The sequence below is a fragment of the Rhodococcus opacus B4 genome (genome assembly GCF_000010805.1).
GTDB lineage: Bacteria > Actinomycetota > Actinomycetes > Mycobacteriales > Mycobacteriaceae > Rhodococcus_F > Rhodococcus_F opacus_C.
Genome location: NC_012522.1, coordinates 3,490,027 through 3,605,369, shown reverse-complemented (window position 1 = coordinate 3,605,369; position 115,343 = coordinate 3,490,027). Strand labels below are relative to the sequence as shown.

Below are 115,343 nucleotides of genomic sequence, written 5' to 3'. Positions count from 1 at the left end.
TTTCGGTGCGGCGGGTACCTCTCGTGTCTCCGGGCTGTGCGACATTGCCTTACCCTCAGGAACGCACCAGTCGTGCGATGGCGTCGGTGGCTTCCTTGATCTTCGCGTCGGCCTCGGAGCCGCCCGCGACGGCGGCGTCGACGACGCAGTGGCTGATGTGGTCTTCGAGCAGGCCCAGCGCCACGGCCTGCAGAGCCTTGGTCATCGCGGAGACCTGGGTGAGGATGTCGATGCAGTACTTCTCGTCCTCGACCATCCGCTGCAGGCCCCGCGCCTGGCCCTCGATGCGGCGCAGGCGCTTGAGGTAATCGTCCTTGGCGCTGATGTAACCGTGGCCCACGGTGTGGTCGTGGTCGGTGCCGGGTTGCTCGGTCATGATTGTTCCCCTCGGGTGGGAGTGGTCAGGGGCTGGAAGCGGCGCAGTCGCAGGCTGTTGCTCACGACGAACACCGAAGAGAATGCCATGGCGGCACCGGCCAGCATGGGGTTGAGCAGACCCGCCGCCGCCAGTGGCAGCGCCGCGACGTTGTAGGCGAACGCCCAGAACAGGTTTCCCTTGATCGTGCTCAACGTTCTGCGCGACAACCGGATCGCGTCGGCGGCGGCGCGGAGGTCGCCGCGGACCAGGGTGAGGTCGCTGGCCTCGATGGCCACGTCCGTGCCGGTGCCCATCGCGAGACCGAGGTCGGCCTGCGCGAGCGCGGCGGCGTCGTTGACCCCGTCGCCGACCATCGCGACCACCTTGCCGTCGGCCTGCAGGCGCTTGATCACGTCCACCTTGTCCTGCGGCAGCACCTCCGCGATCACCTCGCCGATGCCGACCTGGCCGGCGATGGCCCGGGCCGCGGACTTGTTGTCGCCGGTGAGCATGATCGGGGTGAGGCCGAGTTCGCGGAACTGCGCCACCGCCTCCCGGGACGTCGGCTTGACAGTGTCGGCGACGACGAGCACGCCGCGCGCCTGTCCGTCCCAGCCGATCCCGACCGCGGTCTTGCCGTCCGACTCCGCCGCCTCGACGGCACGCTGGAGTTCCGTGGTGAGGTGCAGCGACCAGTCGCGGAGCAGTTTCGCGCGCCCGATGACCACCGCGTGTCCGTCGATCATGCCCTGGACGCCGAGTCCCGCGACGTTGGTGAACTGTTCGACGTCGGGGAGGGTTGTCAGCCGTTCCTTCGCGCCGCGGGTGATCGCCCGGGCGATGGGGTGCTCGGACGCGTCCTCGAGTGCCCCGGCGAACCGGAGAACCTGCTCCTCGTCCTGGCCGTCGGCGGCGACCACGTCGTGCAGCGACATGGTGCCGGTGGTGACGGTGCCGGTCTTGTCGACCACCACGGTGTCGACTCGCCGGGTCGATTCGAGAACCTCGGGACCCTTGATCAGGATGCCCAGCTGTGCGCCGCGTCCGGTGCCCACCATGAGGGCGGTGGGAGTGGCGAGTCCGAGCGCGCACGGGCACGCGATGATCAGGACGGCCACGGCGGCGGTGAACGCGGCGGCAATCGGACCGCCGGTGCCGATCCAGAAGCCGAGGGTCGCGACCGACAGCGCGATGACGATCGGGACGAAGATGCCGGAGATCCGATCGGCCAGGCGCTGCACCTCGGCCTTGCCGGTCTGCGCGTCCTCGACCATCCATGCCATCTGCGCGAGCTGGGTGTCGGCGCCGATCCGGCTGGCGCGAACCACTATTCGGCCGCCGACGTTGACGGTGGCGCCTGCCACCTCGGAGTCGGGCGACACCTCGACGGGCACGGATTCACCGGTCAGCATCGACGCGTCCACCGCCGACGAGCCCTCGACGACGACGCCGTCGGTGGCGATCTTCTCGCCCGGGCGGACCACGAAGAGGTCGCCGACGTCGAGTTGGTCGATGCCGATCAGCTGTTCGGTGCCGTCACGCAGCACCGACACCTCCTTCGCCCCCAGTTCGAGCAGCGCCCGCAATGCGGCTCCGGCCCGGCGTTTGGCGCGGGCCTCGAAGTACCGGCCGGCGAGAATGAACGTGGTGACGCCCGCGGCGGCCTCCAGGTAGATGTTGCCGGTCCCGTCGACCCGGGCGATGGTGAGCTCGAAGGGGTGCGTCATTCCCGGCATGCCTGCGGTTCCCCAGAACAGCGCGTACAGCGACCAGCCGAACGCGGCCAGCGTGCCCATCGACACGAGCGTGTCCATGGTCGCCGTGCCGTGCCGGAGGTTCGTCCACGCGGCCTTGTGGAACGGCCACGCCCCCCACACCACGACCGGGGCCGCGAGGGTCAGCGACAGCCATTGCCAGTTGGTGGACTGCAGCGCCGGGATCATCGCCATCGCGATGACCGGAACCGTCAGCACCGCCGACACGAGCAGCCGTTGCCGCAGCTCCGCCGCCGGATCCTCGTCCTCCGGGGTCGGGGGCTTCACCTCGGGCAGCCGGGCCGTGTATCCGGCCTGCTCCACCGTGGCGACGAGATCCTCGGGCGAGACGCCGGCGTCGTAGTGGACGCGGGCCTTCTCCGTCGCGTAGTTGACGGTCGCGGTGACGCCGTCGAGTTTGTTCAGCTTGCGCTCGATGCGGTTGGCGCACGACGCGCACGTCATCCCGCCGATGGCCAGTTCGACCTGGGAATCGGGCGGTGCCGCGAGGTCTGCCCTGGTCATCACTTCTCCTCGGGTCCGGCGGTGGCGGTGAACTCCGCGGTGTGGACGGCGCCGGCGTGCTGGAAGTCCAGGAACAGCCGGTAGTCGCCCGCACTGGGCGCGGTAACGGCGAAGTCGATCCCGGGACCCGCCGCGGTGACGCCGTCGCCGGGATGTCCGTCGGGGTGGACGTGCAGATAGCCGAGGTCGGAGGTGCGCAGCGCCACGAGGTGTCCGTAAGCGCCGAGGTAGGGCTGCAGATCGGTGACCGGCCGACCGTCCCGGCTCACCGAGAGGGTGACGTTTTCCGTCTCACCCGGCCGCAGCGCGCCGTCGAGGGTGACGGTGTAGCCGTCCACGGTCGCGGTCGGCGCGGGTGCGGGCAGTTCCTGCGGGTCGTAGGTGCCGGCGACGCGGAGGTCGGTGCCCAGCGTGAGTCCCTCACCGCCCGCCGGGGTGAAGTCCGCGAACACCCGGTAGTCGCCGCCGCGGGCGAGGTCGAGGGGGACGCTCCACGTTCCGGTCGCGTCGAGCGTCGGGTGCACGTGCTGGAACCCGGCGAGGTCGCGGCGGACGACGATCAGGTGCAGCAGCTTCTCGTGCTCCTCGGTGTAGTCCGTGACGGGTACCCCCGAGGGGTTCGTGATCCGGAACTGCACCGGGACCGCGGGACCGGCGGTGGCCTGGTCGGATGCGAGTTCGAGGGTGTAGCCGTCCGCGGTGGGCGACAGTCCGCCCGGGGTCGGGTCGGCGCTGGCGTCATGACCTGCGGTGCCGTGGCCTGCTGCGCCGTGCCCGTCGTCCCCGGCCGTGTGCGCGGCGGGCTCGGCCACGTCCGGGCCGGTGACCGACCCGAGGGCGAGTGCGGCACCGAAGATCACGACGAGACCGACGGTGAATCCGGCGAACTTGCCGGTTGCGTTCATGATGAGCTCCTGTGCTGGAGTTGCCGGCTCAGCCGGCGAGTGAGTACCCGGCTTCTTCGACGGCGTCCGCGACGGCACCCGGATCGAGGTCGGTGGTGCTGTCGATGACGACCTTGCCGGTGGCGAGATCGACGTTCACGGACGTGACGCCGGGGAGTGCGCTGATCTCCTCGGTGACCGAGGACACGCAGTGGTCGCAGGTCATGCCGGTCACGGTGACGCTCGAGGTGCTCACGGTTCTGCCTCTCTTCGGGGTGTCGATGCTGTGCTCGAGAACTACCATACCCCCCTACCGTATTCCGCAAGCGTGTGCCGAGTCCCGCGTTCCTGGCCCACGCCGGCACCGAAAGGTGATTGAGTGAGGTACCGCATCTCACCCCACTGGGAAACGGAGGCCGGCAATGTCGATGGACAAGTTGCGCACCCAGATGCTGCGCCGCAAACCGCTCACCGAGGTCGAGGACGACACTCCCGCCGACGAGCGTCTGACCAAATCACTCGGCCTCTGGCAGCTCACCGCGATCGGCGTCGGCGGCATCATCGGTGCCGGTGTCTTCTCGCTCGCCGGTTCGGTCGCGCACTCCGTCACCGGTCCGGCCGTCCTGATCTCGTTCCTGATCGCCGGCATCGCGAGCGCCGCGGCCGCACTGTGTTACGCCGAGTTCGCCGGCATGATCCCGAAGGCCGGATCGGCCTACACCTACAGCTACGTGGCGCTCGGCGAGATAGTGGGCTGGTTCATCGGGTGGGACCTGCTGCTCGAATACATCGCGGTGGCGGCCGTCGTCGCGATCGGCGTGTCCGGGTACTTCCGGTTCCTGCTCGAGCAGATCGGCATCAGCCTGCCCGACTGGATGATGGGTGCGCTGGGCACCGGCGACGGGCACGTGTTCGACGTGTTCGCGGCCCTGTTCTGTCTCGGCACCGCCTACGTCCTCTCGCGCGGAATCCGCAGCGTCGGCCGATTCGAAACGATCGCGGTGGCGATCAAGGTTGCACTCGTCGTCCTCATCATCGTGCTCGGCGTCTTCCACATCGACAGCGCGAACTACACGCCCTACTTCCCGTTCGGCACCGCCGCCGTGTTCACCGGCGCGGCCACCGTGTTCTTCGCCGTGTTCGGATACGACGCCATGAGCACGGCCGCCGAGGAATCGAAGGACGCCACCAAGCACCTGCCGAAGGCGATCCTGTACTCGCTCGGCATCGCGATGACGCTGTACGTGCTGGTCACCCTCGTGTTGACCGGGATGCAGAAGTACACCGAGATCAGTCCCGAGAGCGGCTTCTCCACCGCCTTCGAATCGGTGGGCATGCCCGGGGTCGCCAACATCATCGCGGTGGGCGCCATCGTCGGCATCATCACCGTCGTGCTCACGTTCATGCTCGGCGTGACCCGTGTGTGGTACGCGATGAGCCGCGACGGACTACTGCCGGAGTGGTTCGCGAAGACACACCCCGTGCGCAAGGTGCCGACGCGGGTGACGTGGATCGTGGGTTTCGGGTCCGCCCTGCTGGCCGGGTTCCTCCCCATCAACACGGTCGCGGAACTCACCAACATCGGGATCCTGTCGGCGTTCATCGTCGTCTGCATCGCGGTCGCGGTGCTGCGGCGCACCCGCCCCGACGTCCCGCGTTCCTTCAAGCTGCCGTTCATGCCGGTCATCCCGATCATCGGCGTCGTGTTCTCCGGCTGGCTGATCCTCTCGCTGCCGTGGGAGACGTGGCTGCGGTTCGGAATCTGGCTGGTCGTCGGTCTGATCGTGTACTTCTTCTACTCGCGGAAGAACTCCAAACTCGAGAACCCCGCCCCGGTGCGGAATGCCTGACGACGGCCGGAAACGGGTGGACGCCACCACCCTGACCGGTGTGCCCGCGACGATGATGTGGACGCTGCGCAACCGCGCCGTGGAGGCAGCGCGCCCCGGCACCGCGTTCGCGGACCCGCTCGCCGTGCAGCTCTACGAGACCCTCGACTATCCGTACGAGAACTTCGGGAAACCCAGCCAATCCCACCCACTGCGCGCGCTGGCCTTCGACGACGAGATCCGCGCGTTCCTCGCCGCTCACCCCGGCGGAACCGTCGTCGCGCTCGGCGAGGGATTGCAGACCAGCTACTGGCGGATCGGCGACCCCGGCGTCCGGTGGGTGTCGATCGACCTGCCCGAGGTGATCGCGCTGCGCCGGCAACTGCTGCCGGACGAGCCGAACGTCACCACACTCGCCGTGTCCGCACTCGACCGCTCCTGGATGGACCACGTCGACCCCGGCCGCGGCGTGTTCGTCTCGGCGGAGGGACTGCTGATGTATCTGCCTCCCGACGAGTCGCTGACCCTGATCGGCGACTGCGCCCGGCGATTCCCCGGTGGCCGGATGATGTTCGATTCGGTGCCGAAATGGTTCAGCCGCAAGACGCAGAAGGGACTGCGGATTCACGGCGGCTACACCGTCCCGCCGATGCCGTTCCACCTCTCCGCCGGCGAGGCGGCGGACCTGCCCGGACAGGTGCCGGACCTCGCGTTCACCCGTGAGGTGATGCTGCCCCTCGGCCGCGGTCTGTGGGGGTCGACCCTGCTCCGCAGGCTGTCGGAATCGCGGCCGCTGCGCAACTCGCGTCCGACGCTGACCCTGTGCGGATTCGCAGGCTGAACCCCGTCCGACGAGCGGTGTGGGCCGACCCGCAGCAGAATGGTGCAATGGCGGACCGCGGATTCACCCCGACACAGCTCGCGGCGCGTGCCGCGTACCTGCTTCGCGGCAACGACCTCGGCACCATGACGAGCGCCGCGCCGCGCCTGTACCCGCACATGTGGAGTTGGGACGCCGCATTCGTCGCGGTCGGACTGGCACCCCTGAGCGTGGAGCGGGCCGTCGTCGAACTCGACACCCTGCTGTCGGCGCAGTGGAAGAACGGGATGATCCCGCACATCGTGTTCGCGAACGGCGTCGACGGATACTTCCCCGGGCCCGCCCGGTGGGAGTGCGGGACCCTCGCGGCGCACGCGCCGAGCGGAACGCAGACGTCGGGCATCACGCAGCCGCCCGTCCACGCCATCGCCGTGCAGCGGATCCTCGACCACTCGCGCAGGCACGGTCGCAGCACCCGGGCCGTCGCCGAGGAGTTCCTCGACCGGCGCTGGCCCGACCTCGTGCGCTGGCACCGCTGGCTGGCCAACGCCCGCGACCTCGACGGCAACGGCCGGATCGCGCTCTACCACGGCTGGGAGTCCGGCATGGACAACTCGCCGCGCTGGGACCACTCGTACGCCAACGTCGTCGCCGGGGAAATGCCCACGTATCTGCGCGAGGACCTGTCCCACGTCACCGACACGGGACAGCGGCCGTCCAACGGCGAGTACGACCGCTACCTGTGGCTGCTCGAGGAGATGAAGACCGTCCGCTACGACGACGAAGAACTGGCCACCGCCATGAGCTTCGCGGTGGAGGACGTGTTCGTCAGCGCCGTGTTCTCGATGGCGTGCGAGGTGCTCGCGACCATCGGCGAGGAACACTCGATGCCGAACGCGGACGTGCGGGATCTGCACGGCTGGGCGGCCCGGTTCCGGCAGGGCGTTCTCACGACCACCGACGAACGATCCGGGGCGGCGCGCGATTTCGATCTGCGCAGCGGCCGGTGGATTTCCACCGACACCCTCGCGATGTTCTCGCCGCTGCTGTGCGGCGGCCTGAGTCGCGACGCCGAACGCGCCCTGCTCCGCACATTCGAGGGCCCGAAGTTCTGCGGCCACCCCGACCTCCGGTACGCCGTGCCGCCGTCGACGTCGCCGGTGTCGGGCGACTTCCGCCCCCGCGAGTACTGGCGCGGTCCGGTGTGGCCCGTGATGACATGGCTGTTCTCTTGGGCCTTCGCCCGGCGCGGGTGGGCCGAGCGCGCGCACCTGCTGCGGTCCGAGGGGCTGCGGCAGGCCAGCGACGGTAGCTTCGCCGAGTACTACGAGCCGTTCACCGGTCAGCCCCTCGGCAGCATGCAGCAGTCGTGGACGGCCGCTGCGGTTCTCGACTGGCTTGGCTAGTCGCACAGGCGGATCGGGCCGAGGTCCGCGTACCGGTCGCCGGGACCGGGGTTGTCGGCCGGGGCGGCGCCGCCGAGGTGGTGCATCACGCCCCAGACGGCGTTGAGTGCGGTCTGCACGGCGCCTTCCGCCCAGCCCGCGGTCCAGGAGATGTCGTCGCCGGCCAGGAAGATTCCGCGATGGCGCGGGTCGAGTTCGTCCTGGACGAAATGGCTGAACAGCCGTTCCTGGTACCGGTAGTGGCCGGGAAGGTTCGCCTTGAACGCGCCCATGAAGTCGCGTTCGGTCTCCCACGACAGCGTGACCGGGGTGGCAATGACGTGACTGCGGAAGTCGACGCCCGGGTAGATCTCCTCGAGCGACTTGATCATCAGGTTCATCCGCTCCGTCGCGTCGAGCGGCAGGAGTTTGAGCGAATCGTCGGACCACGTGTACGACAGGCAGATCAGGCCGGGCTTGTCCTCACCCTGGTCGAGAAGATAAGTGCCGCGGCTCATCCGGTCCGTCAGGGTCATGCTGACCAGGTCGCGGCCGGTCGCCGGATCCTTGTCCTTCCAGAACGGACGGTCGACGAGCGCGAATACCTTCGTCGACCCCATGTAGTGGGTGCGCTCGATGGCGGTCCAGTGGTCGATCGGGAACAGGTCGTCGTCGCAGTGAACGTTGTTGAGCAGCATCCAACTCTGCGCCGTGAACACGGCGGCCGGGTAGGTGCGGATCTCACCGGACGAGTCGGTGACCGTGAACCGGTGCGGCGCCGTCCGGCGGACCTCGGTCACCCGCGGCCGGGTGCTACCGCCGTTCAGCGAGCGCACCGACGTGCCGTCCGGCCAGTGCACCATCCCCGACGGGGTGTCCGTCCACAGGCGCAGCGGCAGCTGCTGCGACCCGCCGACGATGCCGCGGTGGTGGTCGTCGGCGGCGGTGATCACGACGCGCAGGATCTCGAGGATCGAGTTGGGGAAATCGGTGTCCCAGCCACCCGTCCCGAAACCGACCTGCCCGAACACTTCCCGGTGCCGGAAGGACGCGAAGTGCTTCGACGAGGCGAGGAACCCGTAGAACGTCTGATCGTCCAGCCGCACCACGAGGTCGTTCCAGATCCGCTTCAGTTCGGCGGTGTCGCGGTCGCGGATCGCCTGCTGCAGCGGGATCAGTTCGGCGTGGTCCTCGAGCGTGCGCTGCCACGCATCGGAGACCTCCCGGAACACGGGCGGCAGGTCGTCGAGGTGCTGCGCGTAGTAGCTCTCACCCTTGAGGTCGATGACGGTGCTGGGGGTGGCGTCGGCGAGCGGGTTGGGGAACGCCTCGGTCCGCAGTCCCATGGCGTCGAGGTAGTGGAACAGGGTGGTCGACGACGGGGGGAACCGCATCGCGCCCATCTCCGCGACCACCTCGGGGTGCCCGTCGAACGGCTGCGACCGCATCCGGCCACCGATCTGATCTGCCTCGTAGACAATCGGTTTGAGCCCGAGCTTCATCAGCTCGTACGCGGTGACCATCCCGGACAGCCCGCCGCCGATGACGGCCACCTCCTCGCCGTGCCGGTCGGAGGGCACCGCACCGAGGCCCGACGAGTGGGTGACGTAGTCGTCGTAGGCGAACGGGAAGTCGGGCCCGAACATCGTCAGCGGCGGGACATGGGTGTCCGCGACGGTGCTGTCCGGGGTGACGGGGATCGTCATGAAGTCTTCTCCTGCAGGAAGGGGTAGAGGTCGACGCGTCGGTCGTCGAGATGGGTGTTCTCACGGCGGGATCGGTGGAGGGCGGCGAGTTCGAGGTCGACGATCGCGAGCTCTTCGTGGCGACCTGCGCGGGCGAGTTCGGTGCCGTCCGGGGCGATCGCGCAACTGGATCCGCAGTAGTCGAGGTCGGCTTCGGTGCCACACCGGTTCACGTACGTCACGAACAGCTGACTCTCGTACGCCCGGGTCGGGACGACGCTCTCCGCGATGAATTCGTACGGGCTCATCAGACCGGTGGGGACGACCAGCCACTGGGTTCCCCGGTCGGCATGTGCGCGAACGGCTTCCGGGAACTCGACGTCGTAGCAGATCAGGAGTCCGCACCGGATTCCGTCGTGGTCGAACTGGACCACGAGTTCGTCGCCGGCGGCGAAGTGCGTGCGGTCGAGCTCGCCGAACAGGTGGGTCTTGCGGTAGTTCGCCACCGATGTTCCGGACGAATCCACCACCTGCACACTGTTGTAGACCGCACCTCCGGCCGCCTCGGGGTAGCCGTAGACGACGGTGATGCCGGACTCGCGCGCGATCTCCGCGATCCGAGCCGCGATCGGTCCGTCGGCGGCTTCGGCCCGCTCCGCGACGAGGGCGCCGATGTTGTAGCCGGTGGCAGACATTTCCGGGCAGACCAGGATGGACGCCCCGTCCGCCGCGGCCGTCTGTGCGGCGGAAGCGATGGCCGCGAGGTTCGCCGCGACGTCGAAGGACAGTTCGGGACCTTGGAACAGCGCCGCCCTCATCGTGCCTCCACCGCTTCGGGGCCGTGGCGGAGTTCGGACTTGCGGACGCCGTACGCGAAGTAGATCGCGAGCCCCACCAGCATCCACAGGGCGAACGCCACCCACGTCGAGACGCCGAGGCCGAACAGCAGTAGTGCGCAGAACACGACGCCGAGGACCGGCATCATCGGGAACAGCGGGGTGCGGAAGCTGCGGTGCAGGTCGGGGTGCTGCCGGCGCAGAATGATGACGGCGATGTTGACGAGCATGAACGCGAACAGCGAGCCGATGCTCGTCGCGTCGGCCAGTTCGCCCAGCGGCACGAACCCGGCGAGCGCGGACACGATGCCACCGACGACCACGATGTTGACGACGGGCACCCGGGTGCGCGGGTTGACGCGGGAGAAGACCCGCGGCACGAGGCCGTCGAGCGACATCGCGTAGAGGATCCGGGTCTGCCCGTACATCACCGCGAGAACGACGCTCGCGATGGCGATCACGGCGCCCGCGGACAGGAGAATGGCGGGCCACGTGCTGGTGGTGGCGGCGTTGAGGATGGTCGCGAGTGCGGCGCCCTCGCCCGCGATGTCCTGCCACGGCATCGCGCCGACGGCCGCGATCGCGACCAGGCAGTAGAGGATCGTGACGATCAGGAGCGAAAGGATGATGGCCCGCGGGAGGTCGCGTTTCGCGTTCTTCGCCTCGTCACCGGCGGTCGAGGCGGCGTCGAAGCCGATGTAGGCGAAGAACACCTGGGACGCCGCCGCCGTCACCCCGGCCGCGCCGAGGGGCATGAACGGCGCGAAGTTTCCGGCGCGGAATGCGGTGAACGCGACCGCGCAGAAGAAGACGAGAACCAGGACCTTCAGTGCGACCATGATCGTGTTCACCAGTGCGCTCTCGGACGCTCCCCGGGTCAGTAGCGCCACCGCGACGAGCACGATGACGATGGCAGGCACGTTGACGACGCCGCCTGCTCCCGGGGATTCGCTGATCGCGGCGGGCAGTGCGATGCCGAACATGCCGTGCAGCAGTTCGTTGATGTATTCGCCCCAGCCGACGGCGACCGCCGCGACCGAGACGCCGTACTCGAGCATCAGACACCATCCGCAGATCCAGGCGAACAGTTCGCCCATCGTCGCGTAGGTGTACGAGTAGGAGCTGCCCGAGACGGGGATGCTGCCGGCGAGTTCCGCGTAGGAGAGGGCGGAGAACAGCGCGGTGAACGCGGCGAGCACGAACGCCACGACCACGGCGGGGCCTGCCTTGGGTGTGGCCTCGCCGAGGATGACGAAGATGCCCGTCCCCAGCGACGCGCCGATGCTCAGCGCGGTGAGGTGCACCAGGCCCATGGACCGTTTGAGTCCGTGGCCGGGTTCCTGGTCGTTGCGCGCCACGATCGCCTCGACCGATTTGCGGGCGCGCAGCGCGCCGGCCAGTCCCGGCGGGCGCGGAGAAATCTTGGTGGTATCCAACGTTTAGCTCCTGAGCGGTGGAGTGACGTGCACAACAATGACCGCGAGAGCCGTGACTGTCAACACATGTTTCCTTAACCGCTGAGTTGTTTCCTATCTGGACGTGGGCCGGACATCGTCCGGAAGCGCGGGGGCGAGGATCCACAGGACGGTCGCGGTCTCGTCGCCGAGCGCGCGGAAGCTGTGCGGCAATTGCGGCGAGAACGTGAACGCGTCCCCGGTTGCGAGCGACACGTCCTCCCCGCCCCCCGCGCCGTTGAAGGAAATCCCGATCCGGCCGGAGACGACGAAGACGAACGCGACGTCGACCGGCAGTTCGTACGTCTCCGACCCGCTGCCTCCGCCGGGCTCGATCCGGCTCAGGAGCGACTGGATGCGGCGCTCACCGAACGGGGTCAGCAGGAACTCGGCCATGCGTTCCCCGCCGAAGCTGATTGGCGGATACGCGTCGGCGCGTACCACCTCACCTGCGGCGGAGTTCTCGAACAGCGACCCGACGGGAATGTTCAGGGCGGCGCAGATCCGCACCAGCGTGGCGACGGACGCGCTCGCGTGGTCCCGTTCGATCTTCGACAGGTAGCCCTTGGTGATGCCGCAACCGGCAGCCAGTTCGTCGAGGGTGAGGCGCTGGGCCTGCCGGGCCGCCTTGAGTCGAGGGCCGATCCTCGGGGCGTCGACGCCCGACGCACCTTCGGTTGCGAGCTCGTTCGCCATGCATCGATCCTTCGTTATGTCTCGTATAGGAAACAGGTGTTGACAAGAATGCGTTCCAAGGAAACGATACGACGAAGCCACGTCTCCGGCACACACCGAAGGATTTCCCGAATGACCAACGAGATAAAGGGCCCCGTCGACGCGACCCGCACCCCGCGCTACGCCGAGCCCAGCACTTTCGCCCGCCTGCCCCGGCTCGACGAGGTGTCGCGCGCCGACGTCACGGTGATGGGTGTCCCGTTCGACTCCGGCGTGAGCTACCGTCCCGGCGCGCGGTTCGGTCCGGGCCACATCCGCGCTTCGTCGAAGCTCCTGCGTCCGTACAACCAGGCCCTGGACGTGCACCCCTTCGCGGCGCAGCAGGTCGCCGACTTCGGCGACATCGGCGTCAACCCGTTCGACATCCAGGAAGCCCTGGCCACCGTCGACGGTGCCGTCACCGACCTGCGCAAGGACGGCTCGACGGTGCTGACGCTCGGCGGCGACCACACCATCGCCCTGCCGATCCTGCGGTCCCTCGCCCGCGATCACGGTCCGATCGCCGTGCTGCACTTCGACGCGCACCTGGACACGTGGGACACCTACTTCGGCGCCCCCTTCACGCACGGCACCCCGTTCCGGCGGGCCAGCGAGGAGGGGCTGATCGACCTCGAGCGGTCGCAGCACATCGGTATCCGCGGCCCGCTGTACAGCAAGAAGGACCTCGAGGACGACGCCGTTCTCGGTTTCCAGGTGATCCGCTCCGACGACTACGAGGTGGACGGCATCGCGAGCATCGTCGAACGGATGCGCCGACGGCTCGACGGCGGTCCCGTCTACGTGTCGGTGGACATCGACGTCCTCGATCCCGCGCACGCGCCGGGGACCGGAACCCCCGAGGCCGGCGGCATGACGTCCCGCGAACTGCTGAACACGCTGCGCGGGCTCGTCGGCCTGAACGTCGTCGGAGCCGACATCGTCGAGGTCGCGCCCGCATACGACCACGCCGAGATCACCGGCATCGCCGCGGCGCACGTCGCGTACGAATTGCTGTCGGTGCTCGCGATCAACGCATCGCAGGCGCCGGGACGGGCCGCCCGCGGCGAGGCTGTCCGGCAGGCGGCGTATGTGACCAAGTGACGCCAGGACTCACACGTCGAGGGCTCGGGCGAGGACGGGCCACGATTCGTGCAGGGCGTCTTGCCAGTACCCCCACGAATGTGTGCCGGTGTCCCGGAAGTTCACGGTCGCGGGGATGCCGAGGGTGTCGAGCCGGTCGACCAGGCGGTGGGTGCAGTAATTCGTCGCCGCCTCGATGACGCCGCCGATCACGATCTGGTCCGGGAGCGGCGGCGCCCCGGCAGGGCGGACGGCGCCGAGAGCCTCGTACGGCCCAGGCAGTCCGCTGGCGTTGGAGATGTACAGGTCGAGGCCGCGGAGTTTGTCCGCGTTGACGTAGGGGTCGTGCGCGGTCCAGGCCGGGTCGTCGGTGGGACCCCACATGTTCTCGGTGTTGCCGCCGCCCACCACCTCGACCACCAGCCGAACGAGGTTCTGCCCGATCGGGTCGCTGGTCATCGCGCAACCGCTGTACGACGCGACACCCCGGTACAGGCCCGGCGCCTGGACCGCGAGGTCGATCACCGAACCGGCCGACATGGACAGTCCACCGATCGCGTTCACGCCGTTCGCGCCGAGCGCGGTGTCCAGCACCGGGGGCAGTTCCTCGGTGAGGAATGTCTGCCATTTGTTGCGGCCGAGGACGGGGTCGTCGCTGCGCCAGTCGGTGTAATAGCTGATGTAGCCGCCGACGGGGATCACGACGTTGGCGTTCTTGTCGGCGAAGAAGTCGACGATGTCGGTCTGCCGGATCCAGTTCGCGCCGTCCTCGCCGGCCCCGGCGCCGTTGAGCAGATACAGCGTGGGGCGGGGGACGCTGGTGTCGGCGGGACGCAGCACCTGCAGTTCCACGACTTCGTCCATCGACGGCGAGTACACGAAGACGTTCCACCGGCGGTCGTCGATCTTCTCGATCCGGTCGAGGCTGCCGGACGCGCTCGGCGCCGCCACCGCACCGCCGTCGGCGGGCTCGGCCGTCGCCACCGGGCCGGGCAGGCCGAGCAGTAGCGCGGCCACGGTGGCCACTCCCGCGGTGAACAGTCTCATCGGTCGATCTCCATTCTCGAAGCGTGATGCGCGCCGTCGGTGAGGTATTCGGCGAGCAGCGGGCCGATCACCCGGACCGCGGCAGGTTCGGTGATCTGCCAATGTGTCGACTCCACGGGGTGATTCGTGATCCGGCCGTTCACCCAGGGGCGCCAGGTGCCGACGGCGCGCCGCAGACTCGGATCGTCGTGTGCCGCGGTGAAGAACAGCACGTCCCCGTCGAACAATCCGGGCCGGTAGTCGCGCATGAGACCGGCGTTGTGGTGCGCGGCCGCGGTGAGCCGGTCCGCATGATCGGGGCTCAGGGCCGACAGCGCGGCCGCCGTGTCCTCGTCCTCGCCCGCGACCGTCGCGTCGCCGGTATCCCGCGACTGCTGCGTCTCCGCGAAGCTGTCGAGCATCACCAGTGACCCCACCGCCTGCCCGGCCGCCTGCAGTTGCACCGCCATCGCGTGCGCGATGACGCCACCGATCGACCAGCCGGCCAGATCGTAGGGACCTTCGGGCTGGATCCGCCGGACCTCGGCGAGGTAGCGGGCGGCGAGTGCCTCAATCGAGTCGGGCAGCGTCTCCCCGACGACGGCCGGGGTCTGGATGCCGAACACGGGCCGGTTCTCGTCGAGGTGTTCGGCGAATCCCGTGTAGCACCAGGACAGTCCGCTGATCGGGTGGATCCAGAACAGTGGCGTGCCCGTACCGCCGGCGCGGATCGGGAAGACCACGTCGAGTGCGGTGTCCCCGGCGTCGGCGTCGGCCGCACCCATGCGCGCGGCGATCGCGGCCGGTGTCGGCTCGGTCATCAGCCACTGCAGCGACACGGTCACGTCGCTGCTCGCCCGCAGCCGGCTCACCGCCCGCATCGCGGACAGCGACGTGCCACCGAGATCGAAGAAGTTGTCGTCGGCGCCGACCCGGTCGACCCCGAGGACCTCCGCGAAGACCGACGCGACCGCGCTCTCGTGCCCTTCGGCCGGCCGACGGTATTCGGCGGCAACGAAATCGGGGCGCGGCAGCGCATCGACGTCGAGCTTCCCCGTGGGGGTGAGCGGGACGGAATCGATGCACACCACCGCCGACGGCACCATGTGCGCGGGTAGGAACTCCGACACGAACGCGCGCACCCGGGCGGGGTCCGGTGCCGATCCCGCGGCGGGCACCACATAGGACACGAGCACGGTGTCGCCGGACGGGCCGCGCCGGCCGAGTGTGATCGCGTAGTCGACGTCGGGGTGTTCGAGGACGGCGGCGTCGATCTCACCGAGTTCGATGCGGTAGCCGCGGATCTTCACCTGATGATCCGATCGGCCGCTGTACTCGAGCTGTCCCGAAGCGGTCCAGCGGACGACGTCGCCGGTGCGGTACATACGGTCGCCGGGTGCGCCGTACGGGTTGGCGACGAACCGCTCGGCGGTGAGACCGTGCCGCGAGTGATAGCCGCGGGCCAGTGCCGGTCCTGCGACGTACAGTTCGCCGGAAACCCCGGCGGGAACGGGGCGCAGACGCCCGTCGAGGACCATGACCTCGAACCCGCGCACCGGATGCCCGATGGTGATCGGCTGCCCCGCGGCGAGGTCTCCGACGGTGGAGATGTCGGTGGCCTCCGTGGGCCCGTAGCCGTTGAGCATGGTGCGGCCGGGCTGCCAGCGGGCGACGAGTTCGGGGGTGCACGCCTCGCCGCCGACCCCGAGGACCCGCAGTTCCTCCAGCCCGACCGGGTCGATCGACGACAGCATGGCCGGGGTGATCAGCGCGTGCGTGACGTGCTCGTCGCGGACGAACGCGGCCAGTTCGTCTCCGCCGATCACGCTCGGCGGGGTGATCACCAGGGTCGCTGCGGCGGAGAGGGCAGACATCATTTCGCCGACCGCCATGTCGAAGCTCGGCGACGTGTTGTGCAGGAATCGGGACGACTCCTCGACGCGGTAGTGCTCGCGACGTTCGGTCGCGAGGTTCGCCAGCCCGCCGTGGGTGACGACGACGCCCTTCGGGCGGCCGGTCGAGCCGGACGTGTAGATCATGTACGCCGGGTTCCCGACGCGGACGGGCTGCCCGCGTTCCACCTCGGTCACCGGGGTGGCCGGCGCCGCGTCGAGTGCGTCCGCGAGGGCGTCGAGCGCGAGCCAGGACACGTTGTCCGGCAACCCTTCCCGCTCGCCGGTCACGGTGATTCCGATGTGGGTGCCGGAGTCGAACAGCATGTGCTCGATGCGGTCCATCGGGTAGGTGGGGTCGACGGGCAGGTACGCGGCACCCGTCTTCGCGACCGCCCACACCGACAGCACCGATTCCACCGACCGCGACAATGCCACGGCGACAAATGTTTCCGGTCCCACACCCTGCGCGAGCAGCAGCCGCGCCAGCCGGTTCGACCAGGCGTCGGCCTCGCGGTACGTCCAATCGCGGCCCTGCCAGGACAGCGCGACCCGGTCCGGGGCCGTGCTCGCGGCGGCGTCGATGATTCCGGCGAGGGTGGCCGGCGCAGCGCCAGGCAGGCCGCGGACGGGTGCGAGGGCCGCGCGTTCGCCCGCGTCGAGAATCTCGATCCGGCCGATCGGTGCGGCGGGGTCGGCGACCAGTGCGGCGAGCACCCTGAGCAGCCGTGCGCGGAGCCCGGTCACGTACGGCGCGTCGAACACATCGGTGCGATACCGCAGTGTGAACCGCAGTCCGTTGTCGGCGAACACCGTGAGGGTCAGCGGGTAGTGGGTGGCTTCCTCGCCGGACACCCCGAGGACGGTCATGCCGTCGATCGACGTCACCTCCGCCAGCGCCGCCGTGTCCACGGGATACGACTCGAACACCGTCAGCGTGTCGAACAGCGCACCGGTGCCGGTGGTCTGCTGCACGTCGCTCAGGCCGAGGTAGTGGTGATCGAGCAGGGTCGCCTGCTCCCGCTGCACGCGGATCATGAGGCCCGCCGCCGACTCGTCCGGGTCGACCCGCACCCGCACGGGCAGGGTGTTGATGAACAGGCCGACCATCGACTCGACGCCCTCGAGTTCCGCCGGGCGACCCGATACCGTCGCCCCGAACACGACGTCGTCGCGGCCGAGCATGCGGGACAGCAGGATTCCCCACGCCGCCTGTATCAGCGTGTTGAGGGTGACGCCGAGTTCCGCCCCGAGCGCGGTGAGCTGCGCGGACAATTCGGGTCCGGCGTCCGCGTCCACGGCCTCCACCGACGCGGTCCCCGGCAGCCCGGCACTGTCGGTGGCGACGAGTGTCGGCTGCTCGACGCCGTAGAGCGCCTCGGCCCACACGTCCCGGGACGCGGGCCGGTCGCGCGACGCCAGCCAGGACAGGAACGCGCGATACGACGGCACCCGTGGGAGCACGGATGCGTCCCCGCGCGTGGCGTACAGGACCAGCAGTTCCTTCAGCAGCAGCGGCATGGACCAGCCGTCGACGAGGATGTGGTGCAGGGTCACGGCGAGGGCGTGACGGCCGTCGCCGCCGTCGATCAGCGTGAAGCGCAGCAGCGGGGGCGAGGCGAGGTCGAACCGGCGTTCGCGGTCGGCGGCGAGCGCGTCCTCCCGTGCGGCCGCTCGGCCGGACTCGTCCACGTGCCCGAGATCGAGGGTGCTCCACGGAATGTCGACCTCGTCGAGCACCACCTGCACGAGCTCACCGGTGGTCGCGCCGACGAACGCGGTGCGTAGGCTCGCGTGCCGGTCGAGCAGTGCGGCGATCGCGGCGCGCATCCGGCCGGCGTCCACCACGCCGCCGAGTTCGAGCACCGTCTGCGTCGTGTAGACGTCCACGGTGTCCTGCGCGAGCTGGGCGTGGAATGCGAGTCCGTGCTGCAACGGCGACAGCGACCAGACGTCGGACAGTCCGGTGTACTGCTCCTCCCACAGCTCGAGGTCGCGCTGCCCCACCAGGACGAGGGGCACATCGGACGGGGTCAGCCCGCCCGCGGTGCCGCTGTCCGCATGCTCGGCGACAGCGGTGAGCGCGGTCGTCCACAGGTCCGACAGTTCCCGGACATCGTCGTCCGACAGCAGTTCCCGCGGATACGAGAACGTCGCCGTCAGCCGGGATTCGCCGTCCACGCCGGTGACGATCGCATTGACGTCGAGAACGGCGGCCGCGGGCATGTCGTCGTTGCCGGTGCCCCGGAGGTCGTCGATGTCGGTGGCGGGTGTCCAGCCCAGGTGCGCGAATTCCTCCGGAATGTCCGTCTCGGAGACCCGGCCCAGGTAGTTGAAGCTGATCTGCGGGTCCGGAAGGTGCTGCAGCGCCGCGGCGGTCTCGGAGTTGAGGTGACGCAGCAATCCGTAGCCGAGTCCGCGGGCGGGCACCGTGAGCAGGTCTTCCTTCACGGCCTTGACGGCACGGGACGTGTCGGCCGTCCCAGCCAGGGCGGCGTCGACGTCGATTCCGCCGAGGTCGAGTCGGACCGGATACACGCTGGTGAACCACCCGACCGTGCGGGAGAGGTCGGCGCCGGGCGCCGCCTGCTCCTCGCGTCCGTGACCCTCCAATTGCAGGAGCAGCGAGGGCTCCTCGATTCCCCGGCGACGCCGCCAGGCGCTCACGGCGAGCGCGAACGCGGCGATCAGCCCGTCGCCCACGCCGCCCCGGAAGGCCGCGGGAACGGACGTCACGAGCGACCGCGTCACCGCCGCGTCGAGTTCGACGCGCACGTGGTCGACCGTCGCCAGAGTGTCGACGGCAGGGTCGAGTGGCCGGGCGCCGAGCGTCGGGTCCGGGCCGTCCAGAATCCGCTGCCAGAGCGGCAGTTCCGCGACACGGTCGGGGGTGCACGCGTCTTCGGTCAACGCGTGCGCCCACCGGCGCATCGACGTGCCGACCGGTGGGAGCGTCACGTCCGCTCCGGACGAGATCTGCGCCCACGCGGCGATCAGGTCCGGAATCAGGATGCGCCAGGACACGCCGTCGACAACGAGGTGATGGGCGGCGACGATCAGGCGACCGCTGCGTCCGGGTGCGCCCACCGGATCGAGCCACACACACTGCAGCATGATGCCGGCGCGGGGGTCGAGGCGGTTCAGCGCCGAATCGAGTTCCCGCCGTGCCGGTTCGGTGGGATCTGTCCGCGGATCCCAGTCGATCCGGTGCACGAGAGCGGCGACGTCGACGGCGCCTGCCGGTGCCACCTCGAGCGCATCGTCGCCGACGAGGCGGGCACGCAGCATGTCGTGATGGTCGATGACGGCTGACAGGGTCGCGAGCAGACCCGACCGGTCGATGCCCACCGGCAACTCCAGTGCGACCGACTGCGAGTAGCGGCCCTGGGTGCCGCCCCGCCCGGTGACAAGACGCATCACCGGGGTGAGAGGCAGCGAGCCGACACCGGCACCCGGGAGTTCCTCGAGCACGACCGGCTCGGTGTCGGTGGCCCGCGCCGCAATCTGCGCCAGCCCGGCAACGGTCTTGTGCTCGAATACGTCCCTGGGCGAGATGATGATGCCGTGGGCCTTCGCCCGCGACGCCAGTTGGATCGACGCGATGCTGTCGCCGCCCAGGCTGAAGAACGAGTCGTCCACGCCGACCGCCGGGGCGCCGAGGAGTTCGGCGAACACGCCCGCCAGCACCTTCTCGGTGTCGGACACCGGTGCACGGAAACGCGCGGTCGCGGTGACGAACACGGGTTCGGGCAGTGCCGCCCGGTCGAGCTTACCGTTCACCGTCACCGGCAGCGCCTCGATCACCACGTAGGCGTCCGGGATCATCGGCGCCGGCAGCGCGTCCTCGAGGTGGCGCCGGATCGTGTCCGTGTCGACTGCCTGCCCGGGGGCGGGCACGAGGTAGGCCGCGAGCCGCTGACCCGACGGGGTGTCGTGGACGACGACGGCCGCCTGACCCACCGTGGCGTGCCGGGACGCCGCGGACTCGATCTCCCCCAGTTCGATCCGGTTGCCGCGGATTTTCACCTGGCTGTCGCCGCGGCCGAAGTACTCGAGCCCGTGCGTGCCCGTCCAGCGGACGACGTCGCCGGTGCGGTACATGCGGTCGCCCGGTGCGCCATAGGGGTTGGCGACGAACCGCTCGGCGGTGAGACCGTGCCGCGAGTGATAGCCGCGGGCCAGTGCCGGTCCTGCGACGTACAGTTCGCCGGACACCCCGGCGGGAACGGGGCGCAGACGCCGGTCGAGGACCATGACCTCGAACCCGCGCACCGGATGCCCGATGGTGATCGGCTGCCCCGCGGCGAGGTCTCCGACGGTGGAGATGTCGGTGGCCTCCGTGGGCCCGTAGCCGTTGAGCATGGTGCGGCCGGGCTGCCAGCGGGCGACCAGTTCGGGGGTGCACGCCTCGCCGCCGACACCGAGCACCCGCAATTGCGGGTGACCGCCGGGATCCATCGTCGCCAGCACGGCCGGGGTGATCAGCGCATGCGTGACCTGCTGACGGTCCAGAAGCTCGGACAGTTCGTCGCCGCCGACGATCTCCGTCGGAGTGATCACCAGCGTGGCCGCGGCGCTCAGCGCCGACACCATCTCGCCGACGGCCATGTCGAAGCTCGGCGACGCCTTGTGCAGGAACCGGGACGCCGCATCGATGCGGTAGTGCTCGCGACGCTCGGCGGCGAGGTTCGCGATGCCGCCGTGGGTGACCACGACGCCCTTGGGCAGGCCCGTCGAGCCCGACGTGTAGATCATGTACGCCGGATTCTCGACGCGGATCGGACGGACCCGGTCACTGTCGGCGATCGGGGCGGCACTCGCGGACTCGTGCCTTGTCGAGGCGTCGTCGGTGTCGAGGGTCAGCCAGACGACGGTGTCCGGCAACGCCGCCCGCACGCCGGACACCGTGACACCGAGGGCGGCACCCGAGTCGGTGAGGATGTGCGCGATGCGATCAGCCGGGTACGTCGGGTCCACCGGCACGTACGCGGCACCGGTCTTGGCGACCGCCCACACGGCCAGCACCGACTCGAGCGACCGCGGAAGAGCCAGGGCCACGAACGTTTCCGGCCCGACGCCGGAGTCGAGCAACACCCGGGCCAGGCGCGTGGACCACTCGTCCGCCTCGCGGTACGTGTACTCCCGGCCGCTCCAGGACAGCGCGGACGCCTCCGGGTCGGTCCGGACGGCGGTGTCGATCAGACCGGCGAGCGTGACGGGGGTCGCCGAGGGCACACCTCGCACGCGTGCCGTCGCCCATTCGGCCGGATCGAGAAGGTCGATGTCGCCGACTATCGAACCCGGCTCGGACACCGCGGCATCGAGGACGCGAACGAACCGCCGGGTGAAGTCCTCCGCGGTCCCGCGGTCGAAGAGGTCGGCGGCGAAGCGCAACGCACCCGACAACTCCTCCGCCGAACCGCCCTCGGACAGGGTCAACGCCAGGTCGAACTGGGCGGTGTCGGCCTCGAACGGGACGGGTTCGACAGTCACGCCGGGCAATTCGAAGCGAGTGACACCGCGATGCTCGAACGACAGCGCGACCTGGAACAGCGGGGTATGCGCCTGCGTGCGGACCGGGGCGAGAACGTCGACGAGCCGCTCGAACGGAATGTCCGCGTGACCGTACGCGCCGAGGTCGGTGCCGCGCACCCGAGCCAGGAGTTCGGTGAAACTCTCGTGCGCCGCGACGTGAGTCCGCAGGACCAGGGTGTTGACGAACATCCCGACCAGGTCGTCGAGTTGCTGCTCGCCGCGGCCACCGACCGGGGTGCCGACGGCGATGTCGGACGTCGCCGACAGCCGCGACAGCACGACTGCCAACGCCGCGTGCAGCACCATGAACACGGAGGCGCCGTGATCGCGGGCCGTCTGCTCGAGCGCTGCGGCGGTCGCCGCCGGAACGTCGAAGTGCACCGTGTCGCCGCGCTGCGAAGGCACCGCGGGGCGGGGCCGATCGGAGGGCAGTTCCAGCAGGTCCGGTACACCGGACAGCGTCTCCGTCCAGTACCGGATCTGCTGCGCGGAAAGGGATTCGGGATCGCTCTCGGAGCCCAGTGCCGCATGCTGCCAGATCGCGAAATCGGCGTACTGCATCGGCAGCGGTGCCCAGTCCGGGGTGCGGCCCGCGCTCCGGGCGGTGTATGCGACCATCACGTCGCGGGCGAGCGGGCCCATCGACAGGGCGTCGCCGCTGATGTGGTGCACGACCATGACGAGCACGTATTCGTCGACGGCGGTGCGGAGAAGCCGTCCACGGATGGGGATTCCGGTGGTCACGTCGAAGCCGCCGTGCAGGGTGTCCCGCACCTCGCCCGGAAGGGCGTCGGTGGTGACGTCGACCGGGGTGAGGTCCAGGTCGACCCGATCGGCGGGCAGGATCACCTGCACGGGCCCGTCACCGTTGTCGGGGAAAACGGTGCGCAGCGACTCGTGGCGTTCCAGCACGTCGTGGACGGCGGTGTGGAGCGCCGCGACGTTCAGGGTTCCGGTCAGCCGGATCGCCAGCGGAAGATTGTAGGCGGCCGACTCCGGTTCGAAGCGGTTGAGGAACCACATGCGGTTCTGCGCCGGGGACAACGGGATTCGCTCGGGACGCGCAGTGGCCACGAGGGCCGTCCCGCCACCTGTCCCGGCGAGTGTCTCGACGCGTGTGGCGAGTGCTTCGACGGTGGGGGTTTCGAAGAGTTCGCGGACGGGGATGCGGGTGTCGAGGGCGCGGCCGAGGCGGGCGGCGACTTGGGTGGCGATGAGGGAGTTGCCGCCGAGGGCGAAGAAGTCGTCGTCGAGGCCGACTTGTTCGACGCCGAGGACGTCGGCGAAAACCTGGGCGACGGTGGTCTGGGTGGGGGTGGTGGGTGCGCGGAAGGTGCGGGTTTCGAAGGTGGGTGCGGGCAGGGCTGTGCGGTCGAGTTTGCCGGAGGTGCCGAGGGGGAAGCTGCCCAGTGCCAGGATGGTTTCGGGCAGCATGTAGGTCGGTAGTGCCTGGGCGAGGTGCGCCCTGATATCTGCGGTGTCGGGGTCCGCGCCGGTGGTGGGGACGAGGTAGGCGGCGAGGTGGTCGCCGGTGGTGGTGGGGACGACGAGGACCGCGGCCTGCGACACCTGAGGGTGGGTGAGGAGGGCGGTTTCGATTTCGCCGAGTTCGATGCGTTGGCCGCGGAATTTGACCTGGAAGTCGGTGCGGCCGATGTAGTCGAGTTCGCCTGCCGGAGTCCAGCGGACGAGGTCGCCGGTGCGGTACATGCGCTCACCCGGGGCAAAGGGGTCGGCGACGAAGCGGTCGGCGGTGAGGTCGACGCGGCCGTGGTAGCCGCGGGCGAGTTGGGTGCCGGCGAGGTAGAGCTCGCCGGGCACTCCGGTGGGGACGGGGTGCAGGCGGGAGTCGAGGACGTAGGTGCGGCTGTTCCATTCGGGGGTGCCGATGGTGACGGCGCCGCCGGTGGGGGTGTCGGTGACGTCGGCGGAGGTGATGGAGACGGCGGCTTCGGTGGGGCCGTAGAGGTTGTGGATGCGGGCCGAAGAGATATGGGTGATGTCGTGGACGGTGGCAGCGGGCAGGGCCTCCCCGATCACGAACACCTCACGCAGGGATGCGATCTGCTCCGGGTCCACGGATTCCGCGAACACGGACAGCATGGACGGGACGAAGTCGGTTGCAGTGACCGAGTATTCGTCGATCAGCCCGGCGAGGTACTGCGGGTCGCGGTGCCCGTCCGGGGTGGCGACGAGCAGTGTGGCGCCCGCGGCCAGGGGCAGGAAGTAGCCCCACAGGGAGACGTCGAACGTGGTGGCAGTCTTCTGCAGGTACACGTCACCGGCGCCGAGCGGATACTGGTTCGCCATCCAGGTGATCTGGTTGACGATGGCGCGGTGGGTGACGGCGACACCCTTCGGCTTGCCGGTCGAGCCGGACGTGAAGATCACGTACGCCACACCGTCCGGGTGCACCGTCGAATTCTGGACGGGTTCCGCGGACACGGCGTCGAGGGTGTCCAGGTGGAGGACGGGCCGGTCCGTGGTGAAGGCGTCCCGGGTGGTGGACAGGACCACGAGTGGGTCGGCGGCGTCGAGGATGTAGCCGATGCGGTCGGCGGGGTGGTCCGGGTCGACGGGCACGTAGCCGCCGCCGGCGGTGAGGACGGCGTACATGCCGACGACGAGGTCGAGGGAGCGTCGCATGGCCAACGCGACCAGCGATTCCGGACCGACCCCTTCGGCGATCAGGACCCGCGCCACCTGGTTGACCCGGGCCGCGAACTCTCGGTAGGTCAGCGACTGGCCCTCGAACACGACCGCCGGTGCGTCCGGCGACCGGCGAACCTGATCCGCGAAGGCATCGAGCAGCAGGGCGTCGGGCAGCGGATGGTTCGTGCGGTTGCGAATGTCGACCAGCTCGGCGTATTCCGCCGGATCGAGCAACACCACGTCCCCGACCGCGGTCGACGGGTCGGTAGCCACGGCCCGCAGGACGCGCGTGAACTGCTCGGCGAACGTGGCGACGGTCGATGCGTCGAACAGATCGGTGGAATAGGTGAAGGAGGCGAGGATTCCGCCCTCCGCCTGCTCGGTGAGCGTCAGATGCAGATCGAACTCGGCCGTCTGCAACTCCGCCGGGACAGCGGTGACCTCGAGCCCCGGCAGGTCGAACGTGGCGGGGGCGAGATTGTGGAAGGACAAGGCCGCCTGGAACAGCGGGTGCCGACCCTGCGAGCGAACCGGATCGAGCACTTCCACCAGCCGCTCGAACGGCACGTCGGCGTGCGAGAACGCGCCGAGGTCGGCTTCACGGGTGCGCTCCACCAATTCCCCGAACGCGGCCGCCGGGTCGACCCGGGTCCGCAGCACCAGGGTGTTGACGAACATTCCCACGAGGTCGTCGAGGGCCTGCTCGCCGCGGCCGGCGACGGGAGTCCCGACCGCGATGTCCGGCGTGTTCGACAACCGGCTGAGGAACAGCGCGTATGCGGCGTGCACGGTCATGAACAGGCTGGCGTCGCGCGCGGCCGCGAGTTCGCGCAGCAACCCGTGCGTGCCGGCGTCGACGGCGAACTTCAGTTCGCTGCCGCGGTGCGACTGCCGCCGGGGACGTGGACGGTCGGTGGGCAGGGTGAGTTCGTCGGGCAGCTCCGCGAGAGTGCGCGTCCAGTAATCGGTCTGGCGTGCGAGGAGCGAGCTGGGGTCGTGCTCGTCGCCGAGCAGTTCGTGGTGCCACAGGCTGTAGTCGGCGTACTGCACCGGCAGCGGCGACCACGCCGGCGCGAGGTGCTGCGCCCGCGCGGTGTACGCGAGCATCACGTCGCGGGCCAGCGGCGCGAGCGAGAACCCGTCGGCGGCAATGTGATGGACCACGACGACGAGCAGGTGCTCGTTCTCGGACACCGCGAACAGTCCCGCGCGCAGCGGTGCTTCCACGGTGAGGTCGTAGCCGGTGGTCGCGAACTCCAGGGCCCGCTGCAGTGCCTCGTCCTCGTTCACCGCGAGCACCGTCAGATCCGGGAGCGCCGACTCGGTGGGGAGCAGGACCTGGTGCGGACCCGTGGGTGTGTCGGGGTAGATCGTGCGCAGCGCCTCGTGCCGTTCGAGGACGTCGCCGAGCGCTGTCCGTAGAGCGGCGACGTCGAGCGTCCCGGCCAGGCGCAGGGCGAGCGGCAGGTTGTCGACGGCGGACGCCGGGTCGAAACGGTTGAGGAACCACACCCGCGCCTGCGCCGGGGACAGCGGAATCCGGTCCGGTCTCGGACGTGCCGCGAGGACCGGACGATCGGACGCGCCTGCGGTATCCACGGCGGCGGCCAGTGCCGCGACGGTGGGTGCGTCGAACAGGGACCGCACGGACAGGGACGTGCCCGTGGCCGCGCGGAGGCGGGCGATAACCTGCGTGGCGGACAGGGAGTTGCCGCCGATCTCGAAGAAGCTGTCGTCGGCGCCCACCCGGTCGACGTCGAGGACCTCCGTGAACACCCGCGCGACAAGCAGTTCGGACGCGGTCGACGGCGCCCGGAACTCGGTCCGCGCAACGAATGTCGGGGCGGGCAGTGCCGGGCGGTCGATCTTGCCGGCCGGGGTGAGAGGAATGGAGTCGAGCACGGTGACGGTCGCCGGCACGAGCGCGCGGGGCAGGGCTTCCGCCGCTGCCGCCAGGATGTCGGAGACGTCGAGGCCGGCGCCCGGTGCGGGGACGATGTAGCCGACGAGTTGGTCGCCGAGCCGGGGATGGTGGTGGACGGACGCCGCCGCGGCGACCACGTCACGATGCCGGGTCAGCGCGGCCTCGACCTCGCCGAGTTCGAGGCGCAGACCCCGCAGTTTGACCTGGGAGTCGGCACGGCCCACATAGGTGAGCTGCCCGTCGGTACGCAACCGCACCAGGTCGCCGGTCCGGTACATTCGGGACCCTTGGGGCCCAAAGGGGTTGGCGGTGAACCGCTCAGACGTCAGGCCGAACCGCGCGTGGTATCCGCGGGCGAGGCCGGGTCCCGACAGATACAGCTCACCCGTCACACCCTGCGGGACCGGCCGCAGCCGGGAATCGAGGACGAATGCCTGCGCGCCGTCCAGCGGGCTGCCGATGGTGATGTCGGCACCCGGGGTGAGCGGTTCGCCGATGGTGACGACGATGGTGGTCTCGGTGGGGCCGTAACTGTTGAAGAACCGCCGACCCGGGGCGAACTGCTCGACCAGCTGCGGCGGGCACACCTCACCACCGACGACGACGGTGCGCAGATCGTCGAGCCCACTGGCGTCGACGGTGCTCAGTGCGGCCGGGGCGGTGAGCACGTGGCTGACGCGCTGGTCGCGGAGCAGGGCCGTCAGGTCTTCGCCGCCGAGCACGGAGGGCGGTGCGATCACGAGGGTGGCTCCGGCGCTGAACGCCTGGATCATCTCGAACACGGACGCGTCGAAACTCGCGGACGACAACCGGAGCACGCGGGACCGCGCCGTGGTGGCCAGTTCCGGGCGCGCCTCCGCGGTGAAGGCACTCAGCCCCGTGTGGGTGACCATGACGCCCTTGGGGATTCCGGTGGAGCCGGACGTGTAGATCAGGTACGCCGGGTGTGCCAGGCGCAGCGGCCTGACGCGGTCGCGGTCGGTGACCGGTGCGGCCGACGTGACGAGTGCGGCGTCGTCCAGCACCAGCCATTCGGTGGCGGCCGGCAGCACCGCAGCGGTGGCGGTGTCCGTCAACCCCAGCGTCGCACCCGAGTCGGCGAGCATGTGCTCGATGCGTTCGCGCGGGTAGCCCGGATCGACGGGCACGAACGCGGCGCCCGTCTTGGCGACGGCCCATACGGCGAGCGCGGCGCGCGCTGTCCGCGGAAGCGCCAGTGCGACCACCGTCTCCGGTCCGACACCACGTGCGATGAGGAGGCGGGCCCACTGGTTCGACTGCGCGTCGAGGTCAGCGTAGGAGAGTTCCCCCTCCTCCGAGACCAGTGCGATTCCGCCGAGTTCGGCTCCGCGGGTGAAGATCTCCGGCAACGGCCGCGCGACCACGGCGGACGGTTCCGGCTGGGCGACCAGTGCGGCACGTTCGGCGACGCCCAGCACGTCCAGGTCGCCTACCGCGCGGGTCGGCTCGGTGATCGCCTCCCGCAGGATCCGCTCGAAGCGGACGGAGAAGGAATCGATCGTGCCGCGGTCGAAGAGATCGGAGGCGAAGATCCACGACGCCGCCATTCCGGTGCCTTCGGGGCGGAGTGTCAACTGCAGATCGAACTTCGCTGGCACCACACCGAGATCCATCGCCGACACCGACAGCCCGGGCAGCGCGAGCTGGTCCACGGCCGAGTCCTCGAGCGACAACGCCACCTGGAAGATCGGCGAATACGCCTGCGAGCGAGCCGGTTGCACCAGGTCGATCAACCGCTCGAACGGCAGATCCGCGTTGCCGTACGCCGCGAGGTCGGTCTCCCGGACGTGTCCCAGCACCTCCGCGAACGACGTCGCCGGATCGATACGGGTCCGCAGCGCGAGCGTGCCGACGAACATGCCCACCAGCTCGTCGAGGGCCTGATCACCGCGGCCGGCGACGGGAGTGCCGATCACCACGTCCGTGGTGGCGGCGAGGCGACCGAGAAGGGTGGCGAGGGCGGCATGCAGCACCATGAACAGGGTGGCGCCGTGGCCGCGACCGAAGGCGTTGGCCTCCTCGACGAGTGCGGTGTCGAGGTGGAACGTCGCGACGTCGCCGCGCAGCGACGCCACGGCCGGGCGTCGCCGGTCGGTGGGAAGTTCGAGCAACTCCGGCGCGCCGCGCAACTGCCGCTGCCAGTAGGCGGCCTGGCGTGCGGCGATGCTCTCGCTGTCGGACTCGTCGCCGAGAAGCTGCCGCTGCCACACGCTGTAATCGGCGTACTGGACGGCGAGCGGTGCCCATTCCGGTTCCCGCTGGCCGGTGCGGGCGGTGTACGCCAGCATCAGGTCGCGGGCGAGCGGGCCCATCGATGCGCCGTCCGCGCTGATGTGATGCACGACGACGACGAGCACGTGTTCGTCGGCCGACAGCCGGAAGACGCGGCTGCGCAACGGGACCGCCGTACTCACGTCGAATCCGGTGGACAACTCTGCGGTCAGCACCGCGACCAGGTGGTCCTCGTCGTCCACCCGCCGCGGCTCGAGGTCCACCGCGACGTCGCCGAGCGGAACGATCCGCTGGTACGGGCCGTCGGCGGAGTCGGGGTACACGGTGCGCAACGCCTCGTGGCGTTCCAGGACGTCCCGCACGGCCGCATCGAGCGCCGTCGTGTCGAGGGTCCCGGACAGCCGCAGCACGAGCGGGATGTTGTAGGCCACCGACTCGGGGTCGTAGCGGTTGAGGATCCACATTCTCGACTGCGCCGCGGACAGCGGAATACGTTCCGGCCGTTCGATGCTCGCCAGCACCGGACGGTCCACGCGCTCGGCCGCGTCGACCGCCGCGGCGAGATCCCCGACACGGGATGCCTCGAAGATCGTCCGCACGGCCAGCGACGTGCCCGCCGACTCGTTGATCCGGCCCATCACCCGGGTGGCGCTCAGCGAATTGCCGCCGAGGTCGAAGAAGTCGTCGTCGGCTCCCACCGCGCCGGCACCGAGCACGTCGGTGTAGGCGGCCGCAACCAGTAGTTCGGTGTCGGTGCGCGGGGCCACGTACGCGCGGGCCGCGAAGACGGGTTCGGGCAGGGCCCTGCGGTCCACCTTGCCCGCCGGGGTGAGCGGCACCCGGTCGAGCACCATCACGGTGGACGGCACCATGTGGCCGGGCAGGAGGCGCGCCGCGTGCGCGGTCAATTCGGCCGCGTCGACGGCCGTTCCGCCCGCGGGTAGCACGTAGGCCACCAGGGCGGTCTGATCGTCGCGCACGGACACCGCGGACGTGACCGCGAACTCGACGCTCGGGTGCGCCGCGAGGGCGGCGTCGATCTCGCCGAGTTCGATGCGGAAGCCCCGGATCTTCACCTGGAAGTCGGCGCGGCCGAGGTACTCCAGTTCCCCGTTCGGGGTGTACCGCACCAGATCGCCGGTGCGGTACAGGCGCCCGGGTGCGTACGGGTTGGCGACGAACCGCTCGGCGGTGAGCGCGGGACGGTCGTGGTAGCCGCGGGCCAGCGCGGGCCCCGCCAGATACAGCTCACCCACGACCCCATCGGGGACCGGATGCAGTCGCGAATCCAGCACCAGTGCAATGGTTCCGCGGATCGGGGCACCGATCCGCACCGGCTCGCCCGCGCTCATCGGACCCGACAGGGTGGCCATGATCGTCGACTCGGTGGGTCCGTACGCGTTGAACATCCGCCGTCCGGGTGCCCACTTCAGGGCGAGCGCGGCATCGCAGGCATCGCCCCCCACCACCACGGTGCCGAGTTCCGGCAGCGTGACCGGGTCGAGGGTGGCGAGCGCGGCGGGGGTGACGAACGCGTGGGTCACCCGCTCGTCGCGGATCCGGGCGCCGAGATCCGCGCCGCCGTACACCCCGGTGGGCACGACGACGAGCGTCGCGCCGGCGGCGAACGCCATCAACAATTCGAGGATGGACGCGTCGAAGCTGGGCGACGCGAAATGCAGCGTCCGGCTCCGGTTGCCGAGCGCGTACCGCTCCACCTGCTCGGTGGCGAACGCGTCGAGACCGGCGTGGGTGACGGTGACACCCTTGGGGATTCCCGTCGACCCCGACGTGTAGATGAGGTAGGCGGGGTGTTCGGCGCGCCGCGGCAGGGCGCGGTCGGCATCGGTGACCGGATCGGCCGACACACCCGCACCCAGTTCCGGGTCGTCGAGACGCAGCCAGTCGGTGGTTCCGGGCAGGGTATTCGCGGACCGGGAGTCGGTCAGGCCCAGCACCGCCCCGGAATCGGTCAGCATGTGCGCGATGCGGTCCGCGGGGTAGCTCGGATCGGCGGGCACGAACGCGGCACCGGTCTTGGCCACCGCCCACACGGCGGTCACGGACAGCGCTGAGCGGGACAGTGCCACCGCGACCACGGTTTCCGGTCCGGCACCCCGCGCGAGAAGAACCCGGGCGAGCCGGTTCGAGCGGGCATCCAGTTCCGCGTAGGACAGTTCCCCGGCTTCGGTGACCAGCGCGGTGCCGCCCGACGCGGCTCCGTCGGCGAGAATCTGTGGGAGCGTGCGACGTCCGGCGTGCTGACGGCCGGTGCGTGCGGTGAAGACGTTCTGTTCGGCATCGTCGAGCAAGGCGAAGTCGCCGACCGCGAGGGTGGGATCCGACACCGCGGCGGCGAGGATCCGGACCAGCCTGCGTCCGAACGCCTCGACGGTCGTCCGGTCGAACAGGTCGGTGGCGAACGTCCACCGGCCCAGGGCGCCGGACCCGTCGGGGTTCTCCGTCACCGACAGTTGCAGGTCGAACTTGGCGACGGCCTCGTCGAGTGGAAGGGCGGCGACGGTCAGTCCGGGGAGGTCGATGCGCGGCGGCGCGACGTCGCCGATCGACAGGACGACCTGGAACAGCGGGTGATGGGCGGTCGAGCGGGCCGGGTTGGCGATGTCGACGAGACGCTCGAACGGGATGTCGGCGTGCGCGTAGGCGGCGAGGTCGATCTCGCGGGTCTGCTCGACGAGCGAGCGGAACGTCCGCGCCGGGTCGACCTCGGTGCGCAGGACCAGGGTGTTGACGAACATGCCGACCACGTCGTCGAGCGCCGCCTCACCGCGACCGCTCACCGGGGTGCCGACGGCGATGTCGGTGCTGCCGGACAGCCGGGCAAGCAACACGGACAGGGCGGTGTGCAGCACCATGAACGGCGTCGCGCGCACGGATCGGGCGAGCGCGGTGACCGCGCCGTACGTGTCGGCGTCGAGGGCGAAGTCGACGGTGTCGCCGCGGTGCGACGCGACCTGCGGCCGGGGACGGTCGGTGGGCAGTTCGAGGCGCTCCGGCAGTCCGGCGAGGGTCCGCGTCCAGTAGTCGATCTGCCGGGCGGCGAGCGATCCGGCATCGTCCTCGTCGCCGAGGACGTCGCGCTTCCACAGGGCGTAGTCGGCGTACTGCACGGGTAGCGACGGCTGTGCGGGTGGCGTGCCCGCCGCGCGGGCAACATACGCGGACATGACGTCCCGCGCCAGCGGTCCCATCGACCAGCCGTCGGCGCTGATGTGGTGGGTTACCAGGACCAGCACGTGTTCGTCCGGTGCGACGCGGAGCAGGGCCACGCGCAGCGGGACGTTCGCCGTCACGTCGAAGCCGCGGGTCACGACGTCTTCGACGGCGCCCGGGAGGTGCTGCTCGGTGGTGGGGACGGGTGCGAGGTCGACGGGGTTCGTGTCGAGCACCACCTGGTGGGGTCCGTCGGCGGAGTCGGGGTAGACCGTCCGCAGCACCTCGTGGCGCGCGATCACGTCGCCGACGGCCGCGGTGAGCGCGTCGGCATCGAGTTCGCCGGACAGTCGCAGCGCGGCGGCGATGTTGTAGGCGCCGGACGTCGTGTCGAAACGGTTGAGGAACCACATGCGGTACTGCGCCGGAGACAGCGGCAGCCGCGCCGGACGGTGGCCGGCGATGAGGGCGGGTCCAGTGTTCCTCGCCTGGTCCGCGGTCGCCGCAGCCGCGAGCGCGCGGACGGTGGGGGCGTCGAACAACTCGCGCACGCCGAGTGCGGAGCCCAATTCGGCGTTGATCCGGGCGACGGCCCGGGTCGCGGTCAGCGAGTTGCCGCCGAGATCGAAGTAGTTGTCGGTCGCGCCGACCACCGGGACGCCGAGGAGTTCGGCGAAGATCCGGGCGACGGCGATCTCCGCCGCGGTCGCGGGCGGTTCGAACGCGCCGGTCGCGAGCGCGGGTTCGGGCAGTGCCCTGCGGTCGAGTTTGCCGTTGGGCCCCAGCGGCAACGCGTCGAGCAGGACGAACGCCGACGGCACCATGTACGACGGCAACTCGGCCGCCGCGTGCGCGGACAGCCGGTCTGGGTCGGCGTCGCTCCCGGTTCGGAGAGCGACGTAGCCGACGAGGCGCTCGGCAGACCCCTCCCCGCGCACCAGAACGGCCGCGCCCGCCACGTCGGGGTGGTTCAGAAGGACGGCCTCGATCTCGCCGAGTTCGAGGCGCTGCCCGCGCAACTTCACCTGGAAGTCGGTGCGGCCCAGGTAGTCCAGCTCTCCGTCGTAGGTCCAGCGCACCAGGTCGCCGGTCCGGTACAGGCGGGTGCCGTCGGCCGAGAACGGATCGGCCACGAACCGGTCGGACGTCAGGTCGGGGCGTCCGACGTAGCCGCGGGCCAGCTGGGTGCCGGCCAGATACAGCTCGCCGGGAACGCCGACCGGCACCGGGCGGAGACGGGAATCGAGCACGTACACGCGGGTGTTCCACACGGGCGCGCCGATCGGCACCGGACCGGTCGCCGACGGGTCGGTGCGGTGGAACGTCACGTCCACCGCGGCCTCGGTGGGTCCGTACAGGTTGTGCAGCGCGGCACCGAACTGCCGGTGGAAGCGCGTGACGGTGGTCCGCGGCAGCGCCTCACCACTCGCGAAGACCTGCCGGACGGTGGTGCAGTCCGTGGTGTCGGCGTGCTCGAGGAGCACGTCGAGCATGGACGGGACGAAATGCAGCGTCGTGACACCCTCGTCACGGATCAGCCGGGACAGGTACTGCGGGTCCCGGTGCCCGTCGTGTTCGGCGATCACCATCCGGGCGCCGGTCAGCAACGGCCAGAACAGTTCCCACACGGACACGTCGAACGTGGCCGGGGTCTTGTGCAGAACCACGTCCCGCGCGTCGAGGGGGTAGCTGCCTTGCATCCACAGCAGCCGGTTGACGATCGCGGCGTGCGAGACCGCCACACCCTTCGGGCGCCCCGTCGACCCGGACGTGTAGATCACGTAGGCGGGGTGATCGGCGCGCAGCGGGGCGAGCCGCTCGGCGTCGGAGACCGGGTCCGCGTCTTCGGCGGACAGGTCGAGGAGATCCACGCGCACCGTGCGCAGGCCGTCGGGGACGATTTCGGCGTCGGAGGCGGTGGTGAGCACCAGCGTGGGACGCGCGCTGCCCAGCACGTGGGCGATGCGCGCCTGCGGATGCCCGGGGTCGACGGGCAGGTAGGCCCCGCCCGCGCGGACGACGGCGTGGAGCGCGACGAGCTGGTCGAGGGACCGGCGCAGCGTGACCGCGACGATCGACTCGGGACCCACCCCTTGCGAGATCAGATGGCGGGCCAGGGTGTTCGCCCTGGCGTCGAACTCGGTGTACGACAGCGTCTCCAGCCCGAACGTCACCGCCACCGAGTCGGGTGTGCGGAGCGCGGCGCCGTCGAGGAGATCGACGAGGGTGACGTCGTCGACCTCGTGATCGGTCGCATTCCACTCGTGCAGGATGAGAGCGCGTTCGGCGTCGCCGAGCAGATCGACGGCACCGACCGGAGTCTGCGTCCCGGTCATCGCCGTCAGCACCCGCTCGAGACGTTCCGAGATCCTCCGGACGTCGTTCTCGGCGAACGTGTCGGCCGAATACTCCAGCGTGAGATGCAGATCCGGCTCGAGCACCGTGACGAGCGCGAGCGGGTAGTGCGTGGCGTCGGTGACGTCGATACCGCGGATCCGCAGCCCGCCGATGTCGGTGTCAGGACCCAGCGCCGCGCGGTCGACGGGATAGGACTCGAACACGGTGAGCGTGTCGAACACACTGCCCGGGCCCGCGACCGACTGAATCTCCGAGAGGCCGACGTGGTGCCGGTCGAGCAGACGCACCTGCTCCTCCTGCAGTCGTTGCAGGAGCGAAGACACGGATTCGCCCGGATCGAGGCGCAGCCGGACGGGAACGGTGTTGATGAACAGTCCCAGCGTCTCCTCGACGCCCGGGAGGTCGGCCGGGCGTCCGGACACGGTGGCCCCGAACACGACGTCGCCACGGGACAGCAAGCCGCACAGCAGGATCCCCCACGCGGCCTGGATCACCGTGTTCACGGTGACACCCTGCTCGCGGGCGATCCGGGTGAGTTGCCCGGACAGCTCCGCCGTGACCGGGACGACGACGTCCCGGGGCGCCGAGCCCTGACCGGTGTGCTGCGGGGCGAGGACGGTCGGTTCGGTGGACCCGTCGAGGGCGGCCGCCCACGCGGCCAGCGCGCCGGCACGGTCCTGTTCGGCGAGCCACGCCAGGTACCGGCGGTAGGGGCGGGCGGGTGCGGCGATCGGCGCGTCCGACGCGTACAGCAGCAGGAAGTCCTTGACGAACAGCGGCATCGACCAGCCGTCGAACAGGATGTGGTGGTTGGTGATCACCAGTGTGGTCCGGTCGCCGGAGCGCGTGAGCACGAACCGCAGCAGCGGCGGCGCCGACATGTCGAACCGGGTTGCGCGTTCGGCGGCGACGAGTTCGTCCAGGCCGCCGGACTCCTGCACGGAGATCTCGCGCCACGGCACGGTCACCGAGTCGAGAACCAGCTGGGCGGGGACGCCGTCGGTGTCGTAGACGAACGCGGTCCGCAGCGCCGCGTGCCGCTCCAGCAGGCGCTGCGCTGCGCGGCGCAACCGGTTCGCGTCGACGTCGCCACCGAGATCGAGCAGGATCTGTGACGTGTATACGTCCACCGCGCCGGCGGAGAGGCCGGCGTGGAACAGCAGGCCCGACTGCAGCGGCGACAGCGACCAGATGTCGTCGAGCGGCCCGTAGCTGGTCTCCCACAGCTCGATCCGACTCTGATCCACGGAAACCAGGGGAACGTCGGACGGGGTCAGCCCCGCCGGGCCCGAGCCCCGCACGTGCGAGGCCAGGGCCTCGAGCGCCGTCCGCCACAGGTTCGCCAGCCGCTCGACCTCGGGCGCGGTCAGCACCCCGGCCGGGAAGTCGAACGTGGCGGACAGCCGGCCGTCGTCACCGACCGCGGCGTTGATGTCGAGGACGACTGCGGTCGACAGATCCGCGCCGCTGCCGGCGTTGAGGTCGATCCCGGTGGCCACGGGAATCCAGCCGTTCTCGCGCACCGCGTCCGGGAGGTCGCCGGCGCCGATGCGGCCGAGGTAGTTGAAGCTCACCGGCGGCGACGGCAGGGCGCCGAGGATCGCCGCGCCGTCGTCGTTCAGGTGTCGCAGCAGTCCGAAACCGGTGCCGTTCCCGGGAATACGGCGCAACTGCTCCTTGACCGCCTTCACGGCCCGCGCGGCCGCGGACCCGCCTGTCAGTGCGTCGGTGATGTCGAGCGAGTCGAGCGCGATCCGGGCCGGGTAGGCGGTGGTGAACCAGCCGACGGTGCGGGACAGGTCGGCGCCGGGCACGAGCATCTCGTCGCGGCCGTGGGCCTCGAGGGACAGCAGCAGCGTGCGGTCGCCGCCCCACGCGGCGAACGCGAGACCGAGTGCCGTCACCAGGCCGTCGGTCACGCTGCCGCGGAACGCGGTCGGCAGCGTCGTGAGGAGGGCGGCGGTGGTGTCGGGTCCGATCTCGGCGGACACCCGGCCGGTGGTCGCGCCGGTGTCGACGGCGGGATCGAGCGGACGGGAACCGAGTGTCGGAACCGGGCCGTCGAGGAGGGACCGCCAGGCGTCGAGTTCGTCCGTGATCGAGTCGGTTTGGGCCGTCTCGGTGAGCGCGTGTGCCCAGCGGCGGGCCGACGTCGCGACCGGCGGAAGCTCGGGTGCGCGGCCGGCGGCCACCTGCGCCCAGGCGGTGGCGAAGTCGGGCACGAGGATCCGCCACGACACTCCGTCGATCACCAGGTGATGGGCCACCACCACGAGCACCCCGGGGGCGCCGGCCGGGTCGACCCACACCAGTTGCAGCATCGTCCCGGCGGCGGTGTCGAGGCGGCCCGCCGCGGCCCGGCATTCGGTGTCGAGCACGGTCTCGAATTGCTCGGTTCCGGGCACGCAATCCATACGTACGTATGTGATGACTCGCTCGGCGTCGATCGATCCGGCGGGTTCGACCACCAGTTCCCGGCCGTCCGCCGAGAGGTGGGAGCGCAACGCGTCGTGATGATCGATAATCGCGGCGACCGTCCGGTGCAGGCGGGGCAGGTCGAGATCGGCGGGCGCCGCCAGCGTGACGGCCTGATAGAACGTGTCGAGGTTGGTGCGGTCCCCACGGCTGCGACCGAGGACGTCGCGACCGATCGGGGTGAGGGGCAGGGCGCCCACTCCCCCGCCGGGCAGTTCGGGCAGCCGCGACATCTGCGCCGCGGCGAGATCGACCGCGACCTCGGCGAGACCGGCGACGGTCCTGCGCTCGAACACGTCGCGCGGCGTGAACACCACACCGGCGGCCTTCGCGCGGGACACCAGCTGGATCGCGATGATGCTGTCGCCACCGAGCGCGAAGAAGGAGTCGTCGACGCCCACCGCGTCGACGTGCAGCACCTCGGCCACCGCGTCCGCGACGATCTGCTCGACCGGGGTGGACGGCGCGCGGAATACGGTGGTGCCGAACTCGGGCGCGGGCAGGGCGCTGCGATCCACCTTGCCCGCGGGTGTCAGCGGGATCGTGTCGAGCGGCACGGTCAGCGACGGCACCATGTGCGCGGGGAGGAACTCACCGGCGAACGCGGCCAGCGCGGCGGGATCGAAACGGTGATCCGGCCGGATCCGCACGTACGACACCAGTACCGGTGTGCCGCCGTCGCGTTCGTGCACGGCGGACACGGCGAAGTCCACCGACTCGTGCGCCGACAGCACCGCGTCGATCTCGCCGAGTTCGATACGCAGCCCGTGCAGTTGCACCTGGAAGTCGCTGCGCCCCACGTACTCGAGGACAGGACTGTCGCCGCGGCTCCACCGCACGAGGTCGCCGGTGCGGTACAGGCGGTCGCCGGGGTCCGCGGGGAACGGGTCGGCGACGAAACGCGATGCCGTCAGACCGGATCGGTCGTGATATCCCTCGGCGAGTCCGGGGCCACCGAGATACAGCTCTCCCGTCACTCCGCGCGGCACCGGCCGCAGCCAGCGGTCCAGGACGAGTGCGCGTGCGCCCTGCATCGGACGGCCGATGGTGATCGCCGCGGGGTCGGTCTGCGGATCCGTCATCGTGATGACGATCGTCGACTCGGTGGGGCCGTAGCTGTTGTAGAGGCGGCAGCGGGCGCCGAAACGCTCGACGAGATCCGGTGGGCACACGTCGCCGCCGACGACCACGGCCTCGAGTGAGTCGAGGCCGGTGGTGTCCACCGTTCCCAATACCGCGGGCGCACTGATGATGTGGGTGACCCGCTGCGAGCGCAGCAGCGCCGTGAGGCTCTCGCCGCCGTACACGTCGGGAGGTGCGATCACCATCGCTGCGCCGGCGCTGAACGCCTGCACCATCTCGAACACGGACGCGTCGAAACTCGACGAGGAGAAGCGCAGCACCCGCGACCGGTGCGTCACACCGAGTTCGGGACGGGCCGACGCGGCGAACGTGGCGAGTCCGGTGTGCGTGACCACCACGCCCTTCGGCGTACCTGTCGAGCCGGACGTGTAGATCATGTACGCCGGATGCTGCGGCATCAGTGGCGCCGGACGGTCGGCGTCCGTCACGGGGAAGACCGGCATCTCCGCGCAGGCCGACGTGAGCGCGGGGTCGTCGAGGGCGAGCCAGTCGACGGCGGTTCCCGGAAGCACGTCGCGCTGCGCGGTCGCCGTGAGCCCCAGGGTCACGCCGGAGTCGGACAGCATGTGCGCGATGCGCTCGGACGGGTAGGCCGGGTCGACGGGGACGAAGGCGGCGCCCGACTTCGCCGTGGCCCACACCGCCACCACGGACTCGACGGACCGGGTGAACGACACGGCCACGAAGTCGCCGGGGCCCACCCCGCGGGTGAGCAGCAGACGTGCGAGCGCGGAGCTGCGCTCGTCGAGTTCGCGGTAGCCGACCGCGGTGCCGTCGAGGATCAGCGCCGCGCCGTCCGGGTTCGCGCGGACCCCCGCGCCGAACAGGTCGGCGAGCAGCGTCGGGGCGGGTGCCAGCGGGCCGGCCGCGGGCACGAGTCGCGCGTGCTCGTCCGCGGTCAGCACGTCGAGAGCGGCGACCCGGGCGTCCGGATCCGCGTCGGCGACCCGGGCCAGGAGGTCGAGGAAGCGCGTATGGTGCCCGGCAAGTTCCCCCTCGCCGTACAGGGCCGGGTTCGCCTCGAAATCGATGCGCGAAGAACTCCCCGCGACACTCGGGTAGAGGTTGACGGAGAGGTCCTCGACCGGTCCCGTCGACAGCACGTGGAACTGTCCGGTGAGCTCGCCGAGGGTGATCTCGGTGTGGAAGTTCATGATGTTGATCGCGGGACCGAAGAACCCCCGCTGATCCCGGGCGGCGCCGGCGTCGCGCCGGATGTCCTCGCTCCGGTACCGCTGGTGCCGGAGCGCACCGGTGAGCTCGAGTTGCACCGCGGCTACCAGCGCGGCGACCGTCGTGTCCGGGGTGATCGACACCCGCAACGGCACCACGTTGGACACCATGCCGCCCGACCGGCGCAGCACGGCGTTGGTGCGGGCCGACACGGGCAGGCTGAGGACGACGTCGTCGGAACCGGTCATCCGGGCGACGAACGCGGCGGTCGCGGCCACGGCGACGGCGGCGAAGGCGGAGTCGAGGCGCTCGACGGCCCCGTCCACCGCTCGGGCGATGCCGCTGGGCACCGGCCCGCCGTGCCACCGCGACCGGGCCTGCGCGGGGGCGCTGCGGCCGGAGAGGCCGGTCGGGGCGGGAAGGTCCCGGGAGCGGGTGGCCCAGTAGTCGCGGTCGGAGTGGAACCGGGACGAGCCTCGGTACGTGTCCTCGGCGGCCGAGACGTCCCGGAGGTCGCCTGCCACCGCTGCCGTCGGTTGCTCGCCCCGGACCTCGGCCGTGTACAACTCGGCGGCGCGGTTCATGAACCTCATCGCGCCGTACCCGTCGAGCGCGATGTGGTGGATGCGGCAGTACCAGAGGTGGCGGTTCTCGCCGATCTGCAGCGTCGCGCCGCGAATCAGCCGGTCCGAGAGCAGGTCGAGCGGCGCGGTGTAGTCGGCGCGCATCCAGCGCACGGCGGCGGCGTGGGGGTCCGGCTCGGTGCGGAAGTCGTGGTGCTCGACGCCGTCGTCGAGGGTGAAGTCGACCGTCTGGAAGGGCTCGCCGTCGACCTCGACGATGCGGAGCATGCCGCTGCCGATTTCGCGGGCAGCAGCTTGACCTGCACGTCGCAGCGCGTCGACGTCCAGTTCGCCCTCGATGTCGACGTACTGCGCGATCGTGATCGGCACGTCGCCCATCAGGTGCTGGGCAAACCAGATCCCGCGCTGAGCGGCGGTCAGTGCGAAGGGGCGCACAGCGTCGTCGCTGGCACTGGTCTCGGTGCGGGCGGGGCTACCAGCCGCGAATTCTGCCGGTTCCAAGGGTCGTTCTCTTATCTGCTGGGAGCAGCGGGTGACGACTCGTGCTCCGGGGACCGACTACGGGAAAAACTCAAGTTAGGTTTGGGTAACCTATGGATCTGACTAGGGAAGAGTCGCATAACCTACCGTGGTGGTCAAATTTTTGGACAAAACGGACCAGGGGGATGGTTTTCTGTCCGGGGTCCCGGCAACCCTCTCCGTTGACCGGAACTCGGACGCCGCAACCACTACCCTCGGGCGCATGGCTATCGGGGTGAAGGTCCGAAGGTTCTCCAAGATCGCACCGCTACTGCTCGCCGGTGCACTCGCGGCCGCGGTGCCGGGGCACGCCGCAGCCGAGCCCGTCCGAGGGCCGGACGTGGCGTCGTGGCAACACCCGGGCGGGTCCCCGATCGACTGGTTCTCCGTCCGCAACGCCGGCCACGACTTCGCTATGGTCAAAGCCACCGAGAGCCTCAACTACGTCAATCCGTACTTCGTCCAGGACTGCCTCGCCATGCGCGTGGCAGGAGTCGCCCGGGGCGCCTACCACTACGCGGACCCCACCCAGTCGCCGGAAGCGCAGGCCGCGTTCTACTCGACCGTGGTCCTCGGCATCAACGGTCCGGGTGACATGCCCCCGGTCCTCGACATCGAGCATTCCGCCGGGCTGCCGCCCGCCGCGCTGATCGACTGGACGCATCGCTACCTCGACACGGTCCAATCGCTCACCGGGCGTCAGCCGATCATCTACACCTACCCGAACTTCTGGCGGACGGCGATGGCGAACACCAACGAGTTCGCCGGATACCCGCTGTGGATCGCCGACTACAACGGTCAGAACACGCCCGGCCCCCTCCCCGGCGGCTGGAGCAACTGGACGTTCTGGCAGTACACCAGCACCGGCCGCATCCCCGGCGTCAACGGCGACGTCGACCTCAACGTCTACAGCGGGGCGCAGGGCGACTTCGCGCGGTACTCCAACAGCGCATCACCCTTCGGTAGCTGACCGGCGGGGTGCGGCACCCTGCGCCGCGACCTCGAAACATGGCAATGTGCAGCAGGTTTGGAGAATGCGGAGCGCCGCCCGCTCCGCCGCGGGGTGCGACGGGAATTCTGCCGCGGGGTCAGTTCGCGTACTGGACGATCGATATCGCAATGCGGCTATTCGTCGAGCGTTGCCGTCCCTAGCGTGAGTCTCACTGGTAGTGAGCCAGGTAACAACAGCGAACGGATGTCAGCCACGACACACAGGAGAGTCGCGGCGATGGGCCGGTCCTGAAGGTGGACTTGCCGTTCCCGGCGGCCGTCCACACCTGTGCTCACCTACCATGCCTCGCTGATTCTGCTCACCTGCGCGCAACGTGACGGGTGAGCGCCGACAACCCCTATCCCACAATTCTTTTCGGCGACCAGAAGGGTCCCTCCATGTCCATTCGAGAATCCATCGATCAAGCTCCGATGAGCAAATATCAGGTCATGGTCGTGGGGATCTGCCTCGCGATCGTCCTGTCCGAAGGTTACGACCTGTTGCTGATGGCGTTCGCGGCATCCGGTGTCGCACAGGAGTTCGCGCTCAGCGGCTCGGAGACCGGGTTGCTGCTCAGTAGCGCCCTGGTGGGCATGGCGCTGGGGTCGGCATTCATCGCGCCCCTGGCCGACCGCACCGGGCGGCGGCCGCTGACATTGGCGTGCCTGCTCCTCGTGTCCGTGACGATGGCGCTGGCGTCGATCACGACGAGCTTCACGCAACTCGGGGTGTGCCGACTACTGACGGGGCTCGGCATCGGAGGGCTCGTTGCGAGCCTGCCGGTACTGACCGCCGAGTTCTCTCCTCGCCGACGCCGGGGCACCATGATCGCCCTGTACACCACGGGGTTACCGCTGGGCGGCATGATCGGCGGTCTGGTCGCTGCGCTTCTCACCTCCACGTTCAGCTGGCGCGCCAGCTTCATCGCCGGCGCAGTCCTGACCTTCCTGCTGCTCGTACTCGTCTACGCGCGGATGCCCGAATCGATCGACTACCTGCTGGTGCGCCGTCCCGCGGGGGCGCTCGAGACGATCAACGCCACCCTGCCGAAGATGGGACTGGCCCCGATCGAGGCGCTGCCGGCACCGGAGCCGCAGGCCGGTCAGGGCATGAAGGCGGCGATCTTCAGCGGGCGCAACGGCATCCGGTCGCTGCTCCTCGGATCCGCCTTCTTCATCATGATGGCGGCGTTCTACTTCGCCGCCAGCTGGACCCCGAAGCTGCTGCAGCAGAGCGGGTTGTCCGCCCAGCAGGGCATCAGCGGCGGAATGCTCCTCAACCTCGGCGGCGCGGCAGCCACTCTGACGTTCAGTGTCCTCGCGATCGTGGTGACCAGTCGAATCCTGACGATCGCGGCGCTCGTCGGTGCGAGTGTTTCCTTCCTCGCGATGAGCACGGCGCTGGGCAGCCTCGCCACCGCACTCCTCGCGGCGGTCGCGGTCGGTGTCTTCGTCAACGCCAGCGCCACCGGTCTCTACGCGCTCGCCCCGGACTGCTATCCGACCTCCGTCCGAGCCACTGCCGTCGGTTGGGCGTCGGCGGTCGGTCGGCTCGGTGCCATCATCTCCCCGATCCTCGCCGGCGTGCTGATCGACCGGTCCTGGACACCGTCGTCGCTGTTCATCCTGTTCGCCATCCCACTCCTGATCGGCGCCGTCCTCGTCGCAGCGATCAAGATGCCGGTTCCGCACGTCGCGGTCGTCGCCGGCACGAGCCCCGGGGACGTCCAGGCCCGAACGCTCTCACAGTAGAACCGAGTGGCTTGCTCGCCCGTCGGGATCGGCCGTGACGGGCGGGCGGGTACTCAGGCCGGTTCGTGCTGCGTGAGCCATGACGACGTGCCGGCTGGGACGATGGAACCCATCAGTTCCAAGGTGGTGGCGAGGTTCAACTCCAGATGCCGGCGAAGCTCGTCACGGATCTGTTCGGGATCTCGGCTCTCGGCGGCGGTGACCAGCTCGTCGTGGATGCGTTCTCGCTGCTCCACCGTCACGTGGGCGGCTTCGAACGGCTCGAACACGATTCGGATGTAGCGTTCGGCAGCGTCCCACAGCGGCTCGAGGACGCGCAGATCCCATTCGTTGGCGGCGGGACTGATCAGCGCGGTGTGGAATCGCCGGTGCAGCTCCCAATGGGTGTCTTCCGACTTGGCGGAGAAGGTCTCTTGCACGAGCTCACCGAGTTCACCGAGGTCGCTGTCGGAACGCTTTGCCGCCGAGAGGGCGGCGAGTTCGGGTTCGAGCCGCAGTCGGATCCGGAAGATGTTTCGAAGATCGTCGGGATCGAGCGGAGCGACGACCGCACTACGGGAGGGGCTGAGGGACACCAGGCCTTGCGCTTCGAGAGTGCGGAGCGCCTCTCGTACCGGGACGTGGCTGACGCCGAGCCGATCGGTCAGTGCCGGCACTGTGAACGGCTGGCCCGGGGCGAGTTCCCCACTCAGAATGGCTCGGCGAATCTCCTGCAATACGAGATCGACCGCCGACACCTTGCGACCGGCCACCGATCGCATCGACTCTGTGCGTGCCACGTCCCCTCCTGAGATCGGTTATATCGTAGCGCCGCCTTCACACGAAGAAGATCCGCAAGCTCATATCTTGACAACTTATAAGTTAGATCTTAGCGTGAGTGGCATCACATAAAGGGCTGGAATGTGACGCGCCGCGGACCGAGTCACGCGGAGGCTGTTGCCGCAAACACCAACGGATCGAGGCAGGCCGCCCGTCAGACATGCCTGCTCTCGCGCAACGCCCAGCCGTCCCGAGCCTCCGATTGCCTACGAAAGGACTTGTATGACCGAGTCAGCACCCGGCGATTGCCCGGGTACCGATATCGATCCGTTCTCGGACGAGTTCCTCGCCGATCCGTTCCCGCATCTCGCGGAGCTACGCGACCTGGGGGAGGTCTTCTACTTGCGCAAATATCGGGTGTGGGGAGTCGCTCGGCACAGTGAGGTGACCGCTGTGTTGCAGAACCCGGCGGTGTTCTCGAACGCGGCGGGTGTGGGTTACTCGAACTTGAAGACAGAGGAACCGTGGCGCGCACCCAGTCTCATCCTCGAAGTGGACCCGCCGGTGCACACCACGACGCGCGGCATCTTGACCCGAATCCTGTCCCCTCGTGCTCTACGCGACCTCCAGGAACGGTTCGCTGACGAAGCGGACCGGCTCGTCGACCGATTGGTTGCCGCCGAGACATTCGATGCCGTCACCGATCTCGCGCAGGCGTACATCCTGAAGGTATTCCCCGATTCCCTCGGATTGCCGCCGAACGATCGGGACAATCTCCTGACCTACGGCGGGATCACGTTCGACTCCCTCGGTCCGCGGAACGAACGATTCGAGGCGGCCATGGGCCGAGCGGAACACATACGGCAGTGGGTGGCCGACAACTGCGCTCGGCACGCCCTGACACCGGATGGCTTCGGCGCCAAAATCTTCGAAGCCGCGGATGCCGGGGTGGTCAGTGAAGACGAGGCAGGTCTGCTGGTCAGATCTTTCCTGACCGCCGGGGTCGACACCACTGTCAGCGCACTGGGGTTCGCGATCCGCAGGTTCGCCGAGCATCCCGATCAATGGGAGATGCTGCGGCAAGACCCCTCGCTTGCCCGGTCCGCATTCGATGAGGTCGTCCGTATCGACTCGCCGGTGATCGGCTTCTTCCGCACCACCACGACCGAGGCGGTGCTGGGTTCCACCACGATCCCAGCGGATCAGAAGGTGCTGGTGTTCTTCTCCGCGGCGAACCGGGACCCGGATCGGTGGAACAACCCGGACGAGTTCGACATCACCCGCCGCACGGCCGGGCATACCGGGTTCGGCGCCGGAATCCACGGGTGTGCGGGACAGATGGTCGCCCGCCTGGAAACCGAAGCACTACTGACGGCGCTGGCCAAGCGGGTTTCTCGGTGGGAACTCGCCGGACCTCCCACCGCTGCCCTCAACAACACTCTGCGCGCACTGGCAAGTCTGCCCGTGCGAGCGCATCAGTTCGCCACGCACCGCGTCGTCCCGGCCACCGCCTGACATCTGTTTGCCCACAACACCTCCCGAACCACCACGTGAAGGTAGAACTGCCATGCCGAAAGTAACGTTCCTCCACAACGACGGCACCGAAGATGTCGTCGACACCGACCCCGGAACGTCCCTGATGCAGGCCGCAATGCTCGGCGGCGTCGCCGGCATCGTCGCGGAATGCGGCGGGTCGATGATGTGCGCGACCTGTCACGTCTACGTGAGCGAGGACTGGATGGAGAAGGTCGGTGGACGCAGCGAGATGGAGGAGGACATGCTCGAATCCACCGCGGAACCGTGCCGGCCGAACAGTCGCCTGTCCTGCCAGATCTCGGTGTCCGAGGACTTGGACGGCCTGATCGTCGAAACCCCGCGGACGCAGCTGTGAACACCCCGCACGTCGTCGTCGCGGGCGCCGGCACGGCAGGCCACCATCTCGCGGCTAGTCTCCGAGAATCCGGCTTCGCCGGGGCCGTGTCCCTGATCGGGGACGAACCGCATCTGCCGTACCACCGCCCGCCGCTCTCCAAGGACTACCTTGCGGGCACAGGCACGGCGCAGTCGGACGCTCTCAGCCTGCGCGCGCCGGCGTTCTACTCCGAACACGGTGTCACCACCCGACTCGGCGTCCCGGTGACGCAGATCGACCGAACCGGCCGCCGAGTCGTCCTCGCCGACGACCGGGCGATCGACTACGACCACCTGGTCCTGGCGCTCGGCGCCTCACCCCGGCCGATCGACATACCCGGGCGGAGCCTGGAGGGGGTGATGGAATTGCGCACCCGCACCGACGCCGAGCGATTGCGCGAACACCTGAACGCGGGCAGTCGGGTGGTGGTCGTCGGCGGTGGTTTCATCGGACTCGAGGTTGCGGCCGCCGCCCGCAAACGCGGCGCCGACGTCACCGTGCTCGAAGCGATGCCCGCCCTGATGAGCCGTGCCCTGTCCGCCACCGCCGCAGCACATCTCGCCGAGCTGCACGCCGCGCAGGGTGTTCGAGTGGTGTGTTCCACCGCGGTCTCCACGGTGGAAGGGGAGGCCGGGCGTGTCACCGCGGTCACCACCTCGGACGGACAGCACCTCGCCGCCGACGTCGTCGTGCTCGGCATCGGGGTCGTGCCGAATGACCGGCTCGCGGCCGCGGCGGGTCTCGACACTGCCAACGGCATCGTCGTCGACGAACGCCTGACCACCAGCGACCCCGCGATCTCCGCGGTGGGCGACTGCGCCAGCTTTCCCACACCCGACGGCGGCCGAATCCGCTTGGAATCAATACAGAATGCGGTCGACCAGGCGCGCTATGTAGCCCGGCGAATCCGAGGACACTGTGAGCCCTACAGCGCCGTCCCCTACTTCTGGAGCGATCAGTTCGGGACGAAACTGCAGATCGTCGGCCACGCCGCACGATCCGATCGCACCGTCATCCGGGGAACCGATACGAAGTTCTCCATCTTCCGGTTCGACGGCGAACAGCTTGCCGCCGTCGAATCGATCAATGACCCGGTGACGCACCTGACCGTACGCAAAATCCTGGGCGCGGGCGGCACACTCACCCCCGAGCAGGCCGACGACACCGTCGACCTACGCGCACTGGCTCGCACTCTCGCCGGCTGAGAGCGCCCTACAACTACGTACCCGACTTGCCGAAGGAGTTCGATCATGTCCGACAACAGCGATGACATCACCCAGGTGGCCCAGGTCGTTCTCCACGAGAGGCAGGCGCGTGACCGCGGGTGGTGGGATCGGATGAGTGAGTGCATACATCCCGAAGCGCACATCCGGCTCAGTTGGTTCCGCGGCACCGGGGCGAAGTTCGTCCTCGAATCGCAGAAGATGAGCAGCCGAGGCCAGAAGGCCACCCACCGGTTGTCCCCGCCGATCGTCTCCCTGCACGGCGACCGGGCCGTCGTCGAGATCTCGGCCGGAATCGAATTCCGCGACGTCATAGGAGGAGTCGAGGCCGACCTCACCTCGTACACCCGACTGATCTACCGACTCGAGAAAGCATCCGGAACGTGGCAGATCGTGTCCCTGGATCCGATCTACGAACGTGACAGCCTGGTCCCGGCCGTGCCCGGGGAGAGCCCGGAGATCGATCGGCCCACGCTGGCCGCGATCCGCGCACCCTACCGGTTCCTCGGCTACTACCTCCGGCAGAGCGGCTACGACATCACCGACGACCTGTACGGGGACGACCGGCCGGAAGAGGTCGAGGACCTTTACCGGTCCTGCTTCGCGTGGGCCGCCGACACCACGGTCACTACCGCGTAGTTCGATGCGCGGGCGTCAACGGCAGGCCGGATTTCCGGGGAACGCGGGAACGCCGGCACGGCAGCCGACGTCGGTGACGGCGGTCAGCCGCTCGACCGGTTCGCGGATCTCGAGCGCCGGCAGGAGGCCGTCGTTCAGGAGTGCGCTCTTCGTCGCGGGTGCGGTCGCGCGCGCGTCCAGTGTTCCGCGTGCTCGCGCGAAGTTGACGAGTTCGTCGTACACCATCGACAACGCCGCCTCGGTCGTCTGGTCTTCCGGGTTCAGTCCGGCGAAGTCGACACCCGTCTCGTATTCGTGGCGGACCGCATGCGGACCCTGATCGCAGGTGGGCTGGTTCAGATCGATTCGGAAGTCCTGCCCGGCGGGGCCCGGTGGCGTGATCGTGCCGGCATCGGTGCACACGTGGTGCGAGATGCGGTCACCGAGTGCGTGTAGGTAGATGCCGGTCCGCGCGTTCCAGGAATTCTCGCCGACCCACGAGTCGAATTGTGACGACAGGACGTTGTCCGTGATGACCTGCTGCCCGGTCATGTTGGTGAACGGGATGGCGGCGGGAGTCTCCAGGCTGTACGTGCCGTTGATCGGGACCGGATTTGCGTCTCCGTAACACGTTGCGCCCGTGCCGTAGTCGCCGTTCGCGGAGGGGTTCGTGAAACCGCCCGTGCACAGCGGTGCGTCGCTTCCCGGGCCGGCCATGGCCCACGTCCGCAGGTGCGTGAGCATGATCTCGTGCCGCGGATCGTCGACGTTCGGCCGCAACCCGTTGGGCAGGGGATCCGTCGGCCCGCGCAACGTGGGCAGGAAGTGGAAGAGGAACCCGCCGGTGTCGAAATGGGTGCGCACCAGCCCGCTGATGTCCTTGGTGGTCAGCGCGCCGGCGTCGGGGGCGGGCCTGCCGAAGAGGTCGCGTGGGACGAACGTGCCGAGGTCGGTCGCCTCGTCGTATGCCGCGATCCAGTACGCATCCTGTGTGGAGAAGCCGACGGTGCGGGCGATGATGTACGTCGAGTCCGAGTGGACGAGACTCCGTCCGCCGAGCGGCCTCCGCAACGTGAACCCGTAGCGGAGGAAGGCCTCGGCGCCGCAGATCGGTGAGTCGGGGTCGTCGAGTAGGCACTCGGGTGGCAGCGGAGCGCAATTGTGCGGCGGGGCACCGTCCTCGGTGTAGCAAATATCCTCGGCAAATCCGTACACCGGTGGCGGTGACACGACGAAAGCGGCCGCGGTGAGCGTCAGCGCCACGATGGTTCCACCGGCTCTTCGAGTGAATCTTCTCATCGAGGTGCACCTTTCGGTGAGGACGAGTGTTCCCACATTAACACCGGGGAATACTCGCGCGGAACGGATCCCGGCGCTGGGTCGAAAGCGTCACCACCCGTGAAAGTTTCAGGGCCGCGCTGACGATTCGGGAACCAGTGTCAAACGTACTGACGGTTCGACTGTTTCGGCGTTCAGGACGCGTGCAGGTGGGCGGCGGGCCTTGCCCACGTCGAATCGACGGGAGTTTACTGCGCAGAGGGGTTTGCCGGTCCGAGTCGGGGCGAGGGGAGGAAGAAAACAACTCTCTTCCACTTTCAATGTATAGCGCACCCGGGGGCTTGCGGCAAGGCCCGGGTGGTGCCGCAGAATTACCCGCCTGAGCCGGAACCTGCGGAAATGGGAGTCGTGAGTGCGCGCCGAAAATCTGAATCCACATCACCCATCACAGATCGGAGCTGTTGACGTGAGACCCGTTATTGCCAGCGCGTTCGATCTTCCCGACCACCTCGCACCCAAGGCCGACCCGGCGCTGATCGCCGGCGACGAGCGGCACTTCGCGGCCATCGCGGACAGCCTCGAGCAGTCCATCGCCGACCTGTCCCGGCGCATCGATGCCGAGCGCAGGGCGCCCCGCCGGCTGGGCCAGGAGGCGATGGAGCGGGACATGATGGTGCACGACCTGAGCGCTCAACTGCGCGCCCTGCGCCGCTTCGGCCTGGACCTGTGCCTTGGGCACTTCGTCGGCGCCGACGACCCCGAGCCCGTGTACATCGGACGTCTCGGCCTCATGGACGGCGCGGGTAATCAACTGCTGGTCGACTGGCGGTCCCCCGCGGCCGAGCCGTTCTTCGGGGCGACCCACGCCAACCCGATGGGCCTGGCCAGCCGCCGCAGGTACCGCTGGACCGGCGGCCGGATCAGCGACTACTGGGACGAGGTCTTCACCTCGGACGGGTTCGACGGGAACGCCGCCCTCGACGACCAGTCCGCGTTCATCGCCAGCCTGGGAAGCAGCCGGTCGGCCCGGATGCGTGACGTGCTCGGCACCATCGCCGCCGATCAGGACGCCGTCATCCGCGCGGGGTCGGGCGGCGCCCTCGTCGTCGACGGCGGTCCGGGCACGGGCAAGACCGTCGTCGCGCTGCACCGTGCCGCGTACCTGCTGTACTCCGATCCCCGACTCCGTCACGGTGTGCTGTTCGTCGGCCCGCACGAGCCCTACCTGGCGTATGTCGCCGATGTGCTGCCCAGCCTCGGCGAGGAGGGTGTGCAGCTCTGTACGCTGCGGGACCTCGTCTCCGAGGGTGCCGCCGCCGGGATCGAGAAGGATCCGGAGGTGGCACGGCTGAAGTCGTCGGCGGATCTGGTGAAGGCGATCGACGCGGCCGTGAAGTTCTACGAGGAGCCGCCTGCCAGGGGCATGACGGTCGCGACCGACTGGTCCGACATCTGGCTGAGCCCCGAAGACTGGGCCGAGGCGTTCGAGGCGCCGGAGCCCGGTACCCCGCACAACGAAGCGCGCGAACAGATCTGGGAGCTGCTGCTCACGATCCTGGTGGACAAGTACGACGGCGACGCTCCCGCGGCGCAGCTCCGGAAGTCGTTGCTGCAGAACGACGAATTGCGCGCAGCCCTCGACAACGCTTGGACGATGATCGAGGCCGCCGACCTCGTCGGGGACCTGTGGTCGGTGCCCGCCTACCTGCGCAAGTGCGCGCCCTGGCTCAGCCCCGACGAGGTTCGGGCACTGCAGCGCGCGAACGCCCAGGATTGGACGGTGTCCGATCTGCCGCTCCTCGATGCGGCACGGCAGCGGCTCGGAGACCCGCAGGCGTCGCTGCGGCAGCGTCGGTACAACGCCACCGTCGCCGCCGAACGCGCGCGGATGAGCACCGTCGTCGACGACCTGATCGCGGCCGACGACTCCGAGATGCTCGTGATGTCGATGCTGCGCGGCCGGGACCTCCAGCAGTCGCTGGTCGACGAGGCCGCTCTGCCGGGCACCGACCCCGACCTGCTGGCCGGACCGTTCGCGCACGTCGTGGTGGACGAGGCCCAGGAACTGACGGACGCGGAGTGGCAGATGTTGCTGCTGCGCTGCCCGTCCCGCAGCTTCACCATCGTCGGGGACCGTGCCCAGGCTCGGCACGGGTTCACGGAGTCCTGGCGCGAACGGCTCGAGCGGATCGGGCTCGACCGGATCGACCTGGCCGAGCTGAGCATAAACTACCGGACGCCGGAAGAGGTCATGACGGAAGCCGAGCCGGTGATCCGGGCCGCGCTCCCGGACGCCAACGTGCCGACCTCCATCCGCAGCAGCGGCATCCCCGTCGTCCACCGCCCCGTGTCGGATCTGCGCTCGATCCTGGACACCTGGCTCGCGTCGAACACCGACGGGATCGCCTGCGTCATAGGCGATCCTACGTTCCCGGCGACGCCGCGCATCCGGTCGCTGACGCCGGAGCTGTCGAAGGGGCTCGAGTTCGACCTCGTCGTCCTCGTCGACCCGGAATCGTTCGGCGACGGCATCGAAGGAGCCGTCGACCGCTACGTCGCCATGACCCGCGCGACCCGGCAACTCGTCATCCTCACGAGCGACTGACGTGGGCGCGGTGGTTTCGTTTAGACAAGCGAACCACCAGTGACAACGCCGCGGTCGCCGAGAAGGATCGGAACCGACCGGTCTTGTTCGAGGTGCTCGATGTCTGGGAAGTGGGCGTGGAGAAAATGGCTGACTACAACAGCGTTGTTTCGTTGTCCCGTGAGGAATTCGAGCAGTCGGCACCGAGCAGGGAGGAGCTCGAGGACGAAACCAAGTCGACGAAATCGGACGCAGTCGATATCGCAAAGATGGAGCGGCTCCTGGACCTGAGACCGGGCATGCTGGCCGGCGACGAGTACTACCTCGAAAGATTGTCCTGTCAGTGTTGTGGACGGTTGCTGACCATGTACGACTTCGTCTTCACCGGTCTCGTGGACGGGGGCCACTCGAAGTCGCTCATCGTGCATACGTTCGTCGGAAGCAAACTGGTGGTGAACGAGCCGCGGCGCATCAGGTGTTCGGCGTGTGGTGAAATCGCCCGGCACAGTCCCTGGTACCGGATGCCACAAAGTTATGGATGTCGGCCGATCCACTTCGAATAGGACGGGACAGGAAATGACAGCGTCCGATCCGCCGGTCACCACCCGCGAGCAGTGGCTCGTCGCGCGGCGCGAACTGCTCGCCCAGGAGAAGGAACTGACCCGTCACCGCGACCGGGTCAACGCCGCCCGGCGCGCGCTGCCGATGGTCGAGATCACCGAGAACTACGAGTTCGACGGTCCCGGGGGCAGGGCACGGCTCGTCGATCTGTTCGACGGGCGCAGCCAACTGCTGATCTACCACTTCATGTTCGAACCCGACGCCGACGAAGGATGCCCGTCCTGCACGTTCACGATCGACAACGTCGCCCACCTCCACCACCTCTACGCCCGGGACACCTCGTTCGCGGCCGTGTCGCGCGCACCCCTGCACAAGCTCGAGCAGTACCGGCAGCGCATGGGCTGGACAGTTCCCTGGTATTCCTCGCTCGGCAGCGACTTCAATTACGACTTCCACGTCACCCTCGACGCCTCGGTCGCGCCGGTCGAATACAACTACAAGGACGCGGCCGAACTCGAGCGCATGGATCCCGCCTGGAAGGGCTGGTCCGGCGAGGAGCACGGCGTCAGCGCCTTCCTCCGCCAGGGCGAGCGCGTCTTCCACACCTACTCGGGGTACGCACGCTCCACCGACGTACTCCTCGGCACCTATCACTGGCTCGATCTCACCGCGCGCGGCCGACAGGAGGACTGGGAACCGGAACCGCGGCGCGGCGACGACCCGTTCATGAGCTGGCTGCGCCGCCACGACGAGTACGAACCGGACGCGATTTCGGGAGAGAAGACCCCCGACTGACCGCGCGAATTACATCAGCTCGTACCCCGTCGCCTGCAGTTCGAGGTAATCGCGCACCAGCAGGTGGGAACCGGGTGTGGACACCGCCGTCCACGGAATGTGCCGGGGTAACTGCTGTGCCAGCGATTCGGGCAGCGCCTCGCGGCACCTGATGCCCGCCCGGGCTCGCGGCGTCAGCGAATTCCACCAGGAGTCGAGCGCGCACCGGCATTGGGCGAGATACTCCGAGAGCGGCCCCTGCAGCATCGCCATCTGCGGAACTGGATCGGGTTCGCCGCTGATGCCCGCGACGCACGACTGCCCGCACACGGCCATCACCTGCCCGATGAACTGCGGCGGCATGATGCCTTCGGGGTCTCGCAGCAGGGCGAGGCGCGCGCCGGCGGAAAGCGCTTCATACGCCGTCACGGGGTCGATTGCCTCGTCACCCATGCCACGAACGTACTCGGCTGTGGGCATCTCCTTCCGCGAACGGCGATATGTTCATCCAGATCCGTAGTCGCGCCAGGCGCGTTCCCACTGCCGGGTGAGGGCCGGGTAGACGAGGAGATGCCGGAACGGGGCGATGGCGGCCATGTAGAGGCGCCCGAACCGGCCGTTGGGTTTGACGAGGACGGTCATCTGCAGTCCGTAGTCGCCGTTCGCGCCTCGCACCCAGCCGAGATGCATGACGGTGTGCACGGTCGTGTTCGCCAGCTCGCGGGCGGCCTCCGTGTCGAGTTCGTAGACCGCTTTGAGCGGCATGCCGTCGTCGTCGGGGCCGCGGGGAGCGGCGCGGAGGTCGTCGGGCAGGCGGTCGCGGAGCGAGGTGACCCGCGCGCCGACGCCCGCCGACGGATCGTCCCAACCGAACAGTTCGCCGAGCTTCCACCGGACGGCGAACAGGAACCTCACCAGCCGGGGCTGGTCGGCGAGCCCGCCCCCGGCCCGCATCGCGGCGAGCATTCTGGGGAAGTCGCCGGGACCGGCCCCGGGAGTGCGGTACGACCACACGTCCTCGACGTCGAAGTCGCTCGTGAATTCGTGGATGCGCCAGGGCTGCTCGGTGTAGGTGGCCTCTGCTATTCGTGGCACTGTCGCCCCCGATCTATACGGCACCGTATATTTCATCTATACGGTACCGTATAAATTGACTGCGATCAATGGAGGTGGACCGATTCCCGCCGTCGCCCGCACGACACGAGCCCGCTGGATAGAGGCCGGCCTCGACGCCCTCGCCCGGGGCGGACCGGACGCCGTCCGCGTCGAAGCGCTCGCCGCCGAACTCGGCGTCACGAAGGGCGGGTTCTACGGCTACTTCGACGGCAGGCCCGCGTTGCTCGCCGAGATGCTCGACGAGTGGGAACGCCGCTGCACCAAGGCCGTCATCGCCCAGGCCGACGCCGAAGGCGGCGACGCGGCCGACCGGATCCGGCGCGTGGGTCAACTCACCTACTCGGAGGACCTGCACCGGATCGACCTCGCGATCCGGGCCTGGGCGCACCACGACCCGTCCGTCGCGGCACGCCTGCAACGCATCGACAACGAGCGGATGCAGTTCCTGCGCACGATGTTCGGCACCTTCGTCACCGACCCCGACGAGATCGAGGCGCGCAGCACCCTGATGTTCGGGCTCGCCATCGGCCGCCACTTCATCGTCGCGGACCACCCCGGGTACACCAAACGCGAAGCCATCCAGCTTGCCGGGGAATTCCTCCTGCGCCCGTAACGCTCTCCTCGTCGCGGATCAGGCCGGCGGGGCCGGTACCGACAGGATCATGGTCGGGTCGGTGCGCCGGAGCGCGTCGACGGCGGCGTCGCGGTCGCGGCGGTCGAGCGCGTCGACGAGGTCTTCCATGACCTGCGCGAGCCCGTCCAGGTGCACGTCCGGTGCGGTGGCCTCGAGTACCGCGCGCAGGTAGGACACGCCGACGTCCATGATGCTCAGGTAGAGGGTGTCGAGCAGGATGCCCTTGCCGATGCCGGCGAGGTGGGCGTGCAGTTCCCAGCACGCCCACACGAAGTCGGACACCGCCGCGGAGTTGCGGGCGCGGCGCACCTCCCACAGCCGCTCCGAGAACGTTTCCTGGTCGGCGAGCGTCATCTGCCGCAACGCCTCCTCGATCAGCAAGGGGGCGATCGCATTTCGGATCTGGACGGCCTCGGCGAACGCCGCGTGGTCCCCGGCGGCGGCGCGGAACCAGCCGTTCATCCGGGACAGTGGGGAGGGGTCGCAGGCGAAGATGCCGCCGCCCGGGCCCGGGCGTGAGGTGATGACGCCGCGGGCCTGCGCGAGTTTGATCGCCTCGTTCATGGTCCCGACCGAGAATCCGCAGATCTTGCGGAGATCGTCCTTGCTCCCGATGCGTTCGCCGGCCAGTGCGCCGGCGGCGAGGCGGGCGATCTGACCGGCAGCCTGCTCCGCACGTGATCCGCCGAGCGACACCTTGGGCGGGAGATTTGCTTGCCGAGGCCACATTTCGCGCGAGTAGGCGGGGCCCTCGAAGTCCTCTGCTTCGGGGGCGAGAACGTCCTCGTCGCCGTCGGTGCCACTCATCGTTTTCCTCTCCGGTCGTGGGGGTCAGTATCGCATCGCTCTTGACAAGTGACCGCCTTCACATCACTCTATCAATTAATCATGATTATTTCTCGCCGCTCGGGTGCACGCGAACCGGCGACTCCCAGAAGCCTCCCCAACCGAAGGACATCCCATGACGATCACCGACACGGCCCCGCACACGACGACGCCGGTTTCCGAGCGGGAACGCCTGGTCAGCGCCGCGCGGGCGCTCGGCCCACTGCTCCGCGAGAACGCCGCGCGCGCCGAGGCGGACCGCCGCGTGCCCGAGGAGAACATCGACGCCCTGCGCGAGGCCGGCCTGTTCGACATCACCAAACCCGCACGCTTCGGCGGAGCGGAGGAGGATTTCCGCACCTTCCTGGAGGTGTCGCTGGAACTCGGCCGGTCGTGCGGGTCCACCGCGTGGGTCACCACGCTGAGCAACGTGACGTCGTTCTTCGTCGGCGCCTACCCCGAGTCGGTGCAGCGGGACGTGCTGGGCGCCGATCCGCGCATCGCCACCTGCGGCGTGTTCACCCCGACCTCGACCTCGGTGCGGGTCGACGGCGGGTACCGGGTCACCGGACGGTGGGGATTCGCCTCGGCATCGCACCACGCGAGCTGGGCCAACGTCGGTATCCCCCTGACCAACGCCGACGGTGACGCCGTCGGGGCGGCGTCGGCGTGGATCCCGATGACCGATCTGTCGATCGACAACACCTGGTACGTCGCGGGCATGTCCGGTTCCGGCAGCGACACCCTCGTCGCCGACGACGTCTTCGTCCCCGACGCCCGGATCCTGTCGGTCACCGACATGATGGAGGGGCGCACCGCCTCGGAGTTCCAGGACGAAACCCTGTATCACTCCTCGCTCGTCCCCGTCCTGGCGCTGGTGCTCGTCGGTCCCGTGCTGGGCATGGCGGAGGGCGCCTACGACGCGGTCCTGGCGACGCTGCAGAAGGACAAGCCGATCGCGTACTCGTTCTACCAGCGGTCGATCGACGCACCGTCCACCCAACTGAACATGGCCGCCGCCCGCTCCCTGATCGATCAGGCCCGCCTCCTCGCGTTCCGCGGCGCAGACGAGATCGACGCCGCGGCCGCCGCCGGCAGGCAGATGCCGGTCGTCGAGCGGGCGCGGGCGCGGATGGACGCCGCGCAGGCCGCGAACCTGTGCCGCGAGGCGGTCGAACTGCTGCTCAACGTCAGCGGCGCCGGCAGCTTCGCGCAGGTCAACCCGCTGCAGCGGATCTGGCGTGATCTGGAAACCAGCTCCCGGCACGCCTTCATCAACCTGAACATCAACCAGGAGATCTACGGACGCGCCCTGCTCGGCATCGACGAGCAGGTATCCCCCTTCGTCTGAGTTGACCCGGACCTCCTCCAGCGCAAGGTATTCCCATGACACTGACAATCGAGACCGCCGCACCCGGGCTCCCGGCCTCCGACGACCGTGCCCTCCGGCACCTCGCGCAGGGGCTGCCGATCGTCCTCTCCGACGCCGCGGCAGGACGGGGATTCTTCGTCCTCGCCGCGGACCGGGCGACGACGGCATCGGTGGCGTTCGCGATCCGTCACTCGTCCGGATTCCTGCAGATCGCGCTCCCTCGCCGCCGGTGCGAGCAGTTGCTGCTCCCCCCGATGGATCCGTTCGAGGGCCACGGCGACCGGATGTGTGTCGGCGTGGACGCCGTCCGCGGAACCGGAACCGGGATCTCCGCCGCGGACCGCGCCACCACGGCCCGCGCACTCGTGGGTGCGGCGGCCCAGCCCGGTGACTTCACCAGACCCGGCCATCTCGTCCCCGTCTGCGTCGACCGCGCACCCGGCGCCCGTCCCACCACGACCGCGGCGATCGCACTGGACCTCACCCGGCGGGCCGGGCTGCAGCCCGGGGCCCTGCTCGCCGAGTTGGTCGGATTGGCCGATCCCACCCGGATGATCAGCCGCCCCGAGTGCCCGGCATTCGCCGGCACCCACCACCTGCCCCTGCTCGCCGTTTCCTGAGCGGCCGCCCAGATCCGAAAAGGTGCTTCTCCCATGCCACTACACACCCTCAGCCGCGTCACGATCGGCGTTCCGAACGTCGCCGAGACCGCCGCGTTCTACGACGATTTCGGGCTGACCCGCACCGCCCCGACCGGCGGTCGAACCGACGCCGTGTCCTTCGCCACCCTCGACGGCGGCGACCAACTCGAACTGGTCCCCGTGCCCGGCCGCCGGCGGCTGCTCGGACTCGACGTCGCGGTCGACGACGCCGACGACCTGGACCGCATCACGCACAACCTGCAGCGACTCGACCTGCGTCCCACCCGGTCCGAGACCGAACTGTCCGTCGTCGACCCGGGCACCGACGTCCGTGTCCGGGTGGCCATCGGCTCCCGAATCGTCCAGACCCCCTTCGCTCTTCCCGCATACAACCTGCCCGGCAACATCGGACGCGACGCCGCACGCGCCGACGCGATCGAGCGGACCGGAAGGGTCCGTCCCCGCAAACTCGGGCACGTCGTCATCGGCTCCACCGACCAACCGGCGAGCGAACGGTTCTTCACCGAGGGCATCGGATTCAAGGTCAGCGACCGGGTTCCCGGCATGGCCGCGTTCCTGCGGTGCTCGACCGACCACCACAACGTCCTGGTGCAGGCGGCGCCGGTGACGATGCTCCACCACACCAGCTGGCAGGTCGACGACGTCGACGAGGTCGGCCGCGGCGCCACCACCATGCTGGACAAGGACCCGCAGCGCCACGTCTGGGGGCTCGGCCGCCACCACATCGGTTCCAACTTCTTCTGGTACCTCAAGGATCCGGCCGGCAATTTCAGCGAGTACTACTCCGACCTCGACTGCATCGTCGACGATCAGCTGTGGACGCCACGGGACTGGGAAGGCGCACGTGCCCTGTACAACTGGGGCCCGCCGCCTCCGCCGTCGTTCCTCGCACCCGAGGACCTCGCCGAACTGATGACCGGAGTGCACGGATGATTCCCGGACAGCCCACGGAAGAGAGGAACAGTCCGATGGATGCGCACCAGTTCAAGAACTCCATGGCCACGGTCACCGGGCCCGTCGCCGTCGTCACCGCCCACCATGACGGCACCCCGCACGGCACCACGGTCAGCTCGCTCGCCTCCCTGAGCATGTCGCCGGCGATGATCACCGTCGCCCTCGACAACGGATCGGCGCTGCTCGCCATCGTGCGGGCAACCGGTACGTTCGGCGTCAACGTCCTCGCCGCCGGGCAGTGCGAGGCAGCGACCCGGTTCGCCGGCCGCCACGACGACCGGTTCGCCGGTGTGGCATGGAAATTCGTCGACGGGTTGCCGCAGCTGACCGGCAGCAGCGCGTGGCTGCGGTGCGACGTCGCCGCGGAAATCCCGGGCGGCGATCACACCCTGCTCCTCGGCACGGTCCGGGACTGCTCGGCCACCGACGCCACCCCGCTGGTGTACAGCCGGCGGACATTCGGCACCCACGCGGCACTACCGGCGCTCGCGGGGGCATCGTGACCGCGGGGGCTCCGCGCCGGACCGCCCTGACCGGTGTCCGGGTCTTCGACGGACGCGCGTTGTCCGAGCCGCGCACCGTCGTCGTCGACGGAGCGGTGATCGGCACCGACCCGGCCGGCGCCCGGATCATCGACGCCGACGGCGCGGTGCTGTTGCCCGGGCTGATCGACGCGCACATCCACCTGCACGGACTCGACACCCTCGAGCAGCTGTGCTCGTGGGGAGTGACCACCGGGCTGGACATGGCCACCTGGCCGGCGGCGCTGGTGTCCTCGCTGCGCGGCGTCGACGGGTTGACCGACATCCGCAGTCCCGGTATCCCGGTGATCGGTCCGGCGGGTCCGCACTCGCACTTCGGCATGCCCGCCGAGGCGGTGGTGCCCGACTGCGAGGCCGCCGACCGGTTCGTCTCGGCACGAGTGGCGGAGGGGGCCGATTACGTCAAGATCGTCCTCGAAGCCCCCGGGGACGGTGGCCCCGACCCGGTGGTCGCGCGTGCCGTCGTGGAGGCCGCGCACCGCCACGGCAAAAAAGTTGTCGCACATGCATCCTCGGTGGGAGCCTACGAACTGGCCCTCGACGTGGGCGCCGACGTCCTCACCCACATCCCGAACGGGGAACCGCTCGGCGACGACGTCGTGGCCCGGATGGCCGGTGGGCGCCGCGTCGCGGTGCCGACCCTGTCGATGATGCAGGCCCTCGCGACGCTGCGCGGGAACACCGACGGTTTCACCGCCGCGGCCGCCAGCGTGGCCGCCCTGCATCGGGCCGGTGTGCCCGTGCTGGCCGGTACGGACGCCGCACTGCAGCCCGGACTGCCGCAACTCGTCGCGCACGGGGAGAGCCTGCATCACGAACTCGAGCTGCTCGTGGCCGCCGGCCTGTCGACGGTCGACGCATTGCGTGCGGCGACGGTCCTGCCCGCCCGCCACTTCGGTCTCGACGACCGCGGGGCCGTCGAACCGGGTCTGCGTGCCGACCTGATCCTCGTCGACGGCGACCCCCTCGCCGACATCCGTGCCACCCGCAACATCGAACGAATCTGGTGCGGCGGTGACGAACACACCGCGACCCTGCGCACCGCAGACGAACGGAGTACCCGTGCCTGACCCCTCGGACACCGCCGCGGTGATCGACGTCGTCCTCCGCGAGCGAGCCGGGCGTGACACCGCGCAATGGGACCGGATGCGTTCGGCGTTCGCCCCCGGCGCACACGTCAGCCTCAGCTGGTTCACCGGAACCGGCGCCGAGTTCGTCGACGCCTCGAAAGCCATGTACGAAGCGGGCAGTCGCGGCTTCCACACGATCGGTGCGCCCAGTGTCGACATCGTCGGCGACCGGGCACTCGCTCACGCCGGAACCACGGTGCACGCGCGCGGCACCCTCGCCGGCGTCGAGTTGGACGTCGCCTCGCACGGCCGGTTGTACCAGCGGCTGATCAGGATCGACGGGACCTGGCGCATCACCGATCTCACGATGCTCTACTACAAGGACGTCGTCTCCCCGGTGAACCCGGCCGCAGACGTGTCTGCACTGGCGGGCGTCGAATTTCCCGTCGATCGCCCCTACCGGTACCTCGCCGCGCTACTCGGCGCTGCCGGGTACGCCATCGGCCCCGACCTGCCGGGCCCCGACCGTCCCGCGCTCGTCGATCGATACCTCGCGGCCCACCACAGTTGGCTTCACGAACCCCAGGGATAGGACCCCATGACCACCACTCCACGCCTGCGCGTGCCCGCCTTCGTCAGCGTCGCGGTCCTCGCCTTCATCGCGATCTCCGCCGACGGCTACGACCTCGCGATCTTCGGTGCCGCGATCCCGGACCTGCTCGCCGATCCGGACTGGGGACTCACCCCGGCCCGGATCGGCGTGATCGCCGGCACCGCCATCGCGGGCATGTGCCTCGGGTCGATCGCGGCCGGGGTGCTTGCCGACCGCTTCGGTTCGCGCCGCCTCTTCCTGGCCTGCGTCACATGGTTCTCGGTCGGCATGATCCTCTGCGCCGCTGCCCCTTCCGCGGAACTCCTGGGCGTCGCCCGCTTCGTCGCGGGACTCGGCCTGGGAGGCCTGGGCCCGGCGGCCATCGCACTGACGATGAGCGTCGCGCCGCACGACAGGCGGAACTTCCTCAACGGGGTGATGTTGACCGGACTTCCGGTCGGCGGCGTCGTGGCGGCGCTCAGTGCGCTGGCCTTCCTCGAGGGCGGCGGCTGGCGGGCGGTGTTCCTCATCGGTGGGGTGATCCCGCTGCTGACTGTCGTGCCGATCGGGGCGGCGAAGCTGCGGACGTGGGCACCGGACAGCACCGTTTCCACCACTGTCCCCCGGCCGAACGTGGGCGTCTCGATGCGCACGCTGCTCGGTGACGGCGGCGCACGGGCGCTCGCTGGTTTCGTCCTGGTCACCGGTTGCTGCCAGGTCCTGTCGTACGGACTGCTCACCTGGTTGCCACAGATCATGAAGTCGTCCGGGTATTCCCTCGGCTCCTCGCTCGTGTTCCTGATCATCTTCAGCATCGGAGCGATGGGCGGCAGCGCGACCGGATCCTGGGCCGCGGACCGGATGGGCGGACGCCGCATCACCATTGCCGGCTTCGCGATCGGCGCGGTCGCCATCTTCGGACTCTCGATGCCTCTGCCGCAACCGATCCTCTACCTGTCCCTGTTCCTCGCCGGCGCCGGCACGGTCGGCATCCAGCCCGTCGTGTACGGGTTCGCCGCACTTCACTTCCCGGCGACCGTGCGCGGCAGCGCTCTCGGATTCATCGGGGGCATCGGCCGGATCGGCGGCGTGTGCGGACCGATTCTCGGTGGAGTTCTCGCGGGACTCCCTGCACTGGCCAACTTCTCGGTCTTCGCCGGAATCGCCGTGTTCGCGTCGCTGCTCAGTCTCGTCGTTCTCACCGGTCGCCGCCACGCGCCCGCGCCGACGATCGCGACCGCCCCGGCCGAGGTCTGAGACCCCCACTATCTTCCCGAAAACACAGCAAGGAGTACAGACATGAGAATCGCCAACATCGACGGCCGGCTCGCCCTCGCGGCCGGGACCGGCTACATCGACGTCGAAGAGGCCAGTGGCGGAGCCTTCGGCGCAGACCCGCAGGCCGTCTACGACGTCTGGGCGGAGTTCACGAACTGGGCGGCGCGCCTGGACACCAGCAGCCACCCGGTGATCGGAACGACCGAACAGACGGTGTGGGGTCCGCCGGTGCCCCGGCCGCGGCAGGTGTTCGCCATCGGCCTCAACTACCACGACCACGCCGCCGAATCGGGGCTCGAAAGCCCCACCGTTCCTCCGGTGTTCACGAAGTTTCCCACCAGCCTGACCGGGCACGACCAGTCCGTCGCCCTGCCCGCCGACACCGTCGACTGGGAGGTCGAACTCGTCGCCGTCGTCGGTACCCGATGCGACTACGTCGACGCCGCCGACGCATGGGACCACATCGCCGGAGTGACCGTCGGCCAGGACCTGTCCGGACGGGGATTGCAACTGGCCGGACCGGCGCCGCAGTTCTCCCTCGGGAAGTCGTACCGCGGGTTCGCGCCTACCGGACCCGAACTGGTGACCGTCGACGAACTGCCCGACCGGGACGATCTCGAGATCGGCTGCGCACTAGACAGCGGCGAGGTCCTGCAGAAGGGCCGCACCTCGGATCTGATCTTCACGATTCCCCAACTGGTCGCCCACCTGTCGGCCGTGTGCCCGCTGCTGCCCGGCGACCTGATCTTCACCGGCACTCCCTCGGGTGTCGGCGGAGCCCGCAAGCCCCCGAAGTTCCTGCGGCCCGGCGACGTCCTCACCAGTTGGGTCGAAGGCGTCGGCACCCTCCGCAATACCATGATCGCGCCCTGACCGCACCCACGAGCATCGCAAGGACTGGGATGACTACCCTTTCGACCACCACCGGCACTGCACCGGAACCGATCTGGACGCCGGACCCCGCGCAGGTGTCGCGGGCACGGATCACCGAGTTCGCCGAGTTCGCCGCCGCCCGCACCGGCGCGGCCTACCCGGACTACCACGACCTCTGGAACTTCTCCGTCGAGGAACCGTCCGCCTTCTGGTCGGCGGTGTGGGACTTCTTCGACATCGTCGCCGACGGCGACGCCGGTGAGGTGCTCGCCGACGCCGTCATGCCGGGCGCCCGGTGGTTCCCCGGGACCCGGCTCAACTACACCGAACACGCACTGCGTCAGGGTGACTCACCCGAGGCTGCGATCATCTCCATCGCCGAGGACGGCGGCACCACCGAGATCAGCTGGGCACAGCTGCGCCGGCAGGTCGCCGCCGTCGCGGCGTGGCTGCGCGAGCAGGGTGTCGGGGTGGGCGATCGCGTCGTCGGGTATCTTCCCAACACCTTTCACGGTGTCGTCGCGTTCCTCGCCACGGCCGGTATCGGAGCGGTGTGGTCCGCATGCGGCCAGGACTACGGGGCGTCCGGTGCCTCGGCCCGGTTCGCCCAACTCGACCCGGTGATCCTCATCGCCGCCGACGGATACCGGTGGAACGGTCGCGTCCACGACCGCCGCGGTGCAGTCGCCGACCTCGTTCGGCAACTGCCCACCCTCCGCAGAACGGTGCGGGTCCCCGTGCTCGGACTGCCCGACGACGCACAGCACGTGCCCTGGGAGGAGGTGACTGCCGTCGACGCCGAACCGGACTTCGTGCGTGTCGATTTCGACGCGCCCCTGTGGGTGCTGTTCTCCTCGGGCACGACCGGACTGCCGAAGGGGATCGTGCACGGACACGGCGGCGTGATCCTCGACCACCACAAACTGCTGGGATTGCACAACGACCTTCGAGCCGGGGAGCGATTCTTCTGGTACACCACCACCAACTGGATGATGTGGAACATGGTCGTCTCGGGTCTTCTGGTCGGCGCCACCATCGTTCTCTACGACGGCAGCCCATCCCACCCGGATCCGCAGCGGCTGTGGGACATCGCCGCCGAGCACCGCGTCGGCGTCCTCGGACTGAGTCCCGGCTACCTGCTCGGTTCCGCGAAGGCCGGTCTCGAACCCGGTCGCGACCTGGACCTGCGCACGCTGCGTCTCATCGGATCCACCGGCGCACCCCTGCCGCCGCAGTCCTATCACTGGGTCCGCGACCACGTCGGTGACCGCGTACAGGTCGCCTCGACGAGCGGTGGCACCGACGTCGTCAGTGGCTTCGCGGGCAGCGCCCCCACGACGGCGGTGTGGCCGGGCGAGATCTCCGCACCACTGCTGGGGGTGGCGCTCGCCGCGTGGGATGCCGACGGCGCCCCGGTCGTCGACGAGGTCGGGGAACTCGTCGTCACCACACCGATGCCGTCGATGCCGATCTACTTCTGGAACGACCCCGACGGCACCCGCTGTCGCGACGCGTACTTCGGCACGTATCCCGGCGTGTGGCGGCACGGGGACTGGGTCACCGTCACCGCGCGCGGCAGCGTCGTCATCTCCGGCCGGTCCGATTCCACCCTCAACCGGCAGGGAGTGCGCTTGGGCAGCGCAGACATCTACGACGTCGTCGAGGATCTCCCGGAGGTCCGGGAGGCGCTGGTGATCGGCGCGGAACTCGCCGACGGCGGCTACTGGATGCCGCTGTTCGTGGTCCTCGCCGACGGCGCCGACCTGGACGACGAACTCCGTGCGCGCATCGTCACCGCCGTCCGGACCCAGGCCTCGCCCCGCCACGTCCCCGACGAGATCATCGCCGTTCCCGCCATCCCGCACACCCGGACCGGGAAGAAGCTCGAGGTGCCGATCAAACGGTTACTGCAGGGCGTACCGATCGAGAAGGTCGTCGGCAGCGACACCGTCGACGACTCCGCATCGCTGTACTACTTCACCCGGTTCATTCCCCGAAAGGTGGAACCGTGACGAGCACCGGCGCACCGGCGCTGGTCGACGTGCACGCCCATTTCGTCACCGACCGCTACATCGCCGCGGCCCGGGCCGCCGGGCACCACCAGCCGGACGGCATGCCGGGCTGGCCGAATTGGAACGTGGCCGGCCGCCCTCGCCCTGATGGACGAGGGCGGCATCGGCACCGCGATGCTGTCCGTGTCGTCGCCCGGGACGCATTTCGGTGACGACCGTGCCGCCCGGGACCTCTCCCACGAGGTCAACGAGTACGCCGCCGACCTGGTGCGCCGGCACCCCGGACGGTTCGGCCATTTCGCGAGCGTTCCCCTGCCCGATGTCGACGGCGCGCTCGCCGAAATCGACTATGCACTCGATGTTCTGGGCGCCGACGGGGTCGCCGTCGAAACTAACACCCGCGGCCACTACCTCGGCGACCAACGCTTCGAACCGGTCTGGGCCGAACTCGACCGTCGCCGGGCCGTCGTCTTCGTCCACCCCACCTCGCCGCCCGGCCACGAGGCAGTGTCGCTCGGGCGTCCGCGGCCCATGCTCGAGTTCCTCTTCGACTCGGCCCGAACCGTCAGCGACCTGGTCTTCACCGGAGTCCTGATGCGGCATCCCGACATCGAATGGATCTTTACCCACGGCGGCGGCGCCCTACCCTTGCTCGCGGAGCGGATGGAACTGTTCCGTGGTCTGCTCCCGGGACACGACCCGAACGTCCCTCCCGTGCCGGATCAGCTGCGCCGGTTGTGGTTCGACCTGGCCGGCACCCCATTGCCGCACCAGATCCCGGCCCTGACCGCCGCATTCGGAGCCGATCACGTCCTCTACGGCAGCGACTACTGCTGGACTCCCGCCGACGCGACGGCCCGGCAACTCGCCTCCGTCGACACCTGGCGCTCGGTGACCACCGGCAACGCCCACCGGCTGTTCCCTCGACTCGCCGCGCATCACTGATTTTGAAGTGCCTACTCGTGCCCATGACCTTGTGTTCTACTTAGCGATCGCTATACTCCGACTATCGAGCCGACCGTGAGGTCGTGACCCGCAGGAGTGCGCATGAAGGTCGTTCTACCGCTGTCTTCGCCGACTGGCGCGCTCGCCGACGTCGCGGACATGGCCCGGGGGGCCGAGGCGAGCGGCTTCGACGGCGTTTCGTTCAGTGAGGTCACGTCGGATCCGATTCTGCATCTGACGATCGCGGCGGGGGTGACCACGCGCGTCGACCTGCTGACCAACATCGTCGTGGCGTTCGCGCGGACGCCGATGACCCTCGCGGTGCAGGGCCGGGCCCTGCAGGACTACAGCGGCGGCCGGCTCTCGCTCGGTCTCGGCAGCCAGATCAAGCCGCACATCGAGAAGCGGTTCTCGATGCCGTGGAGCACGCCCGCCCCGCGGATGGCCGAGTTCGTCTGCGCGATGCGGGCGATCTGGGAGTCGTGGGCCACCGGGGAGAAGCTGGACTTCCGCGGCGATTTCTACACGCACACCCTGATGACCCCGATGTTCACGCCGCCCACCGAGCAGCTGGCACCGGAGGTGCTGCTCGCCGCCGTCGGTGAGAAGATGACGGAGACCGCGGGCCGGGTCGCCGACGGAATCCTGTTGCATCCCTTCACCACCGACCGCTACGTGCGGGAGGTGACGCTCCCCGCGCTGGCTCGCGGACGACGTGCGCCGGGGGCGCCGACGGGCGACCCCGAGATCATCGCGTCCGGTTTCCTCGTCACCGGGCACACCGAGGAGGAGATGGCGGCATCGAAGACGGCGGTACGGCGGCAGATCGCGTTCTACGGTTCGACGCCCGCTTACCGGCCGGTCCTCGACCTGCACGGCCTGGGCGATCTCGGCGACGAACTCAACCGGCTGTCGAAGACGGCGGACGACAACAGGTGGGCCACCATGGGCACTCTGATCGACGACGAGATGCTCGGGCTGTTCGCGGTCGAGGGCGCCCCGGCCGAGGCGGCGAAGGCGCTCTACGACCGCTCCGGTGACGTCGCGACTCGCTACACCATCAACAATGTCGGCGTCCGCAGCCCGGAACTGCAGCGTGAGGTCGCGACGTTTCTGCAGGCCCATCGTCCCCACATCGAAGGAGTGTCCTCGTGAATGTGTACGAAGCGGTGCGGTCACGGCGTTCCGTGCGCGACTTCACGGCTCGCCGCAGGCGATGCCGGTGACGTCCCGCAGTACCCGATCTATCCCGAGGGTCTGAAGTCTCCGTATCGCGAACGGCGATTCGCGGCAGGCGAACAGCTGTATGCGGCACTCGGGATTACCCGAGAGGACCGTGGGGCGCGCCGAAACCGGTTCTCCCGCAATTGGGAGTTCTTCGGCGCCCCCGTCGGCCTGTTCTGCTACGTCGACCGCGACATGGGCTCGGCGCAGTGGGCCGACCTCGGGATGTACCTGCAGACGATCATGCTGCTGCTGCGTGCCGAGGGTTTGGCATCCTGCGCTCAGGAGGCGTGGTCGGTGTACCACGAGACCGTCGACGAGACTGTTCAGCCGTCCGACGGGTTGATGTTGTTCTGCGGCATGGCTATCGGCTACGAGCGCACCGGCGTGGTAGGCGCCGACGTGCTCATCGACCGTGCACCGCTGTCGGAGACGGTACGTTTTCTCGTTTGACGCCTTGGTGCGTGACGCCGTGCTAACAGGGTTATGCCGGCTCGGGGCATGCTCAACTTCTGCATCAGGGTCCGGACGTACCGACGGGCCGGGCGTCATGGGTGCCGAGGTGCGGGTAATACGCACGTGAAGGGGTAGCAATCACCACCCCTCGGGGGACTTTTCGCATGGCAGGGATTCGACGGACGCTGGGATCGCGAAAACCGACCACTCGGAAAGCGAAGTCCCTCGATCGAAAGGAACCCCCCATGCCCCGCATCCTCGGCATCACCGTCCCCGACGTCCACGAACACGATCCCCCGGGTGCAGTCCTGCCCGTCGTCTCATCCGAATCCGCCGCCGAATCCGCCGCCGAATCCGGTCCGTCACCACTGGACCTTCGCGCGGATCGGCCTGTACCTGCTGCTCGCGTCTCTGCCGCTGCTGGCGATCTCGGCGCAGGTGTTCGGCGTCGTGCCGATGAACACCACCGGTGCGCTGGTGATCATTCCGCTCGCCGCCTCCCTCGCCGTGTTGTGCGTGTTCGCTCCGCACCCGGTCGACCGCATCGTCGGCCACGGCCTCGGCTGGGGGATGTTCGCGTGTCTGGCCTATGACGTCTTCCGCCTCGACACCGTGTATCTGCTCGGTCTGTGGGGTGACTTCATTCCGAAAATGGGCACCTGGCTGCATTCGGGAACCGACACTCGGACCGGCGCGATCGTCGGCTACCTGTGGCGTTACTTCGGCGACGGCGGCGGAATCGGCATCGCGTTCTTCCTCATCGCCCTCGCGCTCGGCCTCCAGCACCGGTCCGCTCGCACGGTCCTCTTCGCGTTCGTCACGTTCGCGGTGTTTCCCGTCTGGGCCGGGCTGATCGGCACGGTCGCGCTGTCGGCGCGCGGTCAGCGCGACATGTTCCCGCTCACGCCGACGACGATAACTCTGTCGCTGATCGGGCACCTGATCTTCGGTCTCGTGCTGGGCCTCGGCTTTCTGCGGGCCCGGGGTCGCCTCGCGCAGCACTGGCCGTGGCCGCCGCTGCTCCCCGTACGGTCCCGCTAACCCCAGGTGAGTGGCAAAGCGTGCCTGGGCACACTTTGCCACTCACGTGTGGGTGAGGTGCGGATCCTTCGCCTTTCGGCCCACGGCCACGGACATCAGCATCAGCAGCGCCGCCCCGGCGAAACAGGCGGCGTAGCCGATGTGCGGGGCGAGCATGGAGATGACGAACGGAACGGCGAAGCCGACGTAGATCAGGCAGTAGAACACCGCCACGGTCTGTGCGAGTTCGTCTGCCGGCGAGAGCTTCTCGACGGACGCGAGGCCGGAACCGAGCAGGATTCCGTAGCAGGATCCGAGCAGGAAGGCCGCGACGACGATCGCGGCGACGGACAGCGCACCGCCGGTGTACGCGACCACGGTCGCGGCGCCGAAGCCCAGCACCCCGAGAATGATGCCGACTCGGATGCCGGCGGCGTCGCCCTGCTGCGACCACCGTTTGGCCCACGGCTGGATCACCGCCCCGGTGAGCAGGGTCAGTGCGGCGACGAGACCGGTGAACGCCACCGACGTGGAGCGCAACGACTCGGACACGAGCGGCGGAAGCGTCGCGAACGACACGGTCGCCACCCCGAACACCCACGGCGCCCACGGTGCGATGCCCCACCGGAACCTCGAGGTCGCGAGCGCCGACAGGGGCTTGGCGGTGAGGTCCGTGGCGCGGACCCGCGCATCGGGCACCGACCACACCAGGGCGAGGGCACCGACCATCAATGCGACGTGAACCAGGTACGGGAGCAGTTCCGGCGCGGGGAGCCACTGTGCGATCACACCGGCGAACAGGGCTCCGCAGCCGAAGCCCGCCGACAACGACACCGCCGCGCGGCGCGCACCCGCCCCGGCCGGCGCGGTGGAGCTGAGTTCCTTCATCCAGGCGGTGCCCGCTCCGAACGCCATGCCGGAGGCAAGCCCGGCCAGCACCCGTCCCAGATACAGCAGGTCGGGGACGGTGGCGCCCGCGATCAGGACGAGAGAGGAGACGATGCCGACGGGGATCATCGGGCGGATCACCGCCCGCCTGCCGAACCGGTCGGACACGCGCCCGAAGTACAGCAGCGCGGGGATCAGCCCGACGACATACGACGCGAGCATCGCGGTGAACGAACCGCTCCCGAGACCGAGTTCCTCGCGGTAGACGAGCTGCATCGGGGCGAACTGGTTGGCGCCCCAGCTGACCGCGAACAGCGCGACGGCAAGGCGGACCCAGGGCGAGAGCATCATCCGATCCTCCCAGAACCGGTAGCGCGGCGAAGTATCAACTCTTCACAGCCCGGGCCCCGCATTCCTGTGCAGACTGGCCGTGTGCGGCGGGTCCGGGGACCTCTAGCGTCGATCCCTGAGCACCAGCCGAGGAGGACATGTGTGGGGTAGTGACGGCAGCTGGGTCGGCTCGGACGCGCACGCGATCGCCCGCGCCGTGACGCGCCGTGAGGTGTCCGCGAGCGAGGTGCTGGCCGACCACCTGGCGCACATCAAGGCCCGGAACCCGGAGCTGAACGCGCTGGTCACGGTGGCCGAAGACCAGGCGATCCGGGCCGCCGACGACCTCGACACCCGGATCTCCCGAGGTGAGGACGTCGGTCCGCTGGCCGGGGTGCCGTTCACGGTGAAAGACCTCATCGCGACCGCCGGTGTTCGGACGACGGCGGGATCGCGCGCGCTCGAACACAACGTGCCGCGCGTCGACGCCCCCGCGGTGGCCGCGATGAGGGCGGCCGGCGCGATTCTCGTCGGCAAGACGAACACCCCGGAGTTCGGGGCCAGCGGCCTCACGCACAACGATCTGTTCGGATACACCGTGAACCCGCTCCGGCCCGACGGGGTTCCCCGGTCTCCCGGGGGTTCGAGCGGCGGCGAGGCGGCGGCGATCGCGTCCGGGATGAGCGTGGTCGGTCTCGGCACCGACTTCGGCGGGTCGGTGCGCTGGCCCGCCCACTGCACGGGACTGCGGTCCGTCCGCCCGACCATCGGCCGGGTCGACCCCGACGGACAGTATCCCGGCGTCCCGTCGGGCGATCACGTGCTGACCAATCCGGCCACGATGCACGGCACGCTGCAGACGATCGGCCCGATGGCCCGGACCCTGCAGGACGCGGCCCTCGTGCTGCGGGTCGTCTCCTCCCGGCAGTACCACTGGACCGACCCGGGCTCGGTGGACCTCTCGCGTCTCGACATCACGTGGGCGCCCGGCGAGGGGACCGTGCCCGTCGGCGAGGAGATCGCCGCGGCCGTTGCCGATGTCGCCGGACGGCTCGGCGCCCGCAGGTACGAGGGCACGGCACTGGCAGAGGGCAACGAGTTGTTCGGGGGCCTGCGGTCGGCCGAAACCCACACCGACATCGCACAACTAGGCACCGACTTCGGGGCGAACATCACCGCGATGCTCGCCGCCGCGCGGGATGTGGACCGGCGTCTCGTCGAGCGACTGTGGGCGCAGCGATCGGAACTCGTGCACCGGATGCTGGGCGAGATGGGCGACGTCCTCGTCCTGCCCGTCGCGTCGATCCCGGCGCCGCCACTCGGCGACGAACTGTTCGACGTCGGTGGGCAGTCACTCACGTGGGCTCAGGCCCTGGCGAGTTGCCGCGCGATCAGCGTCACGGGACTGCCGTCCGTCGTCGTTCCGGTGGGAAACACGCAGTCCGGGTTGCCGATCGGTGTGCAGGTGGTCGCGCGGCCGTGGTGCGAGCACGTCGCGCTGGCCGTGGCCGCCCGGTTGTGAGACGGCCACGACCGCGGGATCAGATCACCCGGTCTCGCCGCAGGCCCTCGATGTCGTCCTCGCTCAGCCCGAATTCGCCGAGCACCTCGGCCGTGTCTTGCCCGAGCGCCATCGGTGGCGCGTTCCGGATCGGCAGCGTCTCGTCGTCCACCCAGAACGGGCCCCGGACCAGCGGCACCTCACCACCGTCCGCGGTGGCCACGGGTTGCACCATCTTCAGGGCCCGCACCTGCGGGTCGGCGAACGCCTGATCGATCGTGTGGACGGGACCGCACGGAATGCCCGCCGCACGAATGAGCGTCACCCACTCGGCGGCCCGCCGCACGGACAGCAGTTCGAGCAGTTCCTTCGTGAGGCGATCCCGGTGCGCGAGACGTGACTGGCCGGTGCGGTATTCGGGCCGGCCGGCGAGGTCGGGGTCCCCGAGAACGCCGCACAGGGCCTCCCAGTGCCGGTCCGAACCGGTGGCGATGATGATCGGGAAGTCGGCGGTGTCGAACGTGCCGTACGGCGTGATCGTGGGATGCGTGTTTCCGTTCGGCTCCGCGACGCGTCCGGTGCTCAGATAGTCCTGCGCCTGGAACGACATGATCGACAGGGCCGATTCGAGCAGCGACGTCTGCACGTGGTGGCCGCCGCCGTCGCGTCCGCGGGCCACGAGTGCCGCCGTGATGCCCAGCGCCGCATAGATACCGGACACCGTGTCGATGATCGGGATGCCGACGCGCATCGGGGTGTGATCGCCCGCGCCGGTCACCGACATCAGGCCCGACATGCCCTGCGCGACCTGGTCGAGTCCGGGCGAGAACTGCTCGGGGCCGGTCGGGCCGAATCCGCTGACACTCATGACGATCACGCCGGGATTGTCCGCGGCGAGCGACTCCTGATCGAGTCCCATCTCGGCGAGGACGCCGGGGCGGAAATTCTCCACGATGACGTCCACGTCGACGGCGATGCGGCGCAGCAATTTCCGGCCCTGTTCGCTGCGCATGTCCAGCGCGACGGAACGTTTGCCGCGATTGACGGACGCGAAGTACAGGCTGTCGCTGCCGTCGAACGGCGGCCACTGCCGGGAACTGTCACCACCGGAACGGGTCTCGACCTTGATGATGTCGGCGCCGAAATCGGACAGCAGCGCCGTGCACAGCGGGCCTGCGAGCGCGCGCGTGAGGTCGAGGACCCGGATCCCGCTGAGCAACTGATTCATGGCGGATCCTCGGTTCTCTGGAAAGGTAAGGGGGACCGTCCGAGAATTGCGGACTCGCCGATCGATAGCGATGGCGACAATGCACAAGCGGCCGCGGGGTATTTCGGCGCTTTGTGTGCCGCGACGGCGGGGCGTCGCCGGTTAGCGTGAGCTACCGAAGATCCCCGAGGAGGACGAGACGATGCGCGACATCCTGACGGGCCTGGAATCGTGGTTCGACCGCGGCGAGACGTTCGCGCTCGCCACGGTGGTGCGCACATGGAAGTCGTCGCCGCGGGCGCCGGGCGCGGCGATGGCCGTGTCGGCATCCGGTGAGGTGCTCGGCAGCGTGTCGGGCGGATGCGTCGAGAGTGCGCTGTACGAGACGGCGCGGGACGTGCTGGCCGACGGACGGAGCCGCACCGAGGTGTTCTGCGTGGCCGACGACGACGCCATCGGTGTCGGTCTGACGTGCGGCGGCACCATCGAGGTGTTCGTGCAGCGCATCGGGCCGACGGACTTCCCGGGTTTCGCGGACGTGGCGCGGCGCGTCCAACGAGGCGAGTTGATTGCGTTGGTGACGGAGACCGGCGACGGTTCGCGACACCGGCGCTGCGTCATCACCGAGGACGGGCCGGTTGGCGACCTCGGCCTGCCCGATTCGGACGGCGAGGAGGTCCGCCGCCGCCTCGACGCCGGTGAGTCCGTCGTATATCAGCTGCAGTCGGAGACGGTGTGCATGGTCGAGATCTTCGCGCCGCCGCCGCGGATGTACGTCTTCGGGGCCATCGACTTCGCCGCGGCCATGTGCACGCTGGGCGCATTCGCCGGCTACCACGTCACCGTGATCGACGCCCGCGCCGTGTTCGCGACCCGCGCCCGTTTCCCGGATGCCGACGAAGTCGTCGTGATGTGGCCGCATCGATTCCTCGAGACGGCCCCGGTCGACCGCCGGACCGTCCTCGCCGTGCTGACCCACGACGAGAAATTCGACATTCCGCTGCTGCGGCTCGCCCTGCGATCGGACGCGGCGTACATCGGCGCGATGGGCAGCCGGGCCACGCACGAACGCCGGGTCGCGCTGTTGCGGGAGCAGGGCACGACCGCCGACGAACTGGCGCGGTTGCATTCGCCGATCGGCCTCGACCTGGGCGCCCGCACCCCCGAAGAGACGGCGGTGTCGATTCTCGCGGAGATGATGAAGACGACCCGGGGCACGTCGGGGCTCGAACTCCAGCAGCTGACCGGTCCGATTCACCGCGATGCGCCCGCCGGAACCGGCAGACCGGCAGAGTGCACCGTGTGACAATCGTTTGACGCCATTCGAGTGGGGACTTAAGGTCACACTTTCGCGCCGTCCGGGGCGAGTGTCGGATCAGGTGAGCAGGGTGTTGCAGTGACGACGAGGGATGCCGGGCCGGGTCTCGACCTTCCCCCGCAGTCGTTCACCGATGTGCTGGCGTCCGATCTGCTCGCCTCCCCGACGCTGGTCGCCGGCGCGACCGGCACCACCCGCGAGGTGTCGAACGTCGCCGTGATGGCGGTGCCGGACATCGGGCCGTGGCTCCGGACCGGACAGTTGCTGATCACCACGACCGCGGTGCTCGGCCGGCTGGTCGAGCCGATCGACGCGTTTCTCACCCGCCTCGACCGGCGGGGCGTCGCCGGGCTCGCGGTGCGGCTCGACGACGACACCGCGGCGCTGCCGGCCGAGATGACCGCTGCGGCCGACGAACTCGGGCTTCCCGTCGTCGTGGTCGCAGCCTCGCAGGAACATCCGCTGTCCGGTGCCCTCGTGGAGTTGTCCGCGCAGCAGGTCGACGCCGTGTTCGAGGCGGACCGGTTGCGCAGAGTGCTCGTCGACGTCGTGATGGCCGGCGGCGGGTTCGCCGAACTCGCGGTTGCGGTCGCGGGTGACCTGGGCGGGGCCGTGCTGATCACGACCCCCGACGGACGCCAGTTGTGCCGGGCCGGCGACGAGTCCGAGCTGCGCCGGCTGGCGTCGAGTGCGGCGCTCGATTCCACCGGACGGGTCCGCACCGATTCGACCGAGGGCGGTCTCGGCCTGCACCGGCTCGGCGACGAGTCCATCGCGGTCTCCGCCATCTCGGCCAACGGCATCGACCACGGGCGGCTGGTGCACTTCCGCACCGGAGACCTGCTGCACAGCGAGGACCTGTATCTCGTCGAGCAGGCGGCGGCGGTGTGCGCCCTGGTGGTGGCCCGCGAACTGGTGGTCTCCTCGGTGGAGGAGAAACACCGCGCCAACTTCGTCCGCGACCTGCTGCTCGGCCGCGGCGGCGAACACGAGCACGTCGTCGCACACGCCAAGACGTTCGGCTGGGACCTGGATCGTCCCGTGGTGGTCGTGGTGATCGAGCCCGACCCGGTCGGTGAGGACGAACCGTCGATGCCCACCCGGATGCCGCTCGTCGAACGGCAGGCGCGAGCCTTCACCAGCGCCGTCGCGGGCCGTGATGCGGGTGCCGCCGTCACCGCGCTGCCGACGGAGACGGTGATCCTCATGGGCGTCGGCACCGACACGATGAACCTCGTCCACGAACTCGTCGCCACCGTGCGCGGCGCCGGCGGCGGTGGCCGCCGGGCGTTCGGGGTGGGCGTGTCCCGGCCGACGGACTCGGTGGACGGCATCCCCGCCCTCTACGGGCAGGCCCGGACCGCACTGAAGGTGGGGCGGCAGATCACCGGCGCGTGGGCGGTGACGCATTTCGACGACCTCGGCGTCTACCGGTTGCTGAGCCTCGTCGAGGACGACCGCGAACTCGAGTCTTTCGCGCAGGAGACCCTGCGTGAGCTGACGGCCGACACCCCCGAGGCGCAGGACATGCGGCGCACCCTCGAGGTGCTGCTCGCCACCAACATCAACATCGCCGAAACCGCACGTCAACTGCACTTTCACTACAACACCCTGCGGTACCGGGTGGTGAAGCTGGAGAAGATGCTCGGGTCGTTCACCGATCACCCCGAACTGCGCCTCGACCTGTCGCTCGCCCTCAAGATCATGGCGATGCGCGGCATCAATTCCTAAAGTTGCCAAATCCGCCGGGCAGGCGCTGGCAGATTCTTCTCACGCCGGGTGGCGGACGCTGTAATAACGTTGCCCTCCTATCGAGGTGCAACTGTGACGTGCGGCACATCGCAAGAAGCCGCCGCCGGCGCCCTTGCACCGTCACCTGTCTGAAAGGTCCCCCTATGCCTATCTGGACACTGCACGGAGATGGCAAGACCATCGCCCCCGGGGAGGTCGTCGCCCCGAGCGAACGGCTCAGCTGGGGTCGCACGATCGGACTCGGCGGGCAGCACGTGGTCTCGATGTTCGGGGCCACGTTCGTGTTCCCGATCATCATGGGCCTCAATCCTCAACTCGCCGTGATGATGTCGGGTTTCTGCACGCTGTTCTTCCTGCTGGTCGTCAAGGGCCGGATTCCCAGCTACCTGGGGACGTCGGCCGCGTTCGTCGGCGGCATCGCCGCCATCCGGGCGCAGGGCGGCACGTCGGCGGAGGTGACGGGCGCGATCCTGGTGTCCGGTCTGGTGCTCGCCGGCATCGGTGTGCTGATCCACTTCCTCGGTGGCGGGGTGGTGTTCAAGATCCTGCCGCCCGTGGTCACCGGCGCCGTCGTCATGCTGATCGGCTTCAACCTGGCCCCGGTGGTGGCCGGAACGTACTGGCCGCAGGACCAGTGGGTCGCGTTGACGGTGATGGTCCTGCTGGTGGTGGCGAGTGTCGCGCTGCGCGGATTCCTCGGGCGGGTCGCGATCTTCCTGACGCTGCTGTTCGGCTACCTGCTGTCGTGGGTGCTGGACGTGACGACCGGGATGATCACGTCGTACGACCCGGTCGCCGGCGGCGTCACCGAGCACTTCCGCGTCAACTGGGACGGCGTCTCCTCCGCCTCGTGGATCGGGCTGCCACCGTTCTCGGACGAGGCGAACGGCATCGTGGGCATTCACGCGCCGTCGTTCAGTCTCACGTTCATCGTCCTGGTTCTGCCCGGTGTCATCGCCCTGATCGCGGAGAACGCCGGCCACGTCAAGGCCGTCGCCGAGATCACCAAGACCGACCTCGACCCGATGATGGGACGCGCCCTGATCGGCGACGGCCTGGCCACCACCATCGCGACCAGCGTCGGCGGATCCCCGACGACGACGTACGCCGAGAACATCGGCGTCATGGCCGCGACCAAGGTGTACTCGACCGCCGCGTATGCCGCGGCCGGGGTGATCGCGATGCTGCTGGGCTTCTCCCCCAAGTTCGGTGCCGTCATCTCCGCGACCCCCGGCGGCGTGCTCGGCGGAATCACGGTGGTGCTGTACGGGATCATCGGCCTGCTCGGCGCGAAGATCTGGAAGGAGAACGGCGTCGACTTCGGCAACCCGCTCAACCTGATGCCGATCGCCGCCGGCCTGATCATCGCGATCGGTGACGTGGAGCTGACGTTCAGCGACAGCTTCTCCCTGAGCGGCATCGCCCTCGGCACGATCGTGGTGATCGGGATGTACCACCTGTGCCGCGTCATCGCCCCGAAGGACGCCGACGACACAGACGATGTCGGCACCGGCCGGCACCATCCGAAGCCCACCGCGGACGACGGAACGGCGCCCGACCGGGTGGGCCAGCTCACGTGATCTGCCATCGTCGGCAGGTGAGTTTTGTCACTAGTTCACGAAACGTCGAGCGTACGATACGGGCAGGATCTGAGGAATGAAACCGTCGCCACTGACTTATCACCGACCTCGGTCGATCGACGAGGCCTGTCGGATTCTCGCGGACGTGGCTCACGAGGGAAAGGTGCTCGCGGGCGGGCAGTCGCTGATCCCGCTGCTTTCGATGCGGCTGGCCGCACCGGCGCACCTCGTCGACATCGGATCGATCCCCCGGCTGGACGCGGTGTCGGCGTCCCGCGAGCTGGGCGTCACGTTCGACGCCCTGACCACCCACTCGGTGCTCGAAGCCGACCGCGGTGCCGCCCGGGTGCAGCCGCTGCTCGGCCGCGGGCTGCGTCTGGTCGCGCACCCGACCATCCGTAACCGTGGCACGACGGTCGGCTCCATCGTGCACGCCGACCCGTCCGCGGAGATGCCGGCGGTGCTCGCGCTGCTCGGCGGTTCGATCACCGTGCGTTCGGTCCGCGGGGTCCGGGAGATCCGCTCGACCGACCTGTTCGCCGGGCCGCTCGAAAGCACGCTCGAGCCGGACGAGATCGCGACCAGCGTCACGGTCCCGGCCGCCGAGCCCGGTGTCGGGTCGGCCATCGACGAGATCGCCCGCAGGCACGGCGACTACGCCCTCGTCGGGGTCGCGGCCAAGGTCCGGGTCGAGGACGGCGCAGTCGCGGAGGCCCACATGACGTACGTGTCGGCCGGCGAGCTCGGTGAGGTCGTCGACTACACGGACATCCTCCGGGGTGCGTCGGCGACGGACGACCGGGACCCGTTGTGGCGGAATCTGTCCGAGTTCGCGCGCGAACGGATCGACACCGAACCCGACATCCATGCCACGGCGCGGTACCGGTCGCAACTGGTCGCGGCGCTGACCGCCCGGGTCGGGTTCGCGGCCGCGCAGGATGCAGTGCTCGACGGTGCCGCGGTGCACGTGTCGGCGGGAGGAAGATGACCATGGCAAAGGCAACACGCAGCATCGACGATCAACTCGCCGAACTGCAGGAAGACACGGGCGAACAGCACGTCGCGGTGACGTTCACGCTCAACGCGGTGACGCAGACGGTGCTGCTGCCGTCGCGCACGCTCGCGTCGGATGCGATCCGGCATCATCTGCGCCAGACCGGGACGCACGTCGGCTGCGAGCACGGGGTGTGCGGCGCGTGCACCGTCCTGCTCGACGGCAAACCCGTGCGCTCGTGCCTGGTGCTCGCCGCGAGCCTCGAGGGCCGGGAGGTCACCACCGTCGAGGGACTCGTCGAACCCGACGGCACCCTGCACCCGGTGCAGCAGGCGTTCATCGACTGTCACGGTCTGCAGTGCGGGTTCTGCACCCCCGGTTTCGTCACGACCATCGCCGCGTTCCTCGAGGAGAACGACTCGCCGACCCGGGAGGAGGCGACCGACGCGATCGCAGGCAACCTCTGCCGGTGCACCGGCTACCAGAACATCCGGGCCGCCGTGCTGCGCGCCGCGGAGATCAAGCGTGAGCGCTCGGGCGAATTCCCGCTCGGCAAGGACGACGAGTCGGCCCGCGCCTCACTCGATCGGAAGGTCCGGGGCACCACCAACCCCGTCGGCGGAAGGGCAGGGCGAGCATGAGCGTCACGAAACCCCGCACCAAGTCGGCGGGCACCAAGGCAAGCGGACCGGCGATCGTCGAATCCGAGAAGCTGTTCGGCAAGCCGATTCCCCGCACGGAGGACGCCCGGCTGCTGTCCGGCAACGGACGCTACCTCGACGACCTCGGCCACAACGCGCTCATCGCCGCGTTCGTCCGATCGCCGCACGCGCACGCCCGCATCACCGGAATCGACATCGATGCCGCCCTGGATCTGCCCGGCGTGCACGCGATCTACACGTACGACGACCTGGTGGACGACTCCCCGGAGATGGCCGAGAATCTGCCGCTGCTCATCCCGCACCCGGCGATCACCGCCCCGCGCAACGGGTATCCGCTGGCCAAGGACGAGGTGAACCACGTCGGTGAGGCGATCGCGATGGTGGTCGCCGACAGCCGGTACATCGCCGAGGATGCGTGCGCCAAGATCGACGTCACGTACGAGATGCTCGCACCGGTCGTGGGCATCGACGTGGCGCGGCAGGCGGACAACGCGGTGCACCCGGATGTCCCCGACAACGTGGCGGCGCACCTGCAGCACGGGTTCGGCGACGTGGACGCGGAACTGGCGAAGGCCCCGCACCGGCTGACCCTGAACCTCGAGATCGAGCGGTCGGCGTCGATGCCGATGGAGGGCAAGGGCGTCTACGCCCGCTGGGACACCGACGAGCAGGCGCTCACGTTCTGGACGTCCACGCAGACGTCGACGTCGGCGCGCGCGGCGATCGCGGCGCGACTGAAGATGGCGCACAACAAGGTCCACTGCATCGCCCCCGACGTCGGCGGCGGCTTCGGTGTCAAGATCGTGCACCCGTGGCCGGAGGAGGTCATGGTGACCTGGGCTGCGCGGCAACTCGGGACGGCGGGCATCTCCAGCGAGGTCAAATGGGTCGAGGACCGGCGCGAGCACTTCGTGTCGAGCGCCCACGAGCGCGGCCAGATCCAGGAGGTGACCGTCGGTTTCGACGACGACGGCACACTCCTCGCGTTCGACTTCACGTTCTGGCACGACAACGGCGCCTACCTGCCGTACGGCATCATCGTCATGCTGAACACATCGACGCAGGTGCTCGGGCCGTACAAGCCGAAATCGTTCCGGGTGGACGCGTACTCGCTGTACACGAACACCGTCATCGTCACGCCCTACCGCGGCGCCGGCCGCCCGCAGGCCGTGTTCGCGATGGAACGCGCGATGGACGCCATCGCGAAGTACCTCGGCAAGGATGTCATCGAGGTCCGCGAGCACAATTTCATCCGGCCGGAGGAGATGCCGTACGACTTCCACCTCACGTTCCAGGACGGCCGCCCGCTGATCTACGACACCGGCAACTACCAGGCCGGTATCGACAAGCTGAAGAAGCTCATCGACTGGGACGGGTTCGCCGAGTACAAGAAGCAGGCGAAGGCCGAGGGCCGGGCCGTGGGCATCGGGATCGGCGCCTACGTCGAGGGCACCGGACCCGGACCGTACGAGGGTGCCCACGTTCTCGTCGAGACGTCCGGGAAGGTCAAGGCCGCAACGGGTCTGACCACACAGGGGCAGGGCCACCAGACGGCGTTCGCGCAGATCGTCGCGGACGACCTCGGCGTGCCGGTCACCGACGTCGAGATCGTCACCGGCGACACCCGCCGATTCGGCTACGCCGTCGGCACGTTCGCGTCCCGCGGCGCCGTGATGTCCGGGTCGGCGTTTCACGTGGCCGCGCAGATGGTCGCGGACAAGGCCCGCACCATCGCCGGGGAGGCACTGAACCTCGACCCCGCCGAACTGGAACTTCGCGAGGGGCACGTGTGCAAGATCGGCACGCTGCCCGGCGCCGAGGGCACGTCCATCTCGCTGGGTGTGGTCGCCGTCCTGTCGAACCCGCTGCGCTACGCGTTCGACGACGCGTCGCGGCAGGCCACCGGATTCGCGAAAGCCGACACGGACATGACGATTCCGCCGGTCCGCGAGGGTGAACAGCCCGGACTCGAGGCCACCGGCTACTACTCGCCGCCGACGTCGACGTTCGCGTCCGGTGTGCACGCGGCGATCGTCGAAACCGATCCGGTGACGGCCGAGATCACCGTGCGGCGATACGCCGTCATCCATGACTGCGGCAACGTCATCAACCCGCGGATCGTCGAGGGCCAGGTCATGGGCGCCGTCGCGCAGGGTGTCGGCGGCGCGCTGTACGAGAAGATCGTCTACGACGAGCACGGCCAGATGCTCAACGCGTCGTACATGGACTTCCTGATGCCGTTCGTCACCGAGATGCCCGACTCCCTCGAGATGGACCACACCGTCACCCCCTCCGGCCTCAATCCCCTCGGGATGAAGGGCGCAGGAGAGGCGGGCGTCATCCCGACGTCCGCCGTCATCGCGGCAGCGATCGAGGACGCGGAAGGCTTCCCGATCACGTCCATGCCGATATCCCCTTCCGAGTTGTTCGAGCTTCGCCTCGCGCACGCGTCGTCACAGAGCAAGGAGAACGAATGAGAATCGCCGGCACCGCCCTACTGACGGCCCCACCGGAGGCCGTGTACGACAACCTGCAGGACGGAAAGGTCCTCGCGGCGACCATCCCCGGCGTGCAGTCCCTCGAGCAGCTCAGCGACAACCACTACAAGTTGTCCATCACCGCGGGCGTCGCGTCCATCAAGGGCACCTATGACGGCGAAGTGATTCTGTCGCAGCAGAACCGGCCCCAGTCGTTCGTGATGACGGCCTCGGGGGCCGGCGCACCCGGCACCGTGAAGGCCGACGTGACGGTGCGGCTCGAGGAACGCGACGGCGGCACCCTGCTCAGCTACGACGCGGACGCCGTCGTCGGCGGCATGGTCGGCGGCGTCGGGCAGCGGATGATCACCGGTGTCGCGAAGAAGATGGCCGGGGTGTTCTTCAAGGGCATCGACGGCGTGATCGCCAACGGCATCCCACCGGCCGAGGTCGCTGCGGCGGCGGGCGAGGCGCCTGCGGTCGCCGGTGTCGCGGCGGCAGCCCCGGTTCCCGCGGCGGCCCCCGCGCGGATGCGGGCGCCCGAGGGAACGTCCACGACAACCGTTCTCGCGTCGGCCGCATTGGGCGCGGGTATCGCCCTCGCCGGTGTCCTCGTCGGCGGCATCCTCGTGCGGGGCACCTGCTCGAAGTAGCGCCGCGAACACCTCGTCACCCAGCACCCCGAACCGTCCGGTTCGGGGTGCTGTCGTCTGTCCGGGGGCACCCGGTCGCGGGCAGCGCCGAACGAGGACCGGTGAGTTCGGCGATATGTGACAAAGAATCCGGGCGACGGAAGCGGTGCAATTGCCTTACAGAGACGAGCCCAGGAGGAATCGTGGAATCCAGGAAGATTCGGGTCGGTATCGACACCGGCGGAACATTCACCGACGTCGTGGCTGTGGACGAGGAGTCCGGAGCCGTCGTCACCACCAAGACACCGTCGACGCCCGCCGACCCGGCGCAGGGATTCCTCACCGGAATCGAGAAGGTGCTCGCCAAGCTCGGCGAAACCGGCGACGCGATCGGCGCGGTCAGCCACGGCACCACCGTCGCCACCAACAAACTCCTCGAAGGCAAGGTCGAGAACCTCGGGTTCATCACCACCGAGGGGTACGAGCACGTCCTCGAGATCGCCCGCCAGTCCGTCCCCGACGGCTACGGCAACTCCTACTTCTGGGTCAAGCCCGACCGCATCGTGCCCGCCGACCGCGTCCGCACCATCGGCGGCCGGCTCGCGTTCGACGGCAGCGAGATCCGCCCCCTCGTCGAGGACGACGTCCGCACGGCGGCCCGGTTCTTCGCCGACCGCGGCATCCGCACCATCGGCGTGTGCCTCATGCACTCCTACGCCAACCCGAGCCACGAGGCCCGCGTCCGCGACATCCTGCTCGAGGAATACCCCGAGGCCACGGTGAGCATCTCCAGCCAGGTGCTCCGCGAGTACCGCGAATACGAGCGGTCCATCACCACGCTCGTCGACGCCGCGGTGAAGCCGAACATCCGCAACTACGTCAACAACATCGCCAACCGGCTGCGCGAATTCTCGTCCGACGAGGGCGAGGCCCGCGACATCCCGTTCTACGTGATGAAGTCGAACGGCGGCGTGCTCTCGGCCAAGGAGGTCGTGCACCAGCCGATCACGACGGTGCTGTCCGGACCCGCGGCCGGCGCGCTCGGCGCGGCGCTCATCGCGAGTGTCGCCGGCGTCGAGCAGGTCCTCACGTGCGACGGCGGCGGAACGTCCACCGACGTGACGGTCGTGGTGAAGGGTGAGCCCGCGCTCACCACCGAGGGCCGGGTGGGGGCGTACCCGTCGAAGATCCCGATGATCGACGTCGTCACCGTCGGCGCCGGCGGCGGCTCCATCGCCTGGCAGACCCCCGAGGGCACGCTGCGCGTCGGACCGCAGTCGGCGGGCGCCGACCCCGGCCCCCTCTGCTACGGCAAGGGCGGCAGCGAGCCGACCATCACCGACGCCCACGTACTGCTCGGCCGCATCCCACCCCACCTGCTCGGCGGCGAGATCCCCCTCGACACCGAACTGGCCCGCAAGGGCGTCGAGCAGCTCGCGCACCAGCTGAAGCTCGACTTCGAGGCCTGCGCCACCGGCATCCTCGAGGTGTCCGCGTGGAACCAGGCCAACGCGCTGCGGCAGATCACGGTCAAGCGCGGCCTCGACGTCCGCGACTTCACCCTCGTGACGTTCGGCGGATCCGGTTCGCTGCTCGCCTGCCGGCTCGTCGACATCCTGAACCTCAAGGACGTCCTCGTCCCGCTCAACCCGGGCAACGTGTCCGCGTTCGGGTTGCTCACGGTCGACGTCCGCAACGACTACGTGCAGACCCACGTCTGCAGGCACGACCGCCTGGAGATCGCCGAACTGCAGTCGGGGCTGGACGCGCTCGCCGCCGAGGCGGAACGCGCACTCGCCGACGAGGGCTTCGGGGAATCGGAGCGCAAGTACGCGCGCTCGGCCGACCTCCGGTACCTCGGCCAGGCCTTCGAGGTCCGCGTTCCCGTGGGGGAGGGCCCCGTCACCCAGGAGCTGATGGACGAGGCCGCGGAGCGGTTCCACCAGGCGCACCAGGAGCTGTACGGCTACGACTTCCGCGGCGACCCGCACCAGCACGTCGAGTGGGTCAACCTGCGCGTCAGCGGCATCGGCCCGATCAAGCGCCCGACACTCAACGAGATCGCGGCCGGAACCGGGGCCGAGTCCGCGGTGACCGGCACCCGTCCGGCGTACTTCGACGAGTGGGTCACCACCCAGGTCTACGACCGGGCGCTCCTCGGCGCGGGCGACGTGCTCGAAGGCCCCGCGGTGATCGAGGAATTCAGCTCCACCATCCCCGTGCATCCCGGTTTCCAGGCGCGAATCGACACCTTCGGAAACATCCGCATCACCAAGATCGCCGACTCGAACGGAGCGAACCGATGACCGCCACCCTCGAACCCGTTGCAGCGCAGCCGGTGAAGCCCTACCGGCTGACCCCGGTCGACGGAACGACACCCGACCCGGTGCTGGTGGAGATCGTCGCCGGCTACCTCGCCAGCGTCGAGATGGAGGTCGAGACGTCGATCTCGCGGACCTCCCGCTCGCCGATGATCCGCGACGCGCACGACTTCCGCGCCGGCATCCACGACCGCAACCTCCGGAAGCTCACGGGCCGTTCGTATTCGGCGCTGGTGCACCCGGTGGCCCGGGACTTCCCGCTCGACACGATGAAGCCGGGCGACGTCTACTTCCACAACGACGTCTACCTGTCCGAAGGCGGCATCGGCCACCTCCCCGACCTCTGCGTCACCGTGCCGGTGTTCGCGACCCGGCCGGGCGACACGGCACCGTCCGTCGTCGCATTCGTGCAGGCGTTCGGCCACCACGACGACATCGGCGGCTGCTGCCCGGGATCGATGCCTTCCGGCGCGACCACCGTGTACGAGGAGGGACTGATGGTCCCGCCGATCAAGCTGTGGGATCAGGGCGTTCCCAACGAGGCCGCGCTGCGCATCATGACCCGCAACTCGCGGATGCCCGACGCGCTGGCCGCCGACCTCGACGCCGAATGCTCGGCGTGCCTCATGGGCGCCCGCCGCCTCACCGAACTGTTCGAGCGGTACGGCTGCGACACCGTCGAGGCGTGCTTCGACGCGATGATGGACGCGACCACCGAGACGTACCGTCGGGAAATCCTCAGCAAGATCCCGAAGGGCGAGTACACGTGGGAGGACTACGCCGAACACGACGGCGTCGACGAGCCCATGCTGCACCGGCAGCGGATCACGCTCACCAAGACCGGCCCGGAGGACGAGGGCGGCGAACGCCTCATCCTCGACTTCAACGGCACCGGACCGCAGGCCAAGGGTCCCATCAACCACTGCGGTGACTACGCCGACGGCAACTTCCTCATCAAGTGGCTGGCGCCGATCCTGCGCAACCTCGCCGACAGTCCCGAGCGGATGGCGGAACTCGACGTCAACGAGGGTGTCGTGCCGTTGATCGAGATGAAGTTCCCGGAGAAGGGCACGCTGATCACCCCGATCTTCCCGGCGCCCACCAACGCCCGGACGTTCGTGATCCTGCGTCTGCTCGGTGTGCTCGCCGGCGTCGTCGCGAAGGCCGTCGACGGGAACATGCCCGCCGACCAGGAAACCATCCGCTACACGGGGGTGTACGGCGAGGACTTCGACGGGCACTCGTACCTGATGCGTGAGGTGCTCGGCGGCGGCTCCGGCGGTCGGCACTACGCGGACGGTGAGGACACCATCCACGTCGTTCCCGACTCGCGGAACCTGCCGACCGAGTTCACCGAGAGCCGGTTCCCGTTCATCGTCGAGAAGCTGGGCCTGGCGAAGGACTCCGGCGGCGCGGGCCGCTACCGCGGCGGCCTCGGCTACGAGAAGCACATCCGGATGCTCAAGGACGCGAACTTCATGTCCATCGCCGACCGCTCGATCCTCTCCTGCTGGGGAGTCAAGGGCGGCAAGGCCGGACGGCCCTTCTCCGTGGTCCTCGACCCGGGCGGCCCGAACGAGCGCGAGTTCGACGCGCTGACCGACGCCGAACCGATCAAGGCCGGCGAGGTGGTGCGGATCCGCACCACCGGTGGCGGCGGCTGGGGCGACCCGCTCGACCGGCCGGTGGAGGAGGTCGTCCGGGACGTGCTGTGGGGCAAGGTGTCCGCCGAGGGTGCCCGTCTCGACTACGGAGTCGTGCTGGCGGCCTCGACGGAGGAGCCGGTCGCGGACTTGGATGCCACCGAGGTGCTGCGCGAGCAGATGCGCACCGAGCGTGGGCTGGACGAGCCGTTCTTCGACCGCGGTCCCGGGTACGAACGCCTCTCCGGCGGTGCGAAGTTCGCCGAATTCGACTTCATCGACCGGTGATCCGATGACCGAGTTCCTCTCCCGCGGCGCCGAGATCGCCGTTCTCGGCGCCGCGGGGAAGACCGGAGCCGCCGTCGTGGCGGCGCTCGACGGGCTCGCCGGCGTACGCCGGGTGGTGCACACCGCCCGGCGTTCCGGCGATCACGCCGTCGACCTCGACACGGGCGCGGGGCTGGACGAGGCGTTGTCGGGTTGTCGGGCCGCGTACGTCATCGCCCCCAACGTGCACCCGGACGAGCCGGCACTCGTGCGCCGGGTTCTCGCGGCCGCGGCCGCCGGTGGCGTCGAGCATGTCGTCTATCACTCGGTCGCGTGGCCGTACACCCCGGCGATGCCGCATCACGTCGACAAGGCGGTGTGCGAGGACCTGGTGCGGACGTCCGGACTGCGGTGGACCGTCCTGCAGCCGTGCGCGTACGCGGAGAACTTCGCGGCGGTGCTGGACGGGACGGCGACCGCGGTCGAACTGCCCTACAGTCCCGATGTCACGTTCTCGTTCGTCCGGCTCGCGGACGTCGCGGAGGTGGCGGCGCGGGTGCTGGCGGAGGGTCCGGAGGTCCACCACGGTGCCACCTACGAACTGGGCGGCCCGGAGACCCTCAGCGTCCGGGCCCTGTGCGACCGGGCGAGTGTTCCGGTCAAGCAGGTGTCCGTCGACGAGTGGATGTCGCGGCACGGGCGGGACCTGACGGCCGACGGTCGGGCCCGGTTGTCCGCGATGTTCGAGTTCTACGACCGGCACGGGTTCCTCGCCGGGAGCGCGGCGATCGAGTCACTGCTGGGCCGTCCCCCCACGTGAGCGGCAAAGCGTGCCGGGGCACACTTTGCCGCTCACCTGGGGTCAGACGCCGATCCGCCCGCCCGACTTCCACACCGCCACGACGGCGGGACGCGGCTGGGTGTCGCCGCCGTCGGGCCAGTGCGACGCCGGGCTGTCGGCGCTCGCGTCGTCCAGTTCGCCCGGGTGCTGCACACACACCGTGATCCGGTCCTCGCCGACGATCGGACCGCACGTCTCGGCGCCCTTGGGCACGGTCAGGAACTGCTTGGTCTCGCCGCGGTTCGCGCCGTCGAGGACGACGCTGAACAGGCCGTCGTTCGACTTCAGGGCGTTGCCGTCGGTGGAGATCCACAGGTTGCCGTGCGGGTCGAACGCCAGATTGTCGGGGCAGGAGATCGGGCTGACGCTCTCCTTGTCGAAGCCGCCGAAGTAGGTGTCGGCCGCCGTCGGGTCGCCGCACACGAGAAGCAGGTTCCACGTGAACGCGGTGCCGGCGTGGTCGTCGGTGAGTTCGAGGACCTGGCCGTTCTTGTTGTTGTTCCGCGGGTTGGCCTCGTCGGCCGCCGCGCCGCCGTCGACGCCGCGCTTGGTGTTGTTGGTCAGCGCCACGTACACCTTGCCGGTGGTCGGGCTGGGCTCGAAGTCCTCGGGACGGTCCATCTTGGTGGCACCGACCTTGTCGCCCGCCTGCCGGGTGAACACCGCCACCTCCTCGGCGCTCATACCGTCGACGAGCGACTCCCCCTTGCCGTCCTCACCGGTCCGCAGCAGCGGGATCCATTCACCGGTGCCGTCGAACGACCCGCTCGACGGCAGCGTCCCCGACCCGTCGATCTGGTCCGGGGAGTTGCCGCTGAACTTCGCGACGTACAGCGTGCCCGCGTCGAGCAGCGTCATGTTGTTGCGCACCGCGGCCTGGCTGTTGCCGTCCATCATCTTGCGGCTGGAGACGAACTTGTACATGTAGTCGAACCGCTCGTCGTCGCCGCTGTACGCCACGACGGTGCCGTCGTCGGTGACGTGGATGGTGGCGGCCTCGTGCTTGAACCGGCCCAGCGCGGTGTGCTTGACGGGTGCGGACGTCGCATCCCACGGGTTGACCTCGACGACGTACCCGAAGCGGTTGACCTCGTTCGGCTCCTGGGCGAGGTCGAAACGCTTGTCGAAGCGCTCCCACTTGCGTTCGGAGGCAGCACCTTCCACGCCGTACCGCTTCAGACGCGCGGCGACGGCGGGGTCGGTGACCAATTCGGCGTTCGCGAAGTACTGGTTGAAGTTCTCCTCCCCCGACAGCACCGTGCCCCACGGGGTTACGCCACCCGAGCAGTTGTTGAGCGTGCCGAGCACCTTCGTTCCCGTCGGGTCCGCGGACGTCTTCAGGAAGTCGCTGCCCGCCGCGGGGCCGGTGACGACGAATTCCGTCGTCGCCGTGATCCGCCGGTTGTACGGACCGAAGTCGGGAGTGAGCGCGCCCGAGCCGGATTCGCCCTTCACCTGCACCACCGACAGTCCGTGGGCGGCGAGCGCCGTCTGGAACTGCTCGGGCGACGGGTTCTCGGCGTCGTATCCCTTGAACATGAACGGCTCGGTGGTGTACTCGTGGTTGACCACCAGCAGGAAGGTGTTCGGTTGCCCCTCGACCGGCAGCAGTCCGGCGAAGTCGTTGTTGAACCCGAACTGCTGCGCCTGTGCCTGGGCGGTCTGGTTGTCGAAGTCGAAGGCGGGTGCGCCGGGCAGCACCGGGTCGCCCCACCGGATCACGACGGCCTGCTCGTAGCCGTCCGGGACGACGACGGCGTCCTCGGTGTTGGGGGCGACGGCGCCGAAATTCGTTCCCGCCGGTGCGGCGCCGTCCGAACCGCCGGTCGCACTTCCGCTGCCGGAATCGTCCGAGCAGGCCGCCAGTGCACTGCCCGCGCCGACGGCGAGGACTGCCATCCCCGTCCCGCGCAGCATCCCGCGGCGGGACAGGGCCGTGCGGGCGATGTCACGGAAGTATTCGCCCCCCGAAGTGTTGGGCACGTCGTGGGAGCAGGCGTTCCCGCACTTGTACTGGCACGTGACGGTTGCGCGCGAAGACACGCCGTCGTAATTGACGAACAGTGCGAGGGGTTTCAATCTCACCGTGGCTCCCGATTCGAAGTGGACAACTCCGGCACCGTAGAAGTCGTAAGCGAGACGAAGGGAACGTTCGTATGAACGTGCGGACAACGAGGTGACCCTAAGTTCTGGCAGAAATTGCGTCTAGCCAGCAGCCCGACCGGCGTGCACGATGGATAGATGGACGCCGTGGATGCGCTGCGGGAAATTGCGTTCTGGCTCGAGCGCTCGCGCGACGAGGGACACAGGATCGGCGCCTTCCGCCGGGCGGCCGATGTGATCGAGTACTCGACCGCCGAGGAGCGGGAAGCCCTGGCGGCGAACGGCTGGGTGTATCAGCCCGACATCGGCACCGAAGCGGCCGCGATCATCCGTGAGTGCGCCGATTCGGTGCCGCTGTACCTGATGTACCTGCGCGGTTCCGCGGAGCCGATCGGGCTCGGCGGAACGGAACTGCTCGAGGCCCTCCGCGGCGACCTGCACACCCATTCGGACTGGTCGGACGGCCGGTGCCCGCTCCGGGAGATGATGCGGCGCGCGGCCGCGCTGGGGCACGAGTACTGCGCGATCACCGACCACTCGCCGCGGCTGACGGTCGCGAACGGGTTGTCGTCGGAGCAACTGCTCGTGCAGCTGAACCTGGTCGCCGAACTGAACGTCGAGCTGGCGCCGTTCCGGGTGCTCACCGGAATCGAGGTCGACATCCTCGACGACGGCTCCCTCGACCAGGACGACGACCTGCTCGCCGACCTGGACATCGTGGTCGCGAGCGTGCACTCGCACCTGGACACCGACCGGGCCACGACGACCAAGCGGATGCTGCAGGCCGTCAAGTCACCGCACGTCGACGTGCTCGGGCACTGCACCGGCCGGCTCGTCGAGGGAGTGCGGGGACCGCGGCCCGAATCGAAATTCGACGCGGAACGCGTGTTCGACGCGTGCCGCGAGTACGGCACCGCGGTCGAGATCAACTCCCGCCCCGAGCGTCGCGACCCGCCGGGCAGGCTGATCGACCTCGCGTTGAACAGCGGCTGCAAGTTCTCCATCGACACCGACGCGCACACCACCGGGCACCTCGCCTGGCAGGGCTATGCCTGCGAGCGCGCCGCCGAACGCGGAGTCGAGCCGACGGACGTGATCAACACCCTGCCCGTGGCCGAGTTGCTGGAGTGGACCGGCGCGCCGATTCGGCAATGATCCGCGTCGTGCTGGTCGCGGTCGCCGTGGTGGCCCTGCTGATCGCCGCCGCGTGGGTGCTGCAGCGGAAGCTGATCTACTACCCCGACACCCGCCCGGTGCCGACCGCCGGCGGGCTGATCGCCGGGGCGGAGGACGTCACGTTGACCACGTCGGACGGCCTCGAACTCGGCGCCTGGTACGTCCCACCCGCGGTCGGGGAGCCGCGCATGACCGTTCTCGTGGCCGCCGGGAACGCCGGCAACCGGGCCGACCGGGCGCTGCTGGCCTCCGACCTCGCCGCCGCGGGCTTCGCCACGCTGCTCTTCGACTACCGCGGGTACGGCGGCAACCCCGGTCGGCCCAGCGAGGAGGGGCTGGCCCGCGACGTCCGGGCGGCCCGCCGGTACCTCGTCGACGAGCGTCGCGTGCCGCCGGATCGGCTGCTCTACTTCGGGGAAAGCCTCGGCACCGGCGTCGTCACCGAACTCGCCACCGAGCACCCGCCCGCGGGCCTGTTGCTCCGATCCCCGTTCGTGGACCTCGCCGCCGTCGGCCGGCACCACTACCCGTTCCTGCCGGTCGGGCTGCTGTTGCGCGACCGTTTTCCCGTCGCCGAACACGTCGCACGGGTCGATGTCCCGACCACCGTCGTGTACGGGACGGCCGACGTGGTGGTCCCGCCGGACCAGAGCGCCCGCGTGGCCGAGGCCGCGCTCGGCGACGTCGACACCGTCGTGCTGGCCGGCGCGGGGCACAACGACGACGTGATGTTCGGAGGCCCGGAGATCGTCCGGGCCACCGCCGATCTCGCCGCGAGGGCGCTCCGCGCCCCGTGAGCCTTTTTGGTAGTCCCAGCAACCAGAAAGGCGCACGGGTGCGTCAGCGCACGATGACGACGTCCAGGGTTCGGGGACCGTGCACGCCCTCGACGCGGTTGAGTTCGATGTCGCTGGTGGCGCTGGGACCGCTGATGAACGTCAGCGGCTTGGTCGGATCGAGCGCCTGGAAGGCCTGTGGCACGGTGTCGACGATCTGATCGGTGCGCACGATGCAGATGTGGTGATCCGGGACCAGCGTCAGCGCCCGCCGGCCCTGACCGGCGCCGCCGTCGAGCACGATGGTTCCGGTGGCGGCGATCCCGAGGGTGCAGCCGGTGACGACGACGTCGAGCGCGTCGAGTTCGAGGGTGGACAGTTCGGCGGGGTCGCCGTCGACGACGACGTCACCGCGCGGCCGCCACGACAGCGGTAGGTCCGGCGGGACGACGGCGCGCGCCGCCTCCTCGATCAGCCCGGTGACGATGTCGGCGACGGTGCTCTCGTCGGCGCGGTGGACCTGCGCGCGGTAGTCGTCGACGGTGTGGGCGAACAACTCGACGTTCCCGGGACCCGACGCGGCGTCACGGTGGTAGTCGCGGGGAACGGGCGGACTCGCCGGAGTGTCGCCGATCGCGTGGCGAATGCGGCTCAGGATCTCATCGCGGGCGTTCACTTCTCACCGTCCTCGTGGGTGCGGGACCACCATTGCCGGAACGTTTCCTTCGGCGGGGTCGGCAGGTCGCGGCTGCCGGTCCATTTCGAACCCGGGTACGGCAGGGACGTGATGCGCCCTTTCCTGCCCCCGAGCAGCCGGCCGACCTTGGATGCCGTCTCCGCGGCGGCGAACCGCTTCTCCGACCCCATCACGAAGCCCGCGGCCTTCATGGCGAGGTCCTGGCCGCCGGGCAGTCCGTGCCGCTCGGAATCCACCTGTTCCGCGCGCAGGTGCACCAGGATGCTCGGGATGTCGATGCGCACCGGGCAGGCGTCGAAGCAGGCGCCGCACAGGGTGGAGGCGAAGGGCAGCGAGGCGTTCGGGTCGTCGTGGCCGGTGGTCCCGGTGAGCTGGGGGCTGAGGATCGCGCCGATCGGCCCGGGATAGACGGACCCGTACGCGTGCCCGCCGGCCCGCTCGTAGACGGGGCACACGTTCAGGCAGGCGCTGCAGCGGATGCAGTGCAGCGCGGACCGCCCGACCTCGTCCGCGAGCACGTTGGTGCGACCGTTGTCGAGGAGAATCACGTGGAAGTTCTGCGGACCGTCGGCGGGGTGCACCCCGGTCCACATGGAGGTGTACGGGTTCATCCGCTCGGCCGTCGACGACCGCGGCAGCAGTTGCATGAACACCTCGAGGTCGGTGAATTTCGGGATCAGTTTCTCGATGCCCATCAGGGTGATGAGGGTGTCCGGCAGCGTCAGGCACATCCGCCCGTTGCCCTCCGACTCCACCACCGCCAGCGTCCCGGTCTCCGCGACCCCGAAGTTCGCGCCGCTGACGGCGACTCTGGCGGACAGGAACTTTCGCCGAAGGTGGGCTCGTGCGGCCATGGCCAGCGCCCGGGGGTCGTCGGTGATGTCCGGGTCGACGCCGGGCATCGCGTTCAGGAAGATCTCCCGGATTTCGGCGCGGTTGCGGTGGATGGCGGGGACGAGGATGTGGCTCGGCTTGTCCTCGCCGAGTTGGACGATGAGTTCGGCGAGGTCGGTTTCGATCGCCGCGATCCCGTTCTCCTCGAGGTGCTCGTTGAGGCCGGTCTCCTGGGTGGCCATCGACTTGACCTTCACCACCTCGTCGGAACCGGTGGCCCGGACGAGGTCGGTGACGATCCGGTTCGCCTCGTCCGCGTCGCGCGCCCAGTGGACGGTGCCGCCGCGGGCGGTGACGTTCTCCTCGAACTGGACGAGCAGTTCGGGGAGCCGCGACATCACGTCCGCCTTCAGGGCGCTGCCCGCGCGGCGCAGTTCCTCCCAGTCGTCGACCTCGGCAACGGCGGCGATTCGCTTGTTGCGGATGGTGGTGGTGGCGGCGCCGAGGTTGGCGCGCAGCTGGGTGTCGGTGAGCGCCTTCCGTGCGGCGTCGGGGAAAGATTCTGTGCCCCGGATGTTTCCGGTGCCCGGATGGAAGGTGGGTGAGCCGAGGAACGTGGTCATGCGGGGCTCCCGATCTTCTCGGTGCTCGCCAGGATCTCGGCGAGATGGACGGTGCGGACGCCGCTGCGCAGCCGGGACAGCCCGCCGCCGATGTGCATCAGGCAGGACGAGTCGCCGGCGCTGCACACCTCGGCGCCCGTGCTCAGGACGTTGCCCATCTTGTCGGCGAGCATCGCGGTCGAGGTCTCGGAGTTCTTCAGCGCGAACGTTCCGCCGAAGCCGCAACAGGATTCGGCCGCGGGCAGTTCGATCAGCGTCATCCCCCGCACCGCGCGCAGCAGTTGCAACGGCTTGTCCGCGACGCGCAGCATCCGCAGCGAGTGGCACGTCGGGTGGTACGTCACCCGGTGCGGGTAGTACGCGCCGACGTCGGTGACGCCGAGGACGTCGACGAGCAGTTCGGACAGCTCGTACGTCCGGGACGCGACGTCTTCGGCGCGCGTGGCGAGGGAATCGTCCCCGTACCGGCGGGCAATCATCGCGTGCTGGTGCCGGACGGATCCGACGCAGGACCCGGACGGGGCCACCGCGACGTCCCAGGACGGTCCGCTCTCGAACGCCTCCACGTGGTGACGCACGAGCGGCAGCGCCTCGGCCTGGTAGCCGGTGTTGACGTGCATCTGACCGCAGCACGTCTGCTTCGGCGGGAACACGACCTCGTGGCCGAGCCGCTCGAGCAGGCGGACCGTCGACGCGGCGGATTCGGGGAACAGGGCATCCGCCAGGCACGTGGCGAACAGGGCGATTCTCATCGGGTACTCCAACCGGGCTGGGCTGTGGTCTGACCACAGTAGCGCACTGTGGTCAGACCACACCAGGTAAACTTCGGTCGTGCGCACACACGAGGTCGTCCTGCACCGCATCGAGCAGGATCTGGCGGCCGGCAAACTCACCGTCGGCGGCCGGTTGCCGGCCGAGCGCGCACTCGCGGAGGAACTGGGGGTCGGGCGCTCGTCCGTGCGCGAGGCCATGCGCGTGCTCGAGGCGATGGGCATCGTCCGCACCGCCGTCGGGTCCGGACCGGACGCGGGCGCGATCGTCGCCGCCGACCCCGCCGCATCCATCGGCGCGGCCCTGCGACTGCACATGGCGACGCGCACGCTGCCGATCCGCGACGTCGTCCAGACGCGCACGCTGCTCGAGTCGTGGGCGGTGCAGGAAGCCGCCGAAAAGTCCCGCGACCTCGACTTCTCCGCCATCGACGCGCTGCTCGACGCCATGGACGACGAAGACCTCTCGCCGGAGGCCTTCCACCGTCTCGACGCCGACCTGCACGTCGCGATGGCCGGCCTCGCGGGCAACGTCCTCGTCGAGGCGATGATGGCCTCGCTCCGCGATTCCATTCACGGGTACGTCATGGACGCGGTTCCGCTCCTCGACGACTGGCCTGCCGTCGCGACGGGCCTGCGCTGCGAGCACCGCGGGATGGTCGCCGCCCTCCGCGGTGGGTACGGCGCCGACGCCGCCCGCCTCGTGCGGGAGCACATCGAGGGCTTCTACGGGCTGATCCGGTAGGCGCTCCGCGCCTGTGCGCCTTTGTGGTTGTTCCAGCTACCAAAAAGGCGCACGGGCGCGAAGCGCCTCAGTACGCTGCCAGGATCTGCGCCTCGGCGTCTTCGAGGTAGGTCTTGAGCAGCTGACCTGCGGCTTCGGTGTTGCCGGCGACGAGGGCGTCGTAGATCTCGTGGTTGCGGGTGAGGTACGGCCCGTGGAATCGGTGGGCGTCGTCCATGACGTGGAAGACGAGCCGCGCCTCGTTCCACACGCTGCGCATCAGTTCGTCGATGCGGTTGCTGTTGTTGAGGCTGGCGAGCGCGCTGTGGAAGTAGATGTCGGCGGTGCCGACGCCGGTCCAGTCCTCGACGGCGTGCCGCTCGTCGGCCAGGGCGAGGGCCTCGGCCACCCCGGACAGGTCGCCGGTCTCGGGGTCGAATCCGTTGACGCCGGCGCATTCGACGACGCGGCGGCAGATGTAGAGCTCGGTGATGTCCTCGGCGGTGGGCACGCGGACGAAGACGCCGCGGTTGAGTTCGTGCGCGACCAGGCGGTCCTCGATCAGGATCTGGAAGGCCTCGCGGACGGTGTTGCGGGAGACGTCGAGGGCGGCGCAGATGTCGGGCTCGGACAGTCGCGCCCCCGGTTGGAACGTCCCGTCGATGATCGCGTCCCGCAGAATTCCGGCCACCCGGGTGGTTCTGCTGGTGCGTTCGAGCAGGCCGCGGTGAGCGGCCAGGCGGGAATGCGCATCGCCGCGAAGGGCATTCGAGCTGGTCAAGTCCACTCCTCAGGTTTCGATCTCGACCGCAATCATAGTTGTGAGCTCGGTTCCGCGATGACTTCCATGTTAAACGATCCTCTCAGGGTATTGCAGGATCGTTGAACGATTTGTAACGTGAGGGCGGTTACATCCCTTCTTCAGGCGAGGTGCCATGACCACAGATACGCAGACCGAGGTCGCGCAGACGCGCCCCTTCGACTGGTTCCGCACCCTCGGGCCGAAGGGAAAAAGAGCGTTCATCGGGGCGTTCGGCGGATACGGGCTCGACTCCTACGACTTTCAAGTCCTCCCGCTCGGCCTCGCGGCCATCGCCGCCTACTTCGGCCTCACCACCGGCCAGGCAGGCCTGCTGACCACGGTGACGCTGGTGGTGTCCGCGCTCGGCGGTGCCCTCGCCGGCATCCTCGTCGACAAGATCGGCCGGGTCCGCACCCTGCAGGTCACCGTCGCGACGTACACGATCTTCACGGTGCTGTGCGGCTTCGCGCAGAACTTCGAGACGCTGCTGATCTTCCGCGCCTTCCAGGGCCTCGGCTTCGGCGGCGAATGGGCGGCAGGCGCGATCCTCGTCGCCGAGTACGCCCGCGCCGAGTACCGCGGCCGGGCGGTCGCGTTCGTGCAGAGCGCGTGGGCCGTCGGCTGGGCGCTGGCCGTGATCGTCTACACCATCGTCTTCCAGCTGTTCGACCCCGACGTCGCGTGGCGCGTGCTGTTCTTCACCGGTGTGCTGCCCGCATTCCTCATCATCTGGGTGCGCCGGAATCTGAAGGACCCCGAGGTCGTCACGGAGCGCCGCGAGTCGGCGGGCAAGCAGACGGGCTCGTTCGCCGCCATCTTCCGCGGCGGACTGCTCCGCACCACCGTGCTCGCGTCGCTGCTCGCCACCGGTGTACAGGGCGGTTACTACACGCTGGCGTCCTGGCTGCCGACGTTCCTGAAGAACTCGCGCGGACTCGACGTCGTCGGCACCGGCGGCTACCTGGCGATCCTCATCTCGGGCGCGTTCCTCGGCTACGTCAGCGGCGGCATCCTCACCGACAAGCTGGGCCGCAAGCGGACCATGCAGTTGTTCGCGTTCCTGTCGGCGATCTTCATGGTCGGCTACACCCAGGTGCCCGAGGGCGCGAACACGCTGATCCTGATCCTGGGATTCCCTCTCGGCTTCTGCACCTCCGCGATCTTCAGTGGATTCGGATCGTTCCTGTCCGAGCTGTACCCGACGCAGTCCCGCGGCACCGGCCAGGGCTTCACGTACAACTTCGGCCGCGCGGTCGGCGCCGTGTTCCCCGCCGTCGTCGGTTTCCTGGCCGCCACCCAGCTGGGTATCGGCGGCGCGATGATCTTCGGCGCGCTCGGGTACGCCATCGCCGTGTTCGCCCTGTTCTTCCTCCCCGAGACCCGCGGGAGCGAACTTGCCTGACTCACCGACCGACCTCCGCTCCGCGTTCCGCTCGGGACGTGTCACCCCGACCGCCGGTCTGGCACCCGGATTCGCGCAGACGAATCTCATCGCCGTCCCGCAGGACTGGGCGTACGACGTGCTGCTGTTCACCCAGCGGAACCCCAAGCCGTGCCCCGTCCTCGACGTCGGCGACGCCGGCTCCCGGACGACGATGCTCGCCCCCGGCGCCGACATCACCACGGACCTTCCGCTGTACCGCGTGTGGAAGGACGGCGAACTCGCGGACGAGACCGCGGACGTGTCCTCGCTGTGGCGAGACGACCTCGTCGCGTTCCACATCGGGTGCAGTTTCACGTTCGAGCATCCGGTTGCCGCTGCCGGGGTGCCGCTCCGGCACGTCGAGCAGGGCAGCAACGTCCCGATGTACGTGACCGACCGCGAGTGCAGGCCCGCGGGCCGGGTGAGCGGGCCGATGGTCGTATCGATGCGACCCGTTCCCGAACATCAGGTGTCTCTCGCGGCGGCGATCTCCGCGCGCATGCCCGCCGTCCACGGTGGGCCCGTGCACATCGGTGATCCCACGGAACTCGGCATCGCCGACCTCGGGGCCCCCGACTTCGGCGATCCGGTGAACCTCGAGCCCGGTGACGTGCCGATGTTCTGGGCCTGTGGGGTCACCCCGCAGGCGGCGGTGATGGCGTCCCGGTTGCCGTTCGCGATCACCCACGCGCCCGGGTACATGCTGATCACCGACACCCCGGACAGCGAGTACGTCCTGGAGGTTCCCGATGCGCGTTGACCTCAACTGCGACCTCGGCGAGGGCTTCGGGCAGTGGCGCCTCGCCGACGACGAGGCCCTCCTCGACGTCGTCACCAGCGCGAACATCGCTTGCGGGTTTCACGCCGGCGATCCGATGATCATCCGCACGGCCTGCGAGAGGGCGGCCGAGCGCAACGTCGCGATCGGGGCGCACGTGGGGTTCCGGGACCTGGCCGGATTCGGCCGGCGGGACCTCGCCGTGACGCCCGCGGATCTGCGGGACGAGACGCTGTACCAGATCGGCGCGCTCGCCGGGTTCGCCCGTGCCGCCGGATCCTCGGTGTCGTACGTCAAACCGCATGGCGCGCTCTACAATTCCGCGGCAATCGACTACGGGCGAGCCGATGCGGTCGCGTCGGCGATCGACGAGTTCACCGAACCGCTCGCGCTCATGGGCCCACCCGGATCGCAGTTGCAGCGGGCCGCGGAGGCCCGTGGCATCGAGTTCGTCGCCGAAGGGTTCGCCGACCGCCGCTACACCGCCGCGGGCACGCTGACCCCGCGCTCGGTGGCCGGCGCCGTCATCGACGATCCCGACTTCGCCGCCGCGCAGGCCGTGCGGATGGTGTCGACCGGAACGGTCGAGTCGATAGACGGGGACGACGTCGTTGTGGCGGTGCGCAGTATCTGCGTGCACGGCGACACCCCCGGGTCGGTGCACACCGCGCGCCGGGTCCGTCACGCCCTGCAGGGTGCCGGCGTCACGCTCGGATCCTTCACATGAGCACCCCCACCCGGATTCTCCCGGCGGGCGATCGGGCCCTGCTCGTCGAACTCGACTCCGAACCCCTGGTCGTGTCGCTGACCGAACGCCTGCGCCGCACCCCGGTTCCCGGTATGGAGGACGTGCTGCCCGCGGCACGCACCGTGCTCGTCACCACCACACCGCGCACCGACCTCGACGAGGTGCGCCGCGCGCTGCGCACGCTGACCGTCGACCTCGAGGCGCACGACCGGATCGGCGCCCCCGAGTTCGAACCGGTCACCATTCCGGTCCGCTACGACGGCGCCGATCTCGCCGACGTCGCCGGCCTTCTGCGGATGAGCCGCGAGGACGTGATCGCCGCCCACACGTCTGCCACCTGGCGCTGTGTGTTCATCGGATTCGCACCGGGTTTCGGCTACCTGAGTTGCGGCGACGACCGGCTCACCGTGCCCCGCCGTGCGCAGTCCCGCACCGTGGTGCCCGCCGGGTCCGTGGCCCTCGCCGGCGGCTACGGCGCGGTGTATCCGCGGTCGTCACCCGGTGGATGGCAGATCATCGGAACCACGGACTCCCCGATGTGGAACCTCGACGCGCAGCCCCCGGCGCTGTTGCAGCCGGGCCGCCGCGTCCGATTCGTCGACGAGGACACGCTGTGAGCGAACTCGAAGTACTTGAAACCGGACCGCTCAGCCTGATCCAGGACCTCGGCCGCCCCGGCTACCTGAGTTCGGGTGTCGGTGTGTCGGGTGCCGCCGACCGCGGGTCCGCGAGGCTGGCGAACCGGCTGGTCGGGAACGACGAGAACGGCGCGTGCATCGAGGTGCTGATGGGCGGGCTCGCCCTGCGTGCGCGGGCGGTAACGACCGTCGCCGTCACCGGTGCGCCCGCCACGGCCCTGCTCGACGGCATCCCGATGGGCCACACGAGCGTCATCGTGATGGAACCGGGGCAGACGCTGCGGTTGCAGTACGCGCAGGTCGGGCTGCGCAGCTACGTCGCTGTCCGCGGTGGCCTCGCGGTGCCGGACGTGCTCGGCTCCCGCAGCACCGACACGCTCTCCGGCATCGGCCCGGAAGCGTTGAAGCCCAACGACGTCCTGCCTGTCGGCACGTGGACGAGGAACTTCCCGAACGTCGACGTCGCACCCCTGCCCGCGATGGACCCGGGACCACTGTCGGTGCGCGTCATCGGCGGCCCCCGCGACGACTGGTTCACAAACCCGGACGCGCTGACCACGGGTGTGTGGGCGGTCTCCCCGGACACCGACCGCATCGGCGCCCGCCTGAACCGGCACGCCGACGCACCCGCCCTCCACCGGAGGTCCGAGACCGAATTGCCCACGGAGGGTGTGGCGCTCGGGTCCATCCAGGTTCCGCCGAGCGGACAGCCCGTCGTGTTCCTCGCGGACCATCCCATCTCCGGCGGGTACCCCGTCATCGGCGTCGTCGCGGACGAGGACATCGACCGGATCGCCCAGGCCCGCCCCGGCCAACTGATTCGCTTCATCACTGCGTGATCGGCTTCGTCCCGATCCCACTACAGGAGACCACCCCATCGTCATGAACAGCCTCGGCACGGAACTCGACGCACCCTGGTCCCACGAGTTGTGGCGCAACACGCTGCTCGCGGAACCGAATCGACTCGGCACCGCGGACGTGCGCCACTACGCGTCCGCGCTGCCGATCAGCTACGCCACCGAAACCGATCCGGCACAGGCGATCCGCGACGTCGCCGAGGTGGAACGCCTCGACGTCGACAGTGTGGCGCTGACGTTCACCACCACCGCGGCGTCCGCACCGTACGAGAACCTCAAGATCTACGCCGTCGGAAAACCCGCACCGCTCAACGAGGTTCTGCCGATCCTGTCCAGCCTGGGCGTCAACGCCCTCGACGAACGCCCTGCCGCACTGACCCGGCCGGACGGGCATCGGGCCTGGATCTACGACCTCACCGTCGACCTGGTCGCCGTCACCGACAGCCACGGCGCCACCCGCGACCGCCGGATCGCGGACGCGTTCCGGGCGGCGTGGACGGGGGAGACGGAGGTCGACGGGTTCAATACCCTCGTCCTGCACGCCGGGCTCGGCTGGCGTCAGGTCACCGTCCTGCGGGCGTACGCCGCGTACCTGCGTCAGGCCGGTCTCCCGTACAGCCGCAGCAACGTCGAACGAGTCCTGCTGGGCAACACCGCGATCACGCAACTCCTCGTCGAGCTGCACGCGCTCCGACTCGACCCGAGCCTCGAACGCGACACCGCCGCGGAGGACGCACTCGACGCCCGTATCTCCGACGCGATCGACGCGGTCGCGGGAATCGACGCCGACCGGATCCTGCGCGCGCTGCTCTCCCTGATCCGCGCCACCACCCGGACCACGTACTTCGCCGGCGACCGCAGGCCCACGACGGCTCTCGCCTTCAAGTTCGATTCCTCGTCGATCGACGAATTGCCGTTGCCGAGGCCGAAATACGAGGCCTACGTGTACTCGCCCCGGATGGAGGGCGTGCACCTGCGATTCGACGACGTCGCCCGCGGCGGCATCCGATGGTCCGATCGGCGCGACGACTTCCGCACCGAGATCCTCGGACTCGTCAAGGCGCAGGCCGTCAAGAACGCCGTCATCGTGCCGGCGGGAGCGAAGGGCGGCTTCGTCGTCAAGAACCCGCCGACGCCATCCGGTGATGCCGCCGCCGACCGGGAGGCGATGCTGGCGGCCGGCATCTCCTGCTACCGCGAGTTCATCTCGAGCCTCCTCGACATGACGGACAACCTCGACATCACGACCCGGCAGGTGCTGGCGCCGGAGGGCATCGTCCGGCGCGACGGCGACGACACCTACCTCGTGGTCGCGGCCGACAAGGGGACGGCGGCGTTCTCGGACGTCGCCAACGCGATCGCGCTCGACCGGAACTACTGGCTCGGTGACGGATTCGCATCCGGCGGGTCCGTCGGCTACGACCACAAGGCGATGGGTATCACCGCCCGCGGCGCGTGGGAGAGCGTCGTGCAGCACTTCCGGGAGATGGGCGTCGACACCCGCACCGACGACTTCACCGTCGTCGGCATCGGCGACATGAGCGGCGACGTGTTCGGCAACGGGATGCTGCTCAGCCCGCACATCCGGCTGATCGCGGCGTTCGACCACCGCCACGTCTTCATCGACCCCGATCCCGACCCGCAGCGGTCGTGGGACGAGCGCGCACGGCTCTTCGCGCTCGGCAGGTCCAGTTGGAAGGACTACGACGGCGCGGTTCTGAGCGAGGGCGCGATGATCGTCGACCGGTCGGCGAAGTCGGTGCGCCTCACCCCGCAGGCCCGGTGCGCGCTGGGCGTCGAGACCGATCGGGCGCTCACCACCGTCGAACTCGTGCGTGCCGTCCTCGGTGCGCCCGCGGACCTGCTGTGGAACGGCGGGGTCGGCACGTACGTGAAGGCGACGACGGAAAGCCACGCGGACGTCGGCGACAAGTCGAACGACGCCGTCCGGCTCGACGCGCCCGAACTGCGGGTCCGGGTGGTCGGTGAGGGAGGCAACCTCGGCCTCACCCAGCTCGGCCGGATCGAGTACGCGCGCAACGGCGGTCGCGTCAACACCGATGCACTCGACAACTCGGCCGGCGTCGACTGCTCCGACCACGAGGTCAACATCAAGATCGCCCTCGCGGGTGCCACCGCCGACGACACGCTCACCGCGCAGGACCGTCGAGAACTGCTGTCCGACATGACCGACGACGTCAGCCGGCTCGTCCTCGCCGACAACCGCAGCCAGAACGAGATGATGAGCCTCAACCGGGCGCAGGCCGGCACGCTCGTCAGCTTCCACTCCCGCATGGTCGACGATCTGGAACGGCGCGGGCACGTGGACCGGGCGATCGACGTGCTCCCGACGCCCGCGCAGTTCGGGGCGCTCGAACGCGAGCAGAAGGGGCTGACCAGCCCGGAACTTGCACAGCTCACCGCGCAGGTCAAGCGGTTCATCAAGAGTGAGGTCTCGGGCACGACCCTGCCCGACAACCGGGTCTACGCAGGTCGGCTGCACGACTACTTCCCGCCGCGGCTCGGCCGGGAGTACGCGCACACGGTCGCCGCGCATCCGCTGCGCCGGGAGATCGTCACCACGTCGGTCGTCAACGACATGGTCGACCGGGCGGGGATGACGTACGCATTCCGCCTGCGGGAGGAGACCGGGGCCGACTCCGCGGAGGCGGTGAACGCGTTCACGGCGGTCACCGAGATCTTCGATCTGGGAGTGACTTTCGAGCGGATCCGGGCAGCCGCCGACACCACCCCGGCGTCCGGGACGAACGCGCTGACGGTGCAGACTCAGCGCCTGATCGACCGGGCGTCGCGGTGGCTGACCACGCACCGTCCGCAACCGCTGCCCCTCGAGGCCACGATCGCCCGGTACCGGCCGGTGGTCCGCGAACTCGGCCCGCGCGTGCGGGAATGGTTGCGGGGCGACGAGATCAGCGCGGTCGAGGGCCGCACCGAGGCCCTGACGTCGCGGGGTGCCGACGCCGGGGTCGCCGCCGACGTCGCGGATCTCCTGCACACGTACTGCCTCCTCGACATCGTGGACATCGCGGAGATCTCCCAGCACCGCGCGGGGGACGTCGCCGAACTGTATTTCGCGCTGTCGGCGCACCTGCACATCAACACCGCGCTCACCGCGGTCACGGCCCTGCCCCGGCTGGACCGGTGGCACGCCCTCGCGCGGCTCGCCCTGCGCGACGACCTCTACAGTTCGCTGCGCGCCATCACCCTCGACGCGCTGTCCGTCAGCGAGCCCGGCGATGACGCGTCCGACAAGGTCGACCAGTGGGAGCAGCACAACGCCGCCCGCCTCGCCCGCGCGCGGGCACTGCTCACCGAAATCGAATCGGAGGTCGCCACCGAACCCACGCTGGCACTGATCTCCGTCGCGGCCAGGCGGATCCGGGCGATGACGCGGTAGGCGGCTCCGCCGCCCGTGCGCCTTTTTGGTTGTTCCAGCTACCAAAAAGGCGCACAGGGCGCGGAGCGCCCTACAGCACCTGCGACAGGAACTGCTGCAGCCGTTCGGTTTCGGGCTTGTCGAACAGCTGGTCCGGTTTACCGGTCTCGACCACGGCACCGTGGTCCATGAACAGCACGGTGTCGGACACTTCGCGGGCGAAGCCCATCTCGTGGGTGACGACGACCATCGTCATTCCGCCCTTGGCGAGGTCGGCCATCAGGGCGAGGACGCCCTTCACCAGTTCGGGGTCGAGTGCGGACGTGGCCTCGTCGAAGAACATCACCTCGGGCTTCATCGCCAGCGCGCGGGCGATCGCGACGCGCTGCTGCTGCCCGCCCGACAGGTTGCCGGGCCGGGAGTCGGCCTTGTTGGCGAGCCCGACGAGTTCGAGCTGCTCGAGCGCCAGCGACCGCGCCTCGTCCTTCGACAGGCCCTTGAGCTTGCGGGGCCCGAGCGCGATGTTGTCGACGACGGTCCTGTGCGGGAACAGGTTGAAGTGCTGGAACACCATGCCGATGCGCTGCCGCAGCTTGTCGGGGTTGTCCTTCAGCACCGATTTGCCGTCGAGGAGGACGTCGCCCTGGTCGGGTTCGTGCAGCCGGTTGAGGACGCGCAGCAGGGTGGACTTGCCGGAGCCGGACGGTCCGATCACGGTGACGGTGTCGCCGGCGTCGACGTGGAGGTCGACGCCGCGCAGCACCTGGTTGGTGCCGAACGCGAGGTGCAGGTTGGTTCCAGTGAGAGAGACGGCCATCGCCCTATCCCCTTTCCACGACGATGGACTGTTCCACCGGGTCGAGCGTGCCGGACGTGTCGGCGCGGCCGGTGCGCAGACGGTTGTCGATGTAGTTGACGAGGTGCGTCAGCGGGATGGTGAGCGCCAGGTAGAACAGGCCGGCGGCGACGAGCGGTGACAGGTTCCCGGTCTGCGCGTTGAGGTCGCGGCCGACGGCGAACAATTCCCGCTGGGTGACGAGCAGGCCGAGGAAGTAGATCAGCGACGAGTCCTTGATCAGGGAGATGAACTGGTTCATCAGCGCGGGCAGCACCCGTCGCACACCCTGCGGCACGACGACGAGCGTCATCGACTTCCGGTAGCTGAAGCCGAGCGCCCGGGACGCCTCGAGCTGCCCGGGTTCGACGCTCTGGATGCCGGACCGGAAGATCTCACCGATGTACGCGGACGCGAGCAGCGACAGCGCGGCGGCGCCGAGCCAGTACGGGTTGTTGCCGGTGAGGCCCTTGACCACGGGGCCGACGCCGAGCCCGACGATGAGGATGATGACCACGGCGGGCAGACCGCGGAACACGTCCGTGTACACGCGGGCGGGCCAGCGCAGCCAGCGGGTGCGGGAGATGCCGGCCATCGCGAGCAGCATGCCGAGGACGGTGCCGACGATGCCCGACGCCAACGCCAGGATCAGCGTGTTCGGCAGACCGGTCTTGAGCAGGTCGGGGAACGCGCGGGCGTAGAGGTCCCAGTCGAAGAACGTGTCCTTCAGCTGCTGGAGCGTCGACTTGGGTTCGGCGACCGGGGTTTCGGTCGTGCTGCCCGCGTTCTGGGCTGCGAGCGCCGCGAAGTCCGGCAGGTCGGGCGCCGGTGCCGCCTTGCTGCCCGGCTTCCAGCCCTCGGGTAGTTCGCGGGGCACCCAGTCGGAGTACAGCTGGGCCCAGGTGCCGTCGGCGATGACGGCGTCGAGCCCGGAGTTCAGCGCGTCGACGAGCGGCTGGTTCTCCTTGTTGACGGCCCAGCCCACATAGTTGTTGACGCTGAACGTGTTCTCGACGATCGACGTGGGATCGCCCGGCGCGATGGCGCCCTCGGCCTGCTGCGACGGCGCCACCCAGGCGTCGATCTGCCCGGTCTTGAGGTTGGCGTACGCGGTCGCGTAGTCGGGGAACTTCACCGGGTTCAGCTTCAGGGTGTTCACGACGTAGTCGTCCTGGACGGTGCCCTGGACGACGCCGATGCGGGTCGACGCGTTCAGGTCGTCGAAGCTCTGGATCGGTCCGCCGTTGGGAACGACGAGTGAGAAGTAGCCGAAGTCGTAGCCGTTGGTGAAGCCGACGGTGTTGCGGCGCTCGTCGGTCGTGGTGATGGACGAGGATCCGACGTCGAATCGGCGCCCGGCCACCTGGGCGAGGAGCCCGGCGAATTCGGTGCCGACGAAGTCGACGCGCAGGCCCAGCTTGTCGGCGACGGCCCGCAGCAGTTCGTTGTCGTAGCCGGTGAACTGGTTGTCGGAGTTCACGCAGATGCTCGGCGGCGCGTCGGACAGGGTGCCGACGGTGAGCACACCGGGGGTGATGAGGTTCAGCTTCGACGTGTCGATCTGGTCGAGCGGGGTGGTCGTCGGCGTCGTGTAGCGGTCCTCGGCCGCGGCGCCCGAGGCGGCGAGGTTGGTCGGGGCGGCGGTGGCCGCGCCCACTCCCGGCGGGGAACACAGATCCTGCGGAGCCGCTCCGGAGGTGTCGTCGCCGCTCGAGCAGGACGACAGGGTCAACGCCAGCAGGGCGGTGAGCAGTAACGCCACCACCACGCGGATCTTCGCTCCGACGGAAGAAAACATGGTGAGCAGCGTAACCCTGGCAGGCGGGTTTTCCGGGCTCGGAGGACGTCCGGGCGACGCCCGTCACTCTCGTTGTTTGTCATACAAACAAAGAAAAGTTATTGTTTGTCGTACAAACAACTTGGAGGTGTAGCGATGGTGCCGCAGACGGGCCGAGCCGCGCGCGCAACTCGGGAGTCCGGCCGTCAGACCCGCGACGCCCTGTTCACCGCCGCCACCCAACTCTTCCTCGAGCACGGCGAGGGCGTCGCGATCACGCAGATCTGTGCCGCCGCCGGGGCGCACCCCAACCAGGTGACCTACTACTACGGGTCCAAGGAGCGGCTCTTCGTCGAGGTCGCCTGCGCTGCGGTGCTGCGCGCCGGCAAGCGGGCGGAGGACGACGCCGCCGGCGCGGAGACCGTCGGCGACTACACGGAGAAACTCGTCGGGTCCCTGCTCGGGCCGGGCGCGCCCAGCGTCGAACTGTTCGTGGAAGCGATGCTCATGACGGGCCGCCGCGGCGAACTCCGCGACCTGATCACCGACACTCTTCGGACCCTGCACTCCTCGGGCGAGGACGCGCTGATCCGCACGCTGATGCGCACCGGGTGGCAATTGCGCGCCGGGATCGACGTGGAGGCGAAGGCGTTCTGGTCGGCGATCTTCGGCCTGGTGATCCAGAAGACCGCCACCGGCGAGAGCTTCGGCTACTCGCTCGAGGAGGCTGTCGCCGTCATCTTCGCGAACCTGCAGATCCCCGACACCGTCCTCAACACCTCCATCGACTGACCACGTGAGTGGCGCGGTGTGCTCCGGCACGCTTTGCCACTCACCTGGGGAAGGGCACCACCATGACTTCCGTCTCCGACAACCGCATCACCCATCCCGCACCCCACCGGACGCACACCGTGCTCAACCAGTCGGTGCCCCGCACCGATGTCAACGAGTTCACGCTCGACACGGTGCTGTCCGACGCGGTGCGCCGCCACGACGCCGCCTGGGCCACTCAGGAACTCACCGACGTCGGCGCACTCGTCGGCAGCGCGCAGTTCCAGCACGACGCCGAACTCGCCAACACCGTGATCCCCGAGCTGAAGACGTTCGACCGCTGGGGAAACCGTATCGACGAGGTCGAATACCACCCGTCCTACCACCGGATCATCTCCGCCGCCGTCGCGCACGGGGCGCACACCTCGGCGTGGGCCGACCCGAAACCCGGCGCGAACGTCGCACGCGCCGCGGCCTTCATGCTGTTCGCCCAGATCGAACCCGGCCACTCCTGCCCGATCTCGATGACCAACGCCGTCATCCCCTCCCTCGACCTGCAACCCGACGTCGCCGCGATCTGGAAGCCGCGCGCCCTGTCCCGCAGCTACATACCGGAACTCGACGCACCGGGCAAGGCGTCCGCGATCTTCGGCATGTCGATGACGGAGAAGCAGGGCGGCTCGGACGTCCGGGCCAACACCACCGTCGCGAAGCCCGCCGGGCGCGGCGGTCCCGGCGGCGACTACCTGCTCACCGGACACAAATGGTTCTGCTCCGCGCCGATGTCCGACGCGTTCCTCGTGCTTGCGCAGGCGGAAGGTGCAGGCGGCGAGGGCCTCTCGTGTTTCCTGCTGCCGCGCATCCTCCCGGACGGCACCCGCAACGTCTTCCGGATCCAGCGGCTGAAGAACAAGCTGGGCAACAAGTCCAACGCGTCGTCCGAGATCGAACTCGACGGCACCGTCGGCGTCATGGTCGGCGAACCCGGTCGCGGGGTCCGCACCATCATCGAGATGGTCGCGCGCACCCGCCTCGACTGCGTGCTCGGCAGCGCCGCGGGGATGCGGCAGTCCGTGGCGGAGGCGGTGTGGCACGCCCGGCACCGCTCGGCGTTCGGCGCCGTCCTGGCCGACCAGCCCGCCATGACGTCGGTGCTCGCCGACCTGGCGCTGGAGTCCGAGGCGGCCACCGTCACCGCCCTGCGACTCGCCCGCGCCCACGACGAGGACGCGAGCGAGCAGGAACGCAGCTTCCGCCGGCTCGCGACCGCCGTCGCGAAGTACTGGATCTGCAAGCGCGGCCCGCACCACGCCTACGAGGCGCTGGAATGCCTGGGCGGCAACGGCTACACCGAGGACTTCCCGCTCGCCCGCCGCTACCGTGAACAGCCCGTCATGGCCGTGTGGGAGGGGTCGGGGAACGTCATCGCCCTCGACGTCCTGCGCGCGATGACCCGCGAACCCGACAGCGTTGCCGCCTTCGACGCCGAGGTGAACCTGGCCCGCGGCAGCAACACCGTGCTGGACGCGCACCTCGACCGGGTCCGCCGTCAGCTCGGCGACCTCGCGACGCTCGACCCGGCGTCCGCCCAGCTGCGCGCCCGCACCGTCGTCGAATCCATGGCCCTCGCGCTGCAGGCGTCGCTGCTCATCCGGTTCTCGCCCGCCGCCGTCGCCGACACGTTCGTCGACGCCCGCCTCGGCCCCGACCGCACCCACGAATACGGCACCCTGTCGCCGGCCGCCGACCTGCGGGCGATCCTGAGTCGCGCGTAGCGCCTGTGCGCCTTTTTGGTAGCTGGAACAACCAGAAAGGCGCACGGGCGGCGGAGCCGCCTTGTCTCCCGCGGACAAATCGCCGCGCGAACTCGAGCCCCGCGGAATATTCCGCACCGCGCATCCCCTGCATAGTGTCGTGGATCACACCACCACCGAAGGGGATCGAAACAGTGTCGGACATCGGCTATTTCGCCTGGAACCTCGCGACAGCTCAGGGTGACGCACCGTGCCTGCGCGACGACCACCTCGACCTCACCTACCGGCAGTTCGCCGACCGGGTGGACGCGTTCGCGGCGCAACTGTCCGCTGGCGACGTCGGGAGCGGGGACGTCGTCGCGGTGATGCTGCCCAACCGGGCCGAACTTCTCGTCGCCCTGATGGCCGCGTGGCGGATCGGCGCGACAGCGACTCCGGTCAACCCCACGTTCACCGCCGTGGAGGCGGAGTACCAGTTCGACGACGCCGGCGCCGCCCTCGTCGTCAACGAGGGCCCCGACCTCCCGTCCGGCGGCCGCCCGACCATCTCCGTCGCGGACATGGCCACCACCCCGCGGCCGGGCTGGGTTCCCGACATCGGCGCATCCGGCGACGACGTCGCCCTGCTCATCTACACGTCGGGTTCGACGGGACGCCCCAAGGGCGTCATGCTCACCCACGACAACTTGCAGTTCATGAGTTCGTCTATGGTTCAGCACTTCTCGCTGACCGCCGACGACCACTGCCTGCTCATCCTGCCGCTGTTCCACGTCAACGCGATCTGCGTCAGCTTCCTCGCGCCGATGCTGGCCGGGGGACAGCTGAGCGTCACCGGGCGCTTCTCGCCGGCCCGGTTCTTCGACGACGTCGCCCGGCTGCGGCCCACGTACTTCTCCGCGGTCCCGACCATCTACGCCCTCCTGGCCTCCCAGGACACCGTCGGCGACACCTCCTCGCTGCGGTTCGCGATCTGCGGTGCGGCACCGATCTCCAAGGAACTCCTGGACCGCGCCGAGCAGCGGTTCGGCCTCGTCATCGTCGAGGGGTACGGGCTCACCGAGGGCACGTGCGCGTCGGCGTGCAACCCGCCCGGCGGGGTCCGCAAACTCGGCACCGTGGGACCGGCGCTGCCCGGACAGCGGATCGCGATCGCCGGACCCGACGGCGAGCATCTGCCCGTCGGCGCCACGGGAGAGGTGCTCGTCGCGGGCCCGAACGTCATGCGCGGCTACCGCGGACGCGCCGAGGAGACCGGGCGCACGATCGTCGACGGCTGGCTGCACACCGGCGACGTCGGCCGCCTCGACGAAGACGGCTACCTGACCCTCGTCGACCGGATCAAGGACATGATCATCCGCGGCGGCGAGAACATCTACCCCAAGGAGATCGAGAACGCCCTCGCCACGCACGACGGCGTGCTCGAGGCGGCCGTGATCGGCGCACCGCACGAGGTATACGGCGAGGTGCCCGTCGCCTACGTCGTCACCTACCCCGACAGTCCCGTCACCGACGACCACCTCGCCGAGCACCTCCGCGGCCGGCTCACGAAAGTAAAACTGCCCGTGGCCATTCACGTCGTCGACGCGTTGCCGCGCAACCCTGTCGGCAAGATCGACAAGCCCGGACTGCGCGGCCGCCACCGGACCACCGTCTGACCCAGCACGACCTCGGACCTCGGGACTCACCCGAGGCGATGACCCCTACCCCAGGAGCCTCCCATGGGATTCAAGACCGGGAACTTTCCCGACGTCGACCCCGCCACCTTCCTCGACCGCCCGTTCTTCGACCGCATTCGCGCCATGTCGACGCACTGGGTCGACTACGGCTTCGGAACCCCGAAGATGGTGCACACCATCTACATCCTGAAACTGCTGGTCCTCTACCTCGGTGCGGGACTGTCCATCGCGACGTTCACCTCCGGGTATCACGTTCTCGATGTCGGCGCATGGTGGAGTGCCCCGATCGTGTACCAGAAGCTGGTCCTGTGGACGTTGCTGATCGAGGCGATCGGGCTGGGTGGTTCCTGGGGGCCGCTCGCCGGACACTTCAAGCCGATGATGGGCGGCGCACTGTTCTGGGTGCGGCCCGGCACCATCCGGCTGCCACCGTGGCCGGGGAAGGTGCCGCTGACTTCCGGTGACACCCGCACCGTCTTCGACGTGCTCGTCTACCTGGCCATCCTCGTCAACACCGCCCTGGCACTCGGGCTTCCCGGCGTGCACACTCCGTCCATCGACGCGGTGCTGCCCGGCAATCACGGTCTGGTGAATCCCACGCTTCTGCTGCCGCTGATCGCCCTGCTGGTCGTGATCGGCCTGCGCGACAAGGTCATCTTCATCGCCGCCCGCGGTGAGCAGTACTTCCCCGCCGTCGTCTTCTTCGGTGTTCTCCCGTTCGTCGACATGATCATCGCCCTGAAACTGCTCATCGTGTCGGTGTGGGTCGGCGCTGGCATCTCCAAACTGGGACACCACTTTTCGATGGTCGTGCCCCCGATGCTGTCGAACACCCCCTGGCTGCCGGTCAAGTCGATCAAGCGCGCCCACTACCGCAACTTCCCGAACGACCTCCGGCCGTCGATCGTCGCGGGCGGAGTCGCCCACGTCCTCGGCACCGTCGTCGAGGTGGTGACGCCACTGGTGTTGCTGTTCAGCACGAATGGCACCGTCACCCTGCTCGCTGTCGCGCTGATGGTCGCGTTCCACGTGTTCATCCTGTCGACGTTCCCGCTCGCGGTGCCGCTGGAGTGGAACCTGCTGTTCGCTTACGCGTCCGTGTTCCTGTTCCTCGGCTTCCCGAACGCCGCCGGCTTCGGACTGTCGGACTTCTCGTCGCCGCTGCTGCTCGCCGCGATCGTCGCGGCGCTGGTGTTCTTCCCGATCCTGGGCAACCTCCGCCCCGACCTCGTGTCGTTCCTCCCCTCGATGCGCCAGTACGCGGGCAACTGGGCGTCGGCGACCTGGGCCTTCGCGCCGGGTGCCGAGGACAAGCTCGACCGGTTCGTCAAGCGACCGAGCCAGAACACCCGCACGCAGCTGCTGGCGACGTACCCGCCCGAGGTGGCCGACGTCGTGATGCACCAGCTGCTGGGCTGGCGGTCGATGCACAGCCAGGGCCGCGCCCTGCTCTCGCTGATGAGCCGGCATCTCGGCGACGACATCGACACCTACACCCTGCGTGAGGCCGAGTTCAGCTGTAACTCACTGGTGGCGTTCAACTTCGGCGACGGACACCTGCACAACGAGTTCCTCATCGCCGCGCTCCAGCGGCGGTGCAACTTCGCACCCGGCGAGTTCGTGGTCGCCTGGATCGAATCGCAGCCCATCCACAAGGGCGTCCAGGAGTACAAGATGATCGACGCCGCCCTCGGCGTGATCGAACGCGGCACCTACAAGGTCGCCGACGCCGTCGCGGAGCAGCCGTGGTTGCCGAACGGCCCCATCCCGTTCGATGTGCAGTGGACACTGGAGGGAGAAACCGAGGAGAGCGTGATGACGGAGTCGACGCAGGCGGTGCGGCCGTGACGACCGCAGTCGTGGTCGGCAGCGGGCCCAACGGGCTCGCTGCCGCGGTCCACCTCGCCCGGCACGGGGTCGAGGTGCAGGTCCTGGAGGCCGCCGACGCCATCGGCGGCGGTACCCGCTCCGGCGAACTCACCGTCCCCGGACTCCTGCACGACGAATGCTCCGCCTTCCACCCGATGGGCGCCGGATCTCCGTATCTGCGGACCCTCGACCTCGAACGCTTCGGCCTCACCTGGAAATGGCCGGAGATCGACTGCGCGCACCCCCTCGACGGTGGCGACGCCGGCCTGCTGCATCGCTCCGTCGACGCGACCGCCGCCGGCCTCGGTGAGGACGGGCAGCGCTGGCAGCGAATGTTCGGTGGTCTCGCCGACGGCTTCGACGACCTCGCCGCCGACCTGATGCGCCCGATCGCGAACATCCCCCGGCATCCCGTGAAGCTCGCGAGTTTCGGGCCGCGGGCGCTGCTACCGGCGACCGCCACGGCCCGCTGGTGGCGCACCGAGAAGGGGCGGGCGCTGTTCGGCGGGGCCGCCGCCCACGCGTACTACCGGCTGGATCGGCCGGCGACGTCCGCGGTCGGGTTGATGATCGTCGCCGCCGGCCACCGCTACGGCTGGCCGGTCGCCGAGGGCGGGTCGCAGTCCATCACCGCCGCGCTCGCCGCGATGCTCACCGACTGGGGCGGCAAGATCACCACCGGCACCCGGGTCCGCAGCAGTCGCGACCTCCCGCCCGCGGATATCGTCTTGCTCGACGTCGCCCCGTCCGCCGCACTGCAGATCCTCGGTGAGCGTGTCCCAGAGAGGGTCGCCAAGGCCTACCGCCGCTACCGGCACGGGCCCGCCGCGTTCAAGGTCGACTTCGCCGTCGACGGCGGCGTGCCGTGGACGAATCCCGACTGCGGTCGCGCCGGAACCGTCCATCTCGGAGGCACTTTCGCGGAAATCGCCGACGCCGAACGAGATGTCGCGACGGGCCGGATGCCGTCACGTCCGTTCGTCCTCGTCGGTCAGCAGTACCTCGCCGACCCCGGGCGGTCCAAGGGCAACCTGCATCCCCTGTACGCGTACGCGCACGTTCCGCACGGCTATTCGGGCGACGCCACCGAGGCGGTGGTCGCCCAGATCGAGCGGTTCGCCCCCGGCTTCCGTGAACGCGTCGTCGCCACGGTGAGCAGCGGCCCGGTCCGGTTGGCGGCGTCGAACCCCAACTACGTCGGCGGCGACATCATCGGCGGCGCCAACACCGAAACCCAGGTTGTGCTGCGACCGCGAATCGCCCTCGACCCCTACAGCACCGGGGTCCCGGGCACCTACCTGTGCTCCGCGTCGACACCGCCGGGGGCCGGAGCGCACGGCATGAGCGGATACAACGCCGCCCAGTCCGCGCTGCGCTACCTGCGGCGAACCGGCGGCGACGTGCTCTGACGCCGGCCCGCGCCTACTCGGGCACCAGGACCGCCGGGCCCAGCCACTGACACGCGAGGAGTGCGAGTTCGACGGCGAGCCGATCGCGGGTGAAGTCCTCGCCGCGTTCCTCGGCTGCACGCTTGACCCGGTATTTCACGGAGTTGTAGTGCAGGCCCAGCTCTTTCGCCGCGGTGACGTTGCTGAGGTTGTTCGCCAGATAGACCTGCACCGTCTCGCGCAGGCGGGCGGCGTTGTCGTTGTCGGTGGCCAGGCCGCCCAGGACGGTGCGGACCCAGGCGCGGGTCGCGGTCAGGTCGTCGATCAGCAGCGAGACCGTGGACACCCCCGGTTCGGCGTAGGAGGTGACGACGGGGGCGTTCCGGCCTGCGGCGAGGGCGAGCGCACGGGCGCGTTGCGCGCCGCCGTGCGAGCGGCGAAAACCGTTCGGCCCGTGCGCCACTTCGCCCACGGCCATGGCAAGTCCCGGATACCGCCCGGTGAGGAATTCGCCCAGTTCGCGGTAGCTGCGCGGCGCGCGTGTTCGTGCACCGAGCGGAACCCACACCCAGCCGGTGACACGGTCGGCCGCCACGAACAGCGGATCGGTCACACCCCCGACGAAGCCGGCGACGTCGTGTGCGGCAGCCTCGATCCTGGCCAGCATGTCGCCCGAATCGGTGTCCGGAACCCAGATGATCGCGGCGAGGTGGCGTTGCAGCAGAACGTAATTGAGAATGGCTGCGGCGTCCGGATCGTCGTTGCCCGCGAGGATCTCCTGCACGCGAACGGCCCGGACGCCGCTCTGGTGGGCGAGCCACCGCTCCCGTTCCCGCTCGTAGACCTCGACGACCTGCTGGGAGACCCTGTCGATGTACACCGACATCACGGTGATGATGCGCTGGAGCACCGGCACGCCGAACTCGTCCGACACTGCCGCGCCGCGCAGTTCCTCGAAGACGAGGCCGAGTAGGTTGGTCTGCCCCAGCCGGTAGGCGCGCACCAGCGCGTTGACGGGAACCCCGTGCTGGGCAAGCCGTCTCGCGTACTCCATGGCGGCGGCCGGCGCGTCCAGAATGTCCGGGTCGATGTCGTGCTGGAGGGTGTGGAAGATGGTGTCGAGGTTGCCCTCCACGCTCGCACGAAGCAGATCGAACAACTGCCGATCGGCGCGCAGATCCGGTATCTCGGCATAGAGCACTTCGGTGATGTCGCTGGTCAGTGGCACCAGTCGCTGGTTGAGTGACGTTGCGATGCGTCCGACCAGAAGCGCGACGCGCTCGTCGTGTGAAGCCATGGTGAGGACAATAGAGGCTCGCGGCAGCACCGGCATCGATTCACCGGAAATCTCTTCTACCAGGGATTTCTCGCGCAGGAGCGGAACAGGCCGAGCGGACTCTTGTCCGCACAGGACAACAGTCGGCCGATCATTGGTGCTTTCGGGACGTGGTCAAGCCCGGAGGGCCCTTCTACCGTGAGGGGCGGCACCGCGTGCGGTTCTCCGCTTCTCCAGAGAAACGAAGGAATACGATGACAGACAACAGCTTCCAGGGTCGAACCGTGGTGATGTCCGGCGGGAGCCGTGGTATCGGCCTCGCGATCGCGCGCGCCGTCGCCAGTCGCGGGGCGAACGTCGTCCTGCTGGCCAAGACCGACACCCCCGACCCTCGGCTGCCCGGAACCATCCATACCGCCGTCGGCGAACTGAACGAACTGGGTGGACGGGCCGTGGCCGTGGTCGGTGACGTCCGCAACGACGGCGACATCGCCCGGGCCGTCGACGCCGCCCGCGACAACTTCGGTGGCATCGACATCGTGGTCAACAACGCGAGCGTGCTCGACGTCTCGAAGACGGAAGACCTGACCCTCCGGCGGTTCGATCTCATGCAGCAGGTGAATGTGCGGGGCACATTCGCGCTGACCCGCGCCTGCCTGCCCTACCTTCAGAAGTCGCCCAGTCCCCATGTGCTGACCCTCTCCCCACCGCTGAACATGTCGCCGCAGTGGCTGGGAGCCCACCCCGGATACATGCTCGCCAAGTACGGGATGACCCTGGCGGCGCTGGGGATCGCCGCCGAGTATGCGCACATGTCCAGCAACTGCCTGTGGCCGCAGACGACGATCGCGACCGCGGCCGTGGGCAACCTGCTCGGCGGCGACACGAGCCTGCGACACGCGCGGTCGCCGGAGATCATGGCCGACGCGGCGATCGAACTCCTCCGTCGTCCCGCCGGCGCCGACAACGGCCGCACCCTTCTGGACGTCGAGGTTCTCGCCGAAGCCGGCATCACCGACTACACGACCTACGGCGGTGCCGATCCCTTGACGATCGACATCTTCGTCGACCCCGTCGCTTCCGTATGAGAAATCGGGAGGTACGGGTTGACACCGCGCCATCGCCGCGGACAATATATGCAAACGCTTAGAAAATAAGCATATGCTTAGAACTGAGGGGC

General features: G+C 69.2%; 80 protein-coding genes (1 of these 80 running past the window's edge). 54 read left to right on the top strand and 26 right to left on the bottom strand.

Annotated features, from left to right (window positions below; translation table 11 throughout):
- The 5 genes in view from ROP_RS16450 to ROP_RS16430 are tightly spaced (at most 28 nt apart) and all read right to left on the bottom strand, a layout consistent with a single transcriptional unit that may run on beyond the window.
- Positions 1-45: the 5' portion of a heavy metal translocating P-type ATPase gene (locus tag ROP_RS16450; protein WP_012690531.1), read on the bottom strand. 2,010 nt of this gene lie to the left of the window's left edge; the window shows 45 of its 2,055 coding nt (coding positions 1-45); it begins with the start codon at positions 43-45; its stop codon lies off the left edge, out of view.
- A 10-nt stretch (positions 46-55) separates the two neighbouring features.
- Positions 56-376, bottom strand: a complete 321-nt coding sequence (locus ROP_RS16445; protein WP_012690530.1) for a metal-sensitive transcriptional regulator — start codon at positions 374-376, stop codon at positions 56-58.
- The gene (locus tag ROP_RS16440) at positions 373-2,637 is read right to left on the bottom strand and encodes a heavy metal translocating P-type ATPase (RefSeq protein ID WP_012690529.1); all 2,265 of its coding nucleotides are present in this window, start codon (positions 2,635-2,637) and stop codon (positions 373-375) included. The genes ROP_RS16445 and ROP_RS16440 overlap by 4 nt, the downstream gene beginning before the upstream one ends.
- Entirely contained in the window at positions 2,637-3,542 is a 906-nt protein-coding gene (locus tag ROP_RS16435; RefSeq protein WP_012690528.1) for a hypothetical protein, read from the bottom strand. The genes ROP_RS16440 and ROP_RS16435 overlap by 1 nt, the downstream gene beginning before the upstream one ends.
- A gap of 28 nt (positions 3,543-3,570) precedes the next feature.
- Complete coding sequence (locus tag ROP_RS16430) at positions 3,571-3,777, bottom strand: heavy-metal-associated domain-containing protein (protein ID WP_043826627.1); 207 nt, start codon at positions 3,775-3,777, stop codon at positions 3,571-3,573.
- Positions 3,778-3,943: 166 nt separating this feature from the next.
- Between ROP_RS16430 and ROP_RS16425 the strand changes: the two genes are divergently transcribed.
- The 3 genes from ROP_RS16425 to ggh are packed head-to-tail and all read left to right on the top strand — an operon-like array spanning position 3,944 to position 7,576.
- Complete coding sequence (locus tag ROP_RS16425; RefSeq protein WP_012690526.1) at positions 3,944-5,371, top strand: amino acid permease; 1,428 nt, start codon at positions 3,944-3,946, stop codon at positions 5,369-5,371.
- Entirely contained in the window at positions 5,364-6,191 is an 828-nt protein-coding gene (locus ROP_RS16420) for a class I SAM-dependent methyltransferase (protein ID WP_012690525.1), read from the top strand. Before ROP_RS16425 ends, ROP_RS16420 begins: the two co-directional genes overlap by 8 nt.
- Positions 6,192-6,238: 47 nt before the next feature.
- The gene (gene ggh / locus ROP_RS16415; RefSeq protein WP_012690524.1) at positions 6,239-7,576 is read left to right on the top strand and encodes a glucosylglycerate hydrolase; all 1,338 of its coding nucleotides are present in this window, start codon (positions 6,239-6,241) and stop codon (positions 7,574-7,576) included.
- On the opposite strand, the gene ROP_RS16410 is transcribed toward ggh, so the two are convergent.
- The 4 genes from ROP_RS16410 to ROP_RS16395 all read right to left on the bottom strand — a co-directional run bounded on the left by ROP_RS16410 (position 7,573) and on the right by ROP_RS16395 (position 12,226).
- On the bottom strand, positions 7,573-9,261 hold the full coding sequence (locus tag ROP_RS16410; RefSeq protein WP_012690523.1) for a flavin monoamine oxidase family protein: 1,689 nt from the start codon (positions 9,259-9,261) through the stop codon (positions 7,573-7,575). The genes ggh and ROP_RS16410 overlap by 4 nt on opposite strands.
- Positions 9,258-10,058 carry a carbon-nitrogen hydrolase family protein gene (locus ROP_RS16405; RefSeq protein WP_012690522.1) on the bottom strand — a complete coding sequence of 267 codons (801 nt, stop codon included), beginning with the start codon at positions 10,056-10,058 and terminating at the stop codon, positions 9,258-9,260. Before ROP_RS16405 ends, ROP_RS16410 begins: the two co-directional genes overlap by 4 nt.
- On the bottom strand, positions 10,055-11,512 hold the full coding sequence (locus ROP_RS16400; RefSeq protein ID WP_012690521.1) for an amino acid permease: 1,458 nt from the start codon (positions 11,510-11,512) through the stop codon (positions 10,055-10,057). Before ROP_RS16400 ends, ROP_RS16405 begins: the two co-directional genes overlap by 4 nt.
- Positions 11,513-11,605: 93 nt before the next feature.
- Positions 11,606-12,226, bottom strand: coding sequence for a helix-turn-helix domain-containing protein (locus tag ROP_RS16395; RefSeq protein ID WP_012690520.1), 621 nt, complete (start codon positions 12,224-12,226; stop codon positions 11,606-11,608).
- A gap of 111 nt (positions 12,227-12,337) precedes the next feature.
- Between ROP_RS16395 and speB the strand changes: the two genes are divergently transcribed.
- The gene (speB, locus tag ROP_RS16390) at positions 12,338-13,345 is read left to right on the top strand and encodes an agmatinase (protein WP_012690519.1); all 1,008 of its coding nucleotides are present in this window, start codon (positions 12,338-12,340) and stop codon (positions 13,343-13,345) included.
- A gap of 9 nt (positions 13,346-13,354) precedes the next feature.
- Here the strand turns inward: speB and ROP_RS16385 are convergent, their stop codons facing one another.
- Both ROP_RS16385 and ROP_RS16380 read right to left on the bottom strand, forming a co-directional pair.
- Positions 13,355-14,371 carry an alpha/beta hydrolase gene (locus tag ROP_RS16385; RefSeq protein WP_012690518.1) on the bottom strand — a complete coding sequence of 339 codons (1,017 nt, stop codon included), beginning with the start codon at positions 14,369-14,371 and terminating at the stop codon, positions 13,355-13,357.
- Positions 14,368-40,014 carry a non-ribosomal peptide synthase/polyketide synthase gene (locus ROP_RS16380; protein ID WP_012690517.1) on the bottom strand — a complete coding sequence of 8,549 codons (25,647 nt, stop codon included), beginning with the start codon at positions 40,012-40,014 and terminating at the stop codon, positions 14,368-14,370. Before ROP_RS16380 ends, ROP_RS16385 begins: the two co-directional genes overlap by 4 nt.
- Before the next feature lie 241 nt (positions 40,015-40,255).
- Here ROP_RS16380 and ROP_RS16375 point away from each other — a divergent pair, with 241 nt between their 5' ends.
- Together ROP_RS16375 and ROP_RS16370 are read left to right on the top strand one after the other, a co-directional pair.
- On the top strand, positions 40,256-41,002 hold the full coding sequence (locus tag ROP_RS16375) for a glycoside hydrolase family 25 protein (RefSeq protein WP_012690516.1): 747 nt from the start codon (positions 40,256-40,258) through the stop codon (positions 41,000-41,002).
- Positions 41,003-41,454: 452 nt separating this feature from the next.
- Entirely contained in the window at positions 41,455-42,774 is a 1,320-nt protein-coding gene (locus ROP_RS16370; RefSeq protein ID WP_148222484.1) for an MFS transporter, read from the top strand.
- 53 nt (positions 42,775-42,827) lie between these two features.
- On the opposite strand, the gene ROP_RS16365 is transcribed toward ROP_RS16370, so the two are convergent.
- Entirely contained in the window at positions 42,828-43,553 is a 726-nt protein-coding gene (locus tag ROP_RS16365; RefSeq protein WP_148222483.1) for a GntR family transcriptional regulator, read from the bottom strand.
- 262 nt (positions 43,554-43,815) lie between these two features.
- Between ROP_RS16365 and ROP_RS16360 the strand changes: the two genes are divergently transcribed.
- The 4 genes from ROP_RS16360 to ROP_RS16345 are packed head-to-tail and all read left to right on the top strand — an operon-like array spanning position 43,816 to position 47,307.
- Positions 43,816-45,048, top strand: coding sequence for a cytochrome P450 (locus ROP_RS16360; protein WP_012690513.1), 1,233 nt, complete (start codon positions 43,816-43,818; stop codon positions 45,046-45,048).
- Positions 45,049-45,100: 52 nt separating this feature from the next.
- A complete protein-coding gene (locus tag ROP_RS16355) occupies positions 45,101-45,424 on the top strand; it encodes a 2Fe-2S iron-sulfur cluster-binding protein (protein ID WP_012690512.1) in 324 nt (107 codons plus the stop codon).
- On the top strand, positions 45,421-46,650 hold the full coding sequence (locus tag ROP_RS16350) for an NAD(P)/FAD-dependent oxidoreductase (RefSeq protein ID WP_012690511.1): 1,230 nt from the start codon (positions 45,421-45,423) through the stop codon (positions 46,648-46,650). The genes ROP_RS16355 and ROP_RS16350 overlap by 4 nt, the downstream gene beginning before the upstream one ends.
- A gap of 45 nt (positions 46,651-46,695) precedes the next feature.
- Complete coding sequence (locus ROP_RS16345) at positions 46,696-47,307, top strand: nuclear transport factor 2 family protein (protein ID WP_012690510.1); 612 nt, start codon at positions 46,696-46,698, stop codon at positions 47,305-47,307.
- Between the two features lie 15 nt (positions 47,308-47,322).
- On the opposite strand, the gene ROP_RS16340 is transcribed toward ROP_RS16345, so the two are convergent.
- Entirely contained in the window at positions 47,323-48,585 is a 1,263-nt protein-coding gene (locus ROP_RS16340; RefSeq protein ID WP_043824853.1) for a hypothetical protein, read from the bottom strand.
- A 445-nt stretch (positions 48,586-49,030) separates the two neighbouring features.
- On the opposite strand from ROP_RS16340, the gene helR reads away from it, so the two are divergent.
- From helR to ROP_RS16325, 3 genes are all read left to right on the top strand, one after another.
- Positions 49,031-51,169, top strand: coding sequence for an RNA polymerase recycling motor ATPase HelR (helR, locus tag ROP_RS16335; protein ID WP_012690508.1), 2,139 nt, complete (start codon positions 49,031-49,033; stop codon positions 51,167-51,169).
- An 83-nt stretch (positions 51,170-51,252) separates the two neighbouring features.
- Entirely contained in the window at positions 51,253-51,711 is a 459-nt protein-coding gene (locus tag ROP_RS16330; protein ID WP_012690507.1) for a hypothetical protein, read from the top strand.
- Between the two features lie 13 nt (positions 51,712-51,724).
- Positions 51,725-52,504: a DUF899 domain-containing protein gene (locus ROP_RS16325; protein ID WP_012690506.1), complete on the top strand. Its 780-nt coding sequence runs from the start codon at positions 51,725-51,727 to the stop codon at positions 52,502-52,504.
- A gap of 9 nt (positions 52,505-52,513) precedes the next feature.
- On the opposite strand, the gene ROP_RS16320 is transcribed toward ROP_RS16325, so the two are convergent.
- Both ROP_RS16320 and ROP_RS16315 read right to left on the bottom strand, forming a co-directional pair.
- Positions 52,514-52,936 carry a hypothetical protein gene (locus tag ROP_RS16320; RefSeq protein WP_012690505.1) on the bottom strand — a complete coding sequence of 141 codons (423 nt, stop codon included), beginning with the start codon at positions 52,934-52,936 and terminating at the stop codon, positions 52,514-52,516.
- Between the two features lie 51 nt (positions 52,937-52,987).
- The gene (locus ROP_RS16315; RefSeq protein ID WP_012690504.1) at positions 52,988-53,578 is read right to left on the bottom strand and encodes a DUF2867 domain-containing protein; all 591 of its coding nucleotides are present in this window, start codon (positions 53,576-53,578) and stop codon (positions 52,988-52,990) included.
- Here ROP_RS16315 and ROP_RS16310 point away from each other — a divergent pair.
- Complete coding sequence (locus tag ROP_RS16310; RefSeq protein ID WP_043824850.1) at positions 53,556-54,212, top strand: TetR/AcrR family transcriptional regulator; 657 nt, start codon at positions 53,556-53,558, stop codon at positions 54,210-54,212. The genes ROP_RS16315 and ROP_RS16310 overlap by 23 nt on opposite strands.
- An 18-nt stretch (positions 54,213-54,230) precedes the next feature.
- Here the strand turns inward: ROP_RS16310 and ROP_RS16305 are convergent, their stop codons facing one another.
- Entirely contained in the window at positions 54,231-55,040 is an 810-nt protein-coding gene (locus tag ROP_RS16305; protein WP_043824849.1) for an FCD domain-containing protein, read from the bottom strand.
- A 154-nt stretch (positions 55,041-55,194) separates the two neighbouring features.
- Between ROP_RS16305 and ROP_RS16300 the strand changes: the two genes are divergently transcribed.
- From ROP_RS16300 to ROP_RS16240, 14 genes are all read left to right on the top strand, one after another.
- On the top strand, positions 55,195-56,409 hold the full coding sequence (locus tag ROP_RS16300; RefSeq protein WP_012690501.1) for an acyl-CoA dehydrogenase family protein: 1,215 nt from the start codon (positions 55,195-55,197) through the stop codon (positions 56,407-56,409).
- A gap of 35 nt (positions 56,410-56,444) precedes the next feature.
- Positions 56,445-57,050, top strand: coding sequence for a 3,4-dihydroxy-2-butanone-4-phosphate synthase (locus ROP_RS16295; RefSeq protein ID WP_012690500.1), 606 nt, complete (start codon positions 56,445-56,447; stop codon positions 57,048-57,050).
- Positions 57,051-57,083: 33 nt separating this feature from the next.
- Entirely contained in the window at positions 57,084-58,025 is a 942-nt protein-coding gene (locus ROP_RS16290) for a VOC family protein (protein ID WP_012690499.1), read from the top strand.
- Between the two features lie 35 nt (positions 58,026-58,060).
- Positions 58,061-58,549, top strand: coding sequence for a flavin reductase family protein (locus ROP_RS16285; RefSeq protein ID WP_012690498.1), 489 nt, complete (start codon positions 58,061-58,063; stop codon positions 58,547-58,549).
- A complete protein-coding gene (locus tag ROP_RS16280; protein ID WP_012690497.1) occupies positions 58,546-59,658 on the top strand; it encodes an amidohydrolase family protein in 1,113 nt (370 codons plus the stop codon). Before ROP_RS16285 ends, ROP_RS16280 begins: the two co-directional genes overlap by 4 nt.
- Positions 59,651-60,250: a nuclear transport factor 2 family protein gene (locus ROP_RS16275; protein ID WP_012690496.1), complete on the top strand. Its 600-nt coding sequence runs from the start codon at positions 59,651-59,653 to the stop codon at positions 60,248-60,250. The genes ROP_RS16280 and ROP_RS16275 overlap by 8 nt, the downstream gene beginning before the upstream one ends.
- Positions 60,251-60,256: 6 nt before the next feature.
- Positions 60,257-61,507: an MFS transporter gene (locus ROP_RS16270; RefSeq protein WP_012690495.1), complete on the top strand. Its 1,251-nt coding sequence runs from the start codon at positions 60,257-60,259 to the stop codon at positions 61,505-61,507.
- 42 nt (positions 61,508-61,549) lie between these two features.
- Positions 61,550-62,401, top strand: coding sequence for a fumarylacetoacetate hydrolase family protein (locus ROP_RS16265; RefSeq protein ID WP_012690494.1), 852 nt, complete (start codon positions 61,550-61,552; stop codon positions 62,399-62,401).
- Between the two features lie 29 nt (positions 62,402-62,430).
- Positions 62,431-64,413 (top strand): acetoacetate--CoA ligase, encoded by a 1,983-nt coding sequence (locus tag ROP_RS16260; RefSeq protein WP_012690493.1) that lies wholly within the window; start codon positions 62,431-62,433, stop codon positions 64,411-64,413.
- On the top strand, positions 64,410-64,625 hold the full coding sequence (locus tag ROP_RS43830; RefSeq protein WP_197535756.1) for a hypothetical protein: 216 nt from the start codon (positions 64,410-64,412) through the stop codon (positions 64,623-64,625). Before ROP_RS16260 ends, ROP_RS43830 begins: the two co-directional genes overlap by 4 nt.
- Complete coding sequence (locus ROP_RS16255; protein ID WP_012690492.1) at positions 64,561-65,358, top strand: amidohydrolase family protein; 798 nt, start codon at positions 64,561-64,563, stop codon at positions 65,356-65,358. The genes ROP_RS43830 and ROP_RS16255 overlap by 65 nt, the downstream gene beginning before the upstream one ends.
- A 102-nt stretch (positions 65,359-65,460) precedes the next feature.
- On the top strand, positions 65,461-66,513 hold the full coding sequence (locus tag ROP_RS16250; RefSeq protein WP_012690491.1) for a TIGR03617 family F420-dependent LLM class oxidoreductase: 1,053 nt from the start codon (positions 65,461-65,463) through the stop codon (positions 66,511-66,513).
- Positions 66,514-67,035, top strand: a complete 522-nt coding sequence (locus tag ROP_RS16245; protein ID WP_012690490.1) for a nitroreductase family protein — start codon at positions 66,514-66,516, stop codon at positions 67,033-67,035.
- Between the two features lie 303 nt (positions 67,036-67,338).
- Entirely contained in the window at positions 67,339-68,079 is a 741-nt protein-coding gene (locus ROP_RS16240) for a hypothetical protein (RefSeq protein WP_012690489.1), read from the top strand.
- Between the two features lie 42 nt (positions 68,080-68,121).
- On the opposite strand, the gene ROP_RS16235 is transcribed toward ROP_RS16240, so the two are convergent.
- Positions 68,122-69,294 carry an MFS transporter gene (locus ROP_RS16235; RefSeq protein ID WP_043826620.1) on the bottom strand — a complete coding sequence of 391 codons (1,173 nt, stop codon included), beginning with the start codon at positions 69,292-69,294 and terminating at the stop codon, positions 68,122-68,124.
- 142 nt (positions 69,295-69,436) lie between these two features.
- On the opposite strand from ROP_RS16235, the gene ROP_RS16230 reads away from it, so the two are divergent.
- Positions 69,437-70,798 carry an amidase gene (locus tag ROP_RS16230; RefSeq protein ID WP_012690487.1) on the top strand — a complete coding sequence of 454 codons (1,362 nt, stop codon included), beginning with the start codon at positions 69,437-69,439 and terminating at the stop codon, positions 70,796-70,798.
- Positions 70,799-70,817: 19 nt separating this feature from the next.
- Here the strand turns inward: ROP_RS16230 and ROP_RS16225 are convergent, their stop codons facing one another.
- Positions 70,818-72,005, bottom strand: a complete 1,188-nt coding sequence (locus ROP_RS16225) for a CaiB/BaiF CoA transferase family protein (protein WP_012690486.1) — start codon at positions 72,003-72,005, stop codon at positions 70,818-70,820.
- A 181-nt stretch (positions 72,006-72,186) separates the two neighbouring features.
- On the opposite strand from ROP_RS16225, the gene ROP_RS16220 reads away from it, so the two are divergent.
- From ROP_RS16220 to ROP_RS16175, 10 genes are all read left to right on the top strand, one after another.
- Entirely contained in the window at positions 72,187-73,290 is a 1,104-nt protein-coding gene (locus tag ROP_RS16220; RefSeq protein WP_012690485.1) for an XdhC family protein, read from the top strand.
- Between the two features lie 90 nt (positions 73,291-73,380).
- The gene (locus tag ROP_RS16215) at positions 73,381-75,033 is read left to right on the top strand and encodes a PucR family transcriptional regulator (RefSeq protein ID WP_012690484.1); all 1,653 of its coding nucleotides are present in this window, start codon (positions 73,381-73,383) and stop codon (positions 75,031-75,033) included.
- A gap of 164 nt (positions 75,034-75,197) precedes the next feature.
- Complete coding sequence (locus tag ROP_RS16210; protein WP_012690483.1) at positions 75,198-76,634, top strand: uracil-xanthine permease family protein; 1,437 nt, start codon at positions 75,198-75,200, stop codon at positions 76,632-76,634.
- Positions 76,635-76,710: 76 nt separating this feature from the next.
- On the top strand, positions 76,711-77,622 hold the full coding sequence (locus ROP_RS16205) for an FAD binding domain-containing protein (protein ID WP_012690482.1): 912 nt from the start codon (positions 76,711-76,713) through the stop codon (positions 77,620-77,622).
- Positions 77,619-78,269: a (2Fe-2S)-binding protein gene (locus tag ROP_RS16200; protein WP_012690481.1), complete on the top strand. Its 651-nt coding sequence runs from the start codon at positions 77,619-77,621 to the stop codon at positions 78,267-78,269. The genes ROP_RS16205 and ROP_RS16200 overlap by 4 nt, the downstream gene beginning before the upstream one ends.
- On the top strand, positions 78,266-80,767 hold the full coding sequence (gene cutA / locus ROP_RS16195) for an aerobic carbon-monoxide dehydrogenase large subunit (protein WP_012690480.1): 2,502 nt from the start codon (positions 78,266-78,268) through the stop codon (positions 80,765-80,767). Before ROP_RS16200 ends, cutA begins: the two co-directional genes overlap by 4 nt.
- Entirely contained in the window at positions 80,764-81,420 is a 657-nt protein-coding gene (locus ROP_RS16190; RefSeq protein WP_012690479.1) for an SRPBCC family protein, read from the top strand. The genes cutA and ROP_RS16190 overlap by 4 nt, the downstream gene beginning before the upstream one ends.
- A 182-nt stretch (positions 81,421-81,602) precedes the next feature.
- Positions 81,603-83,705, top strand: coding sequence for a hydantoinase/oxoprolinase family protein (locus tag ROP_RS16185; RefSeq protein WP_012690478.1), 2,103 nt, complete (start codon positions 81,603-81,605; stop codon positions 83,703-83,705).
- Positions 83,702-85,651, top strand: coding sequence for a hydantoinase B/oxoprolinase family protein (locus ROP_RS16180; protein ID WP_012690477.1), 1,950 nt, complete (start codon positions 83,702-83,704; stop codon positions 85,649-85,651). The genes ROP_RS16185 and ROP_RS16180 overlap by 4 nt, the downstream gene beginning before the upstream one ends.
- Before the next feature lie 4 nt (positions 85,652-85,655).
- On the top strand, positions 85,656-86,450 hold the full coding sequence (locus tag ROP_RS16175; RefSeq protein WP_012690476.1) for an NmrA family NAD(P)-binding protein: 795 nt from the start codon (positions 85,656-85,658) through the stop codon (positions 86,448-86,450).
- A 42-nt stretch (positions 86,451-86,492) separates the two neighbouring features.
- Here the strand turns inward: ROP_RS16175 and ROP_RS16170 are convergent, their stop codons facing one another.
- Entirely contained in the window at positions 86,493-88,556 is a 2,064-nt protein-coding gene (locus ROP_RS16170) for a PhoX family protein (RefSeq protein WP_012690475.1), read from the bottom strand.
- A gap of 156 nt (positions 88,557-88,712) precedes the next feature.
- On the opposite strand from ROP_RS16170, the gene ROP_RS16165 reads away from it, so the two are divergent.
- Entirely contained in the window at positions 88,713-89,729 is a 1,017-nt protein-coding gene (locus ROP_RS16165) for a PHP domain-containing protein (protein WP_012690474.1), read from the top strand.
- Entirely contained in the window at positions 89,726-90,547 is an 822-nt protein-coding gene (locus tag ROP_RS16160; RefSeq protein WP_012690473.1) for an alpha/beta hydrolase, read from the top strand. The genes ROP_RS16165 and ROP_RS16160 overlap by 4 nt, the downstream gene beginning before the upstream one ends.
- A 43-nt stretch (positions 90,548-90,590) precedes the next feature.
- Here the strand turns inward: ROP_RS16160 and ROP_RS16155 are convergent, their stop codons facing one another.
- From ROP_RS16155 to ROP_RS16145, 3 genes are read right to left on the bottom strand one after another with little or no spacing between them, the layout of a single operon-like run.
- Positions 90,591-91,202, bottom strand: coding sequence for a LutC/YkgG family protein (locus ROP_RS16155; RefSeq protein ID WP_012690472.1), 612 nt, complete (start codon positions 91,200-91,202; stop codon positions 90,591-90,593).
- On the bottom strand, positions 91,199-92,680 hold the full coding sequence (locus ROP_RS16150; RefSeq protein WP_012690471.1) for a LutB/LldF family L-lactate oxidation iron-sulfur protein: 1,482 nt from the start codon (positions 92,678-92,680) through the stop codon (positions 91,199-91,201). The genes ROP_RS16155 and ROP_RS16150 overlap by 4 nt, the downstream gene beginning before the upstream one ends.
- On the bottom strand, positions 92,677-93,432 hold the full coding sequence (locus ROP_RS16145) for a (Fe-S)-binding protein (protein ID WP_012690470.1): 756 nt from the start codon (positions 93,430-93,432) through the stop codon (positions 92,677-92,679). Before ROP_RS16145 ends, ROP_RS16150 begins: the two co-directional genes overlap by 4 nt.
- A 79-nt stretch (positions 93,433-93,511) precedes the next feature.
- Between ROP_RS16145 and ROP_RS16140 the strand changes: the two genes are divergently transcribed.
- The gene (locus ROP_RS16140) at positions 93,512-94,195 is read left to right on the top strand and encodes a FadR/GntR family transcriptional regulator (RefSeq protein ID WP_012690469.1); all 684 of its coding nucleotides are present in this window, start codon (positions 93,512-93,514) and stop codon (positions 94,193-94,195) included.
- Positions 94,196-94,262: 67 nt separating this feature from the next.
- Here the strand turns inward: ROP_RS16140 and ROP_RS16135 are convergent, their stop codons facing one another.
- Complete coding sequence (locus tag ROP_RS16135; RefSeq protein WP_043824843.1) at positions 94,263-94,961, bottom strand: GntR family transcriptional regulator; 699 nt, start codon at positions 94,959-94,961, stop codon at positions 94,263-94,265.
- Between the two features lie 148 nt (positions 94,962-95,109).
- Between ROP_RS16135 and ROP_RS16130 the strand changes: the two genes are divergently transcribed.
- Genes ROP_RS16130 through ROP_RS16105 form a run of 6 tightly spaced genes read left to right on the top strand, consistent with a single transcriptional unit; the run spans position 95,110 to position 102,838 of the window.
- Positions 95,110-96,378, top strand: coding sequence for an MFS transporter (locus tag ROP_RS16130; protein ID WP_012690467.1), 1,269 nt, complete (start codon positions 95,110-95,112; stop codon positions 96,376-96,378).
- Entirely contained in the window at positions 96,371-97,159 is a 789-nt protein-coding gene (locus ROP_RS16125; RefSeq protein WP_012690466.1) for a putative hydro-lyase, read from the top strand. Before ROP_RS16130 ends, ROP_RS16125 begins: the two co-directional genes overlap by 8 nt.
- Positions 97,149-97,904: a LamB/YcsF family protein gene (locus ROP_RS16120; RefSeq protein WP_012690465.1), complete on the top strand. Its 756-nt coding sequence runs from the start codon at positions 97,149-97,151 to the stop codon at positions 97,902-97,904. Before ROP_RS16125 ends, ROP_RS16120 begins: the two co-directional genes overlap by 11 nt.
- Positions 97,901-98,542, top strand: coding sequence for a 5-oxoprolinase subunit B family protein (locus ROP_RS16115; RefSeq protein ID WP_012690464.1), 642 nt, complete (start codon positions 97,901-97,903; stop codon positions 98,540-98,542). Before ROP_RS16120 ends, ROP_RS16115 begins: the two co-directional genes overlap by 4 nt.
- Positions 98,539-99,402, top strand: coding sequence for a biotin-dependent carboxyltransferase family protein (locus ROP_RS16110; RefSeq protein ID WP_012690463.1), 864 nt, complete (start codon positions 98,539-98,541; stop codon positions 99,400-99,402). The genes ROP_RS16115 and ROP_RS16110 overlap by 4 nt, the downstream gene beginning before the upstream one ends.
- Before the next feature lie 43 nt (positions 99,403-99,445).
- A complete protein-coding gene (locus ROP_RS16105; RefSeq protein WP_012690462.1) occupies positions 99,446-102,838 on the top strand; it encodes an NAD-glutamate dehydrogenase domain-containing protein in 3,393 nt (1,130 codons plus the stop codon).
- A gap of 70 nt (positions 102,839-102,908) precedes the next feature.
- Here ROP_RS16105 and ROP_RS16100 read toward each other — a convergent pair whose 3' ends face one another.
- Positions 102,909-103,634 (bottom strand): amino acid ABC transporter ATP-binding protein, encoded by a 726-nt coding sequence (locus ROP_RS16100; RefSeq protein WP_012690461.1) that lies wholly within the window; start codon positions 103,632-103,634, stop codon positions 102,909-102,911.
- Positions 103,635-103,638: 4 nt separating this feature from the next.
- On the bottom strand, positions 103,639-105,450 hold the full coding sequence (locus tag ROP_RS16095; protein ID WP_012690460.1) for an ABC transporter substrate-binding protein/permease: 1,812 nt from the start codon (positions 105,448-105,450) through the stop codon (positions 103,639-103,641).
- A gap of 135 nt (positions 105,451-105,585) precedes the next feature.
- On the opposite strand from ROP_RS16095, the gene ROP_RS16090 reads away from it, so the two are divergent.
- The 5 genes from ROP_RS16090 to ROP_RS16070 all read left to right on the top strand — a co-directional run bounded on the left by ROP_RS16090 (position 105,586) and on the right by ROP_RS16070 (position 112,908).
- Complete coding sequence (locus ROP_RS16090; RefSeq protein ID WP_012690459.1) at positions 105,586-106,221, top strand: TetR/AcrR family transcriptional regulator C-terminal domain-containing protein; 636 nt, start codon at positions 105,586-105,588, stop codon at positions 106,219-106,221.
- Between the two features lie 62 nt (positions 106,222-106,283).
- On the top strand, positions 106,284-107,975 hold the full coding sequence (locus tag ROP_RS16085; protein ID WP_012690458.1) for an acyl-CoA dehydrogenase family protein: 1,692 nt from the start codon (positions 106,284-106,286) through the stop codon (positions 107,973-107,975).
- A 173-nt stretch (positions 107,976-108,148) separates the two neighbouring features.
- On the top strand, positions 108,149-109,609 hold the full coding sequence (locus ROP_RS16080; RefSeq protein WP_012690457.1) for a class I adenylate-forming enzyme family protein: 1,461 nt from the start codon (positions 108,149-108,151) through the stop codon (positions 109,607-109,609).
- Between the two features lie 63 nt (positions 109,610-109,672).
- Positions 109,673-111,478 (top strand): DUF3556 domain-containing protein, encoded by a 1,806-nt coding sequence (locus ROP_RS16075; RefSeq protein ID WP_012690456.1) that lies wholly within the window; start codon positions 109,673-109,675, stop codon positions 111,476-111,478.
- Entirely contained in the window at positions 111,475-112,908 is a 1,434-nt protein-coding gene (locus ROP_RS16070) for a phytoene desaturase family protein (RefSeq protein WP_012690455.1), read from the top strand. The genes ROP_RS16075 and ROP_RS16070 overlap by 4 nt, the downstream gene beginning before the upstream one ends.
- Before the next feature lie 13 nt (positions 112,909-112,921).
- Here the strand turns inward: ROP_RS16070 and ROP_RS16065 are convergent, their stop codons facing one another.
- Positions 112,922-114,184, bottom strand: coding sequence for a PucR family transcriptional regulator (locus ROP_RS16065; RefSeq protein WP_012690454.1), 1,263 nt, complete (start codon positions 114,182-114,184; stop codon positions 112,922-112,924).
- A gap of 233 nt (positions 114,185-114,417) precedes the next feature.
- Between ROP_RS16065 and ROP_RS16060 the strand changes: the two genes are divergently transcribed.
- Entirely contained in the window at positions 114,418-115,251 is an 834-nt protein-coding gene (locus ROP_RS16060) for an SDR family oxidoreductase (RefSeq protein ID WP_012690453.1), read from the top strand.
- Positions 115,252-115,343 lie beyond the last annotated feature (92 nt).

What these genes read in the sequence shown, in the direction of transcription:
- ROP_RS16445 (WP_012690530.1), bottom strand. Translation starts at nt 376, where the DNA reads ATGACCGAGCAACCCGGCACCGACCACGACCACACCGTGGGCCACGGT.
- ROP_RS16440 (WP_012690529.1), bottom strand. Translation starts at nt 2,637, where the DNA reads ATGACCAGGGCAGACCTCGCGGCACCGCCCGATTCCCAGGTCGAACTG.
- ROP_RS16435 (WP_012690528.1), bottom strand. Translation starts at nt 3,542, where the DNA reads ATGAACGCAACCGGCAAGTTCGCCGGATTCACCGTCGGTCTCGTCGTG.
- ROP_RS16425 (WP_012690526.1), top strand. Translation starts at nt 3,944, where the DNA reads ATGTCGATGGACAAGTTGCGCACCCAGATGCTGCGCCGCAAACCGCTC.
- ROP_RS16420 (WP_012690525.1), top strand. Translation starts at nt 5,364, where the DNA reads ATGCCTGACGACGGCCGGAAACGGGTGGACGCCACCACCCTGACCGGT.
- ggh (WP_012690524.1), top strand. Translation starts at nt 6,239, where the DNA reads ATGGCGGACCGCGGATTCACCCCGACACAGCTCGCGGCGCGTGCCGCG.
- ROP_RS16410 (WP_012690523.1), bottom strand. Translation starts at nt 9,261, where the DNA reads ATGACGATCCCCGTCACCCCGGACAGCACCGTCGCGGACACCCATGTC.
- ROP_RS16405 (WP_012690522.1), bottom strand. Translation starts at nt 10,058, where the DNA reads ATGAGGGCGGCGCTGTTCCAAGGTCCCGAACTGTCCTTCGACGTCGCG.
- ROP_RS16395 (WP_012690520.1), bottom strand. Translation starts at nt 12,226, where the DNA reads ATGGCGAACGAGCTCGCAACCGAAGGTGCGTCGGGCGTCGACGCCCCG.
- speB (WP_012690519.1), top strand. Translation starts at nt 12,338, where the DNA reads ATGACCAACGAGATAAAGGGCCCCGTCGACGCGACCCGCACCCCGCGC.
- ROP_RS16385 (WP_012690518.1), bottom strand. Translation starts at nt 14,371, where the DNA reads ATGAGACTGTTCACCGCGGGAGTGGCCACCGTGGCCGCGCTACTGCTC.
- ROP_RS16375 (WP_012690516.1), top strand. Translation starts at nt 40,256, where the DNA reads ATGGCTATCGGGGTGAAGGTCCGAAGGTTCTCCAAGATCGCACCGCTA.
- ROP_RS16370 (WP_148222484.1), top strand. Translation starts at nt 41,455, where the DNA reads ATGAGCAAATATCAGGTCATGGTCGTGGGGATCTGCCTCGCGATCGTC.
- ROP_RS16360 (WP_012690513.1), top strand. Translation starts at nt 43,816, where the DNA reads ATGACCGAGTCAGCACCCGGCGATTGCCCGGGTACCGATATCGATCCG.
- ROP_RS16355 (WP_012690512.1), top strand. Translation starts at nt 45,101, where the DNA reads ATGCCGAAAGTAACGTTCCTCCACAACGACGGCACCGAAGATGTCGTC.
- ROP_RS16345 (WP_012690510.1), top strand. Translation starts at nt 46,696, where the DNA reads ATGTCCGACAACAGCGATGACATCACCCAGGTGGCCCAGGTCGTTCTC.
- ROP_RS16340 (WP_043824853.1), bottom strand. Translation starts at nt 48,585, where the DNA reads ATGAGAAGATTCACTCGAAGAGCCGGTGGAACCATCGTGGCGCTGACG.
- ROP_RS16325 (WP_012690506.1), top strand. Translation starts at nt 51,725, where the DNA reads ATGACAGCGTCCGATCCGCCGGTCACCACCCGCGAGCAGTGGCTCGTC.
- ROP_RS16320 (WP_012690505.1), bottom strand. Translation starts at nt 52,936, where the DNA reads ATGGGTGACGAGGCAATCGACCCCGTGACGGCGTATGAAGCGCTTTCC.
- ROP_RS16305 (WP_043824849.1), bottom strand. Translation starts at nt 55,040, where the DNA reads ATGAGTGGCACCGACGGCGACGAGGACGTTCTCGCCCCCGAAGCAGAG.
- ROP_RS16300 (WP_012690501.1), top strand. Translation starts at nt 55,195, where the DNA reads ATGACGATCACCGACACGGCCCCGCACACGACGACGCCGGTTTCCGAG.
- ROP_RS16295 (WP_012690500.1), top strand. Translation starts at nt 56,445, where the DNA reads ATGACACTGACAATCGAGACCGCCGCACCCGGGCTCCCGGCCTCCGAC.
- ROP_RS16290 (WP_012690499.1), top strand. Translation starts at nt 57,084, where the DNA reads ATGCCACTACACACCCTCAGCCGCGTCACGATCGGCGTTCCGAACGTC.
- ROP_RS16285 (WP_012690498.1), top strand. Translation starts at nt 58,061, where the DNA reads ATGGATGCGCACCAGTTCAAGAACTCCATGGCCACGGTCACCGGGCCC.
- ROP_RS16270 (WP_012690495.1), top strand. Translation starts at nt 60,257, where the DNA reads ATGACCACCACTCCACGCCTGCGCGTGCCCGCCTTCGTCAGCGTCGCG.
- ROP_RS16265 (WP_012690494.1), top strand. Translation starts at nt 61,550, where the DNA reads ATGAGAATCGCCAACATCGACGGCCGGCTCGCCCTCGCGGCCGGGACC.
- ROP_RS16260 (WP_012690493.1), top strand. Translation starts at nt 62,431, where the DNA reads ATGACTACCCTTTCGACCACCACCGGCACTGCACCGGAACCGATCTGG.
- ROP_RS16255 (WP_012690492.1), top strand. Translation starts at nt 64,561, where the DNA reads ATGGACGAGGGCGGCATCGGCACCGCGATGCTGTCCGTGTCGTCGCCC.
- ROP_RS16250 (WP_012690491.1), top strand. Translation starts at nt 65,461, where the DNA reads ATGAAGGTCGTTCTACCGCTGTCTTCGCCGACTGGCGCGCTCGCCGAC.
- ROP_RS16245 (WP_012690490.1), top strand. Translation starts at nt 66,514, where the DNA reads ATGTGTACGAAGCGGTGCGGTCACGGCGTTCCGTGCGCGACTTCACGG.
- ROP_RS16235 (WP_043826620.1), bottom strand. Translation starts at nt 69,294, where the DNA reads ATGCTCTCGCCCTGGGTCCGCCTTGCCGTCGCGCTGTTCGCGGTCAGC.
- ROP_RS16225 (WP_012690486.1), bottom strand. Translation starts at nt 72,005, where the DNA reads ATGAATCAGTTGCTCAGCGGGATCCGGGTCCTCGACCTCACGCGCGCG.
- ROP_RS16220 (WP_012690485.1), top strand. Translation starts at nt 72,187, where the DNA reads ATGCGCGACATCCTGACGGGCCTGGAATCGTGGTTCGACCGCGGCGAG.
- ROP_RS16210 (WP_012690483.1), top strand. Translation starts at nt 75,198, where the DNA reads ATGCCTATCTGGACACTGCACGGAGATGGCAAGACCATCGCCCCCGGG.
- ROP_RS16205 (WP_012690482.1), top strand. Translation starts at nt 76,711, where the DNA reads ATGAAACCGTCGCCACTGACTTATCACCGACCTCGGTCGATCGACGAG.
- ROP_RS16200 (WP_012690481.1), top strand. Translation starts at nt 77,619, where the DNA reads ATGACCATGGCAAAGGCAACACGCAGCATCGACGATCAACTCGCCGAA.
- cutA (WP_012690480.1), top strand. Translation starts at nt 78,266, where the DNA reads ATGAGCGTCACGAAACCCCGCACCAAGTCGGCGGGCACCAAGGCAAGC.
- ROP_RS16190 (WP_012690479.1), top strand. Translation starts at nt 80,764, where the DNA reads ATGAGAATCGCCGGCACCGCCCTACTGACGGCCCCACCGGAGGCCGTG.
- ROP_RS16180 (WP_012690477.1), top strand. Translation starts at nt 83,702, where the DNA reads ATGACCGCCACCCTCGAACCCGTTGCAGCGCAGCCGGTGAAGCCCTAC.
- ROP_RS16175 (WP_012690476.1), top strand. Translation starts at nt 85,656, where the DNA reads ATGACCGAGTTCCTCTCCCGCGGCGCCGAGATCGCCGTTCTCGGCGCC.
- ROP_RS16165 (WP_012690474.1), top strand. Translation starts at nt 88,713, where the DNA reads ATGGACGCCGTGGATGCGCTGCGGGAAATTGCGTTCTGGCTCGAGCGC.
- ROP_RS16160 (WP_012690473.1), top strand. Translation starts at nt 89,726, where the DNA reads ATGATCCGCGTCGTGCTGGTCGCGGTCGCCGTGGTGGCCCTGCTGATC.
- ROP_RS16150 (WP_012690471.1), bottom strand. Translation starts at nt 92,680, where the DNA reads ATGACCACGTTCCTCGGCTCACCCACCTTCCATCCGGGCACCGGAAAC.
- ROP_RS16145 (WP_012690470.1), bottom strand. Translation starts at nt 93,432, where the DNA reads ATGAGAATCGCCCTGTTCGCCACGTGCCTGGCGGATGCCCTGTTCCCC.
- ROP_RS16130 (WP_012690467.1), top strand. Translation starts at nt 95,110, where the DNA reads ATGACCACAGATACGCAGACCGAGGTCGCGCAGACGCGCCCCTTCGAC.
- ROP_RS16120 (WP_012690465.1), top strand. Translation starts at nt 97,149, where the DNA reads ATGCGCGTTGACCTCAACTGCGACCTCGGCGAGGGCTTCGGGCAGTGG.
- ROP_RS16115 (WP_012690464.1), top strand. Translation starts at nt 97,901, where the DNA reads ATGAGCACCCCCACCCGGATTCTCCCGGCGGGCGATCGGGCCCTGCTC.
- ROP_RS16105 (WP_012690462.1), top strand. Translation starts at nt 99,446, where the DNA reads ATGAACAGCCTCGGCACGGAACTCGACGCACCCTGGTCCCACGAGTTG.
- ROP_RS16100 (WP_012690461.1), bottom strand. Translation starts at nt 103,634, where the DNA reads ATGGCCGTCTCTCTCACTGGAACCAACCTGCACCTCGCGTTCGGCACC.
- ROP_RS16095 (WP_012690460.1), bottom strand. Translation starts at nt 105,450, where the DNA reads ATGTTTTCTTCCGTCGGAGCGAAGATCCGCGTGGTGGTGGCGTTACTG.
- ROP_RS16090 (WP_012690459.1), top strand. Translation starts at nt 105,586, where the DNA reads ATGGTGCCGCAGACGGGCCGAGCCGCGCGCGCAACTCGGGAGTCCGGC.
- ROP_RS16085 (WP_012690458.1), top strand. Translation starts at nt 106,284, where the DNA reads ATGACTTCCGTCTCCGACAACCGCATCACCCATCCCGCACCCCACCGG.
- ROP_RS16075 (WP_012690456.1), top strand. Translation starts at nt 109,673, where the DNA reads ATGGGATTCAAGACCGGGAACTTTCCCGACGTCGACCCCGCCACCTTC.
- ROP_RS16065 (WP_012690454.1), bottom strand. Translation starts at nt 114,184, where the DNA reads ATGGCTTCACACGACGAGCGCGTCGCGCTTCTGGTCGGACGCATCGCA.
- ROP_RS16060 (WP_012690453.1), top strand. Translation starts at nt 114,418, where the DNA reads ATGACAGACAACAGCTTCCAGGGTCGAACCGTGGTGATGTCCGGCGGG.